This is a genomic window from Bradyrhizobium sp. CCGE-LA001 (genome assembly GCF_000296215.2).
Classification (GTDB): domain Bacteria; phylum Pseudomonadota; class Alphaproteobacteria; order Rhizobiales; family Xanthobacteraceae; genus Bradyrhizobium.
This window is the reverse complement of the sequence record NZ_CP013949.1, coordinates 3,239,024-3,354,366: the sequence shown is the minus strand read 5'-3', so window position 1 is coordinate 3,354,366 and position 115,343 is coordinate 3,239,024. Positions and strand designations below refer to the sequence as shown.

Here is a 115,343-nt window from a genome sequence, read left to right as displayed (position 1 = left end):
AGATCATCGGCCATCAATGGTGGTGGGAGGTCCGCTACGAAGACGACAGTCCCAACAAGAGCTTCGTGACAGCGAACGAGATCCGCATTCCGATCGGCCAGCCAGTGAAGGTCGAGTTGGAGTCGGCCGACGTGATCCACAGCTTCTGGATCCCGAGCCTAACCGGGAAGATGGACCTGATCACTGGGCAGAAGAACGAATTGCAATTCACCGCGAAGACTCCCGGCGTCTATCGCGGCCAGTGTGCCGAATTCTGCGGACTTCAGCACGCCCATATGGCCTTTGCCGTACTCGCACTGCCGCCGGACGAGTATGTCCGCTGGCGCGACAAGGAGAACGAGAGTGCGAAGAGCCCGACCGAGCCACTCGGCAAACAGGGCGAGCAGCTGTTTCGCGCGCGGGGCTGCGCGCTCTGCCACACCGTTCGAGGCACGCTCGCCGGTGGACAATTGGGACCGGATCTGACGCATGTCGCCAGCCGAACGACGATCGCCGCCGGAACGCTGCCGATGACGACGGCGACGCTTGGGGCCTGGATCGCCGATCCTCAGCACATCAAGCCCGGCAACACCATGCCGAAGATGCCCCTGCAATCGGACGAGCTCATCGCGATCATTCACTATCTGGAGCAGCTCAAATGACCCAGATAGCTGAACGGCGCGAGTTGCGGGATGATGGGCTGAGCGGCCTCCAGCTTTCGACGCGGCTCAAGAATATCTGGCGCACGCCATCCGGCTTTTTCGGCGCGCTGATGTCAGTAGACCATAAGGTCGTGGGCCGGCGCTACATCGTCACGGCGTTCGTGTTCCTGCTGCTCGGTGGGATTCTCGCAATCGTCATGCGCGTTCAACTCGCCGGCCCCGAGAAGACGTTCCTGTCTGCGGACAAGTACAACCAGATCTTCACGATGCATGGCTCGACCATGATGTTCCTGTTTGCCGTGCCGGTGATGGAGGCATTCGCCGTCTACCTGGTGCCGCTGATGGTCGGAACGCGAAACATCGCCTTCCCGCGCCTGAATGCGTTCAGCTACTGGATATTTCTGTTCGGAGGCTGCTTCCTCTGGATTTCCTTCGCGCTCAATGTCGGCCCGGATGTCGGCTGGTTTGCTTATGTTCCGCTGTCCTCGTTGCAGTACACGCCGACGAAACGCCCGGACGTCTGGGCGCAGATGATCACCTTTACCGAGGTCGCGGCGCTTGCCGTTGCCGTGGAGATCATTGTGACCGTGTTCAAGCAGCGCGCGCCCGGCATGACGCTCGATCGCATTCCCCTGTTCGTCTGGGCGATGCTGGTCACCGCCTTCCTGGTGATGTTCGCGATGCCCTCGATCATGGTGGCCTCGACATCGCTGATCCTGGATCGCCTCGTCAACACGCGCTTCTACGACTCGTCCTCTGGTGGGCATCCCCTGCTCTGGCAGCATCTGTTCTGGTTCTTCGGCCATCCCGAGGTCTATATTATTTTCATTCCCGGCACGGGCATGGTGTCGGCGATTCTGGCGACCTTCGCGCGCCGGCCCGTGGTCGGTTACCCAATCGTCATTCTCTCGCTGATCGCGACCGGCTTCTTATCGTTCGGGCTCTGGGTCCACCACATGTTCGTGACCGGCCTGCCCCAGCTCGGCGCCGGCCTGTTCACGGCCTCTAGCATGCTGATCGCAGTACCGAGTGGGCTCCAGATCTTCTGCTGGCTGGCGACACTCTGGGATGGCCGTCCCGTCTACCGCACGCCGCTCCTGTTCGTGATCGGTTTCATTGTGATCTTCGTGCTCGGCGGCCTGTCCGGCGTCATGGTCGCCTCGGTTCCGATCGACACCCAGGTGCACGACACTTATTTCGTCGTTGCGCACTTTCACTACGTCCTGATCGGCGGTGCCGTCTTCCCGCTCATTGGTGCCGTCTATTACTGGTTTCCGAAGATCACCGGCAGGATGCTCAGCGAAAGCCTCGGTCGCTGGAATTTCTGGCTGGCCTTCATCGGCTTCAATGTCGCGTTCTTCCCGATGCACATCCTTGGACTGATCGGAATGCCGCGCCGGGTCTACACTTACACGGCCGACATGGATTGGGCGCATCTCAACCTGCTCTCGAGCGGCGGCTCCGTCATCTTCGCGCTCAGCTTCGCGCTGCTGCTGGTCAACGTGATCCATAGCTTGCGGAGTGGCGCGCTCGCAGGTGACAATCCCTGGGATGCTTCAACGCTGGAATGGGCGACTCCATCACCGCCGCCACCGCAAAACTTTGATCGCATTCCCATCGTCAAGCATCGCGATCCCCTGTGGTTCGACAATGAAAGCCTGCCCGTCGTCGCCGGTCTCAGCGTGGAGCGCCGCGAAGTGCTTTTGACATCGCTCGCGGAAGCCGAGCCACAGATCCGCGAAGCGTCTCCCGCGCCCAGCATCTGGCCACTGCTGACGGCCATCGCGACGGCAATCTTCTTCATCGGCTCGATCTTCACGCCTTGGGCTGTGCTCTGGGGGACGCCACCGATGGCCATCGCCTTGATCGGCTGGTTCTGGCCAGCCAAGACCAGGGAGGACGAGGAGTGAGACAGACCATCGTCCGCAACGTCGGCGACTTGCCGACCTATGGCTACGGCCCGCAAAGTGGTCCGTGGTGGGGCGCCATCGGCTTCATGGCGCTGGAAGGCATGGGGTTCGCCGTCGCGATCGGCGCCTATCTGTATCTCTATGCGGTCAATCCCACCTGGCCGATCGGCGCTGCGCCGCCCGATCTCTGGCCCGGCACGGCCGCGACCATCGTCTATGTCTTGAGCATCATCCCCAACGAAATGACCAATCGCGCTGCGCACCGGCAGGACCTTGCGAAGGTGCGTACAGGCCTGATCGTGATGTCGCTGATCGGGATCGTCCTGCTCGTCCTGCGCGGTTTCGAGTTCGCTCATCTCAACACCCGCTGGGACAATTCAGCCTACGGATCCATCGTCTGGCTGATACTCGGACTGCACACGACCCATCTCGTCACCGATCTTGGCGACACGATCGTCCTGGCGGTGCTGATGTTCACCCGCCACGCCAAACCGCGCCGGTTCAGCGACGTCACCGACAACGTGTTCTACTGGAACTTTGTCGTGCTCGCCTGGCTGCCGCTCTACGTTCTGCTCGACTGGGTGCCGCGCCTATGAACGCCACCGAGGGACACAACAGATTGCTCTATTGGGCCGGCGTCGCGCTCGGGCCGCTGGCCTGGGGCATCAACCTGCAAGGCATCTATGCGCTCGCGCATTTCTCATGCGAGACAACGAAGCTGACCGGCACGATCATGAGCGCCGTTTTGGCCGTCGTGGCCCTCGCGGGGACAGCGATATCGGCGTGGGCAGTCCGCCGCGGCGCGCGGGCGGAATGGATCGATGCACAAGGCGGTGGTCCCCGGACCTTCATGGCCTGGCTCGGCGTCGGCACGGGCGTGCTGTTCGCCCTGGTGATCGCAAACCAGCTTGCGGCATCGCTGATGATCAGCCCATGCCTGCGCTAAGTCTGCTGGCGTTGTTGGTTGGCTTGCTGGCACAGCCGGCCGCTGCGCATGGCATCTCCGACGTCGATCCTGGGTCACTCTGGAGCTTCGATCCCTGGCTTCTGGCACCGCTTTATCTCGTCGGTTTTGGCTTTTACATTGGCACGCAGCGGCTTTGGCATCACGCCGGCGGCGGTCGCGGCGTCAGCTTTCGCCAGGTGGCGGCATTCTGGACGGGATGGCTGATCGTCGCGCTCAGCCTGACCTCACCGCTTCATTGGCTCGGCGAGCGATTGTTCACAGCCCATATGATCGAGCACGAACTGCTCATGGTCGTAGGGGCGCCACTGATGGCATTCGCCAGGATCAACGGACCGCTGATGTGGAGCCTGCCCTCCTCGGTTCGTCCTGGTGCAGGCCGCTTCTTGAATCGGCCGATGGTAGCCAAGCCATGGGCGTTGGTCAGCCATCCGGTCAGCGCGACAGCCCTGCACGGCCTGGCGCTCTGGGCCTGGCATGCGCCGCCGCTCTATGCATGGGCCCTTGAGAACACCGCCATCCATCGCTTCCAGCACATCAGCTTCTTTGCCACCGCATTGTTGTTCTGGTGGGTCCTTTTTCATGGCCGCGGCGTGGGCCGCAGCGTACGGCTTCGCGACGGCATCGCGATCGTCTGCCTGTTCATCACCATCCTGCATTCCGGTGTGCTCGGCGCGTTGTTGACTCTATCGACACGCTTGTGGATTCCAGGACAGGGCGCGCTCGCCGGCGAATTCAGTCTTTCGCCGCTGGAAGATCAGCAGCTCGCGGGCATCCTGATGTGGGTGCCGATGGGCATGCTCTACACCGGCGCAGCCTTGTTCTTCGCTTATCGGTGGCTGACCACGATGGATGCGCGCCCCCACACGCCGGCGGTTCAGCACGTCGGTTGATGATCCCGCAAGTTTGGGAAGGCATAGGAACCGCAGGTTTGATGCAACGTTCGCCTCTGACATGGGCAATTCCGTGGAGGCCATATGGGCAAACAAGCCGTCCTGGCGAGTGCCATTCTCACGGCGGTCATGGCCGTGCTGCAAGGCGCGATCGCGCAAGATCAGCCGCGTCCGGGACTGTCTTGTCCGGTCGACCACGACCAGCTGGCCGACATCCTCAAGAAGAGCGTCAAGCCCGGCGGTGGCCCCAGCAACGGCGGTCTGGACAACAACGAGTGGGCCGCGGTCGTGAATCGGCAGGGCCTTGTTTGCGCCGTCGCTTACAGCGGCAGCAAGGTCGACGACCAGTGGCTCGGCAGCCGCGCGATTGCGGCCGAGAAGGCCAACACCGCGAATGCGTTCAGCCTGAAGGACAAGGCGATGGCCACCGCCAATCTATATGCAGGCGCCCAACCCGGCGGCATTCTGTTCGGCGCGACGCTGAGCAATCCACCTTCCCCCGAGGTGATCTATGCAGGCACGCCTGATGAATTTGGAACGGCGCATGATCCGATGGTCGGCAAGCCCGTCGGCGGCGTGATCGTCTTCGGCGGAGGGCTCGCGCTCTACGATCGAAACGGCATTGCCGGCGCGCTCGGTGTCAGCGGTGATAGCTCCTGCGCCGATCACAACGTTGCCTGGCGCGTACGCCATTTCCTCGGTCTCGATCACGTACCCGCCGGGGTCAGCCCGAACATGAAGGACGCGATCATCTACGACATTGGACCGGACGGCAAAAGCCCGTCGGGCTTCGGCCATCCCAAGTGCAACGGTCGGGAGGACCAGATCGCCGTCGATCTTGGTGCCGGCGTTTCAGGAAATGTTGTGAGATAGGCCTCTGCGCCTCGGCAGAGCTTTGGAACCAAGCGAGAGCGCAAGGTTTGTACGTTCGCAAACCGGCCTGCAACGCGGCGCGGCCTCGTCAATGCCGTGGAGATCTTCACCTATGTTAATGCTTGGCCTCAGGCGGTTGCTGGGGAGAACGCTGAGTGCGCTCTGCGCCTGCTGTGCATTGCTCTCGCCGGTGATGGCGCAGACTGATCTCGCCAGCCGCATGAAGGATCCCGCTCAGTGGCCGATGGCTGCGCGCGACTACGCCAACACCCGTTATAGCGAGCTCGATCAGATCAACACCGATAACGCATCGCGCCTGCAGCTCGCCTGGACGTTCTCGGTCGGAGCCGACCGCGGTCAGGAGGCAGCGCCTCTCGTGATCGACGGAACCATGTATGTGGTCGGCCCCTATGCCGGCCCCTATCCGAACCGCGTGTTCGCACTCGATGCCACCACGGGCGAGCTGAAATGGTCATATGTTCCGAAGCCCGAGCCTGCCGCGGCGGGTGTTGCATGCTGCGACGTCGTCAATCGCGGGCTCGCCTTCAACAATGGTAAGATCTTTCTCAACACGCTCGACAATCACTCGGTCGCGCTCGACGCCAAGACAGGCAAGGAGCTCTGGCACACGAAGCTCGGCGAGATCAACAAGGGCGAGACCATCACGATGGCGCCTGTCGTCGTGAAAGGCAAGGTTCTCATCGGCAACAGCGGCGGCGAGCTCGGCGTGCGCGGCTGGCTCACTGCCGTGGACGAAAACACGGGAGCCATCGCCTGGCGCGCCTACGCGACGGGGCCCGACAAGGACGTCTTGATCGGCCACGATTTCAAGCCGTTCTACGACAACCTCAAGGGCAAGGATCTCGGCGTCAAGAGCTGGCCAGCCGACCGATGGCAGGTCGGTGGCGGCACCGCGTGGGGATGGATCTCCTACGATGCCGAGCTCAATCTGATCTATTACGGCACCGCCAATCCCAGCCCGTGGAACGCGAACCAGCGCAGTGGCGACAATCTCTGGAGTGCGACGATCTTTGCCCGCAATCCCGACAACGGGCATGCGATGTGGGCGTATCAGGTCAACCCGCACGACCTGTTCGACCATGACGAGATCAACGAGAATGTGCTGGTCGACCTCGAGCTGAATGGTCAGCCGCGCAAGGTTCTGATTCACCCCGGCCGCAACGGCTACATGTACGTCATGGATCGCGCCACCGGTGAAGTGATCTCCGCGGACGCCTATGACTTCGTGAACGCCTATAAGGGCGTCGACCTCAAGTCCGGCAAGATCATTCCTAACGAGGAGAAGACGCCGCTGGTCGGCAAGACCGTCGAGAACATCTGTCCGACCGCGCCGGGCGCCAAGGATTGGCAGCCGTCCGCCTGGTCACCCCGTACCAAGCTGCTGTACGTCCCGCATCAGCATCTCTGCATGGATTTCAAGGCATCGCAGGTCGGCTACATCGCCGGCACGCCTTATGTCGGCGCCGACGTCGACATGTATGCCGGTCCGGGCGGGCACCGCGGCGAGTTCATGGCGTGGGATCCGGTTGTCCGCAAGAAAGTTTGGGAGATTCACGAGAAGCTGCCGGTCTGGAGCGGCGCGCTGGTGACTGCGGGCGACGTCGCGTTCTACGGAACCATGGATCGTCTGTTCAAGGCGGTGGACGCCAGGAACGGCAAATTGCTCTGGCAGTTTCGCGCCGGCTCCGGCTTCATCGGCCAACCGGTCTCCTATCGAGGCTCGGACGGGCAGCAATACATCGCAATCCTCTCGGGCGTCGGCGGCTGGCCCGGTGCGGTGGCGAATGCTGAGGTCGATCAGCGCGTGCGTAATGGCACGCTCGGCTTCACCGGTGCGATGCAGGACCTGCCGTTCTACACCGCCGGCGGCAGCGAGCTCTTGGTGTTCAAGCTCGGGAGTGCCAGCCATGCGCCTGCGCAGTGATTGTGCCGCTGTTGCGATTTCCGGCCTGATCGGGATCACGTCCTCCGTATCCGCCGCGGCGAACGGCGAGCTGCGTGTCTGCGCCGATCCGAACAATCTGCCGTTTTCCAACAGCGCCGAGGCCGGCTTCGAGAACAAGCTCGCGACGATGGTCGCCAAGGGTCTCGAGCGATCTCTGTCCTACACTTGGTGGGCGCAGCGTCGCGGCTTCATCCGCAACACGCTGAAGGCAGAAAAATGCGACGTGGTGATGGGCGTGCCCTCCGGATACGAGTTCGTGGAGACCACGAAGTCCTACTATCGCTCCACCTATGTTTTCGTGAGCCGTCAGGACCAGCATCTCGATCTCTTCTCCTTACTCGATCCGCGCCTCCATCGCCTGACCATCGGCGTCCATCTCGTCGGCGATGACGGCAACAACCCGCCTCCTGCGCAGGCGCTTGGCCAGCTCGGGATCGTCGACAATGTCCGCGGCTATTCGATCTATGGCGACTATCGCCGGGCTGATCCTCCGGCGCGCCTGATCGAGGCCGTCGAACATGGCGAGATCGACATAGCCGCAGCCTGGGGGCCGCTAGCCGGCTATTTCGCCACGCATGCCAAGGTGCCGCTGGCAGTGGCCCCCATCAAGGACAGTGAGCGCTTTGCGCCTCAACAGTTCCAGTTCGCTATCTCGATGGGCGTCCGCAAAGGCGATCACGCTCTGCGCGACCAGCTGAATGCGTTCATCGACGCGCATCGGTCCGATATTGCCGCACTGTTGCGGAGTTACGGCGTGCCTCTGGTCGACATGGCCCTGACGGCATCAGGAGGGCATCCGTGATGTCCGGTCCAATGCTACGCGCCAGTGCCGTAACGTTGCTGCTGGCGGCCGCACCCAACGGCGCATTGCTTGCCCAGCAAACTCTGCCGCAGTCGCAGGAGGCGCAGATGCCGACGCTGGCGCCTCCGCCGAATTTCGGCGGCAGCGTCGGCAGCGGCCGGCCCGGCGTGTTCATGCAAGTTCCGGTGACCACCCTCTTCCCGGGCGCACAGCCCGATCCGCCCCAGATCAAGAATCCGGTGCAGGGCGATCCCAATGCGGCGCAGCGCGGGATGACCTATTACGTCAACTTCAATTGCGTCGGCTGCCATGCGCCGAACGGCGGCGGCGGCATGGGGCCGGCGCTGAGCAACAACATCTTCATCTATGGATCGCAACCCGAGAACATCTATCTGTCGATCCATCAGGGGCGGCCCAATGGAATGCCGGCGTGGGGGGGCGTGCTGCCCGACAGCGTGATCTGGGACCTCGTCACTTATATCGGCAAGATCAGCAATGAGCCGAACAGGCAATGGGGCCGTACCTTCTCGGCCAGTCCGCTTTCGCCTGACGTGGAGCAAGTTCCCAGCGAGCAGGTTTCGACGACTGATCCGTGGTCCGCCACCAAGTCCTTCAAGTTCGGCCAAAAGCCCTGATGGAGAAGCGGAGCAGCCGATGCTGGGTCCGACGACACGATCGCTCATCGCCGCCCTGCTGGCTCTGCCGGCGGTCGCTTGCGACAACGGCAAGGCTGCCGGCCCCGATAATTTCGTCGGCGACACACGCCGTGGCGCCGACCTCGTCAAGCAATACCAATGCGGCAGCTGTCACGACATTCCCGGCATCGCCGGTGCCGACGGAAATGTCGGCCCGCCCCTGCACCGGATCGGCACACGGACCTACATTGCCGGCTACATCCAGAATTCGCCCGATAACATGGCCGACTGGATCGAAGATCCGCAGCGCGCGTTGCCCGGTAACGCCATGCCGAGAATGGGCATCCCGCAGAAGGACGCGCGCGACATCGCGGCGTTTCTGTATACGCTCAAGTAGGCCATATGATTCCCACTCATGGTTCGGCTCAGTGGTTCCGCGACGCGCCATCGCTAGCCATCACCGTTGTGAGGGCGCGGCGAACAAAAACAATACGTCGTGACGGTCGATGGCGGTCACGGCTCGTTTGGCGCCGAGCTCGGCGATCACGTACGCGCCTACGCGCTGCCGTGATGCGATACGGCCTGCCGATGCCGGCGGCGCCTGGGCGCGATCTGCCTGTGCGGACGAGCAATTGTTGAGGCCGCGAAAGCTACGCACGCAGCTATTCCGACGATCGCAAGCCCCTTGCTGATGACGCCAGCCGGCGGAAGTCGCTTCCGTGCCAGCCAGCCTCCATCGACCGACGAGCCTCGCGGTGACGCCTCGATCATGGTTCCCTCGCTGATCGGCGCGCGTCTCGCGCGCGACAGGAGGAAGCGGAATGCGCCGCCCAGCAAATGCTCAGTCAGTGTCGGTGCGGCGGCATAGGCCATCTGGCCGGCGCGCGCAGGCCAGCCGACGGCCACTTCATCGCGCGGCGCACGGACCAGGTTCAAGAAGGCCTGCGCGACGTCTTCCGACTGGTACAGCAGCGGACCCGGATCGAGCCTTTTCCCGGACATATTGGCGCCGTGTACGAATCCCGGTGTATCGACCATCGCCGGGAACACGCCGCAGACGTGGATGTTCGGATGTTCGCCAAGCTCCTGGCGCAGGCTCGCCGTGAACCCGCGCAGACCGAATTTGCTCGCCGTGTAGGCGGCCGCAAACGGCGTCGGCGCCCAGCCTCCCAGCGAGATGTTGTTGATCAGGATACCGCGGTTCTGGCGGAGAAAGATCGGAAGCACCGCAAACGCACCGTGCATGGTTCCCAGCAGATTGACTTCGATGGTTCGGCGGTGAAGCGCGAGATCGGCGTCCTGGTAGGCGCCGAACACGCCGGTACCGGCGTTATTGATCCAGACATCGATCCCGCCGAAGGCATCGTCAGCCTGCCGTGCCAATCGCTGCACCGCCTCCGCATCGCCGACATCGGTCGGAACTGCCAACGCACGGCCTCCAAGCGCCTCGCACTCTGCCGCGAGGCGCGTCAATATCTCGCCGCGCCGTGCGGCGAGCACCACGCTTGCCCCTTCCTGCGCAAACGCGAGCGCCGCAGCGCGGCCAATTCCGCTGGATGCTCCCGTGATCACGACACGTGTTCCCGCCATGGACCGCCGCGACGGCCTCCGGGCATCCACCTGGACAAGCCAACGCAATGATCGCCGGAGACGTTCGGCCGCCTCCGCCTTGAACCAGTCGCCATGCGCGAAAATGACTCGCTCAGGCGCCAGGCTGACGAGCCGTTCAGCTGCGGCCTGTACTGAACGGCCGCCGAGCCGCAACAGGAGCCGAAGATAAATCGGCGCCTTGCCGTCCGGCTTGGCGATGCCGAGAACATTTGCAGCGGCCTGATTTGACGCGGGAAGATCGTGGGGCTCGAGGTTCTGCACCAGATCGGTCAGGATCAACGTGCGGCTCCGCTTATCGAATATCTCCACCTCTGAAAACACCGGTGCATTCACGGCGATGGTTTCGAGCTCGGCAGCCCACTCTGCCGGCGTCACGTCGCCAAGCTCGCGGTCAACGCGGAGTCCAGCCTGTCGCACCTGTTTCCGCTCCGACAGCCCTCGCGCCGCGAACGTCAGCGTTTGCGGCAGACGCTTTTGCCAGGCAGGCATAAAGATCCAATGCGCAACATTCGGCGCGAGCAGGTATCTGATTGTTCCGAGCCGCTCCAACTCATTGTGCAGAGCGGGCGAATATCGCACCGGCGAGTGCAGCACGAGGTCGCCATTCGACAGCCGAACGACCGTCATGCGAACCGGCAGACGTAAGCCTGCCGCGCTGATCGGAGCGTCATCCGCGATCCAGATTTCGTCGGTCACCCTCGTCAGGGTTGCAGTCGATGTGGAGGCGTCAATTTCGTGCATGAGCGTTATCCGGGCGGGACCTATTCAAGTCCCCGGGCACGACGCTCGTTCCTCGCACTTGTCACCCGCGCATGGTCGAGGCTTCAGACAATGCCCTGGAACCGGCTTGCCTGAGGTCGTCAAGAGAGGTCTGCCCTCTTGTCGCCGCTTCGAGAAGCTTCGCGGCCACGTGGGTTCTGGCGCCGATCTCGCAACGGGAGACGCTTGCGCAAACTTCCTCGAGCACGGCGCGCAAAAGCGCCGTCGTATCGGTGTCGAACATGCGGGCCCCCTCCAGCGGAAAGATCTCACACTAGAGCATCGGTGGCGGCGGGTGATTCAACATTGTTAATGATCGATCGACTTATTGATCGAATCTTGGCGAGGTCTGCTGCCTTCTCACGAGGAACATTGGAGACCGGTCAACGTCAATCTGCACCCGTCGATGATGCCCCATCAATCGGCGGATCATATCAAAGGTGAATGCCCCTCCTTTGCCATTTGGGTCAGAGTCGAGACAGGCGGCGGGGATCGGATGACTAATGCAAACCGGATTTGCCTTTTCCAAGCTCGCTGATCACCTGGCGAGTCTCGGTGACGTGACCACCGACGACCTCGATCTGCTGGCAAACATGCCGAGCACGATTGCGCACTTCAATTCACATCAGGCGATCCTGCGCCACGGCGACAACAGCCATCAATGCTGTCTTCTGCTCCAGGGCTATCTCTCGTGGCAGGATGCCCGGGGAACAGACGGGCAGATCACGTCGATCTCCGTACCCGGCGACATCGCGGACCTTCAGACAGTTTACCGGCCCCGCATCGAGGGTAACCTCATCGCGCTCGGTCCCGCCGTGGTCGCGCTGGTGCCACATCGCTTCTTTCGCGAACTATCGGCGCGCTCGCCCGCGATGTCGCGGACTCTGCTGCTGATGCTGCTTCGCGACCACGCGATACAGCGCAACTGGACCATAAACCTCGGTAGCCGGGACGCCTTGACGCGGGTGGCCCACCTGCTCTGTGAGATCACGACACGCCTGCAGAATGTCGGGCTCGCGAAGGATTTCAGATTGTCTTCGCCGTTCACCCAATCCGATGTCGCCGCGGCTTGCAGCATTTCCCCCGTCCATGCCAACCGAACCATCCAGGAACTGCGGCGCTGCAAGCTGCTGCAATGGCAGGGCAAGACTCTGGTGATTTCGGACTGGCCTGGATTGTGCCGAGTGGCCGGCTTCGATCCTGCCTACCTTGGTTACCGACCACGTGATCAAGAAAAGCGACCGCCGCAACCGGAATCGGCTAAAGACGACGTCGCGCTGGCCTGACGGTATTGCGACTTTTCGCTCGGGCTTCGTGCACTCTTTTCCAAGGCTTCGCGCACCTCCAGGATGACAGCGCCCCAATCACCGGCGATTTTTTGACGAAACAGCCGAAGGCTTGGATACCAAAGCGTACGACGCCCCGATGAAGGCCAGCGCCAGTCGCAATCGGCATGCAGCAGTACCCAGGCTTCGCATCCGAGTGCCCCCGCTAGGTGCGCGACCATCGTGTCGACGCAAATCACCAGATCAAGCTGGCAGAGAAGATGACCGAGAGCAGCGATGTCGGGCGTGCTGATGTCCCGAGCGCCGATCTGCGCGAGATCTTCAGCCGCCGCCTCTCTCTGGAGGGAATGAAGCACTGCGCCGGAAACGCCGAGACGCCGCAACAATGCTGGGGGGATGGCGCGCCGCTTGTCCCACTGACCGACCTCCCAGACCAGGCCGACGGCCAGCCCTTGGCGGTCAATCGGCGCAGACATGCCTCTCTGCGGCAATGTCAGATACGGGCCGCCCATCTCGATGTACTCTCTTCCCGCGCCGATCGCGTGCGGCACCTCCATGATTTCGATATCCACCTCAAAGTCGACTTGGGGCGCACCGTCATGCAGCGCGAGCGCGCGATCCACACCGGCCGTGCGCTCCACCAGCGGCAGCAATTCGGGCTGACACCAGACCGTGACGCTGCGCGCCATGCTGCGAAGTGGCTGCATGAAACGAAGGAACTGGATCGTGTCGCCGAGCCCATGATAGCATCGCACGAGTACGTGCCTGTTCGCGAGCGGCTCTCCGCGCCAGATCCGCTGGAGATGACGCGGACCGGTGTGCTTGGGCGGGTAATCCGCCGTTGCGAGATCGTGGTCGTTGATGGCCCAGGCGCGTGCAAAGTCGCCGGCTCGCATGGCCTCCACCCAGCCGTTCGTCACCTCCCGAGATCCGGCTATCGACGGACGAATTTGTGGAAGCGGCTCATCTCCCCGTCCTTGGTCCGGTCCTGATGCAGGAAGGCGATTCCAGCCTCGTCGAACTTGTCGAAGAACTCATCCCAGCCGATCCGGTCGAGTGCATCGTCCGGCGGATCGAAATCGATGCGCAGGATGCCGGCGTGTCCATCCTCTTCCGTCGCCTTGACTGTCGCGGGTTGCCCACCGCGCTCGTCAACCCATTTGCGGATCGCGGCGTGATCGGTCGTCTGCTGGGCTTCGCTGTTCTGCGTCGTGGACGTCATATGGCACCTCGCTTGTGCAGATCCGGCATAACCGGCGTGATTGCGGTGAAACGCGGGCCGCCAGTATTTGTTCTTCGCACGCTTCGGCCATGCCGGCAGCATCATCTTCTTCATCTTCATCCAGGATGATCTTCGTTCCGTTTGGCCGGCCACGGATTCTATCCCAGGTTAAGGCTGCTGCATTTTGTTGCCCTGAATCGATCTAGGTGCGGGCATAGCGGCTCCAGCACAGGAACGAACTTACCTTCCGGTACGTTCGCCGACCTACTTACGCTGACACCATGCGTCTTCCGGAGGTCTTCAATCCATGCACTCCCGTCTTCAGGACAGGCGCCGCGTCCGCGTCGGCATCGTCGGCGTCGGCAATTGCGCGAGCTCCCTCGTCCAGGGGCTCACCTACTATCGGAACGCCAAGTCGAACGAGCCCGTGCCCGGCCTGATGAACGTCGATCTCGGCGGGTATCACATTAGCGACATTCAGCTCGCGTCCGCATTCGACGTCAACGCGAGCAAGGTCGGACGCGATATCGCCGACGCCATCTTTGCCAAGCCGAACAACACGCATCGTTTTGCCGATGTCGAGCAAACCGGCGTGGTCGTTCAACGCGGTCCTGTCATGGACGGCATCGGGCACTATCTCGAAGACGATATTCCGGTGGCCGATGTCCCGGTGGCCGATGTCTCGGAGGCGCTAGCGATGTCACGGACCGACGTACTGGTATCCTACCTGCCCGTCGGCTCACAACGCGCCAGCGAATGGTACGCAGCACGCGCCATCGAAGCCGGCTGCGGCTTCGTCAATTGCATCCCCGTTTTCATCGCGTCGGATCCGGACTGGCGGCGAAGGTTCGAGGATGCAGGCCTTCCGATCATCGGCGACGACATCAAGAGCCAGGTCGGTGCGACCATCGTGCACCGCGTGCTGGCCAATCTGTTCCGCGATCGCGGCGTGCGGCTCGACCGCACCTACCAGCTCAACGTCGGCGGCAATACCGATTTCAAGAACATGCTCGAACGGGAGCGGCTGACCTCGAAGAAAATCTCCAAGACGCAGGCGGTCACCAGCCAGTTCGACATCCCCATCTCTTCCGACAACATCCATGTCGGGCCCAGCGATCACGTGCCCTGGCTGACCGACCGCAAGCTGGCCTTCATCCGGCTCGAAGGCACGACGTTCGGCGGCGTACCCCTGAGCGCCGAGGTCAAGCTCGAAGTGTGGGACTCCCCCAACTCGGCCGGCGTCGTGATCGACGCGGTCCGCTGCGCAAAGCTTGCCATGGACCGCTGCCAAGGGGGCGCTCTGACCGGTCCCTCCAGCTATTTCATGAAATCGCCGCCGCAGCAGTTCACCGACGAGGAGGCCGGTCGGCGGACGCGCGCCTTCATCGATGACAAGGCGTACACCTGATGGCGAGGATCATTCATCTCGTACGTCACGGCCACCACGCCCTGCTCGGCCGCACGCTATGCGGCCGGATGAATGGCATCACCCTCGACGAGATCGGCTGCGCGGAGATGGCGCGCTGTGCCGTGACCGTCAGCCCGCGACCGGCCTTGATCCAGTCGAGCCCGCAGCGGCGCTGCATGCAATCAGCCTGCATCCTGGCGGCTCACTTCGCACTGCCGATCGAGATCGTCCCCGCGCTTGACGAGCTCGATTACGGTGAATGGACCGGCCGGTCCTTCGAGGAGCTCAACGACGACCCACAATGGTCACGCTGGAACAGACGGCGCGGCAGCACCCGACCACCGGGCGGAGAGAGCATGCGCTCGCTCCAGAACCGCGTCGTCGACCATCTGAAGCAGCTCCGCAACGATCACTCCGCGGGTACCGTCATCGCCGTCAGTCATGCCGAGCCGATCCGGGCGGCCCTCTTGCACTACGCACGCATGCGACTCGACGATTTCCTCTCAATTGAGATCGACCCATCCAGCATCTCCACGCTCAGCGTGGACAACCGCGGGTTCAAGATTATGCGGATCAACCAGCGGGTGCCGGCGTGAAGATCGTCATTTTCGGCCTGACCATCTCCTCCTCCTGGGGCAACGGCCACGCGACGCTCTGGCGAGGCCTCTGCAAGCATCTGATGCGCCTCGGCCATACCGTCGTCTTCTACGAGCGTGATGTGCCCTATTATGCCGGCGCCCGCGACTTCGACGAGTTGCCGGGCGGCGCGCTGCGACTGTTTTCGAGTTGGGAGGAGACCCGCTCCCTCGCCCGCAGCGACGTCGGGGATGCCGATGTCGCGATCGTGACGTCCTATTGTCCCGACGCGATCGCGGCGACCGAAATGATCGTGTCCGAAGGGCGCGCCGTTCCCGTCTTCTATGATCTGGATACTCCGGTCACGCTGGCACGGCTCATGGCGAATGAAACCGTCCCCTATGTCGGGCCGCGAGGCCTACAAGATTTCGCACTCGTTCTTAGCTTCACTGGTGGACCACGCGTGACCCGAGAATTTCACGACAGGCTCGGCGCCCGCGATATCCGCCCCCTGTATGGCCATGTCGATAGCGACATTCATCGCCCGGTGCCGCCACAACCGCACTACCGCGCAGATCTGTCTTATCTCGGCACCTACTCCGAAGATCGCCAGCGCGGGCTTGAAGCGCTGTTCGTCGAACCGGCACGGGCGCGGCAGGACCTGCGCTTCCTGATCGCCGGGGCGCAATATCCTGACGACTTCCCATGGTCATCCAACATCTACTTCGTGCGGCATTTGCCGCCATCTGAGCATGCGCCGTTCTTTGCGTCCTCCCGCTTGACCCTCAACGTCACACGCAAGGCGATGGCGGACATGGGCTGGTGCCCGTCGGGCCGCCTGTTCGAAGCGGCCGCCTGTGGCGTCCCGCTCCTGAGCGACGACTGGCCGGGAATCGAAGAGTTCTTCGCGCCCGGCAGGGAGATCTTGATCGCGCGCGACGCAGAGGACACGTTGGCCGCATTGGCGATGTCGAACGTCGAGCTTCAATCCGTCGCGAGGTCTGCCTATGAGCGGACCATGGATCAGCACACATCCGACAAGCGCGCGTGCGAGCTGGTGTCGCTGCTCGAACAGGCGGCATCCAGCGGTGCGCACCGCCCGCAATCCGCGGAGGCCTGATCATGTGGGGCATCGTTCCGGCCGCGGGCCGCGGCAGTCGCATCCAACCGCTGGCGTTCTCCAAGGAGCTGCTGCCCGTCGGCAGCCGGCGCGACGACGGCACGGAGCGCCCTTGTGCGGTCTCCGAATATCTGCTGGAGCGGCTGATCCTCGGCGGCGCGGACAAGATCTGCTTCGTCATTTCGCCGGGGAAATCCGACATTCTGGAGTATTTCGGCGATCATTACGGCAGCGCTCAGCTCGCTTATGTCGTGCAGCCCAACGCATCGGGACTGTGCGACGCCGTCTTCCGGGCCAGCACCGTTGTCGGCCATGACGAAGACGTCATGGTCGGCCTGCCCGATACCGTCTGGTTTCCAAAGGCCGCCTTGCAGGCCCTGCCCGATGCCGACCTGTCGTTCCTGCTCTTCCCGGTCGAGCGCCCGGAATTCTTCGATGCCGTGGTTCTCGATGGCGACAGCGTGCGCGAGATCCAGGTGAAGCAGCCGACTCCAACCTCGCGATGGATCTGGGGCGCATTCAGGATGTCGGCCAACGGCTTCCGCGACTTGCACGCGCTCTGGAACGCACGAGAGCGGCGAGACGAGTACTTCGGAACTCTGGTCAACGCCTATCTCCAGGCCGGCGGCCTCGGCATCGGAGTCAAGGCGGGCGAATCTTATGTCGATGTAGGCACCGTCGATGGCTACCGCACGGCGATGGCACTTCTGGCCGACAGCACCGGCACCGACGGCCGCTCGAGGTTGCGCGCCGGCACCTACTCGGATGGAGCTCAACCGGTCCCCGCAATGGACAATGGAGCGACGGCATGACGAGAGCGCTGCTTACGCGCGAGGAAATTCGCAGGCGCGTCGAAGCGCTCGGGCCATGGTTTCACAATCTCGACCTGAATGGCGTGCCGACCGCGCCTAGCCACTTCCTCGGCGACTATCCCAACGTGAAATGGCGTCGTTTCTCCGGAATCATACCGGACCGTCTCGAAGGCAAGACCGTGCTCGATATCGGCTGCAACGCCGGTTTCTATGCCATGGAGATGAAGCGGCGCGGCGCCGAGCGCGTGCTTGGCCTCGACAACGACGAAGAGTACCTGGCGCAGGCGCGTTTCGCTGCCGACGTGAAGGGCCTCAGGGTCGAATTCCGCAAGATGTCGGCCTATGATGTCGGGCAGCTCCGCGAGAAGTTCGATCTGGTGATCTTCATGGGCGTGCTCTACCACCTGCGTCATCCGCTTCTGGCACTGGATCTCATCCACGAGCACGTCGCCAAGGACCTGCTGCTGTTTCAGTCGATGCAGCGCGGCGACAGCCATGTCGACGCGATCGAGAACAACTACGATTTCTGGACCACCGACCAGTTCGATTCCGCTGGCTATCCCAAGCTTCACTTCATCGAGCACAAATATGCCGACGACCCCACCAATTGGTGGGTACCGAACCGGGCCTGCGTCGAGGCCATGCTGCGCAGCGCCGGCTTTGCGATCAGCGCGCATCCGGAAGAGGAAGTCTATCTCTGCAGGCGAACGGAGCGGCCTCAAGTCGATGGCCCCGTCTATCCATCCCGGAGCACGAGCTGATGATCGAGGCGGCCAAGATTTGGAACGAGCCGAACAACAAGTCGCACTGGGATCTCCTGATCGATCCGGATTGGGCCATGTTCGCCGATCTCGCGATCGCCGCTGGCAAGGCGATCCGCAGCACGCGCCCCGCATTGCCAATCGTCCTCGGCGGCATCTCGCCGATCGATCCATCCTTCATACGTAACATGCAGCGCCGCGGCGTGCTCGACCATTTTGATGCGGTCGCCGTGCATGGCTTTCCGATCGACTGGAATTTATGGCAGATCGGTGAATGGCCGGCCAAGCTCGAGGAAATCAAGGCGGTCACCACCCTGCCCGTCTGGGTGACGGAGGTCGGTGTCTCCTCGTTCGGCGCCGAAGAGATGCAAGCCTGGGGGCTCTCGCGCACCGCCGAGCTCCTGATCGGCCGTGCCCCGCGCATTCATTGGTACAGCCTCTATGACCTTCCATCCGCCTGGGAAGCAACGACACGGCACAAGGAAGCCGAAGGCTCATCTTATTACCGGCATTTCCACATGGGCCTTCTGCGCGAGGACGGCACGCCGAAGGCGGCCGCCGATCTATTCGGCGCATATGCGCCGGCCATGGGACTGTGCCAGTGGTTCCACTTCGAGGATCATCGCCTGGACGACGCGGTGCAGTGGATGCGTCGTCTCGGCGTGACCCATCTCAGGACGGGTCTGTCATGGGCCGACAGCTTCCGCCCTAATGCACTCGCCTGGTTCGACCGCCAGATGGAGGCGCTGGCGGAATTTCAGGTCACGGTGACGTTCTGCTTCACGCCCGAGCACCGGGGCATCGAGCCGCATCACACCAGCCCGCCGCTCGACGTCAACGAATTCGCCGATTTCTGTGCATCGATGGTCGATCGCTACTGCACGAAGACCGGTGTTGCATCCGCCGGCACGTCAGCCGATCCCCCCATCAGGGAGCCGACATGCGTGCCCTGATTCTCGTGATGGACTCGGTCGGCATCGGCGGCGCGCCCGATGCCGCACGCTATGGCGATGATGGCGCCGACACGGTCGGTCACATCGCGGAGGCCTGCGCGGCCCGCCGCGCCAACAGCGCCGCGCGCGAGGGTCCGCTTCGGTTGCCCAATCTTGTCGCGCTCGGCCTTGGGGAGGCCTGCCGACTCGCAAGCGGGCGCGTACCGCCGGGGCTGGACGGTGAGGTCGAGCACCGGCGATTTGGCTGCGCAAGCGAGATCTCGAGGGGCAAGGACACCCCATCAGGCCACTGGGAGATCTCCGGCGTACCGGTCCCGTTCGACTGGGGCTATTTTCCCCGAACGACGCCCTGCTTCCCCGCCGGCCTGACGAACGCCTTCTGCGAGCAAGCCGGATTACCCGGGATTCTCGGAGATTGCCACGCCTCCGGCACGGAGATCATCGCCGAGTTCGGCGAGCGCCACATGCGAACGGGAATGCCGATCTGCTACACCTCGGCCGACAGCGTGTTTCAGATTGCCGCGCATGAGGAGACATTCGGGCTCGAACGTCTGTACGAGATTTGCACAATCGCAAGGCGGCTGATTGATCCCCTCAACATCGGCCGCGTCATTGCCCGGCCATTCGTCGGTACAGATGCGAGTGACTTCAAGCGCACCGCACATCGGCGTGACTATTCGGTGCCGCCGCCCGGGCAAACCATCCTGGATCTTGCTGCAAACGCCGGTCGTGACATCGTGACGATCGGCAAGATCGACGACATCTTCGCCCATCGCGCGACCGGACGGAACATGCGCGGTGACGGCAACATGGCGCTCTTCGATGCTTCGCTCAAGGGGCTAGAGAGCCTTGCGAATGGTGGATTGCTCTTCGCCAACTTCATCGACTTCGACACGCTCTACGGCCATCGCCGCGATGTCGCCGGCTACGCCGCGGCACTCGAAGCCTTTGATGATCGACTTCCCGAATTGTTATGCCGCCTGCGGAGCGATGATCTTCTCATCATCACCGCCGATCATGGCTGCGATCCCACCTGGAGCGGCACCGATCACACCCGCGAGCAGGTGCCGATCCTGGTCTGGATGGCGCAGTCGTCTTTTCCGATCGGCCGTCGCGCCGGCTTTGCCGATATCGGCGCGACGGTAGCGAAGCATCTGGATCTGCCAGAGCTGTTGCACGGCGCGTACTTCTAGCGGGCAACAAGCTGGCGGATTCACCTGGGTTATTGATCCAGGTTAGAGAAATATTCGTTTGTACAGTTTGGAGGAACGAACATTCCTTGCATCGCTTCTGACTCCAAACGTGACTGGCGTGCAGGTCGTCCGACCAGACAGTAAGGCGCGCTTCACCAGACATCATCGATCGATCCCGAACGGACCGATCTCAAGGTTGCACGGAGCGCTGAATGACGCGGGCATTGATCACGGGGGGCGCAGGCTTCATCGGTTCTCATGCGGCAGATGTACTGCTTGCGGCTGGCTACGAGGTCCGGCTGCTCGATAATCTTTCGCCGCAGGTCCACGGAGGTAACCGTCAGCGCCCCTCCTATCTCGCCGACGAGGCCGAGCTCGTCGTCGGCGACGTTACCGACAGCGCTGCGGTCGAACACGCCTTGCGCGGGGCAGACATGGTCCTGCATCTGGCTTCCGCCGTCGGCGTCGGTCAGAGCATGTACGACATCGAGCCTTACGTGCGGACCAACGAACTCGGTACGGCAGTGCTCCTCCAGGCGCTGGCAAAGCGCCCGGTCGAACGGCTGGTGGTCGCCTCCTCCATGAGCATTTATGGCGAAGGTCTCTATCGCAGCCCCGATCAAAGCGTCGTCGCCTGCGACGAACGTTCGATCGAGCAGCTGCGCAGAGGGGAATGGGAGCTGCACGACAGTGCAGGACATCCACTCGTCCCCGTGCCCACGCCGGAGACCAAGCTGCCGTCGCTCAGCTCAGTCTATGCATTGAACAAGTTTGCGCAGGAGCGCATGTGCCTGATCACGGGCAAGGCCTACGGCATCCCGACCGTGGCGCTGCGCTTCTTCAACGTGTTCGGTCCCCGTCAGGCTCTGTCGAATCCCTATACCGGCGTGCTCGCGATCTTCGCTGCGCGGCTGCTCAATGGCCGGCCGCCGCTCGTGTTCGAGGACGGCGAGCAACGGCGCGACTTCGTTCACGTGCACGACGTCGCCCGCGCCTGCCGCATCGCGCTGGAAGCCGAGCACACGCAAGACGTCTTCAACGTCGGCTCGGGCCAGAGCCGCACCATCCTCTCCGTGGCCCAGGACCTCGCCGAGGTCATGGGTCGCAGCGACATCGCGCCCGAGATCACGCGCAAATACCGCGCCGGCGACATCAGGCACTGCTTCGCAGACATCGGCAAATCGCGCGACCTGCTCGGGTTCGAGCCGCACGTCGCTTTCAAGGACGGCCTGGAGGAGCTCGCGGACTATCTCGCAGACCAGATCGCCGACGACCAGGCCGAGCGGGCGACCCAGGAGCTGCTGCAACGAGGATTGGTTGCGTGATGAACGAGCGAGACAACAGGCCTGTCCTGATCACCGGCGGTTGCGGCTTCATCGGTTGCAATCTTGCCGACCGGCTGGCGCAGCGCGGCGAGCGCGTACTTGTGTTGGACAATCTGGCCCGCGCCGGCGTGCGCGAGAACGCGCAATGGCTGAAATCCAGGCATGGCGACCTCATCACCATCGCGGTGGCCGACATTCGCGAACCGATCCCGGTGATCGATGCCGTGCGTGAGGCGCGCGCGGTGCTGCACTTGGCAGCACAGGTCGCCGTCACCGACAGCGTGAGTGAGCCCGCCGCCGATTTCGAGATCAACGCACGCGGCACCCTGAACGTGCTCGAAGCCGTTCGGCTGCACAACAGCACCGCTCCGATCGTGTTCGCCTCCACCAACAAGGTCTATGGCCGCCTGATCGAGGACAGCGACATCGCGCTCACCGGCCGCCGTTATACGCCCACAAGCGACTTGTTGGCCGACGGCATCTCCGAAAACGCTCCGCTCGACTTCTACAGCCCCTACGGCTGCTCCAAGGGGACCGCGGACCAGTACGTCCACGACTATGCCCGGGTCTATGGTCTCCAGACCGTGGTGATGCGCATGAGCTGCATCTACGGACCGCGCCAGTTCGGAACTGAAGACCAAGGCTGGATCGCACATTTCCTGCTGAGTGCAATTCGAAACAAGCCACTGACGATTTACGGCGACGGCTATCAAGTCCGCGACGCACTGCATGTATCGGATGCGGCCTCCGCCTGGCTCACAGTGCTCGACCGGATCGCGCTCGCACGCGGGCGCGTGTTCAATCTCGGCGGCGGGCCTGCCAATGCGGTCAGCCTCCGGGAACTCATCGACCGCATTACCGAATTGACTGGTCACCAGGTCACGTACGACTTTGCTGATTGGCGTCCGGGCGATCAGCCCTGGTACGTCACCGACACCCGAGCGCTGTCGACCGCCCTCGGATGGGCACCGCAGGTCTCGATCGCCGACGGACTTCGTTCACTCCACGCCTGGCTCGACACCCGCTTCGGCACAGCTCAAAGCAATCGCGAGGCCCTGGCATGACGCGCGTCGCCCTGATCAATCCGAATTGGGATTTTGGCGGCAGCATCTATTTCGGCTGCCGGTCTCCCCACCTTCCGCTCGAGCTTGGAATCTCGGAACATTATCTGAAGGCGGCCGGGCACCAGACGCTGCTGCTCGATGCGCATATGTTCGATCTGTCCCTCCGGGACATCGAGGCCGAGCTGCGCGCATTCCAGCCCGACCTGATCGTCCTCACGACCGCACCGACCTACCTGTTCTGGCGCTGCGCACCGCCGGAGCTGCGCGTGCCACAGGAGCTTGCTCTGGCCATGCGGGATCTCGCTCCGGTCCTGGTCGCGGTCGGGCCGCACGGCTCGACGACGCCACGAGCGGCCCTCAGGAAGCTTGCGGTCGACATCATCGTGATGGGCGAATGTGAAGCGTCCCTGCTGCGGCTCGCGAACGGCGAGCGGGACTTTCCTGGGCTCTGCTTTACGGACGGCGCCGCGATCCGGGTCAATGGCGGCCCGCAGGCCGTCGACTTCAGGGATCAACCGGCGCTCGACTGGCCGGACGAGATGATCCGGCGGCATCATCACCACCACCACCGGTTCGAGGCCGAGCCAGTGGGCCCTGGCGCGGAGGTGGAGGCATCGCGGGGATGTCCCTACAATTGTACGTTCTGCGCCAAGGAGAATTTCCGCAACGCCTACCGCAAGCGGCCACCCGCAGTCATTCTCGACGAGATCGATCGGCTGCGGGGCCAAGGGGTCGAATACGTCTACTTCATCGACGAGATCTTCTTGCCGAACCCGGAGCTCCTGGAAGGGCTGAGCACGCGCGGCCTCAAATTCGGTGTGCAGACGCGCATCGATCTCTGGAAGCCGGACATGCTCGCGCTGCTCGGCCGCGCCGGCTGTGTCTCGATCGAGGCCGGCGTCGAGAGCCTCACTGAGGAGGGACGGGCGGCGCTGGCCAAGAATTGCAGGATGACCACCGACCAACTCGCCGACCGGCTGGTCGAAGCCCGCCGCCACGTTCCCTTCGTGCAGGCCAATCTGATCGAGGTCGCCGAGGACGATGATCCCGTGGTGCAGCGCTGGCGTCGCAAGATGCAGGATGCCGGCATCTGGGCCAACGACCCCGTCCCGCTCTATCCCTATCCCGGCTCGCCTGACTATCGAAAGCTGTGGGGCGAGGTCGACGATTTCGCCTGGGAGCGCGCGCATCGGCACTATCTTGGCATGTTCGACCGATTCAGCGACGTGCAGAACGAACGGCCGATCCCGCTCGATGCCCTCGAACATCCGGTGGCGCCATGACCCGCAGCTCCGACATCAGGGTCTTGATGACGACCGACACGGTCGGCGGCGTGTGGACTTATTCCTGTGCCCTCGCCTCAAGCCTTGCCGCTTCGGGGGCCGAGGTCACTCTTGCGACAATGGGGCCGCCCGCCCGCGTCGACCAGCGCGAGATGCTGCGCGGCTCCGGTGTACGCCTTTTCGAAACCGACCTCGCTCTGGAATGGCAGGACCCGGAAGGGCGCGATCTCCTCAAGGCCGAACGAATGCTCGCCAGCCTCGAAGCACGGTTCAGTCCGGACATCGTCCACCTCAATAGTTTCCGGGAGGCGACCTTGTCGTGGCGTGCGCCGACCGTTCTGGTGGCGCACTCCTGCGTCAACTCATGGGCATTGGCCTGCCGGGATACGGCCTGGCTCAACGAGCCTCGGTGGGCACGCTATACCGAACGAGTGGCCGCGGCGCTCGACAGCGCGCAGGCCTGGGTCTGCCCGAGCCAGTCCTTCCACGATGACGTCGTGGGACTCTATCACCCCCGGTCGCCGGGCGCCGTGATCTGGAACGGGATTGCTCCTGGGGACCTTCCAAGTCGAAAGCGGGAGATGATCTTCGCGGCAGGCCGACTGTGGGATCGAGCCAAGAATATCGGGGTGCTGGCTGCGGCTGCACCGGGACTGGCTTGGCCGGTTCAAGTGGCTGGCCCCGCCGATGCAGATTCGTCCGCAGGCGTCACCTGGCTTGGTCAATTGCCGCACAGCGAGGTGCGCGGACATCTCCAGCACGCCGCGATTTTCGTAAGCCCGGCGCTGTACGAGCCGTTCGGCCTCTCCGTCTTGGAAGCAGCTGCCGCCGGCTGCGCGCTCGTGCTATCGGATATCCCGACGTCCCGGGAATTGTGGAACGATGCCGCCCTGTTCGTCGATCCCGACGACAGTCAGGCGTTGCACCAGGTCCTCGCCGAGCTTTGCGCCGATCGCACCAGAAGGCCGCGCCTGCAACGCGCAGCCTACGAGCATGCCCTGACCTATTCGCTGGCGCGCACGACGAGCGCCTATCGGAAGCTCTACGAAGGACTGCTCGCGTCCACCCGCTTTTCACCACAAGCCGGCCAGATCGAGGTGCGCGCATGAAATGCGTCCTGTTCTATCACGCATTCACCTCCTGCTGGAACAACGGTAACGCCCACTTCCTGCGCGGCTACGCCCGCGCGCTGCATGCGCTCGGTCACGAGGTCGTCGTGTTCGAGCCCATCGACGGCTGGAGCCGGTTGAATGCCATCCGCGAGAGCGGCAGTCAGGCCCTGCAAGACATCGGCCAGCTATTCCCGGGCATCTGCATTCGGCGCTACGACACATCGCTCGATCTCGACGAAGCGCTCGATGGCGCCGATCTCGTCGTCGTGCATGAATGGAATTCGCCTGATGTGATCGCGCAGATCGGGGACAAGCGCGCGCACGGCGCTCCCTTCACACTGCTGTTCCACGATACCCATCACCGCGCGGTCACCGCGCCGGCTGAGCTTGCACAGTTCGATCTCGACGCCTTCGACGGCGTGCTCGCCTTCGGCGAGGTGCTTCGCCAGATCTACATGAAGCTCGGCTGGGCCGATCGGGCCTATACCTGGCACGAGGCGGCCGACGTCACCTTGTACCACCCGCTGCCGAATGTCGAACCTACCGAGGATCTGGTCTGGATCGGCAATTGGGGCGACGGTGAACGCGGCGCCGAGCTGGGCGAGTTCCTGGTCGAACCCGTTGCCGAGCTGAAGTTGCGCGCGAGCGTCTATGGCGTTCGCTACTCCGATGACGCCATCCGGACCATCCAGGCCGCAGGCATCCGCCATAGTGGCTGGCTGCCAGCGCACTGGGCGCCGGTCGCGTTCGCCAGCGCTCGCGCGACCGTCCACGTGCCGCGCGGCCCCTATGTGCGGTCGCTTCCGGGAATCCCCACCATCCGTGTGTTCGAGGCGCTCGCCTGCGGCATTCCCCTGGTATCGGCTCCCTGGTCCGATGACGAAGGCATGTTCCCGGACGGCGCCTATCTCAAGGCAGCCGATGGCACGGAGATGAAGCGCGCGCTCCGCGCCGTCCTCGACGATCGGGAGCTGTCTTCCGCGATGGTGGAGACCGGCCTCCGGACCGTCCGGGAGCGCCATACCTGCCGCCATCGCGCACAACAGCTTGTGGACATTGTCGAGGCCATTCGCGGCTCCGATCGCTCGTCACAGCCTCTGCATATTGCCGGAGCCTCCGCATGAAGATCTGCTTCTTCGGATCCAGCCTCGTCTCGTCCTACTGGAACGGTGCCGCCACCTATTATCGCGGCATGCTCAAGCAGATTGCGGCGCTCGGACACGACATCACGTTCTTCGAGCCCGACGCCTTCGAGCGGCAGGCCCATCGCGACATCGCCGATCCCGACTGGTCCAGGGTCGTCGTCTACCCCGCGACCGCCGACGGCTGGCGCAGTTCGCTCGATGCAGCCGCGCACTCGGCCGACATGCTGATCAAGGCCAGCGGCGTCGGCGTCTTCGACGAGGAGCTGGAGATGGCGGTTGCCGCTTTGCCCTCCCGAACCATGCGCATCTACTGGGATGTCGATGCTCCCGCCACGCTCGAAGCCATGGCGAGCGATCCCGCGCATCATCTGCGGCGCGCGATTCCGTCCTACGACACGGTCCTGACCTATGGCGGCGGCGATGGGGTCGTCTCGGCCTACCGTGCCATGGGCGCACGCGACTGCGTGCCGATCTACAACGCGCTCGATCCCGAGACGCATTTTCCATCACCGCCCAAGCCGGACTTCAGCTGCGATCTCAGCCTGCTGGCCAATCGCCTGCCCGATCGCGAGCAGCGCGTCGAGCATTTCTTCCTCGACGTCGCGCGGCAATTGCCGGACAAGGCGTTCGTTCTCGGCGGCTCCGGCTGGGAGACCAAGGACACCGCGAGGAACATCCGTAAGGTCGGGCATGTTGGCACCGGCGAGCACAACGCATTTTTCGGCTCCGGCCTGGCCACGCTCAACGTCAATCGCGACAGCATGGCCCGCTACGGCTTCTCGCCGCCGACGCGGGTGTTCGAGGCGATCGGCGCAGGCGCCTGCCTGATTACCGACCAATGGGACGGCATCGACCATTTCCTCGAGCCCGATGGCGAAGTGCTGGTGGCCGCCAATGGAGCCGCCGTGGCCAATCATCTCGGCGCCCTCAGCATCGACCGCGCCGCCGCGATCGCCGGCCGTGCCCGCGCGCGCATTCTGAGCCAACACACCTACCGGCACCGCGCCCGTCAGTTCAATGATCTCTTCGTCGGAAGCAGCTCGCGCATCGAGGCAGCAGAATGAACCTGAGCATTGTCGTCGTCGGTCTTTCGGTCACGTCTTCATGGGGCAATGGTCACGCCACGACCTATCGCGCCCTGATCGAAGCCCTCGCGCGACGAGGCCACAAAATCACGTTCCTGGAACGTGATGTCGCCTGGTATCGCGAGCATCGCGATCTGACCACGCCGTCGTCGTGGACTGTCGAGCTTTATCAGTCACTGACGGATATGCCTCATCGCTTCGGCAAGTTGATCCGAGAGGCTGATCTCGTCATCATCGGCTCCTATGTGCCCGATGGCATCGCCATCTCCGAATGGATCACGAGCCAGGCGCGGGGAATTACCGCCTTCTACGACATCGACACGCCGGTGACGCTGGCGAAGCTCGACCAGGGCCTCGACTATTTGTCCGCCGCGATGATCCCGCGTTTCGACCTCTATCTGTCCTTCGCCGGCGGTCCTGTCCCCGGCATGATCGAAGCGCAGTACGGCAGCCCGATGGCACGTGTTCTCTATTGCAGCGCCGACACCGATACTTACAAGCCGCAGCAGGCGCGGACCAAATGGTCGCTGGGCTATCTCGGTACCTATAGCGAGGACCGGCAGCCCGTCCTTGAACAATTGTTGCTGTCGCCAGCGCGTAAGCTGCCGTCGGAGCAGTTCGCCGTCGCTGGGGCGCAATACCCCGCTCATATCGCCTGGCCCGGCAATGTCATGCGGATCGAGCACATCGCGCCGAAGCAACATCCGATGTTCTACGCGGAGCAGCGCTTCGCCCTGAATGCGACCCGCGCCGACATGCGCGCTTTGGGCTTCTCGCCGAGCGTGCGGCTGTTCGAAGCCGCCGCGTGCGGCACGCCGGTAATCTCCGATCGATGGCCTGGGATCGAGACCATTTTCGAGCCGTCGCGGGAAATCCTGCTGGCCTCGAGCCCGCGCGACGTCATCGAGATCCTGCGCGACATGCCTGAGGACCGCCGGCGCGCGATCGCGGAGAACGCGCGCCGACGTGTCCTCGCCGATCACACCGCCGACCATCGGGCTCGCCAGCTCGAACGTTATTACGCCGAAGCAACTGCGCGCCGCCGCCGCAAACCGGCCCGGCTTCCCGCCGCCCGACCGGTGCAAGTCGCCGAACTCTGAGAGAGCTTTGCCATGACACTCCAGACCCGCATCCCCACTCTTCGCCGCTCGCCGAGCGTGCTCATCGCCGGCGGGGCCGGCTTCATCGGCTCGCATCTCTGCGATTCGCTCCTGCAACGCGGCAACAGGGTGATTTGCCTGGACAACCTGTTCACGGGCAGCGTCGACAATATCAGGCCGCTGCTGAACCACCCGAACTTCCGTTTCATCGAGCACGACGTGCGCGACGAGATCGAGGTCGAGGACGAGATCGACCGCATCTACAGTCTCGCCTGCCCCGCGTCGCCCCGCCATTACCAGAAGGATCCGGTCGGCACGATGAAGACATGCGTGCTCGGCACCATCAACATGCTCGAGCTCGCCCGCCGGAAAGGCGCTCGCGTCCTGCAAGCCTCGACAAGCGAGGTCTACGGCGATCCGGAGGTACATCCACAGCCGGAATCCTATCTCGGCAACGTCAATCCGATCGGGCCGCGGGCCTGCTACGACGAGGGCAAGCGCGCCGCCGAGACGCTGATGTTCGACTATCAGCGCACGCACGGGACCGAGATCAAGGTCGCGCGCATCTTCAACACCTACGGCCCGCGCATGCTGGAGAACGACGGCCGCGTCGTCTCCAATTTCATCGTGCAGGCGCTGCGCGGAGAGCCGATCACGATTTATGGCGGCGGCACGCAGACCCGGAGTTTCTGCTTCGTCGACGATCTCGTGCGGGGCCTTCAGCTGCTGATGGAAAGTCCGGCCTCGGTGACCGGCCCCTGCAATCTCGGCAATCCCCACGAGGTTACGATCGAGACTATAGCTCGGGAGGTGCTCACATACACCGAGTCCGCGTCCACGCTTCGCTTCGAGGCACTGCCGAAGGACGACCCGAAGCGCCGCAAGCCCGTCATCGACACGGCCACCCGGCTGCTGGGATGGCGCCCGCGCGTGGCGCTGAGGGATGGTCTTCAGGCTACGATCGCCTATTTCTCGTTGCGCATCGCGGGTGAGTCACCGACCCTGGTGCCCGCCACTGCGTCGCGCCGGACGGGGCACACGGCACGAAGCCAGTTGAAGGTCACTCATCTGGGTGGATGACCTCGTGCCGACAGGGCACCGGCGAGATGGTCACACCTCCGCATTCTCGCGGCGCTTTTCGCCCGAGCTTTGCTTGATCGCTCCACCCTCAAAACCCAAGAGGGCGCAGGGAAGGCCGGGTGCCGGCGGCACCCGCGGTCCGCTGCGCAAAAGGCACACGCAGAAAACCGCACAGCAGCATACAGGTGAAGCCCAACACACGGCCTTCCCTGCGCGATGGTCGGACGGCTTATGCCGCGCTCTCCCGGGAGCCGAGTTCCTTCTGGCCTCCCTCCCCCTCACGGAATTCACCGTCCCCGCGCCGGTTGACGCTAGTGCCGCATCCGCAAGAGCTTGACCGTAGCAACGACGGCCAGGACCACACGGTTTTGCCGTACGCACGGTTCGTTGGCGCCACAGGGTCCGACGGCGTTGTGCACCTTGCCCTCGGAATATGACGCGACGAACCTGACAGCGCCGCTCGTCCACGCGATGCGAAGGGCTCACGGAGAGCAATCCGCCCTGCCCTTGGCTTTCGCGCACGACGCTGCTGCGTCCACCGCAAGCCCGGCTCTGCGATCACACGACAACATGACCGCCCCTCAAGGGTGAGCCGGGATGGACATCACATACGCCGTTTCCGAATTTCGGTAAAGTGGAATATTTTTTCGGCGGCGCATTGACATTGGAGCGAAACAGGCCGAGACCGCACCTGATATGCGTCAGCACGAATGCAGATTTTCGCGGCCGAGCAGCTGCGGGATATCAGGCCGACTCGGACTTCAGACGCTTCTGGAAGAATGCGATAATCTCGTCCCGGGCTGCGAGCGTGGGCTGACCGGCCTCGTCGACGAGATCGACCGTGACGACGCTGTGGGGCGTTTTGACGAACTGCGCAAAGAACGGCGGCCTGGGTCCGGTATTCGCGGCCGTGTCAGGCAGGACGCGAGCAATGAAGCGATCGCCGAGCGCGGCCTGATAGGCGGCAAACCGTTCGGCGCGGCAGAATGAATCACCTGCAAACCGGTAGGCAAGAACGGTCAGGTCTTCCCGTTCGAGCCGTGAGCGGATCTGCGACAGTTCGTCGGCAGAGCTCTCGATGCCGCCGGGATTGTCGAGCGGCAAGGACGGCTGCGACACCACTGGAGCCAGCACGGCCTGATCCAGCATCATGTTCAGCGCGAAATTGCCGGTGAAGCACATGCCGATGGCCCCGACGCCCGGCCCGCCGCTCTCGCCATGGGCGAGCCTGGCAAGCGCCCGCAACCAGTTCGATACAGGGCTCGACGCGCCGCCGCCAAGCGCGCGAAATTCAGCGCTGACGCAGGCGCGCTTGAAAACGCCGGCCGCAGTTTCCGCGTCGGGAACATCGCCGTCCGCTCCGAACAAGGACGGCATGTAGACGCGGAAGCCGGCGTCGCGAACCCAGCGGGCGAAACGCGCAACATGCGGGCTGATGCCCGGCATTTCCGTCATGACGATGACCGCGGGTCCCTCGCCCGCGACGTAGACCGGCTTCGTCGCGCTCTCCAGCGAGACGATCCGCCGGTTGAAATCAGAGAGATCATCAGGCTTCAGCAGCGCATCGCTCATGTCGTCCTCCGGAAAAGATTGCGCGAACGGTATTTCCCGGGCATTGATTTCGACAAGTGTCATAAATGACATTAATCAGGTCGATTTTGCCATGCCGCTCATTGACGTTCTGGTCCTGGAAGGCGCCTCTGCGGCCAGTGTCGCCATTACCTTCGAACTGATCGATGTGGCCAACCGCATTCGTGCAAGAGCCGGACGGCCACCGTGCTTCGACGTGAGAGTTTCCGGCTCCGGGGCAAGGTGGGCAACGCAGCTTGCAAGACTGCCCTCGAAAGCAAACGCCAACAGACCGGCAGACGTGGTGATCGTCCCCGGGCTGGCCTGGATGGATGAAGACCTCGTTCGCGAAGGATTGCAGCGGCGGGATGCCGAAACGGCGAGGAAGGCGCTCCGGGCAGCCTTCCGATCCGGAGCCGAGATCGCCAGCTCCTGCTCGGCGGTCTTCCTGGTTGCGAGCGCCGGGCTGCTGGACGGCCGTCGGGCAACCACGACGTGGTGGCTCGGACCTCTGTTTCGGCAGCTGTTTCCGAGAGTGACGCTCGACACGGATGCGATGGTGCTGACCGATCGTCGCATGGCAACGGCCGGCGCGGCGATGGCTCAGCTCGACCTGATGCTCTCGATCATTGCCCGTCATGCCGGACCTGACCTGGCGGACAGCTGCGCCCGGTTCCTCCTGCTCGACCGGCGGCAATCGCAATCCCGCTACATGGCGCTATCCTTCCTCACCGCCTCGGACGATCGCGTGTCACGCGCGGAACGCTGGGCGCGGGCGCGACTGCACCGGGCCTTCACGATCTCGGAACTCGCAAAGGCCGCGGGCCTGGGTGCGCGCACTTTTGCGCGCCGGTGCGAGCGCGCCACCGGACTTTCGCCGGTGAGATTTCTCCAGAAGCTGCGCGTCGACAAGGCGATGGAGCTTCTGGAGACCACACGTCTCGGCCTCGACGACATCGCGGAGAAGGTCGGCTATGCCGACCCCTCCACGCTTCGCAGGCTGTTGCATCGAGAGAAGACGCCCGGTGCGCGGGCCGTGCGGGCCGGTCGCAAACGTGACAATGGCGCCGTGGCCTTGACGCATGGAGCACGGCGAGATGCAACGCGCAGGCGGCTTCCGGCCAGCGCCAACGGTACGGGCTCAAGCGGAGTCTGACGTCAGCGCGGCCTGAGAAGCTCACGCGCGACGATCAGCTTCTGAACCTCGGTCGCTCCCTCGTAGATGCGGAGCGCACGGACTTCGCGATAGAGGCTTTCGACGATTTCGCCCTTGCGTACGCCCCGACCACCGAACATCTGCACCGCGCGATCGACGACGCGCTGGGCGGTTTCCGTGGCGGCCAGCTTCGCCATCGCCGCCTCACGCGTGGTGGAAAGCTTCTGGACGTCGCGGCGCCATGCGGCGCGATAGGTCAGCAGCGCCGCCGCGTCCGTTTCGGTCGCCATGTCGCCGAGTGCGGCCTGGGTCAGTTGCAGGTCCGACAGCGTCGTCCCGAACATGCGCCGTGTCTGCGCGTGCAGTCGCGCCTCCTCCAGCGCCCGCCTGGCGAACCCGAGCGCCGCAGCGGCGACCGAGGCCCGGAAGATATCGAGGGTCTGCATCGCGATCTTGAAGCCGCCGCCTGCCGCTCCGAGACGACGGCCGATCGGAATGCGGCACTCGTCCAGGCGCAGGGTTGCGAGCGGGTGCGGCGCGACGATGTCGATGCGCTCGGCCACGCTGAAGCCAGGATCATCCGGGAACACTGCGAAGGCCGAGATGCCGCGCGCGCCCGGCGCCTCGCCGGTTCGCGCGAACAGCGTGTAGACGTCGGCGATCCCGCCATTCGAAATCCAGGTCTTCTCGCCGTCCAGCACGTAGCTATCGCCATCTTCGCGCGCCGTGCAGCTCATCGCCGCCACATCCGAGCCCGCGTCCCGCTCCGAAAGCGCGAATGCGGCCAGCCATTCGCCCGAACGTACCTTGGGCAGCACGGCGTTCCGCAGCTCCGCCGAGCCGGCAAGCGCGATGGCTCCGGATCCGAGCCCCTGCATGGCGAATGCGAAATCGGCGAGTCCATCGGCATAGGCCAAAGTCTCGCGCGACAGGCAGATCGAGCGGGAATCGATGCTGGCCGCATCACCATCGGGTGCGGCAACTGCGCAATCCAGCAGTCCGGCCGAGCCGAGCGCGCGCACGAGCTTGCGACAGGCAGCGTCGACGTCGCTGTGGTCGACCCCATCAAGTCCGCCCTGCGTGACGAAACGGTCGAGCGCCTCGCAGACGGCGCGATGACGCGGCTCGAAGAACGGCCAGTCCAGCCAGTCCCGGGAGATCATCTTTGCCGGTGAGCTCATCTGTCGCTCCACGAGGTGGGGTTTGCCGGACGGCTGGCATGGTCTTGGCGTGCGGGTGATCGAACAAGCCGACTGGCCAAGCCAATTGCTTTAAGCTTAAACTATTTCGTTCCGGGGCGACGTTGTCAAGCCGCGGGGCGCGCAAACGACGTCCCGGTGCTTGTCGCCGGTGCATTGAAGCCTGTTGAGAGCCAGCACAATCACAGCCTGCTGCACCGCAGAACGATTTGCGTCGCAACATCCAAAATGAGACTGCCCGTCAAGCCAGACGAGCCGTCCACGCATGCACGGCATGCAACTTCGGTTAGCCTCCCCGTCAAATCCGCAAGCCTTCGAGCTGCGGGCGCAACGCCGATCCGGCGCGGCGACAAATCGACGACACAGGGAGGAGCACAATGTCCAAATGCAGTGTGGGGCTGCTCGCGCTGAGCAGCCTGTTTCTTTCAGGCGCCGCGATCGCTCAGGAGAAGATCAAGGTTGGCGTGACCGCAACGCTCGAAGGCACCTATACGGTGCTCGGCGAGGACGGCATGCGCGGCCATCAGACCGCCCTCAACGTGCTCGGCAAGAAAATCGGCGACAAGGAGCTCGAATTCATCGTCGCCTCGACCGACGCAACGCCGGACTCCGCCGTGCGGGCCGTGCGCAAGCTGATCGAGCAGGACAAGGTGCAGATCCTGCTGTCGCCGCTCTCCGGCGACGAAGGCATCGCAGTGAAGAACTTCGCAAAAACCCACCCCGAGCTGACCTTCATCAACGCGGCCTCCGGCGCCCAGGAAACGACTTACGTCGATCCCGCCCCGAACTTCTTCCGCTACAACATGGACGGCGCGCAGTGGCAGGTGGGCCTCGGCAAATACGCCTACGAGGAGAAGAAGTATCGCAAGATCGCGACCGTCGGCGAAGACTATTCCTTCATCTACACGCAGGTCTTCGGCCTCGTGCTTGAATTTTGCGGCGCGGGCGGACAGGTCACGAACCGGCAATGGGTGCCGCTGGGAACGAAAGACTTCGCCTCCGTCATCGCCGCCCTGCCCGACGACGTCGATGCCATCTATCTCGGCCTTGGCGGCGCGGATGCCGTCAACTTCCTCAATCAGTACCAGCAGGCCGGCGGCAAGGCCCATCTGATGGGCGGTTCCATCATGATCGATCAGACCATCCTGTCGTCGAAGGGCAACGCCAAGAATGCCTTGGTCGGCACCATCGCGGCGAGCGGCCAGGCCGACACCTGGGAGGATCCGGGCTGGCAGAAGTTCGTGAAGGCCTATCAGGACGCCTTCCCACCCAACAAGCGCTTCCCGAGCCCGTCGCTGCTCGCAACCAACTACTATGATTCGACCATGGCGCTGATCCTCGCGCTGCGCCAGGTCAACGGCGACCTCTCCAACAACCAGGCGAAGTTCAAGGAAGCGCTGGCGAAGATCGAGATCGATGCGCCGAATGGGAAGATCAAGCTCGACTCCAACCGCCAGGCGATCGGCACCAACTTCGTCACCGAGGTGGTCGACGATGGCAAGGGCGCGCTGTTCAGCAAGGTCGTCAAGGTGATCCCGAACGTGAACCAGACGCTTGGCTACGATCCGGCGGTGTTCTCCAAGATCGGATTGCCAAGCCGGACCGTACCGGAATGTAAGAAATACTGACGCATCACCTCCGGAACGCTCAAACGGAGAGCGACTTGCTGACGCGGTCGCTCTCCGCTCTTGCAATCTCGTCGGCGTTGATGAACGCTGGCGGAAAAGACAAGAACATTCGGGAGGGGAAGGCATGAGCCGTGCGCTCGCCGTCTTCCACGGCCGGTTCGGCCGGGCGACGGTTTATCAGTTGAACCGCCCTTTCAATATCCACGCCCATCGTGAAGGTCATTTGATCTTCCATGTCGGCGGCATGCCCGCATGCATTGACGTCTCCAATGGGCACTACGACCTCACCGAGACCTCTGTCGTCGCCGTCAATCCGTGGGAGCCGCACAACTTCCTGCCGGCCGATGTCGACGGCGGCGCGATCTTCTTCGTGCTTTACGTCAATGCTGAATGGTTTGCACCCGACGCCTCCGGCTCCGACCGGTTGCGTTTCGGCCGCACCCAGTTCAGGCGCACGCCTGCCCTCGACAAGCACATCAGGCGAACCGCCGCGCTCGTTTGCGGCGCACCGTCACTCTCCAGTCTGGATTCCGAGCTGAGGCGGCTGATCGACATCTGCTACGACGAAAGCTGGCAGCAGGCCGAGATCACGCGCGATCCGCGCGCAAACGGCTCGGTCACCGATTTTCGCGTACGCAAATGCATCAAGATGATGTCGGAGAGCCCCGGCGCCGAGATCGAGCTCGACGCCATCGCGCGGGAGTCCGGCCTGTCCCGCCCACATTTCTACCGGCTGTTCCGCGTCCAGACCGGCGTCACGCCGAACCTCTATCTGAATACGCTCATCATGGAACAGGCGCTCGAGGCATTGGTGGCGAGCGAGGCGCCGATCGCCGATATCGGCTTCGATCTCGGCTTCTCCTCGCAAAGCGGCTTCACCCGTTTCTTCGCCGCCAATGTCGGCATGGCTCCGACCGATTATCGTCGTGCAGCCAAGGTTTTGCGCACCTGAGCGCCACGCGAAAAGATACTCACGATCAAACGTCGCTCTCGCAGCCCGGCTAGGATGTGGGCAACGCGATCCCGTGAGAGGGTCGCGACCGACGGGAGCGTACGTTCATGGCGAGGCTAGCGGCCGCGGCAAGGCTGCCTGACCTGCATTCAACGGGCCTCAGGCGTGCTGCTTGGAAGAGCGGGCAGCACACATGAGCCGCTTCGTCGAACGCCATCCCGCCTGGGCACTAATTGCGATCATTGCCGTTGCGATCTTGCTCTGGCTGGTCTTTGCGGTCTGGCCGCCCGGGCTCGAAGAGGCGATCGGCCGCAAGCGCGTCTTCCTCAACGCCGTCTTCAACGGCATCACGCTCGGGGGCCTCTACTTCCTCGTCGCCAGCGGCTTCACGCTGATCTTCGGCCTGATGCGCAACGTCAATCTCGCGCACGGCTCGCTCTATCTGTTCGGCGGCTATGTCGGTTACGCCATCAGCGCTGCGACCGGCTCCTGGATCCTCAGCTTCATCGTCGCCTTCATCCTGACCGCGCTGGTCGGCGTCCTGCTTCAGGTCATCGTGTTTCGCCGGATGGAAGGACAGGATCTCCGGCAGACCATGGTGACGATCGGCCTTTCGATCGTATTCGCCGACCTCATGCTGTGGGCCTGCGGCGGCAACTTCTATCAGATCCAGACGCCGAACTGGCTGATCGGCCCCATCGAGCTGCCGCTGGTCACGGCGATCAAATCCTCGGGCGAGCCGGTCTATCTCAGATATCCCTTGGTGCGGCTCGTGATCTTCGCCGCGTCCGTGGTCATTGGCGTCGGAATGTGGCTCGCGCTCAACCGCACCCGCATCGGCATGATCATCCGCGCCGGCGTCGATGATCGCGACATCCTCGCTGCGACCGGCGTGCGCATCCAGCTCGTCTTCGTGCTGGTCTTCGCTTTCGGCGCCGGACTTGCCGGCATCGCCGGCGTCGTCGGCGGCACTTTCCAGTCATTGTCGCCCGGCGAGGACATCCGCTTTCTGCTCGCCTCGCTCGTCGTCGTGATCGTGGGGGGCATGGGCTCGATCCCCGGCGCCGCGCTCGGGGCGCTGATCATCGGCCTCGCCGAACAGCTCGGCTCGGTCTACATCCCGACCTACGCCATCGTCGTGACCTTCCTGATCATGGTGCTGGTGCTGGCGATCCGGCCGCAAGGCCTATTGGCGAGGCGCTGAGATGTCGCTCGCCCACGATGCCCGCCTTGCCGTAAGCCCCGCCCCGATGGCGCAGCGCCCGACGCGGGTGTGGCCGGAGATCAACCATCCCGCGGCCTGGATCGTCGCGGTCATTCTCCTGATCATGCCGCTGATCGCGAGCGGCTTCTTCCTGATCGAGATCTTCGCCTCCACCCTGATCCTCGGCACCATGGCGCTGAGCCTGATGTTCCTCGCAGGCTATGGCGGCATGGTCAGCCTGATGCAGCTCACCATCGCCGGTTTCTCCGCCTACATGGTCGCCGTGTTCGGGGTCAGCGGCAACGCCAATATCAGCCTGGGCTGGCCGTGGTGGCTCGCGGTCCCGATGGCGCTGGCGCTGGCGACCGCGTTCGGCACGCTTGGCGGCGCGCTCGCGGTGCGCACCGAGGGCATCTACACCATCATGATCACGCTCGCGATTGGAGCTGCGTTCTACTATTTCACCAACCAGAACTGGGCGATCTTCAACGGCCATACCGGCATCAACACCGTGGCCACGCCGCATTTCTGGGGCGTAAACTGGCGCGCCGACGTTCCCTTCTACTACGTCGTACTCGCGGTCGCCGCGCTCTGCTATTTCGCCGTCGAATATGTCTCGCGCGCGCCCTTCGGGCTCGCGCTTCAAGGCGTACGCGACAATCCCAGGCGCATGGCCGCGCTCGGCTTCAACGTCAATGCGCACCGCATCGCCGCCTATGCGTTCGCCTCCTTCGTGGCGGCGCTGGCCGGCGTGCTCCAGGTCTGGAACTACCGCCAGATCTCGCCTGGATCGGTCAGCGTCGGCGCCTGCATCGACGTGCTGATCATCGCCGTCGTCGGCGGCATCACCCGCCCGATCGGGCCCTTCATCGGCGCGCTGATCTTCGTGCTGCTGCGCACCTTCGCGCTCGACTTCCTGGTCAGGCTCGGGCTCGACGGCAACCGCTTCCGCCTGCTGATCGGGCTGGGCTTCCTCGCCATCGTGTTCTGGTCTTCGGATGGCGTCATCGGCCTGTGGCAGCGCTGGCGCCAGCGTCAGCGTCGCGGCGCCGACCGCTCCGGCGGAGGGCGCCGCCATGGATAGCGTCGCCCAGCGTCTTTCCGTGGTGGGTGCCGGCGCTGCGCTGGAGCTGCGCGGCGTGACGCGGTTGTTCGGCGCGCTCGCCGCGCTGACCGACGTCACCATCACCGTGCGTCCCGGCGAGCGGCGCGCCGTGCTCGGCTCCAACGGCGCGGGGAAGACCACGCTGTTCAACTGCATCACCGGCGATTTCCCGCCCTCCTCCGGGACCATCCGCTTCTTCGGCGAGGACGTCACGCATTTCCCGCCCTATGAGCGCATCCGGCGCGGGCTGCGCCGGACCTACCAGATCTCGGCGCTGTTCCCCGGCCTGACCGTGCAGGACAACGTCTATCTCGCCTGTCGCGGCGTCTCGCGCGGACGCTTCTCGTTCCTGCGTCCGGGCCAGAACGATGCCCTGATGCATGCGGCGGACAATCTCGTGCAGGCCGTGCATCTGTCCGCCGTGAAGGACCAGCGCGTGGCCGAGCTCGCGCATGGCCAGCAGCGCCAGCTCGAGATCGCGCTCGCGCTCGCCGGCGCGCCGCGCTTCGTCCTGTTTGACGAGCCGGCCGCGGGCCTGTCGCCGACCGAACGCGCCGAGCTGATCGAGATCCTGACCTCGCTGCCGGCCCACATCGGCTACATCATCATCGAGCACGACATGGACGTCGCCTTGCGCGTCGTCGAGAGCGTCACGATGATGCACAACGGCCGCGTCTTCAAGGAAGGCCTGCCGCAGGAGATCGAGTCCGATCCTGAGGTGCAGGAGCTCTACCTCGGAGGCGGCCATGAATGAGGCCCGCCGCACCAGCGCAGCGCTCGAGGTCCGCGGCCTCGACGTCTATTATGGCCACTCGCACGCGCTGCAAGGGGTCGATCTCACGCTGGAGAGCGGCGTCTTCTCCGTCGTCGGTCGTAACGGCATGGGCAAGACCACGCTCTGCAAGGCGATTATGGGGCTGGTGGCCGTGAGCGGCGGCTCGATCCGCGTCCGCGGCGAGGACATCACGCGGCGGCCGCCGGCCCAGATCGCCCGGCTCGGTGTCGGCTATGTGCCGCAGGGTCGCCGCCTCTGGCGCTCGCTCAGCGTCGACGAGCATCTGCGGCTGGCCGGCGGGCTGCGGCCCGGCGCCTGGACCGTCGAGCGCATCTACGAGACCTTTCCGCGTCTGGCCGAACGCAAGGATCACGGCGGAGGCCAGCTCTCCGGCGGCGAGCAGCAGATGCTGGCGATCTCGCGCGCGCTGCTCACCAATCCGCAGCTCCTGATCATGGACGAGCCGACCGAAGGCCTCGCGCCCGTGATCGTGGCACAGGTCGAGGAGATGCTGTTGAGGCTGGGTGAAGACGGCGACATGTCCGTGCTCGTGATCGAACAGAACATCGGCGTCGCCACCGCGATCTCCCGCAACGTCGCGATCATGGTCAACGGCCGCATCAACCGCATCATCGACTCCGCGCGCCTCGCCGCCGACCGCGAGCTCCAGCAGCGCCTGCTCGGTGTCGGGCTTCACGCCGAGCTCGAGCCGGATATCGACGTCGCTACACCGGGGGCCGAGGCCAAACCGGCGCCGGTGCCTCGCCGCGCCGGCCCGGTCCGCATCTACATCTCCAACCCGACGCTCCCCACAAGATGGTCGCAGCCGGTGCCGATCGCCCGCATCGAGGCGGCCGCACGTACGCTCTCGACCCAGGTCGCGCGGCTCGACGAGACAGCGCGGCGCAAGCGCGAGTCGACGACAGCGCAGGCCTCCGGGCCTCCCGTGGTGCTGGTCGTCGGCACGCTCGACACCAAAGGCCAGGAGCTGCGCTTCATCCGCGACATCATCGCGGAAAGCGGCCTGCGCACGCGCCTGGTCGATGTTTCGACCAGCGGCAAGCATTCATCCTGCGATGTCTCCGCGCAAGAGATCGCCCTGAATCATGGCCGCGGCGGCTCCGCCGTATTCGGCCCGGATCGCGGAGCGGCCGTGACCGCGATGGCAGATGCATTCGCCAATTGGCTGCGGCGCCAGGGCAATGTCGCAGGCGTGATTTCGGCCGGTGGCTCAGGCGCGGCCTCGTTGGTCGCCCCAGGTATGCGCAGCCTCCCCGTCGGTGTGCCCAAGCTGATCATCTCCTCTGTCGCCTCCGGCGATGTCGGGCCTTATGTCGGACCGGCCGATATCACGATGATGTATTCGGTCGCCGACGTGCAGGGACTGAACTCGATTTCGCGCGCAGTGCTGGCCAACGGCGCCCATGCGATCGGCGGCATGGTCAAGGCGCGGCTCGATACGCGCGGCGCAACGGCGCGCCAGGCGGGCGGCCTGCCTTCGGTCGGCATCACCATGTTCGGCGTCACCACGCCGGCCGTGCAGAAGATCACAGCCGAGCTGCGCGACGATTTCGAGTGCCTGGTGTTCCACGCAACTGGCGTCGGCGGCCGTTCCATGGAGAAGCTCATCGAGTCCGGCCAGCTCGCCGGCGTCATCGACCTGACCACGACCGAGATCTGCGACCTCTTGATGGGCGGCGTGTTTCCGGCGACGGAAGACCGCTTTGGCGCGATCATCCGCAGCCGCCTACCCTATGTCGGCTCGGTCGGCGCGCTCGACATGGTCAATTTCGGCGCACCGGAGACCATTCCCGAACGCTACCGCGGCCGCAAATTCCACGTCCACAATCCGCAGGTGACGTTGATGCGGACCACGGCCGAAGAGAACGAGCGCATGGGCCGCTGGATCGGCGAGCGGCTCAACCAGATGGATGGCCCGGTGCGCTTCCTCCTGCCTGAGGGCGGGGTTTCCGCGCTCGATGCGCGCGGCCAGCCGTTCTGGGATCCGGACGCCGACGCGGCACTGTTCCGCACGCTGGAGCGCACGGTACGGCAGACCGGCAACCGTCAGCTCATTCGCATCCCCAAGAACATCAACGATCCCGACTTTGCCGCCGCGATCGTCAGCGCGTTCCGGACCCTGTTCGGCCGCGCCGGCACGCGCCGAAGAGTAGCGAGGTGACCGATGGCGAGGTTTGAACGCGCAGCGCTGCTGAAGAGGTTTCGCGACATGGCGCGTCGCGGCGAGCCGATCGTCGGCGGCGGCGCCGGCACTGGCCTGTCGGCAAAATGCGAAGAGGCCGGCGGCGTCGATCTGATCGTGATCTACAATTCCGGCCGCTATCGCATGGCCGGCCGCGGCTCGCTCGCGGGCCTGATGGCGTACGGCGACGCCAATGCCATCGTGCTGGAGATGGCGAACGAAGTGCTGCCCGTGGTCACCAGGACGCCGGTGCTGGCAGGCGTCAACGGCACCGATCCGTTCCGCGACATGGACGTGTTCCTCGACCAGCTCAAGGCGCTCGGATTTGCCGGCGTCCAGAATTTTCCGACCGTCGGCCTGATCGACGGCACGTTCCGCGCCAATCTCGAAGAGACCGGCATGTCCTATGCGCTGGAGATCGACATGATCGCCAAGGCGCATGACAAGGACATGCTGACCACACCCTACGTCTTTAGCGAGAAAGAGGCCGCCGCGATGGCGATCGCCGGCGCGGACATCATCGTCTGTCACATGGGCCTGACGACCGGCGGCTCGATCGGTGCGCAGACCGCACCGAAGCTCAAGGACTGTCCTGCCCAGATCGACACCTGGGCCTCCGCAGCACTCAGCGTCAATCCTGAGATCTTGGTGCTGGCGCATGGCGGCCCGATCGCGGATCCCGCTGACGCAGATTTCATCATGAAGAACACCCGCCATTGCCATGGCTTCTACGGCGCTTCCTCGATGGAGCGGCTTCCCGTGGAACGGGCGCTGACGGAACAGGTGCGTCAATTCAAGGCGATCGGCGCGCGGTAACGCCGAAGGTACGAGGGAGGGAAAGATGTCGGGGAATCTGGTCAGTGAATTGATCCTCTGGCTGATCGTCGCGATCGTCGTGATCGTGGTCGGCGTCTACATCGTGAACTGGCTCTATCACCGCTCCTCCAAGGAGACTTCGTTCGTCCGCACCGGCTTCCTCGGTGAGCGCGTGGTGATCAATGGCGGCGCCTTCGTGCTGCCGTTCATCCACGATTACACGCCGGTCAACATGAACGTGCTGCCGATGGGCATCATCCGCTCCAGGCAGGACGCCGTGATCACCCGCGACCGCATGCGCGTCGATATCGAGGCCGACTTCTACGTCCGGGTGCAGCCTACCCGCGAAGCCGTTTCGATCGCCGCAGCGACGCTCGGCCGCCGCACCATGGAACCCGGACAGCTCCATGCGTTGCTGGCCGGCAAATTCATCTCCGCGATCCGCTCGGTCGCCTCCGAAATGACCCTGGAGGAAATGCACGAGCGGCGCGGCGACTATGTCGCACGGGTCAAGACCAATGCCGCCGAGGCTCTCGCCCAGAACGGCCTCGAGCTGGAGTCCGTCGCGATCACCGATCTCGACCAGACCGACCTTGAGTTCTTCAACCCCTCGAACCGCTTCGACGCCGAAGGCCTGACCCGGCTGATGGAGGACATCGAGGCCAAGCGCAAGCTGCGCAACGACATCGAGCAGGACTCGATGATCAAGATCCGCTCGCGCAACCTCGAAGCCGAGCGGCAGGCCCTGGAGATCGAGCGCGAGAGCGAGACCGCGCGCCTGGAGCAGGAACGCGACATCGAGATGCGCCGCGCACTCCAGCGCACGGAAGTCGCTCGCGAACGGGCGCTGCGCGAGACCGAGGCCGAGCAGGCGCAGATCTCCGCCCGCGAGGCCATCGAGCGCGCCCGCATCGCCAATGAGCAGGCGATCGCGGAGGCCCGCATCGCCTCCGAGCGCGAGACCCGCCAGAGGGAGATTGAGCGGACGCGTACCATCGAGGAGAAAGAGCTGCTGGCGCGCGAGGAGATCGAGAAGACCCGGATCGCCAACCAGCGTTCGATCGACACCACCCGCATCGCCTCGGAACGCGAGGTCCGCCAACGCGAGATCGAACGGATGCGCACGGTGGAGGAAGCCGAGATCGCCGCGCGCGAGGCGATCGAGAAAGCGCGGATTCAGCAGGACCGCGTCGTCACCGACGCTCGCATCGCAAACGAGGAGGAGACGCGGCGTCGCGAGATCGAACGGACGCGCGCCGTGGACGAAGCCGAGATCGCCGCGCGCGAGGCGACCGAGAAGGCCCGCATCGCACAGACGCTGATCGTTAATGTCGAGCGTATCTCCTCGGACGAGCGCACCCGCGCGTTGGAGATCCAGCAGGTGCGAACCATTCAGGAGGCCGAGATCGAGGCGCAGCGCGCGGTCGAGGCCGCCCGTATCGCCCGTGAGCGGACGCTCGCCGCCGAGCGCATCGCCGCCGAGCAGAACACGCGGCAACTCGAGATCGAGCGCAACCAGGCGCTCGACGTCGCCGGCATCGCCGCGCGCGAGACCACGGAAGCGACGCGCATTGCACAGGAGGAGCGCGTGCGCTCGCTGGAGATCGCCCGCAACCGCGCCGTCGAGGAAGCCGATATCGCCTCGCGCGAGGCAATCGAGGCGGCCCGCATCGCTCAGGAGAAGGCCGTGGCGGCCGAGCGCATCCAGGCCGAGCGCGACACGCGCTCGCTCGAAATCGAGCGGACCGGTGTGCTGGAAGCGGCCGAGCTGAAGCGGCGCGACGCGATCGAGCGGCAGCGCATCACGGTCGATCTGGCGCTGGAGGCCGAGCGCATCGCTTCCTCCAAGAAGCGCGAGGTGCTCAACATCGAGCAGAAGAAGGCGATCGAGATCGCCGACGAGGATCGCGTCATCGCACTGTCGACCAAGAAATCGGAGCGGATCGACGCCGACCGTCAGGTCCGCCAGGCCGAGATCGTCGCGCGCAAGGAGGTCGAGACCACCGACGTCTCGCGCGAGCAGGCGCTGGAGGCGGCACGGATCGAACGCCGCCGCGCCATCGAGCAGCTCGAAGTCGCCCGCGTGCAGTCGCTGCAGGAAGCCGAGATCGCCTCCCGCGAGGAGGTCGAGCGCGCGCGCATCGCTTCGGATCGCGGCCTCGACGAGGCCCGCATCGGCCGCGAGCGCGAGCTGCGCAAGCTCGAAGTCAATCGCGAGAAGGACGTCGAGACGGTGCTGATGGATAAGGCCATCGCCATCCATCAGAAGTCGTTGGAGGAATCGGCGGCGCGCGCCGCCGCCGAGGAAGCACGCATACGGGCGACCGAAGCCGCCGAGCGCGTGGTCACGGCCCGCGAAAGCGAAATCGCCAAGCGCCGCAAGACGGTCGAGGTTCTGCTCGCCGAAAAACAGGCCGAGGAGACCCGTATCGCCGCGGAAGCCGAGCGCGTGCGCGCCGCGGTCGAGGCCGAGGCGCAGCGGATGCTCAACGAGGCCGAGAACGTGCTCACGGATCAGGCGCGCTACTCGCTGTTCCGCAGAAAGCTGCTCGACCGCATCGAGGGCATCGTACGCGAAAGCGTCAAGCCGATGGAGAAGATCGAGGGCATCCGCATCCTTCAGGTCGACGGCCTCAACGGCAACGGCCATGGTAACGGCAATGGCGGGCGCAGCGCCACCGACGAGGTGATCGACTCGGCGCTGCGCTACCGCGTCCAGGCGCCGTTGATCGACTCCATCCTGTCTGACATCGGCGTCGAGGGCGGCAGTCTCGCCAAAATGCCGGGCCTGATCCGCGAAGCCCGCGACATGCAGGGTATCAAGGATTCCGCGCGCAAGAGCGGCGGTGGCGGCGACAAGCCGGCCGCCTCCCCGCCTGCAGCCGAGGGCGGCGAGCCGCCGGCCGAGCGCGGGCCGCGAAAGAAGAGCTGAGGTCTGAACCATGGCCCGCGTCTACGTCTCCACCGTCGTCAACGCCCGCAACGACCGCGTCTGGGCGCGGGTGCGCGATTTCAACGGCCTGCCGAACTGGCATCCCGCCATCGCCGAGAGCCGGATCGAGGGCGGCGAGCCCTCCGACAAGATCGGATGCGTCAGGGATTTCCGCCTGCGCAATGGCGACCGCATCCGCGAGAAGCTCCTCGGCCTCTCCGACTACGACATGTTCTGCACCTACTCGATCCTGGAATCGCCGATGGGTGTCGAGAACTACGTCGCGACGCTGCGGCTGACGCCCGTCACCGACGGCGACCAGACTTTCATGGAATGGACCGCCGAGTTCGACTGCGCGCCGGAGCGGGAAGCCGAGCTCGTCAACAATATCGGCGGCGGCGTCTTCCAGGGCGGCTTCGATGCCCTGAAGCGCGTGTTCGGAGGCTAGCCGTGCCGCATATCGTCAAGAGCACGATCCTGGACGCATCGACTGAGGCGGTGTGGAACGTGCTGCGCGATTTCAACGGGCACGACCGCTGGCATCCGGCGGTGGCGACCTCCTCGATCGAGCGTGCGCAGTTCGCCGACAAGATCGGCTGCGTCAGGCGCTTCAAGCTTAAGGACGGCTCCGAGCTGCGCGAGCAATTGCTGGCGCTGTCCGACCTCGAGCAGACCTTCAGCTACTGCCTGCTCGATACACCGGTGCCGATGTTCAACTACGTCGCTCATGTCCGCCTGCTGCCGGTCACCGATGGTGACCGCACCTTCTGGCATTGGGAGTCGCGCTTCACGACAAAACCCGAGGACAGGAACCGCATCACGCACATGGTCGCTGAAGACATCTACCAGGCGGGATTCGAGGCGATTCGCCGCCATCTGAAGGAGGCCGCCTAGCCATGGCTGTGACCGTGAAAACCTTTGCCAATGCCGGCGAAGCGGCCGGGGCGCTATCCTCGGATCGCAGCGCCCGCTATCTCGGTGGCGGCACGCTGGTGATGCGGGCGCTGAACGAGGGCGACGTGTCGGTATCGACCATCGTCCGCGCCAGCGACCAGGCGCTGACCCGGATCGACGCGTCGGGCCCGCGCGTCACGCTGGGCGCGGGCGTCAGCTTCGCGCGCGTCCTCGCCGAGCGCGACCTCGCCTTCCTGCATGCACCCGCCCGTTCGATCGGAGGGCCCGCCGTGCGCAACATGGGCACGCTCGGCGGCAATCTCTTCGCGCCGAATCCCTACGGCGATTTCACCGTCGCGCTGCTGGCGCTCGACGCCATGGTCGCGGTGCAAGGCAGCTTCGGCGCCCGTGACATCGCGATCGAGGAGTTCCTGCAGTCGCGCGAGCGGCAGTCCGGCGCGCTGGTGCTCTCGGTCTCTTGCACGAGGCCGGCGAGCGCCGAAGCGTTTCGCTATCGCAAGATCGCCCGCATCAAGCCGAAGGGCGGCTCTGTCATCACGCTGGCCGCGCATCTTCCGGTCAGCGGCGGGCGCATTGCCGGCGCACGCATTGCGCTCGGTTCGATGGCGCCGACCCAGATCCGCGCCAAGGGGGCGGAACGTGCGCTCGAAGGCCGCTCGCTGGATGCCGCGACCATTGCGGCGGCCGCATCGGCAGCGTCCGAGGGGACATCGCCATCCGACAACGCGCTCGGCAGCGCCTGGTACCGCCGCGAGATCGTCGGAGTACATCTGCGCCGTCTGCTCTCCGGCCAGGAATAGACAGGGACCGCCATGTCCAAGACGCCTCTGCAATTTCGCTACAACGGCCGCGACGTCGCGATCTTCGTCGATGGCGGCACCAATCTGCTGGTCGCGCTGCGCGAATTGATCGGCGACATGACACCGAAATTCGGCTGCGGCCAGGGGGGCTGCGGCACCTGCAGCGTGCTGATCGACGGAGAACTCCACCTCTCCTGCCTGACGCTGGCAGAGACCGTCGCCGGCCGTTCCGTCGAAACGCTGGACGGCATGAAGCAAGGCCCGAACCTGCATCCGCTGCAGCGGTCGTTCGCCGACCATTTTGCCGCCCAGTGCGGCTATTGCACGCCGGGCATGCTGATGGCCGCAAAGGCGCTGCTCGACCGCAATCCCTCCCCGAGCCGGGCCGACGTGATTGAAGCAATCTCCGGCAACATCTGCCGCTGCACCGGCTACGAGCCGATCATCAATGCCATCCTCGCCGCCGCCGGCGGCCGGGCCAGCGCCTGAGGTCAGACCATGCTCGAATTACGCAAGGACATCTTCGCCGACGAGCGCGATGACAATCTCAAGGAGATCGGCAAGGGCACACAGCGCCAGGACATGCTAGGCCACATCACGGGCACGTCGAGCTATTTCAACGATCATATGCTTCAGGGCATGCTGCACCTGAAGGTCGTTCGCTCGACCCAGGCCCATGCAAGACTGCGCCGCATCGATACCACGGACGCAGAGCGCTCTGCCGGCGTACGCCGGATCATCCGCGGCAGCGATGTTCCGGTCAATCTCAACACGCTTCTCAGCCTGATCAATTTCGGCAAGGACGACGAGCCGTCGCTGGCCGTCGACAAGGTCCGCTACAAGGGCGAGCCGATCCTCGCCATCGTCGCCGACAGCGAACGTGAGGCGTTCGAGGCCATTGCAAAGGTCAAGGTCGATTACGAACCGCTGCCGACCGTGTTCGACGTCGAGGACGCGCTCAAGCCCGGCGCGCCCGTGGTCAATGAGACCTATCCGAAGAACGCCTTCATCTATCACGACGTCTACGATCACCAGCGCCTGCGGTTCGGCGATGCCGATGCCGCGCTCGCGACTGCCGACCACGTGCTGGAACAGCGCTACCAGATGTCGCCGATCGAGCACGCGCCGACCGAGACCAACGGCGCGATCGCCGCGCCCGACACCAATGGACGTTACATCGTCTACACTTCCACCCAGGCGCTGTTCTTCTCAGTCGATACTTGCGCAAAAATTCTCGACGTACCCTCCAACACCTTCCACTTCATCGGCGGCACTGTCGGCGGCGGCTTCGGCGGCAAAGTCGATACGCTGACCGAGCCGCTCGCCATCCTCGGCGCCATGCTGACCGGGCGCCCCGTGCGCTACGTGTTCGGGCGGGAGGAGGAAATGCAATATGGCCCGCCGCGTGGCGCCGAACGCATCTACATCAAGGATGGCGTGATGCGCGACGGCCGCATCGTCGCGCGCAAGATCCGCGCCTATTTCGACAGCGGCGCCTACACGCGACTGTCCAGCTATGCCGCGGTGAAGTGCGCCGCGCATCTGCCGGGTCCTTACACCATCCCGAACGTGTATGGCGACGTCTACTGCGTCTTCACCAATCGCACACCGGCGACCGCCATGCGCGGCTTCGGCGTCACCGCGATGGACTTCGCCATCGAATGCCAGATGGACAAGCTCGCAAACCTCGTCGGCATGGACCCGATGGAATTTCGTATCCTCAACGCCTATCGCGACGGCGACATGAAGGCGCATCGCCGCGAGGCGAAGAACACGGCTCTAATCGAATGCGTTCAGGTCGCCGCCGAAAAGGCCAAATGGCCGATCCGCGACGAGTTCAGGCGCGCCTCCTCCCGCAAGGACGGCGGCGGCAGCCGCGCCGCCATCCCGCCGACGCCGACAGACTCGCGCAGCCGGCCGGCCGCGCCTGCGCAGCAGCGCACGACCTATGATCGCGCCCCGGTGAATGCGACGCGGGAGCCGCCACGCGAGCCGCCCCCGCCCGCACCGCCACCTCCTCCGCCGCGCCCGGCCGCACCATCGCACGGCGCAACGCGGTTCTCATCCGTGTTCGGCACCAGGAGGCGCTGAGATGACCAGGCATCGCGGACGCGGCATGGCGTCGATCAACTATCCCATCGGCATGAACCTCGGCGGCGACCCTAGCCAAGCGCTGGTTCACTCCAATCCAAGCGGCAAGTTCACGGTGGCGCTGTCGTCGATCGATCTCGGCCAGGGAATGAAATCGGTGACGCGGCAAATCTGCGCCGAGACGCTCGGCGTGCCCGTCGAGGACGTCTATGTCGACACTGCGGACTCGGACACCGGCCCACACTGCATGGGCTCGTTCGCCTCGCGCGGCACCCATCGCGTCGGCAACGCCGTCATGGCCGCCGCTCGCGAAGCGCGCGGCGTGATGATGGAGGCGGCGGCCGAGGAGCTGGAGGTCAACGCCGCCGATCTCGAAACCGACGGGCGCGGGAACATCCACGTCAAGGGCGCACCCCATCGCTCGATCTCGACCAAGGACGTCGCGATCGCCGCGCAGTTCAAGCAAGGCAAGACCATCTCCGGCCGCGGCATCTTCCTGGTCCCCCTCTCAAACGTCGATCCTGAGACGGGCGAGATGTCGCCGGCAACCTGCTATGCCCATGCCTGCCTCGTCGCCGAGGTCGAGGTCGATGACGAGACCGGCGAGGTCGCGATGGTCCGGATGGACTCCGCCTATGAATTGGGACGCGCGCTCAACCCGCGGCTCGTCGAGCAGCAGCTGGTCGGCGGCGCCTGGATGGGCGTCAGTCATGCGCTCTACGAGACGCCCGAGCCATACTATCCTGAGCCCGTCCACGGGCCGCGCGACTTCGTCGAATATCTGATGCCAGGTCCCGGCGACATCTGCCCGCACGACATCGCGGTGCTGGAACGCCCTGCTCCCGACGGTCCCTTCGGCGGCAAAGGCCCGGGCGAGATGTGCGCCAACCCCGTTCTGCCGGCCGTCGCCAATGCGATCTTCAACGCGGTCGGTGTGCGCATCGACGATCTGCCGATCACGCCTGAGAAGGTGTTGCGCGCGATCAAGGCCCAGGGTGGCGCGCGGCCGCAGGCGCGGCGCTAGAGGATCGGCCGTGGCGGTTCGCAGCAACATCGTCGGCATCGACAGCCCCGAGGCGCTTGAGAAGGCACTTCGCGCGGCCTATTACCTCGCCGACGAGGGTCTCGCGACCGCCGCCTATCTTGGTCTCGCGCTCGGCAAACCGCTGCTGCTGGAAGGCGCGCCGGGTGTCGGCAAGACGGAAGCCGCCAAGGCCATTGCCGCCGTGCTCGGCCGCCGCCTCATTCGCCTGCAATGCTATGAGGGCATCGACGCGTCCGCTGCGCTCTACGAGTGGAACTACCCGCGCCAGATGCTGGCGATCCGCCAGGCCGGTGACGAAAGCATCGACATCTATGGGGAGACGTTCCTGATCGAGCGACCGATGCTGGCGGCGCTCCGCGCGCCCGACTCCACTGTGCTGCTGATCGATGAAATCGACCGCGCCGACCAGGAGTTCGAGGCGTTCCTGCTGGAATTCCTCTCCGACTTCCAGATCTCGATTCCCGAGCGCGGCACCGTCCGCGCGGCGGAGCGCCCCGTCGTCGTGCTGACGTCGAACCGGACGCGTGACCTGCACGAGGCCTTGCGCCGCCGCTGCGTCTATCACTGGATCGACTATCCGACCGCGGAGCGCGAGGCGCGTATTATCATGATGCGCGCCTCCAGCGTGGCCGAAGCCACGGCTCGCGCCGTCGTCGCGGCGGTTGAAAGGCTGCGCCGCGAGCCGCTGAGCAAGGCGCCGGGAATCGCCGAGGCCGTCGACTGGGCCGAGGCAGCGACGCTCCTTCACAAGGGCGGCGCGCGCTGGCCTGATGCGTTCAAGCGTTCAATCGGCGTGGCGCTGAAGGACGAAGAGGACCTGCATTTCATTTCGCCGCGGCTCGATGCGATGCTCGCGGAGGCGACCGCATGAGCACCGAGACGCAGCTCCCGCGCGCCGCACGCGTCTTCGTCGCCTTCGTCCCGCTGCTGCGTGCGAACGGCTTTGCCGTGGCGCCGGAGCAGACCACGACGTTCCTGGCGGCGATCGGGCTGCTCGGCCCGCGCGACATCGAGCACATCCGACAGGCCGCGCTGGCGACGCTGGCTCCGCCACCCGAACGCCGCGCCACTTTCAATCGGCTGTTCGACCTCCACTTCCGCGGCAGCGAGGCGGTTGCACGCGACGACGAGGGCGAGGACGACGAGACGGTTCGGCTCCAAGAAGAGGGCCGCGGCGACGAGGAGCCCCTGCTCTCCGACGAAGCCAGCGAGTCCGGCCTCACCGCGACTCGAAGCGAGGCCCTGGTCGAGCGCCGCTTTGCGGCGACGTCGATCATGGACGCGCTCCGCCGCCTGGCGCGCGAGGCGCCGCGGCGTCTGCCGCGACGACGCGGCCACCGCCGCATGCGCGCCCGCCGCGGCCCCTTTGCCGATCTCCGCCGCACTTTGCGCGACACCGTCCGCAGCGACGGCGAGATCCTGCGACTCGGCCACCTCAAGCGGCGGCAGCGGCCACGCAAGATATTGCTGCTGATCGACGTCTCCGGCTCGATGAAGAGCCGCACCGAGGAGAACATGAAGCTCGCTCATGCGCTGGTGCAGGCGGCGCCCAGTGTCGAGGTCTTCACCTTCGGTACGCGGCTGACGCGCGTCACCCGCCCATTACGGTTGAAGCGTCGCGAGCAGGCGTTGAACGCGGCCGCCCACCTCGTCAGCGATTGGGACGGCGGCACCCGCATCGGCGATGCACTGCAAGCCTTCCTCGCCGTTCCCCGCTTCGGCGGTTATGCGCGCGGCGCCGCTGTGATCGTCGTCTCCGACGGGCTCGAGCGCGGCGAACCGGACGCGCTTCGCGATGCCGTCGCGAAACTGTCGCGGCGGGCCTGGCGTCTCAGCTGGCTGACGCCGCTCGCCACCAGCCCGGCCTTCCGTCCACAGACGGAGGCGCTCGTCGCCATCGAGCGCTTCGTCGATGACCTCGTGGATGGCGGCTCCAGCGCGTCGATCGTCGCGCACATTCTGGCATTGGGACGAAGGAGAGCGGCGTGATCGATATTGTCGATGGCCATCATCACATCTGGCGGCAGGCCGACCTGCCCTGGCTGATCGGCCCCATGCAGCCCCGGATCTTCGGTCCCTATGAGCCGATCCGGCGCGACTATCCGATCGGGGAATATCTCGACGATCTCAAGGGCACCGGCGTCACCCGCTCGGTCTATGTGCAGACCAACTGGGCCAATGACCGTTTCGAGGATGAGGCCGCCTGGGTGCAGCAGACGGCCCATGAGCACGGCTGGCCGCACGCCATCGTCGCCTATGCCAATTTCGCCGTCGAGGACGTCCGTCCGCAGCTCGATCGCCTTAAGCGCTTTCCACTCGTGCGCGGCGTACGCATGCAGCTGCATTGGCACGAAAATCCGCTTTATCGTTTCGCGGCCCGTCCCGATCTCTGCGCCGATCCGATGATCCGCCGCAACGTCGCGCATCTCGCCGACTATGGCTGGAGCTTCGATTTGCAGGTGTTCACCCCGCAGATGCCCGAAGCCGCGGAACTGGCCGACGCCTGTCCGAAGGTAACCTTCATTCTCCAGCATGCCGGCATGCTGGAGGATCTCTCACCCGCCGGCCGCGCCGCCTGGCGCGCCGGCATGGCGCGGCTTGCGGCCTGCCCGAACGTGGTGTCGAAGCTTTCGGGGCTCGGCACCTTCATCCATCGCAACGATCCTGCACACATCGCCGCCGTGCTCGCCGACACAGTTACGATCTTCGGCGCCGAGCGCTGCCTGTTCGGCTCCAATTTCCCGATCGAGAAATTGTGGACCAATTATCGCGAGCTGGTCGATGCGTTTCGCGCGGCCGCCGCGCCGCTGAGTGCCGCACAACAGGACGCGATCTTCAGGACCACCGCGACGCGCGTCTATCGGCTTTGACAGACAAGAATGAGATGAGGGAGGGCAACGAATGGCGCTGGAGATCAAGATCCTGGACTATGGCGATATCGAGCTCGAATCGAGCTTCCTGGTGCTCGGCCGCGATTGCGGCCGCACCCGCCGCGTCCTCACCCTGGGCTTCCTGATCCTCGGCGGCAAATATCCGGTCGTGGTCGACACCGGCTATCGCTCCAACCAGATCATGGAAACGTTGGGCATGCGGGGGCTGCAGTATCATGAGCACATGATCGAGAACCAGCTTGCGCGCCATGGCGTGCGCATGGGCGACGTCCGCTTCGTCTGCCATACTCATCTGCACATCGACCACGCCGGCAAGGACGATCTATTCCCGATGAACACGACCGTCGTGCTCAACCGCAAGGAGTTGGAATACTCCGTCTCCGGGTTGATGCATCCGCAATACCCCGCGCCCGACATCAAGCACCTGATCGACCGCCTGCACACCAAGAGCGCGCTACGCTTCCTGGACCTGGAGATCACCGGTCCGATTGAGCTGATGCCCGGCGTCTATTGCGACGCGGCCAATGCCCACACCGAGGGCTCCATGAACATCATCGTCGAGACCGCCGACGGCATCGCCACCATTTGCGGCGACGTGATCTACGACTTCAACGACCAGATCGTGACCCCGTTCAACGAGATCCACGATTGGGAGCCGCGCACCACCGGCAATCACGGCACCAGCAAGCGTGCGGAGAAGGCCGCGATCAAGAAGCTGCTGAGTAGCTCGCGCTATCTCCTTCCCGTGCACGATCGTCCGGCCAAGATCGAAGGCGGCAATGTCGTCGGGCGACTGCATGACCAGGTCCCCGGACCGATCGTGCAGTCCCTACCCCAGCGCAACTGGTTCCCAGCCTGAGATCGACCGATGACGCACGTCACCTTGCGCGCCGAATTCGAGACCCTAATCGACCCCTACGCGCCGGTCGCGCAGGTCGGGACCGGCTTCGACTTCACGGAGGGGCCGATCTGGCATCCGGTCGATCACTACCTGCTGTTCTCGGACATGCCGGCCGACGTGCGGCGGCGCTGGGATGCGCGGCGCGGCGTCGTCGAGGTCAAGCGCCCTTCCAACAAATGCAACGGCATGACCTACGATGCCGAGCTCAACCTGATCGTCTGCGAGCACGCGACGTCGTCGCTGGTCCGCGAACGCCCGGACGGACGGCGCGAGGTGCTGGCTTCGCACTTCGGGGGACAGGAGCTCAACAGCCCGAACGACGTCTGCGTTCATTCGTCCGGCGCGATCTACTTCTCCGACCCCTGGTATGGCCGCATGCCGGTCTATGGCGTCGAGCGGCCACGCCAGCTCGGCTTCCAGGGCGTCTATCGTATCGTGCCCGGCGGTGAGCCGAAGCTCGTCGTCGACCGCAACCTGTTCGACCAGCCGAACGGGCTGTGCTTCTCGCCGGACGAGAGGCTGCTCTATGTCAACGATACCGTGCAGGCGCTGATCCGCATCTTCGACGTCGATAGTGACGGTTCGCTGTCGAACGCGCGCGTGTTCGCGAGCGGCATCCGCTCCGAGCTCGAACCCGGTCTGCCCGACGGCATGAAGTGCGATCAGCACGGCAATGTCTGGGTCACCGCGCCCGGCGGCGTCTGGGTGTACTCGCCGCGCGGCGAACTGCTCGGCAAGGTCCGGGTGCCCGAACTCGTCGCCAACCTCGCCTGGGGCGGTCCGGACTTCCGCACGCTGTATCTGACCTCGACCCATTCGGTGTACGCGATCCCGACCAAGGTCGGCCCGCGGCACGAGCCCTATATGAGCGGCCGGCGCAGCGGCGGGGCAACGCCGGGCTCCGCGCCAGCGGCGCCGATCCTCGCCGAGGGCGAGATGCGGCTCGACCCGCAACGCTGCGCGATGATCATCCAGGACCTCCAGAACGACGTCGTCATGGACGGCGGCGCCTTTGCCGAGTCCGGGGCACCGGCTCATGCGCGCCAGCAGCATGTGATCGAGAACGTCCGGCGCCTTGCCGAAACCGCGCGCGCCCGCGGCGTCGTCATCATCCATGTCTGGTTCATCGTCGAGCCCGGCGCGCCCGGCGTCACGCTGAACGCGCCGCTGTTCGAGGGCCTCGTCGACAGCAAGGCTTTGGTGCGTGGAAGCTGGGGTGCGGCGCCCGTGTCCGGCCTCGAGCCGCGGCCCGGCGATTTCGTCGTCGAAAAGATGCGCATGAGTGCGTGGGAAGGCACGCGGCTGGAGACGATCCTGAAAGCGACAGGGCGCGACATGATCATCAACACCGGTGCATGGACCAACATGTCGGTCGAGCACACCGCGCGGACCGGCGCCGACAAGGGCTATTTCATGATCGTGCCCGAGGATTGCTGCTCGACCATGAATACCGACTGGCACAATGCCTCGATCAACTTTGCCATGCAGAACGTCGCCGTCGTGACCAGGGCGGATACGGTCATCAGGGCGCTGGGATGATGCGCGGTGCCGAAGCTCCTGCATCTCTCCTGCTCGCCCCGCCCCGACTCGGAGTCGAGTGCCGGCGCGCGGATCTTCATTGACGGCTTCCGTCAGGTCCATCCCGATTGGGACATCGACATCATGGATCTCTGGCGCGAGCGGATGCCCGAATTCGCGGGTCCGATCCTGGAAGCGAAATATGCCCGCATGAACGGCCAGGGCTTCGATGATCAACGCGCCGGTTTTGCCGAGGCCGAGAGCATGGCGCTACGCCTGTCGCTCGCTGACCGCGTATTGATCTCGACGCCGATGTGGAACTTCGGCATTCCCTACAAGCTGAAGCAGTTCGTCGACATCATCGTCCAGCCCGGGCTTACCTTTCGGTTCAATCCATCGCAAGGATACATACCTTTGCTGAAGGACCGGCCGACGCTGGTGATCATCGCCAGCGGCAGCGATTTTTCCACCGGCATGAACCGTGGCCGCATCGATATGGCGACGCCCTATTTGCGGGAGATCCTTCGCTTCATTGGCATCAACGACGTTCGTTTCGTCGCGATCGGGCCGACCACGGGACCACGGCAACCGATTGAAGCCGCGCGGGGTCGGACCTCTAAACGCCTCGTTGCAATGGCTGCGAGTTTCTGATGAAGGACAGAGAGCGACGATGCCCCTTCCGGACCGATGTGCGCCGGAATGCAAATTGGCAGATGACACTATCGAGACTTTCGTTAGCGTCGCGCATGCGATGTCCGTGAAAGGCCATCCACGTCTCGATCCGGCGTACGCCCGTGCGCCCCAGCCCCGGCTGCGCAAGCAGTTCGGCTCTGGTATGAAGGGACGCGATCTCGAGCAGATAGTTCATGCGCGTCAACGGTTCTTTGCCTATCAGCGCCGCAAGCGGGCTGTGAACCAATATGATTGCAATCCGCTCCGGCAAATGGCTGTGGCTTTGCTCGAAGGCCTTCCTCACGGTCAGTTCCACCCGAACCTGCAAACATTCCAAAGATCGTTCTAAGAACTGCTCTAGCAGAGCCGTCAGGCGTTGTCCCAGCTGTACACGCCCCGGTTGATCCCGATTAGATAAGTTCTAGATCGGTGACGCCCGAACTATATCGGAACGCAAAATTCCGCCGATCGGACATCGCGAATCTTATCGCGCCTTAGGCGATGAGTTCCCGGCGCGAAATTGTCGAGAGCAGCGACTCCGCAATCTCCTGGGAACGCACGGCAATCACCGAGAGCAGCGTATCGCTCAGGCCGTGGGAGGATTCCGAGTAGCCCTGGAGGTGGATCTGCGGCCGGAACGCCGGATTGGTCACGAGCCGGTAATTTCGATCCAGCGCCGCATCGCGAATGTAGCGGCGGATCGGTTCGAGGAATCCGTGCGGCGTTTCCCTGTCGTATCCCGTCGCCAGAATGACGACGTCATAGGTCGAACGACGATTTTCGCCACGGAACTTGTCGACCACGCCGATCTCGATGCCATCAGGTCCCGCGTTCACATTGGTAATCTCGCTGCGGGGCCGCAACACGATCCTTTCGTCGCCGCCGACGCGCTGCTGGTAGAGCAGCCGGTACAGTTGGTCCAGCAGATCGGCATCGACCACGGCATAGTTCGTGTTGCGGAAGTTGCGGACGATCGCATCCCGCCGCTCGGCAGGCTGCGCGTAGACGAAGTCGGTATAGCCGGGGTTGAAGATCTCGTTGACGAAGGGGCTGCTGTCGGACGGCTTGAGCGCATGGCCGCGGAAGATCAGGTCGATCTGCGCCTCGGGACATCGGCCATGGAGGTCGACCGTCACCTCCGTTGCGCTCTGCCCGCCGCCGACGACGGCCACGCGCGCTGACCGACCGCGCGGGACGACCCGCTCGATCAGCTCGAGATAGCGGCTGGAATGCAGGAGCCTGCGATCGTCAGCAGCCTTGTCAAACACCTGCGGGACATAGGGCTGGCCTCCCACGGCGACCACGAGATTTCGCGCAAGGCGCATGGTCTCTCCACCGGCGAGCGAGCGCGAATGCACCCGCAACGACGTCACCGTCTGCCCGGCCGTCACCGGCTCGACGGCGACGATGGTCTCGCCATAGGCAGCCTGCGACTTGAAATGGCCCGCCACCCATTGCAGGTAATCGTTGAACTCGACCCTGCTCGGATAGAACGTCCGGCAGTTGATGAAATCCAGCAGGCGGCTGCGCTTGTGCAGGTAGTTCACGAAGGTGAAAGGACTGGTCGGATCGCGCAGCGAGACCAGATCCTTGAGAAACGATATCTGCATGTCGCTGCCTGGAAGCAGCATGCCGCCATGCCAGGTGAAGTGCGGCTGCTTCTCCACGAACAACGGCGTGCATTTTTGCCGAGATCGCTTGGCGCATTCGTCCAATGCGATAGCGAGCGCGAGGTTGGAAGGTCCGAATCCGACGCCGATGACGTCGTGCTCGATCGCGAGTTGATGAGACATGAAGCCGCGCTCCGCTTGCGCTTAAGATGAGCTCGCTGGGCTGGCCGTTGCCGGAAGCCAGAGCCGATCGCCGAAGAAGCGCTCGCGCAACAGCATCACCAGGGTCGCGCGCTTGTGGGGAAAGTCGAAATTCTTGATCTTCGCGAAACCCGAGCGTTCGAGATTGCGAAGCTGCTGCGAATGCGCCGCCGCCGGCTCACCGACGATCCTCTGCGTCCGGCAATCGTCGAGGAACATGTAGTGCATCAGCGAAGGTAGCCACGCGCTGATGTATCGACTGCCGCGAAAAGCGTCCTCGCCCACGACCACGTGCCATCCCCGGTCATAGTCATCGACATCGTAGAACGGCGCGATGCGATTTTCCTTGGCCCAATAGAGCTCGAAATAGCCGAACGGTACATCACCGAAAGAGCCGATCAGCGGCAGCATATGCGGATCGGCCAGGATACCGGTTAGGTATCGTCGATGCTTCTCGAGATCACCCGCCTCGTTCCAGAACGCATCGACCCGGGGGTCATTCATCCAGCGATGCAGCAAATGGAGATCATTCTCGAGGTCGGCCACGCGAAACGAGATGACCTCCGACAGCCAGGGGATGAACCGGCCATACACTTTTCCCGCCGGCTTTGCTGCGCGGCGCGGATGGCGCTTGCCGTCCGTCATGATGTGGAGTTGCGGCAACGGCGGTCGTCCAGGGTTCACCAGCCAATTGTCCCGCCGCTGCATGACCAACTCTGGAAGCAGAACCAGCTGTCCCTCGGATATGATGGCAAGGCCGCTCTCCGACAGCTCTCGTGCGAGCGACGCTCTACCAGCGAGGTCCAGCACGAGCCGATCAGCACCCGGTCGCCAAGCGAATAGCGCTTCCGCGGACGCCGACACGGCGCGTGCGGCAATCTCACGGTCGTCCGACGCACTCAGGATCTCGAGATGATCGGCGCGCTCCCGCAGACGCAGTTCCAACGCCGTCGCGTCCTTGGCAACGACGCGAAGCCGGTTGTCCTCCTGGAAGACGGTCAGAGCGGAATATGGGCCGACCGGAAATGCACGAGGTCCGGTCCCGGAATCCGAAGCCTTGTTCATCCGGCCCTCGCATCTCGATCATCGCTGACGCGTGGTGTAGATCACTCGCCTACAGGCTGACAAGGAATGCGCGCACACGCAGATTAGATTCTCTACAAATCCGACGGCCTCCCGCAAAGCGGATCTTCATGCTGTCGTTTGCATCCGACAAAAGCTCCAACGGTTCGCTATAATATGTCTAAAGCGACGCGTCCGTTGGAACCGCGGAATTGTTCGCGACGTTGTCGGCTCTCGCCTCGCTTGCGACGATCTTGCCGTCGCGCAGCCGCACCAGATGGTCCGCGATCCCGAAATAGCGATCATCGTGTGAAATCACGATGATCGTCTTTCCGAGCCGCTTCAGATCGGGCAGCAGCTCCGTGTAGAAGATGTGACGGAACGCCGGATCCTGATCGGCGGCCCATTCGTCGAACACCAGGACGGGCCTTTCCTCGAGCCAGGCATTCATCAGGGCCAATCGCTTGCGCTGTCCGGTCGACAGGTCCGTCGTCGTGAACACGCCGTTCTCGACCGAGACCTTGTGTGCGACTTCCAACCGCTGGAGGTAGCGCTCCGCGGCATCAGGAACCACGCCGTCTCCACGCATGAGATCCTCGAACAGATAGTAGTCGGAGAAGATGGTCGTGAAGAGCTGGCGGTAATCATCCCGCGTCTCCGTCAGGACAGGGACGCCGTCGCGCAGCACGGTGCCGTCATGCGGAGCATAGAGACCGAGCAGCAGCTTGATCAGCGTCGTCTTTCCGCTTCCATTCTGCCCCACGATGAAGACGATGTCGCCCTGTCGAACGCGCAGATCGATCGGACCAAGAACAAAGGGATCACTGCCCGGCACGGCGCGAAAGGCATAGGTCACACCACGGAGCTCGATGGATTCGATGGTGGTCTTGGCAGGTGCAGCGGGAGCACCGGCCAGCAGATCGTGCTCAGGGGTCGAGAACTGCTCAGAAAGCTCCGTAATGCGGCGCATCGCGACCTGGGCGCGGCCGAGTGCCGGCAGGATACCGATGACCTGATCGATGGGTCCGCGCATATAGAGCAGCACCAGCACGAAGCCGCTGGATACCGCGGCGGGACTGTCGGGCCACAGGAACGGACGCAAAGTCAGCGCTACGCCGATCACGACAAAGAACAGCATCGTGCCGAACGCCCGCGCCGTCACGAACAGGTTGATTGACCTGACCTGCACCGAGCTGATCCGGTCGACGGTCTCTTGGAGTTGCTCGACATAGAGGCGCCGTCGGCGGACGCGATTGAGACGCAGCTCCTTGGCGCCCTCAGCGATCGCGCGATACTGCTTGTGCAGCTGATCCTCCGAATCCCGCGCAAGGTTGAAGCCGCGGACGCCTCGAGTCCTTGCATAGCCATGCGCCAGCGACCCCAGGATGATGACGGCTCCCGTGATCAGGAAAAGCGGCCACGACAGCACCGCGAGGTAAACCATGCAGCCGAGCGCGATCACGAGCGACACGAAGAAGGACGAAAAGAAGAACGCGAAATCGCTGATCGTGTCCACGTCCTGCGTGAGGACCGGGATCAGGCGATGCGTCCGGTAGATTTCCAGCTGATCGATCGGCGCGGCCAGGATCCTGGCGGCCAGCGACTTGCGAAGCTCGGCGATGATCCGCTGTCCGACGTAGTTGGCGCTGATATCGGCGCCGATGGAACCGATCAGGATCAGGAGGCACAGGCCCGCGAACGCGAGAAGCAGCGTGACGACGTCAGCCTGCGTGGCATAGAGCCCGCGATTGACGACCGCGAGCAACGCCGCGACGCTGGCGCCGCCAACAATGCCGAGAACGATACCGCCGAGAACGAGCGGCCAGTAAGGTCGCAGGAGATGAAAGATCTGCGCCGTCAGGCCGCTTCGTGAGTTCATGATGAGCGCCGCGCTGGAGAGGACCTGGAGCGAACCTTACGGCCCGACAAGCCGTGCCGATGTGATGCGAATACATGATGGCGGCATCGCAATTCCAGCGCTTATTTTCTCCGCTCTTTCGATGGATTCTAATTTCGGATCGACAATGCCTTTATTATGATGCGGGTAGTACCGCTTTTGCATCGCAGCCGGCGAGCGAACAAGGATTTTCGTTCAGTGCCGTGCCAGGCCGCGACATCCGGACATCGAAGCGCTTACAGGCGGGCATCGGACAGGCCCGGTGGAGAACGACTTTGGACTTGCTTATCTCCGAAACCCGCATCGCGCTTCCCGACGCCGCCGGCCTCGCCGCGCGGATGATCGATCATCTGGCCGAGCATGACATCGCCTTCGAGGACCAAGGCGGCCTCATGGTGGCGAAACTGCCGTTCGGCACCAGTTCCCTCGCCGTCGAGGCCGAAGTGCTCAAGATCCGCGTCGAGGCCGACGACAAGGGCAATCTGGAAATGCTGCGCTCGGTCGTCGCCTCGCATGTGATCGAGTTCGCGGGCGACACAGCTCCGACCATCGTTTGGTCCGGTCATGAATCCAACGGCGGCACCTTGGCCAATTTCCGCGAGGTGCGGCTGAAGTCCGCGATGACGCTGACGCCGCACATGCGCCGGCTAACCTTCACGGGCGACGATATCGCCCGTTTCGTGAACGACGACGACCTGCACGTGCGGCTGTACTTCCCGCCCGAAGGCCTCGCCAGGCCGGAATGGCCGTGGCCGGCCCCGGACGGGCGTATCCTGTGGCCTGAGCCCGACCGCAGGCCGATCACCCGTTATTACACGATCCGTCGCATCGACTTGCAGAGCCGCGACATCGATATCGACTTCGTCGTGCATGATCACGCCGGACCGGGATCGGCCTTCGCCGTTAACGCGAAGACCGGCGCCATCTGCGGCATGGCCGGCCCGCTCGGCCGAGGCATTCGTCCGGCGCGGTGGTTGCTGCTGGCGGGCGACGAAACCGCCCTGCCCGCCATCGCGCGAATTCTGGAGACACTGCCGGCGACGACGACAGGTGAAGTCTTCATCGAGGTCGCCGACCAGGACGAGGAAGTTCCGCTGGTCGCGCCGAGCGGCGTAGTGATCCGCTGGCTGCACCGTGCAGGCCGTTCAGCCGGGACGACACAGCTGCTGGTCGACGCCGTGAGGGCGGTACGATGGCCGGACCATCGGGATGTGTTCGCCTGGGTCGCATGTGAGGCGCAGGCGCTGAAGGCGTTGCGCGATCATTTACGCAACGAGCGAAAGCTCGCGCGCGACCAGCATCTGGCCGTCGCCTATTGGAGCCTGCGCCAATCATGACGTTCCAACACGCGCAGGCGGGCGAAACGACGCTCGCCTTGTCGGCCGACATCCCGCAGGCCCCGATAGATCCTCCCGCCCCCTTGTTCGAGCTCGATCAGGTCGGCTTCGCGGTCGCCGGGCGCGCGCTGCTCGAACCGCTCACCCTGTCGCTTCCCGCGCGCAGGGTCGTCGGGCTGATCGGGCATAACGGCTCGGGCAAATCGACCCTGCTGAAATTGTTGGCGCGCCAGCAGCCATCTTCGTCGGGAACGATCCGTTTCGAGGGCCGCGCGCTACGGGCGTGGAGCGATCGGGACTATGCCCGCAAGGTCGCGTACCTGCCGCAGCAGACGCCGCCCGCCGCCGGCATACTGGTCAAGGAACTGGTCGCGCTCGGCCGTTATCCCTGGCACGGCGCGCTCGGCCGGTTCGGCGACATCGACCGCGAGAAGGTCGAAGGCGCCATGGCATTGACTCATATCGAGCCGTTCGCGGACCGTCTGGTCGATACGCTCTCCGGCGGCGAACGCCAGCGGGTCTGGATCGCCATGCTGGTGGCGCAGGACGCCGAATGCCTGCTGCTCGACGAGCCGACCTCGGCACTGGACATCGCTCATCAGATCGAGGTGCTGTCACTGGTCAAGCGGCTTGCCCGCGAGCGTAACCTCGGCGTGGTCGTCGTGCTCCACGACGTCAACATGGCCGCCCGCTTCTGCGACGAGATCATCGCGCTGCATTCCGGGAAGATGATTGCCCGCGGCACGCCGGATAAGATCATGACGCCCGCCGAGCTCGAGACCATCTACGGCATCCCGATGGGCGTGATGCCATCGCCGGACCATGGCCATCTCATCAGCTTCGCGCGGTGAGCGCCGTCAGCTACGCTGCGGCCGCAGCAGCCAGATGAGATAGGGGCCGGCAAGCATCATGGCGAAGATGCCGGCCGGCATCTGGAACGGAAAGATCACCATACGTCCGACCCAATCCGCAATGACCATCAGGATCGCCCCGATCAACGCGGCCAGCGCCGCTTGATGCAGCGCGCGCTGCGCGCCCATCATCCGCGCCATATGCGGCGCGATGAAGCCGACCAGGCTGAGAAGCCCCACCATCAGCGTCGCCGTGGCCGTCAACAATGCCGTCAGCAGCATGATGATGATGCGGCTCCGCGCCAGCGAGATGCCGATCGAACGCGAGGTCGAAGGTCCCAGCGGCAGGATGTCGAGCCAACGGGAGAGCATCGGCACCATGATCAGCAGAACGAGCGCGGCAGCGGCGAGGATTCCGGCCTCGGCTGGACCGATCTGGTAGAGCGATCCTGTCAGCAGCGACAGCAGCGTGCCGATGCGGGGATCACCGGTCGCCAGCGCCATGGCAATGATCGCGCCGAACGCCGCGCTCATGGCGACGCCGGCGAGCAGCACGCGCTCCGGACTGAACTCGGACCGCCGGCTGAACAGCAGCACCAGCGCCAGCACGATGAATGCGCCAATCCCGGCCGCCGCAATCTGCGCCAGCCGGATGTGCGCAGGAAAGAGGTAGAGCAGAACGATCACGCCCATCGCTGCGCCGTAACTGATGCCCATGACCTCCGGCGCAGCCATCGGATTTCCGGTCATCCGTTGCAGCAGCGTGCCGGCGACCGCCAGCGTGGCGCCTGCGGCGAGCGCCGACACCACGCGCGGCCAGCGCCAAGGCCAAAATTCCTGCAAGCCAGAGAGACCGCTCCAGCGCCAGCCGTCGGCGCCGACACCGAGAGCAAGTGCAATCCAGACGGCGAGAAGCAGGAGGACGACAGCGCACAGGATCACGCGCCAGGGGTGATCGAGACGCGGCGGAGCAGATGGAGTGAGATTTCCCATCGGCATGGCAGCCCGCAATCGTGGCAGCAACAGCAGCAACATTGGCGCACCGATCAGGGCCGTCACCGCACCGGCCGGCATCTCGCGATAGCCGGGCGGGATCAACAGCACGAGCTGATCCGTCAGCCACAGCAGGGCGGCGCCGCAAAGTGGTGCCCAGATCAGCCGGTCGCGAAAACGGCGCGCGCCTGACAGCATGACGATGGCCGGCGCGGACAGACCGATAAACCCCATGACGCCGACCACGCTGACGACCGACGCACTGAGCGCGATGGCGATGACGAGCGCGAAAACCCGGGCTCTCGTCAATCCGAGCCCCAGATTGCGCGCGGTCTCATCATCGAAGCCGAGCAGGGTCAAAGGGCGAATCATCGCCGCGATCAAGACGATCGAGATCAGGAGCCGCGGCGCCAGGAACGTGACGTTGCCCCAGTCCTGCTGATTGAGAAAGCCGGCGCCCCAGATGAACAGACCGATCAGATATTCGTGGTTTAGCAGCACCAGCGCCTGGGTGGTCACCGCGCAATAATAACTGACGATCAATCCGGCGAGCACGAGGACAACGGGTGACAACGCGCGCTTCCAGGTCAGCCCGAACACGCACAGGAACGCAGCGAACCCGCCAATAAGCGCGATCCACTCGCGGCCGAAGACCAGCAGCGACGGCGCCCACAGGGTCGTCACGGCCAGCGCAAGATAGGCGCCGTTCAGAACACCAAGCGTGCTCGGTTCGGCAAGCGGATTGCGCAGCACCTGCTGAGATACAGTGCCGGCAAGGCCGAGGGCGGCGCCGGCCAGCAGCGCCACCGCGATGCGCGGAAACACGGTGTAGTGCACCAGCATCTGCTGGGGATCGGTGACCTCGGGCTGCCATAACACTGGCAACCATGCGCCGGCGGGCAGATATCCGGACAGATTGCGCCAAGTGAGCGCTGCCGCGGCCGCCACCAGCAGGCCGATCAGCACCGCCGGATGCATGTCGAAGCCGGACCGGGCCGGCAGCGCCTCAACCTTGCTCATGACTTTCCCGCGGCAGACGTTCGGCGAGAAGGCGGGCGAAACGCTGGGCCGCCGGCACGCCGCCATAGAAGAACTGATTGTCCAGAACCGTCAGCCGATGCGACCGAAGGGATGGCAGGGTCCGGAGCACCGGGCTTGCCTTCAGCAAGGCCTCGACGTCGGCGACGCGCGAGGTCATCAGCACCAATCGCGCGTCCGGCACCGCGGCGAGCACCTCCAATCCCACGCTGGTATATCCCCACGGGCCGCTCTGCCCGGTCCAGGCATTCTTCAACCCGAACTGATCGAGCACCTCCTGATAGAGGCTGTTCGGACCGAACACCAGCGCGCGGTTGCGCGCGATCTCGCTGACGAGGTAGAGCGGCTTGCCGCCGCGATCGCGGAGCCGCTCATGGTAGCCGGCCATGGCGACATCGAAGCGCGCGAAATAGGCTTCGCACGCCGACTGCGCTCCGAGGCGCTTCGCAAGCTCCATCGTCGAACGGCGCGCCGTGTCCAAAGGATGCCCGCCGGGTCTGAAGATCGTGAACATCTCGACCGGCGCGATCAACTTGAGGCGGGGAGCGGCGGCCGTGATGCTGGGATCGATGATGATGATGTCGGGCGCGAAGCTCTGCAGCAGCTCGAGATTTGGCTCCGAGCGCAGACCGATCTCCTGCACGCTGGACGGGACAGCCGGCTCGACGACGAGCCGGCCATAGCGCTCGATCTCCGGAATCACCAGGGGCACAACGCCCAGCGCCAGTATCGTCTGGGCACAGGCCCAGCCGAGCGCGGCAATCCGGGGGCCGGATTGGGATCCACTGGTTTGGGCAAATGCCATCGGCCATGTGCCCGCAAGGGCCGTGCCTGCGATCGTCGCGCCCGCGCCGAGAAGCGCACGACGAGACAGCCTGTGGTCTGGGACAAGCATGCTCATGGGATCTGGTTCAGGAGCCCCTCGGAGAGAGGCCGCGAGAGACAACAGTCATGACATACCCTCGTTCGCGCCGCATTTCCATATCACGCCGCCTTTTCGTCAGCGGCAAGAAAGGCTTTGGCCAGCACCCGCCCGATCGCCGCCCTCGCCTGCAAGGCATCGGCCACCACATTTCCCATGCGCAGGAATTCATGGATCATGCCGGGATAAACCTGCAGATCGACGGGCACGCCGGCCGCGCCTAACCGCGCCGCATAGTCGCGCCCCTCATCCACCAGGGGATCGAACTCGGCGAGCACGATGAATGCGGGAGCGAGGCCGGACAAATCGTCCGCTGCAAGCGGCGCAAAGCGCCAATCGTCTCGATCTGCATCATCGCGCAGATATTGCCGGAAGAACCAATCGACGGTGCTGCGCTCCAGGAGATGGCCGGTGCCGTATCGTTCGTAGGATGCGGAGGTCTGCCGCGAACTGAGGCCGGGATAGGCGAGAACCTGGAGCAACGGCTGCGGAAGGCTCGCGTTTGTCTTCGCCTCGATCGCGAGTGCGGCGGCAAGCGTCCCGCCGGCGCTATCGCCACCGACCGCAACGCGGCGCGGATCAAGCCCGATCGCCCGGCCTTCGCGGCCGATCCAGGCCAACGTATCGACCGCATCCTCGAAGGCCGTCGGAAACTTGTGCTCCGGTGCGAGCCTGTAGCCGACCGACAGCACGGCTGCACCGCTGTCCTCGGCGAGACCGCGGCACAATGGCTGATGCGAATCGAGGCTGCCGACGACGAAGCCGCCGCCGTGCATGTAGAGGAGGACCGGAGCCGGATTGCGATCGTTTGGCGCGGCCCTTGCGTAGAGCCGCGCCTCGATCGTCACGCCATCCCGCGTCGGCAGCGACAGACGCCGCTCGTAGCCCAGCGCCGGCGGATCGACATCGAGCAGAGGCGAGGATGCATCGAAATCGGCCCGCGCCTGCACAGCGGTCAGTTGCGGAAACGGAATGCGCGCGCCACTTTCGGTGCCGGCCTGCACCATCTCGAGCAACGCTGCGATATCTGGATCAAGACTCAAAGGCTCACTCCGCCGGTTCCGGAACGGTAGGCTGCACGATCGTGGATGCCGTCGCTGGCGCGAGCAAGCCGCAGATCTCATCGAGCAGGCCAGCGTGCTTCAGGATCGTGAAATGGTTGTCGCCTGCAACACCGCGATCGATCGCCTTCGGCAGTTGCAATTGCAGCCGATCGCGCTGCGCCAGGCGCGTCGACGTCCACCAGCAGAGCGGAGTAGCTTCGAGGCCCTGCGTCAGCGTCGCCTCCTGCGCCAGCCGGTTGAGATGCCGTCCGACCGCGAAGGCGGCGGACACGTCTTCCGGGCCGAGCCGCGCCTCGTCTGCTCTCACGCTCTCGCCTTGCTCCATGACGGCCGCGACCACGTCACGAATGCACTCCGGCATCTCCGGCAGGCCAGCGCGCTTCGCAGCCTCGACAGGTGCGTTGATGCAAGAGGCCGCAGTGCTCGGAAGAACGGCTGAGAGCAATCCGGCGAGATCATCGGCCCAGTGGGAGATCGCCTCCTGCCGGTTCAGACCGTCCGGCTGCCGCGGCACGAAGCTGTCGACCAGCGCAAGACGATCGACACGCTCACCGCCGCGTTCGAGCTCGGCCGCGACGAGACTGGCCAGCAGCCCTCCCAGGGACCAGCCGACCAGGTAATAGGGGCCGCGCGGCTGTATTCGCCTGATCTCGGCTGCATAGTCCACGGCCATGGCTTCGAGTGAGCTGTCGGTCCACGTCGGATCGACCAGCATTCTCGATTGCAACCCGATCACCTGGCGCCGCCCTTCGAGGCGGCGCGCCAGCGGACCATAGTCGAAGACCGTGCCGAAACCGCCATGTACAGAGAATACCGGGTTCACGCCGCGAACCGCGGCATTCAGCGGCAGCAGCGCCGATGGCGCGGGCGCGACGGCCGGCGCCGCGGTGGCGCTGCCGGCGAGCAAGGCGCGGATCGTCGGCTTCTGGAGCAGATCACGCAACTTGATCTCGATCCCGAACGCCTTGTCCTGACGCACCCGCGCCACGACCTTCAGGCACAGAATCGAATTGCCGCCGAGCTCGAAGAAATTGTCGGTGACGCCGACCTGCGGCACGTCCAGGATGTCGGACCACAGGCGCGCCATCGCGATCTCTGCCGGGCCTTGCGGGGGAACGAAACTCCGCAGCGACGCGTCGGGCGCCGGCAATGCACGCCGATCGACCTTGCCGCTCGACAATGTCGGCAACCGCTCGAGCACCATGATCCGCGCCGGCACCATATAGGCCGGCAGGATCTGTTTCAGGAAACTGGTCAAGCGCTCGACCAGCGCCTCGGCCGCGCCGGCCGCTGCGTCGCCTGCCACCTTCGGAGCGACATAGGCAATGAGCTGATTTCCGGCTGCGCTCGGCACTGCCACCACGGCCGCCTGTGCGATCGCCTCATGACGGAGCAGCGAGGTCTGGATTTCCCCCAGCTCGATGCGGAAGCCGTTGACCTTGACCTGGTCATCGCTGCGGCCGAGATATTCGACGGTGCCGTCCAGGCGCCAGCGCGCCAGATCGCCGGTGCGGTACAGCCGCGATCCCGGCACCGACGAGAACGGGTCAGGCACGAACCGCTCCGCGGTCATGCCAGCCTTACCGTGATAACCCCGCGCCAGCCCGAAGCCGCCGAGATAGAGCTCGCCGGCTACACCGGCGGGAATGACGTCGAGCGCGGCATCGAGGATGTAGGCGCGGCGATCTCCGACCGGCACGCCGATCGGCGCATAGGGCGTGTCGCATTCGCCTGCCCCGTCGACTTTCCAGACCAAAGGCGTGACCACGGTTTCGGTCGGACCGTAACCATTGATCAGGATGCGCGGCTTGAGAACGCGCCTGACCTTGTCGAAGCCGGCCTTCGGCATCGCCTCGCCACCGAAGGAGTAGAGCTTGACCGGCGGCGGGTTGCCGTTCTGCTCGACGCAATCGGCGACCTGCTGGAGATAGGCCGGCGGCAATCCGATATGGCTGACGCGATGGGCGTGCAGCTTTTCGACCGTCTGCTCCGGCGTCCACAATTCGGCATCACGCATCAACAGCCGCGCGCCACGCGACAGAACCGTGAGCCAGCGCTCATGGGCGCCGTCGAAGGCCAGCGACAGGAAATGCAGCTCGCAGGAGCTTTCCTCGATCTCGTAGAGGCTTCCGGTGACGTGACAGTGCATCGCCAGCGGCCCATGGGCAACGGCCACGCCCTTTGGTGTGCCCGTCGAGCCCGAGGTGTAGATCAGGTACGCAAGATTTTCGGGATGCAGTTCAGGTTGCGGCGGATGGTCAGGCCCAGTGTCGAAATCGAACGAGCACAGTGAGATGGATTCGACACCATCCGGGCTGCCCTCGATTTCGAGCCGTCCCGTCAGCAGGAACGCGATCGCGGCATCGCGCATGACGAAAGCGTGCCGCTCGGACGGCAGTTCGGGATCGAGCGGAACGTAGGCCCCGCCTGCCTTGAGGACGGCCAGCAGCGCAATCATCGTGACTGCGGTTCGCTCGACCACCACGCCGACGCGTTGCTCGGGTTTGAGCCCGCAGGCGATCAGGTGGTGAGCGAGACGATTGGCTTTGCTCTCGAGCTCTCCGAACGAGAGCACCGAGCTGCCGATGGTCAGCGCCGTCCGCTCCGGATGACGCTGCGCATGATTGCTAATCGTCTGATGCACCGGCGGCAGCGGGGCGCTTGGCATCGCGTGCCCATTGCAGCGATCCGCAAGAGCGGCGTCGCGCTCCGTGACGGGATCGATGCTGCCGAGCGGAACCGTGGCATCCCGCGTCAGCGCCACCAGCAAATGCTCGAACTGCGCCTTGATCTGCGCCGCCTGTGCTGCGGTGAAATAGCTCGGCATATAGGTGTATTCGACTTGCAGCGTGTCTTCGACCAGCACCGACAGGTCCATCGGATAGTTCGTCACGTCGACATTCTTCAGGCCGCTGAACTGCAACGCGGCGGCACCGCGGTGCATGCTGCGTTCCATCGGATAATTTTCGAACACGATGATGCTGTCGAACATGGTCTGACCGGCGCGGCCGGCCCAGCCCTGGATGTCATAGAGCGGCGTGTGCTCGTAGTCCCGGATCGCTGAATTGCGGTCCTGCAGCGCGCGCAACCATTCTCCGATCGGGCTTTCGGTCGGAAGCGTTTCGATCACGGGCAGCGTGTTGATGAAGAGCCCGAGCATCTGCTGCGATCCGCCGAGACCGGCCGGACGACCGGCCACCGTCACGCCGAACGTCACGGTGTTCTGGCCCGTATAGCGCTGCAGCAGCAACGACCACACGCCCTGGATGATGGTGTTCAACGTGATCCGTTCGCGGCGCGCGAATGCCTTCAGCTCCGCGGTCGCGGCCTCTCCGAGACGCGTGTAATAGCGTTCGTGGCCGGACGCCTGATGGCGGCGCGCGCCAAAGGCATCGGCGAGCTGCGTCGGCTGATCGAATCTCCTGAGCTGCTCGCGCCAGAAGGCCTCGGCGGCCTTGGCATCCTGCGTCAGCAGCCAAGCGATGTAGTCGCGGTAGCGCGTCGCATTCGCAGCGGGCGTGCCGCCGTAATAGCACTCCAGGACTTCTCCGACCAACCTCGCCGAACTCCAACCGTCCATCAGGATGTGATGATAGGTCCAGATCAGCCGATACAGGTCGTCCTGGAGCCGCAGAAGCCGCACCCGCTGGAGCGGCGGCGTTTGGAGATCGAACTCGGCGGCGCGCTCATCGGCAAGGGCGGACGCAATCCGTTCGTCGTCGATCGTCTGCCCGCGCCAGTCGTCCTGCGCGAACGGCAACATGGCGTCGCGATAGACCACTTGCAGCGGAGAGCCGGAGAGTTCGCGCCACAGAAAGCCGGTCCGAAGCATCTGATGACGCGCGCTCACCTCGCGCCACGCTCTGCCGAGGCGTTCGGGATCGAGGCCCCGGACTTCGACACTGACCTGGTTGACGTAGACGCCGCTGCCGGCATCGCGCAGGCTGTGAAACAGCATGCCTTGCTGCATCGGCGATAGCGGATAGACGTCCTCGATGCGGCTCCAGTCCAGACCAAGGCGTTCGAGCTGTTCGCTCGACAGCCCCGCTAGCGAGGCGCGCTCCGATGCCGGGACGCCGTTGATAAGGCCGACATCGCGCGAGGACGCAATCAGCGCCTCGATGGTCTGATGCCGGAACACATCGCGTGGCTCGATGAGCACGCCTTCGCGCCGCGCGCGGCTCACCATTTGCAGCGAGATGATGGAGTCACCCCCGAGCTCGAAGAAATTGTCGGTGACACCGATATTGGCCTGGCGCAGCAGATCGGCCCAGATCGCAGCCAGCGCCGCCTCTGTTGGCGTGCGCGGCGCAACGTGCTCGACCGAGGCTGCGAGCTGATCCGGCGCCGGCAGCGCCTTGCGGTCGATCTTGCCGTTCGGCGTCAGCGGCAGACGCTCCAGCACCACGATCCGCGCCGGGACCATGTAGTCCGGCAGCGCCGAGGACAGCGCTACCTTGAGTGCCGCCCCATCCAGCGCTTCGCCGCTGACATAGCCGACCAGTTGGCGGCCGGCCCCGGCCTCGCGCGCCACCACCACCGCCGCGCGGACGCCTTGCTGTGCCTGCAGCCGCGCCTCGATCTCGCCGAGCTCGATGCGAAAACCGCGGATCTTGACCTGGTGGTCGGCACGGCCGACATAGTCGAGCACGCCTTCGAACCGCCACCGCACCACGTCACCGGTGCGATACAGCCGCGCGCCCGGTGGGCCGAAGGGGTCAGGGATGAAGCGCTCCGCCGTCAGGCCGCCGCGCCGCCAATAGCCGCGTGCCAGCCCCGCGCCCCCGATATAGAGCTCACCGGCGACACCGACCGGCGCGAGGTTGAGGTCACCGTCGAGGAAATAGAGCGTGGTGTTGCCGATCGGGCCGCCGAGCAGCGGACGATCGTCCATCGCATCGAGCCGATGGCGCGCCGACCACACCGTGGTCTCGGTCGGGCCGTACAGGTTCCAGACCTCGCCGGCCTGCGCCACCAGCCGCCGCGCCAAGTCCGGCGGCAGCGCCTCGCCGCCGCACAGCACCCGGCAACTCGCCGGCAGCGAACGGCCTTCATGATCAAGCAGCATGCGCCAAGTCGATGGCGTGGCCTGAATAAGTGACACGCCATGCCGCTTCACCATCGCCTTGAGCCGCGCAGGATCATGCGCGGCCGCACGATCCGCGAGCACCACGCAGGCGCCAATCGTCAGCGGCAGCCATAGCTCTAGCACCGCGATGTCAAAGGACAGCGAGGTCAGCCCGAGCACGCGGTCGGCGGCGGTCATGCCGGGCTGCTCCGCCATGGTCGCCAGGAAATTGGTCACGGCGTCGTGGCGGACCATCACGCCCTTAGGCAGGCCGGTCGAGCCCGAGGTGTAGATCACATAGGCGAGGCTCTCGCCGTGAACGGCGACATCGAGATTGCCGGCCTCGCCGCTTTCGGCGTCCGGTTCGTCGAGCAGCCAGGCCTCGGCCCCAGTCTCCGCCAGCACACCTGCGAACTGATCGTGCAATCTCTCTTGCGTCAGGACCAGCGCCGCGCCGCTGTCGCGCAGCATGTGCGTCAGCCGCTCCGGCGGGTAATCCGGATCGAGCGGCAGGTAGGCTCCGCCGGCCTTCAACACGGCCAAGAGCGCGACCAGCATCTCGACGCCGCGGTCGAGCGCCAGCCCGACCACGACGTCGGTCCGAACGCCGTGATCACGCAATCGCCGCGCCAGCCGGTTGGCACGTGCATTCAGCGCGGCATAACTCAGCTCTACCTCGCCGAACACCAGCGCGATCGCTTCGGGTGACTTCCGGACCTGCGCCTCGAACTGTGCGACGATTCCCTTGCGCGGCTCATCCCTGCGCGTGTCGTTCGCCCGTGCAAGCAGGACGTCATCGGCGGGATCGCGGGCCGCGATCATGCCGACCGGTCGATCGGCATCGATGCAGAGTGATTCGATCAGCCGCGCAAAGATTCGCTGCAGCCGCGCGACCTGCGCCTCGTCGAAGTGCCTGCGCTGATAGTTGAAGACGAGGCGCAGGCGCTCATCGACGCCGATGCTGGCGAACAAGGGATAATTGCTGGTCTCGACGATCCGGGTTTCGCCAACCTGGATCTGCCGGTTTTGTCCGATCAGCGCGCGGTCGACGGGATAATTCTCGAACACCAGGATGCTGTCGAACAGCGGCCGTCCGGGGCGCCCTGCCAGCCGCTGGATCTCATAGAGCGGCGTCGCGCCGAACTCGCGCAAGGCCAGATTACGGTCCTGCAGCTCGCGCAGCCATGCGCCGACGGTCTGCTGTGGGCTGACACCATCGATGACCGGCAACGTATTGATGAAAAGGCCGACCATCTCTTCGGCGCCGGGGAGCTCAGGCGGCCTGCCTGCCACGGTGACACCGAAGCAAACCGTTCCCTGCCCGGTATGCTGTCGCAGCAACTGCGCCCATGCCGCCTGCACCAGCGTGTTCATCGTGATCCGCTCACGCGCCGCGAATTCCTGCAACCGTGCTGTCAGGTCAGGGCTCAGCTCGAGCGCGAGCATGCCGTGGCCGGACGTTTCTGCGCCCGCACGTTCGGCCAGGCTGTCTGCCAGGAAACTCGGCTCGTCCAGTTCTGCCGTTGCATTGCGCCAGAACGCTGCCGATGCGTCGCCATCGCGCCCCTTCAGCCATGCGATGTAATCGCGATAGCCGTGCCGCAATGCCGGCAGGCGACCCTCGCCGTTATGCTGCATCACCTCGGCGATCAGCCGCGCCGAGCTCCATCCGTCGAGCAGGATGTGATGGTGTGTCCAGATCAGCCAATGCCTGTTGTCGCCGAGCCGGATCAGCCGGATCCGCTGCAAGGGCGGTCGCGACAGGTCGAACCCGGTGGCCTGCTCCTGCCGCGAGACATCGACCAGCGCTGCCTCCAGTTGCGTCTGGTCCCACGTTGCACTCCGCGCCCGCCAGTCGTCCTCGACAAAGGGGACTTCAGCGCGCCGGTAGACGACCTGTTGCGGCGCGCCCGACAGGTCACGCCAGACGAATCCGGTCCGCAGCACCGCATGCCGATCGCTGGCCGCCTGCCAGGCACGGCGCAGCTTTCCGGCGTCCAGGCCGCGGACTTCCGCCGCGACCTGATTGACGTAGAGCCCGTTCTCGCCGTCATGCATCGCATGGAACAACATGCCCTGCTGCATCGGCGACAAAGGATAGATGTCCTCGATCTCGCGCCAATCGAGCCCAAGCCGGTCGAGCTCGGCCTGGCCCAGCCCGGACAACGCGACATCCGATGGCGTCAGGCCGCAGGCGCCGCCAGTGCAGTGTTCGACCAGCTCTCGCAACGCAGCCTCGTACAACGCGGCCAGTCGCTCGACCGTCTCGCGTCGATAGCGCTTGCGTCCAAAGCCGAACGACAAACGCAACCGGCCATCGCGCACCGTGCCGTTCACGCTCAGCCAGCGTCGTAGCGCGCTCGATGCATCACGCGACGGGCCGGCGCTTTCCGCTGCCATCGTGAACAGCGCCGCCTCGTCACTGCCGTCGATCTGGCCAAGATAATTCAAGGCGATCTTCGGCTCACTGACAGCCGACAGCGCCACGCGCTGCTCATCTGAGCCAAGGTGCCGCAAGACGCCATAACCCAGTCCGCGGCCGGGAATGCCGCGAAGCTCTTCCTTCACGCTCTTGATCAAGAGTGAGGGCTCTTGCGATCCGCCGGCCAGCCGGACGGGAAAGGCCGTCGTGAACCAACCGACCGTGCGCGAGACGTCGAGATCGCCGTCGAGGAGCTCGCGGCCATGCCCCTCCAGCTCGACGAGAACGTCGTCCTGCCCGCTCCATTGCCAGATGGCACGTGCAAGCCCGGCAAGAAGGAGATCATTGATCCGGGTGCGATAAGCCGACGGCGCCTCCGTCAGCAGGCGCTGCGTCCATTCGCCCCCGAACGACAGCATAACCTCATCAGCATCTGCCATGCGATCGACGCCAGCATGATCGTCATCGCAGGGAATGTCCGCGTTCGCGCCGCGACCGGTCCAGTAAGGCAGTTCCGCCGCCAGTTCAGGGGACGTTGCGTAGGTCCGCAGGCGCTGTCCCCACAATGCGTAAGCGTGTGTCTTGGGCGGAAGCGCGACCGCTACGTCGGCCTTCGCCAGCTGCGTGTACGCCGCGGCGATGTCCTCCAGCAGAATGCGCCATGACACGCCGTCGACCACCAGATGGTGGATCACGATCAGAAAGCGCTGACTGCCATCGGCGACATCGATACCGACCGCCCGCAACAGCAACCCGCTGGAGATCGACAAGCTTGCCTGCGCCGACGATGCCAGTGCCGTCACAGCGTCGCGGCCAACCGCCTGCCGGACCCAGAGCAGCTCCTCCGCGGACGGAGCATCGCCGTGCTCGGCATGCCAGCTCCCCTGCCTCCCCTCGAAGCGCAGGCGCAGCGCGTCATGATGATCGACCACGGTAGCGAGCGCACGCCGCATCACGTCCCAGTCGAGGCGCTCTCTCGGCTGCAACAGCACCGCCTGGTTCCAATGGTTCCGGTTTTCCATGTCTTCCGCAAAGAAGCGGGATTGAATCGGAAGTATCGGATGCGGGCCGGTGACCTGCCTTTGATCGGCGGGCGTCCCCGTGCGCTGTTCGGTCCGCGCCGCGAGCGCCAAGGCTTCCAGCGTCTGATGCTGAAACACGTCGCGCGGCTCGATCAAGTATCCGGCGCGCCGGGCGCGGCTCACCATCTGGAGCGAGATGATGGAATCGCCGCCGAGCTCGAAGAAATTGTCGGTGATGCCGACGACGGGACGGCCGAGCAGTTCGGCCCAGATCGCCGCAAAGGCCATCTCGACCGGCGTGCGTGGTGCCTGTTGCTCCGTATGTCCATGGGCCATGTCGGGCGCCGGCAGCGCGTGACGATCTACCTTGCCGCTCGGCATCAAGGGCAACCGCTCCAGCACCACGATTCTCGGTGGCACCATATAGTCGGGCAACACGGCCGACAGCGCGGTCCGCAAGCCTGCCTCTTCCAATCCTTCGGTACCGCTGACATAGCCAAGGAGCTGACGGCTTGCGCCGACGTCGCGCGCCACCGCGACAGCGGAGCGAACGCTGGGCTGCTCGAGCAGCCGTGCCTCGATCTCGCCGAGCTCGATGCGGAAGCCACGGATCTTGATCTGATGGTCCGCGCGCCCGACATAGTCGATCGCGCCATCGGCGCGCCAGCGCGCCAGATCTCCCGATCGATAGAGCCGCTCGCCCTCCCCGCCGAAGGGATCGGGAATGAAATGCTCCGCCGTCACCGTTTCGCGCTGCCAATAGCCCCGCGCCAGACCCGCCCCGCCGATGAACAGCTCACCGGTTACGCCCGCCGGAACCATGTTCAGATCGCTATCGAGGATGCGAATCGTGACGCCGGGAATGGGCCGTCCGATCGGCACGCGCGCCGCACCCTCGTCACGACAGGTCCAATAGGTCGCGTTGATGAGGGCTTCGGTTGGACCGTAGCGATTGTCGAACCGGACATCAGGAAACGCCGCGAGCACGCGCGCCATCAGGTCGAGCGACAGCGCCTCGCCGCCGGCAAACAGACGCTTGAGCGAGGTACAGCGGGTCGCGCCAGGCTCGGTCACGAAATGCTCGAGCATCTGAGGCACGAAGTGCAGCGTCGTCACGTCATGGGCGACAACGGCGTCCACCAGAAGCCGCGGCTCGCGATGCGCGCCGGGAGCTGCGATCGCAAGCCGCGCGCCGGTTGCGAGCGGCCATAAGATTTCCCAGACCGAGACGTCGAAGCTGAACGGCGTCTTGTGCAGCAGGGTCTCGCCGGCATCGAGACCATACTCCCCCTGCATCCAGCCGAGCCGTGCCGCCAGCGCGCGATGCGAGCAGGCTACGCCCTTGGGCACGCCGGTCGATCCCGACGTGTACATCACATAGGCGAGGCTGTCCGGATGAAGCGCCGTATCCAGATTGCCGGCAGGCTCATCGAGGTGAGCCTCGCCGTCGATGGTCCAGGCCTCGGCGCCCGCGTCCGCGATCACCGGTGCCAGATGCGGAAGCAGTCGGTCCTGAGTGAGCACAAGCGCCGCTCCGCTATCGCGCAGCATGTGAAGCAGGCGATCGGACGGATAGTCGGGATCGAGCGGCAAATAGGCGCCGCCGGCCTTCAGCACGGCCAGGACCCCGACGATCAGCTCGATGCTGCGCTCGAGCGCCAAGCCGACCAGCCGGTCGCGACCGATTCCATGCTCCCGTAACCGCGAGGCCAGGTAATTGGCACGCGTGTTTAGTTCGCCATAACTGATCTGTTGTTCGCCGAAAACCAACGCGATCGCCGATGGCGTCGCCGCCGCCCGCGCTTCGATCTGCGCGACGATGCTATCGCCGAACTTCGGGGCCCGCTCGGCGCTACCGCTCCAGCCGAACACTTTCTGCTTCTCGTCGGCATCGAGGCTGTCGAGCGCACCAAGCGGCCGCGACGCGTCTGCCACGACCCTGGCCAGCAGCCGCGACAGCGAGGCCTGCAGATATCTGATCTGGTCGTCATCGAAGCGGCTGCGGTCGTAGCGAAAGCCCAGATTGATGCCGTCGGACTTGGCGAACACCGCCACCGTCAGCGCATAGTTGGTGATCGAGACCTGCTCGACCCGGCCAAACCGGCGCCCGCTTTCGCTCTCGCCCCGCAGTGCCTCATCGATCGGATAGTTCTCGAACACGAGAATATTGTCGAACAGTGCGCGTCCCGAGCGGCCGGCAAGGCGCTGGATGTCATAGAGCGGCATCCAGCCGTGATCGCGCAGGTCCGTGTTGCGCGCCTGGAGGTCGCGCAGCCACGCGCCCACTTCAGTCTGTGGGCTCGGCTGATCGACGACGGGGAGCGTGTTGATGAAGAGGCCGACCATCTCCTCGGACCCGCTGATCTCCGCCGGCCGTCCCGAGACCGTCGCACCGAAACAGACCGCGCGCTGGCCGGTGTGACGGCGCAACAGCTGCGCCCAGGCGCCTTGCACCAGCGTGTTCAGCGTGACGCGCTCGCGCCGCGCAAAGGCTTGCAGGTCTGCCGTCAGGTCGGCCGTGAGCAGCAGATCCAGCGAGCCGTGGCCGGGTGCCCCTTTGGTTGCCGGCCCTCCCAGCGTGTCCGCGAGAAAGCTGGGCTCATCCAATTCGGCCAAGGCCGATCGCCAGAACGAGGCCGACGCCTCGGGGTCCTGTCTTTGCAGCCACGCGATGTAGTCGCGATAACGGCCCCTCACCGCCGGCAGTCGCTCACCGCGTTCGTGCTGCAGGATCTCCGCCATCAGACGCGCGGCACTCCAGCCGTCGAGCAGGATATGGTGGTGCGTCCAAATCAGCCAGTGGCGTGCCTCGTCGAGCCGGATCAGCCGAACCCGTTGCAATGGCGCTTGCGACAGATCGAATGCCCTGGCACGCTCGGCTTGCGCGACGCCTGCCAGCGCGGTCCGGAACTCCTCGTCGTCCATGGTGGCCGCCCGCGTGCGCCAGTCCTCTTCCTCGAATGGCAAGCGCGCAGAGCGATAGACCACCTGCTGCGCCGCTCCTGACAGGTCGCGCCACGCAAATCCGGTTCGCAGCACGGCGTGCCGCGTGCTGACCTCATGCCAAGCCGCGCGCAGCCTTCCGGCATCGAGGCCGCGAACCTCCAGACCGATCTGGTTGACGTAATTTCCACTCTCGCCGTCACGCAAAGCGTGGAACAGCATGCCCTGCTGCATCGGCGACAGTGGATAGATATCCTCGATCTCACGGCAATCAGTCGTGCCGACCAGCGCGTCGAGATCAGCCTGCTTCAGATTCGACAAGGCGAAGTCCGACGGCGTCACGCCGCGGGCGCCGCCCGTGCAATGCGCGACGAGCTCGCGCAGAGCTGCAGCATAATGCTCCGCGAGACGTTCGATCGTTGCGCGCCGGTAACGCCTGCGGCCATAGCTGAACGACAGGCGCAATTGTCCTTCACCGACTTGGCCGTTGATGCTGACCCAGCGGCCGAGCGGCGCGCTGTCGCTGCGCATCGGCCCTGCGCTTTCGGGCGCGAGGCGGAACGGCGCGCTCTCACCCATGCTGGAATCGAACTGGCCGAGATAGTTGAAGACGATGCGCGGTTCAGGACGTGCCGCCAGCGCGCTGCGCTGCGCCTCGGTGCCGAGATGACGCAGAACGCCGTAACCCAGCCCGCGGTTCGGAACGGCCCGAAGCTCCTCCTTGACGGCTTTGATCAGCGCAGCATCGTCACCGGAGCCGCCCGGCAGCCGCACCGGAAAGGCCGTGGTGAACCAGCCAATGGTGCGGGATATGTCCGCGCCGTCGAAGACGTCCTCGCGGCCATGGCCTTCGAGCTCGACGATGACATCCTCGATCCCGCTCCAGCGCGATACCGCTCGCGCGAGCGCCGCCAGCAGGAGATCATTGACCTGGGTGCGATAGGCGGACGGGGCTTCCTTCAGCAGCCGAGCCGTCAACGCCGCGTCGAATACCAGCAGGACTTCCTCGCCGTCGGCAACCCGGTCGACCCCGCCATGATCATCGTCGCAGGGAAACGCGGCCTGCGCTCCTCGCTCCAGCCAATAATCGAACTCGGCTGCCAGCTCGTCGGTCCTAGCATAGGCCTGCAATCGCGCGCCCCAGGATGCATAGGACTCGCTCCTGGCCAGCGCGACCGACGCCGCCCCCTTGCCGAGCTGATCGTACGCCATCGCAAGATCATCGAGCAGAACGCGCCATGACACGCCGTCAATGACGAGATGATGCACCACGACCAGAAGGCGCTGGCTGCCATCCGCGAGGTCCATGCCGACCACGCGCAGCAACGGCCCGGCCAGCGACAGGCTGGCCTGGGCCGACGAGGCGACCCCCGTGACCTCAGTGGCACCGCCAACGTTCCTGCGACTCTCAAACAGCTCCGATATCGCCGGCGACGAGCCATAGGTTGCGCGCCAGTCACCATCAATCGCCTCGAACCGCAGGCGCAAGGCCGCGTGATGCGCGATGAGAACAGCGACCGAGCGTTCGACCAGTTTCCAGTCGAGCCGCGACTTTGGCGTCAGCAGGACGGCTTGGTTCCAGTGATGACGGTCACCAGCGTCCTCACCGAAGAACCGCAACTGGATCGGCAGCAGCGGATGCTCGCGGCCATCGATATCGGGCTCAGGTGCGAGGTCGCCCACCCTGGCCTCACTCCGCGCCACGCGCGCCAGATCCTGCAACGTCTGATGGCGGAAGACGTCGCGCGGCTCGATCAGCAGGCCCGCCTGGCGCGCACGGCCGACCAATTGCAGGGAGATGATGGAATCGCCGCCGCGCTCGAAGAAGTTGTCCTCGACACCGATGACGGGCTGGCCGAGCAGCTCGGCCCAGATCGCGGCGAGCACCGTCTCGGCTGCCGAGCGCGGGGCGACGTGCGCGCCAGCGGCGGTGGGCATCTCTGGTGCCGGCAGGGCATCGCGGTCGACCTTGCCGTGCGCGGTGAGCGGTAGCTGCTCCAACCGCACGATGCGGGCCGGCACCATGTAATCAGGCAGCTCGTCCGAGAGCGCCGCGCGCATCGCCGCTTCCTCGAACGGCCCATCGCCGGCTACATAGCCGACCAACTGACGGCTGACGCCGGCTTCGCGGGCGATGACCACGGCCGACTGCACGCCGGCCTGCCGCATCAGCCATGCCTCGATCTCGCCGAGCTCAATCCGGAAGCCGCGGATCTTCACCTGGTGATCGGAGCGGCCGGCATATTCGATCACGCCATCGGCGCGCCACCGCGCCAGATCGCCGGTGCGATAGAGCCGCGCGCCGGACGTGCCGAACGGATCGGGGACGAAACGTTCAGCCGTCAGTTCGGCACGCCGCCAATAACCCCGCGCCAGCCCCTCGCCGCCAATGAACAGCTCGCCGGTCACGCCGACCGGAACGACGTTGAGATCATTGTCCAGGATGTAGGCCGAGCGGCGGCCCACGGGTCGACCGATCGGGGCATAGTTGCCCTCGATCTCCTCGCCGGCATCGACCTTCCAGACCAGCGGCGTCACCACGGTTTCAGTCGGCCCGTAGCCGTTGATCAAGGTGCGCGGCTTGAGCGCACGCTTGACCTTGTCGAAGCCGGCCTTGGGCATTGCCTCGCCGCCGAACGAGTACAGCTCGACGGGCGGCGGGTCGCCGCGCCACACCGCGAAGTCGGCGAGCTGTTGCAGGTAGGCAGGCGGAAAACCGGCGTTGGTGACGCGCTGTCGTCGCAGAACCTCGATTGTCTGCTCGGCCGACCACAGATCAGCATCGCGCATCACGAGCGCTGCGCCGCAGGTCAGCGCGGTCCAGAGCCGCTCATGGGCGCCGTCGAAGGTGAAGGACAGGAAGTGCAGCTCGCGCGAATGCCGGTCCATGTCGTAGAGCCCGGCCGTCACCTCGCAATGCATCGCGAACGGACCGTGCTCGACTGCGACACCCTTGGGGATGCCCGTCGAGCCGGAGGTGTAGATCACATAGGCAAGGCTGGTTGGCGCCACCGCGATCTCCGGATCGCTCTCGCTCTCCTTGGCGAGATCGATCGCGCCGAGCGGAACGACCTCGACGCCAGCCGGCGCCGGCATCAGCGCCGAGCCATCGGCGTCAACCAACACGACACGCGCGCCGGCATCCCGGAGAGTGACGACCTGTCGCCTCGCCGGATGTTCGGGATCGAGCGGCAGATAGGCTGCGCCCGTCTTCAGAATCGCGAGCAGAGCTACGACGAGATGCGGCGAACGCCGTGCCGACACGCCAACGAGGTCGGAGTGCCCAACACCCAGGCGCATCAGATGGTGCGCGAGGCGATTGGCCTGGCGGTTGAGCTGGTCATAGGTGATTTCGTCGTTGCCGAAGATCAGCGCCGGCGCATCGGGCGTTTCGGCCGCCAGCCGTGCAACCGTTCGGTGCACCGGCGCGAACGATGAGGCTGTCGTTTCGCTGGCACGATTCCATTGACGCAGCCGCTCCAGCTCCCGTTCCGAGAGCAGCGCGACATCGGCGATCGACTGCGCGTCGTCGGCAACCATCACCTTCAGGATCGTGATCCAGTGCGCGGCAAGACGCTCGATGGTCGCCGCCTCGAACAGCGCCGTCGCATAGGTGAAGATGGCGCGGATTTCGCCGGACGGCCCCTCGTCGGTATCGAGCGCGAGGTCGAACTTGACTGTCTCGACCTCTGGATCGATCGTCTCGATCTGGAGACCGGTCCGATCGGGCGGATTGCTGGAGGTGCGACGACGCTGGTGATTGTAGAGCACCTGGAAGAGCGGATTCTGGCTCAGGCTGCGCGTAGGCTGCAGGATCTCGAGCAGTCGTTCGAACGGAAGATCCTGGTTCTCCTGTGCCTCCATCGTGGCGGAATGAACCGCCGCAATGAAATCCGCGATCGCAGCGCGGCCATCGATCTGCGTGCGCAGCACCTGAGTGTTGACGAACAGACCGATCACGCCGCGCGTTTCGTCGCGGTGCCTGTTGGCGACGGGCACGCCGATGTTGATGTCGGATTGGCCCGTGTAACGATAGAGCAGCAGCTTGAAGCTCGCCAGCATGACGGCGAAAAGCGTCGTGCGGTGGCGCCGCGCCAGAGCACGCAAGCCATACGCCAGCGCCGGATCGAGCGGAATGCGGCACGCCGATCCCGCGAGGTCCGGGACCGCCGGCCGCGCCCGATCGATCGGCAGTTGGAGCACCGCCGGATCGGCGAGACGCTTGGTCCAGTAATCGACCTGCCGCTCGCCATCGACCGCGCTCATCCAGAGCCGCTGCCAATCGGCGTAGTCGGTATAGTCGATCTCCGGCTCTGGGAAGGTCGGTGCCTCACCACAGGCAAACGCTGCGTAGAGCTTCCAGAATTCGTCGACCAGCACGTCCATGGACCAGCCGTCGGTGACGATATGGTGCAGGCTGACGACGAGAACATGATCGCTTTCGTTCAGCGTCAGCAACGCCGCGCGCATGAGCGGGCCGGCTTCGAGATCGAACGGCAGCGACGCTTCCTGCCGCGCCAGCAAATGCGCCTGCCCTTCGCGATCATCGCCGTCGAGGATCAGGTGGCGAAGTGCTGCCGGCTGCGGGGCCTGGACGACTTGTTCTGCCTGTTCTCCTTCTTGCCGAAAGACAGTGCGAAGCGCGCTGTGGCGGACGAGGAGTGCATCGAAGGCCTGCTGCAATGCGCGTGGCTGCAGCTGGCCGCGCACGCGCACCGTCGCCGAGATGTTGTAGGCGGCACTGCTCGGATCCATCCGCCACAGGAACCAGAGGCGCGACTGTGCAAAGGACAACGGTGCCCGCTTCCGCTCCTGGCGCACGATCGGCAGCATAGCGAGATTGACGCCCTTGGCCGCGAGCTGCGACAGGAATGCGTGCTGCTTGCCCGCATCGAGGCGCATCAGGCGCCGTGAAATGTCGCGCAGCTGCTGCTTTTGCGTGGTTGCCGTGTCACTCATCGGACAGTTCGACTTCCTTCAACATGTCGAGCATTGCGGCGATGTCGCCGCTGCGCTTGGTCTCACTCTCGAAGCGCAACGCAGCCGCCATGGTCTCAACGGTCGTCATTTCAAACAGACGGTTGAGCGGCAGGTCGTGGCCGAGATCGCGCTTGATGCGGCTGACGAGCTGGACGGCGATCAGAGAATCACCGCCGAGTTCGAAGAAATTGTCGGTGACGCCGATGTCCGGCTGGCGCAGCAGATCGGCCCAGATCGCAGCCAGCGCCGCCTCTGTTGGCGTGCGCGGCGCGATGTGCTCGACGGAGGCTGCGAGCTGATCCGGCGCCGGCAGTGCCTTGCGGTCGATCTTGCCGTTCGGCGTCAGCGGCAGGCGCTCCAGCACCATGATCCGCGCCGGGACCATGTAGTCGGGCAGCGCCGAGGACAGTGCCGCCTTGAGCGCGGCCCCATCCAAGGCCTCGCCGCTGACATAGCCGACCAGTTGGCGGCCGGCCCCGGCCTCGCGCGCCACCACCACCGCCGCGCGGACGCCATCCTGTGCTTGCAGCCGCGCCTCAATCTCGCCGAGCTCGATGCGGAAGCCGCGGATCTTCACCTGGTAGTCGGCGCGGCCGACATAGTCGAGCACGCCGTCGGACCGCCACCGCGCCACGTCGCCGGTGCGATACAGCCGCGCGCCCGGTGGGCCGAAGGGATCAGGGATGAAGCGCTCCGCCGTCAGGCCGCCGCGCCGCCAATAGCCGCGTGCCAGCCCCGCGCCCCCGATATAGAGCTCACCGGCGACACCGACCGGCGCGAGGTTGAGGTCACCGTCGAGGACATAGAGCGTGGTGTTGCCGATCGGGCCGCCGAGCAGCGGACGATCGTCGATCGCATCGAGCCGATGGTGCGCCGACCACACCGTGGTCTCGGTCGGGCCGTACAGGTTCCAGACTTCGCCGGCTTGCACCACCAGCCGTCGCGCCAGATCCGGCGGCAGCGCCTCGCCGCCGCACAGCACCCGGCAGGTAGATGGCAGCGACGGGCCGTCAAGATCTAGCAGCATCCGCCACGTCGATGGCGTCGCCTGGATCAGCGACACGCCGTGCCGCTGCACGATGGCCTTGAGCTTGGCAGGATCATGCGCGGCCGCACGATCGGCCAGCACCACGCAGGCGCCGATCGTCAGCGGCAGCCATAGCTCCAGCACCGCGATGTCGAAGGACAGCGAGGTCAGCCCGAGCACGCGGTCGCTCGCTGTCATGCCGGGCTGCTCCGCCATGGTCGCCAGGAAATTGGTCACGGCGTCGTGGCGGACCATCACGCCCTTGGGCAGACCTGTGGAGCCCGAGGTGTAGATCACATAGGCGAGGCTCTCGCCGTGAACGACGACATCGAGATTGCCGGCATCGCCGCTTTCGGCGTCCGGTTCGTCGAGCAGCCAGGCCTCTGCTCCAGTCTCCGCCAGCACACCTGCGAACTGATCGTGCAATCTCTCTTGCGTCAGCACCAGCGCCGCGCCGCTGTCGCGCAGCATGTGCGTCAGCCGCTCCGGCGGGTAATCCGGATCGAGCGGCAGGTAGGCCCCGCCGGCCTTCAGCACAGCCAGCAGCGCCACCAGCATCTCAACGCCGCGGTCGAGCGCCAGCCCGACCACGACATCGGTCCCGACGCCGTGATCGCGCAATCGCCGCGCCAGCCGGTTGGCCCGCACGCTCAGCGCGGCATAACTCAGCTCAACCTCGCCGAACACCAGCGCGATCGCTTCGGGTGACTTCCGGACCTGCGCCTCGAACTGCGCGACGAACGACTCTCTCGGAAAATTCGCCTGCGTCAGATTCCACGCCTCCAGCAAAAGCTGGCGCTCCTCGCGCGGCAGAATGTCGAGCTGCCGGACCGGCGCGCGCGGCCCATGCTCCAGCATCTCGACTAATCGATCGAGCGCCTGCTGCATCAAGGCGCAGATGTGATCGGCCGAGAATGGACGGACGATCTGAGCGGTCAGGCCAAGCGCCTGACCATAATCCTCGACGGCCAGCATCAGCGGATAATTGGTGCGCTCCGCACCGCCGAGCCATTCGATTCCGGAGTGCTCCCTGCCGGTCGCCAAATCAGCCGGAATCGCATTGTGTCGATAGTTCAGGATCGCGCTGAACAGCGGCGCGGGTGCAGCGACGCCGCTGCATCGCTGCGCAAGCGCCAGCGAGGCGTGCTCGTGCGCCATCAGTTCGGTCAGCCGACCGTGCGCATCACGAACACTGTCTTCGACCGCGGTGTCATCGAGATCGAGCCGCAGCGGCAAAGTGTTGATGAACAGGCCCATGGTGCGATCGCCGCCGGCGCCGGCCTGCATGCGACCGAACAGAACGGTCCCGAACACGACGCGCGCGCGGCCGCTGGTTCGCGCCACCACCTGCCCCCAAGCGAGATGGCAAAGGCTGGCGAGGCTGACGCCCAGTCGTCTCGCCTGCGCACGAAGCCTTGCGTTCAAGCCTTCCGGCAGCATCCGCCGGGCTTCCACGACGCCACCGCCGTCACCGTGCACCTGATCCAGCCCAAACGGCGTGGTCGGCTCATTGATGTCGGCGAGCATGCCGCGGAAGAAGCGCTCGTGATCGGCGGTGGCAGTCGATCCGCGCGCCCGCGCCACCAGATTCCGGAACGGATATGACGGCGGCAAGTCGTAACTTCGTCCGGACAAAATCTTCCCAACCTCGTCGTGCATCACCTCCAGCGTGGAGTGGTCGCCGATCAAGTGATGCAACAGGACCAGGAGCAGCCAGCGCCCTCCCTTGGCATCGGCAGCGATTGCGAATCGCAGCAGCGGCGCCCGGCCGAGATCGATCCGATGGAAACGCGGATCGAATCGTCGCGCCAACTGCTCATCCGCCGGGCCTTCGCCGTCCAGCACGATCTCGCTGACAACCAACGGCGCCTGCCGCCAAACCACTTGTGCCGGTGTGGACAGGCCGTTCCACACAATGGACGTTCGCAGAATGTCGTGGCGGTCGACCACCTGCCGCACCGCATCGATATAGCGATCGAGCAGGCCGCGGCTGGCAAATGCCATCTGGCCTACCAATAGATACGGATCGCCCTCCTGCGACAGCAGATGGTGAAACAGGATACCATCCTGAAGCGGTGACAGGCCGTAGATATCCTGGATGTTGGCGAAGCCGCCGGGTACGCCGGCTACGATGCTGTCGATGTCGGATTGCGTCAACGTGATCAGCGGCAACAAGTCCGGTGTGATCGCTGCCGTCTGCCGGGTAATTCGGTTGGCCGGAACGTCGACTTGTGGGCCACCATCGAGGCTGGCGGCAAAGTCCGCCAGCACCGGCTTGGCGAACAGGGTGCGTGCGTCTGTTCTCAATCCATGCCGCTGCAACCGCTCTAGCATCCGGACGGCGAGCAGGGAATGGCCGCCGAGCTCGAAGAAGTGGTCGCTGCGGCCGATCCGATCGACGCCGAGGAGCTCCGCCCAGACATTCGCGACGATCTGCTCCGCCTCGCCTCGCGGCGGTTCGAAACGGCGCCGCGCAAATGCATCGTCTTCCGGCACCGGTAGAGCCTTGCGGTCGACCTTTCCATTCGGCGTGAGCGGGAGTGCATCGAGGCGCACGAAGGCTGACGGCACCATGTAGTCCGGCAGGCATGCACGCAAATGATCGCGCAGCGCGCCCGCAAATTCTCCGCTATCGCGCCTTACGCTGCCCCCAGCGGCCACATAGGCGACCAGCCGAGCATCGCCGGCATGATCGCGCTGCGCCAGCACAACAGAATCGGCCACGTCGGCGTGCTCGTTGAGCCGAAACTCGATCTCGCCGAGCTCGATGCGGAAACCGCGGATCTTGACCTGGTGATCATTGCGGCCGAGAAACACGATATTGCCATCCGGCAGATAGCGGCCGAGATCGCCGGTGCGATACATGCGGGCGTCCGCATCGCCGCAGAAGGGATCGCGCACGAAGCGCTCTGCCGTCAGATCGGCGCGATTGAGATAGCCGCGCGCGACTCCGGCCCCGCCGATGTAGATTTCACCCACCGCGCCGAGCGGAACGGGCGCACCGAACCGGTCCAGAAGATGAATCCGCACATTCGGCAGCGGTCGACCGATCGGAGCAGCGTCGCCATCAAAGCCCGGGGGCCGCAACCAGCTCGTGGCGCAGACGGTTGCCTCCGTCGGACCGTAGCCGTTGAAGACGGCGACGGCGGGAGGCAATCCCATGACCAGCTCGGCCCTGGGCAATTCGCCGGCAAGAACCAGGACCCGCAGCGAGGCAAGCCGACCGAGATCAGTCCGCCCGTGCAGCATCGCCGGCGGCAAGGTCGCATGCGTGATCGCGTTGTCCGCGAGGAAGTCGAGCAATGCCGATGCATCCTGATGCTCGCGCGGGCCGGTCAGAAACAGCGCGGCGCCCGAGCACAGCGCCATGACGATTTCCCAGATGCTGGCATCGAAGCTGAACGAGGCAAACTGCACCACACGGCTGCTCGAATTGACCTCGAACAGGGCCCGCTGCGCCAGCGCCAGATTCACCAGGCCACGGTGCTCGACCATCGCCCCCTTCGGCCGGCCGGTCGAGCCCGACGTGTAGATGATGTAAGCGAGGCTTCGCGAGGTCAGTCCGTTGACGCGGTCGATCGAATCCGACGTCGCTTGCCCTACGTCCGCGTCGGGATCGACGAGCTCGCAGGCTCCATCGCGAACTATTGCGCGTCCCGTGTCGTCGGCGATCAGCAGCCGCGGCTTGGCGTCCTCAATAATCTGACGCAGCCGCTCCGCCGGATAGGCGGGATCGAGCGGCAGATAAGCACCGCCCGCTTTCAGCACGGCCAAAAGGCTCACGACCATCGCGATGCCGCGCGGCAGACAGATCGCAACGGGCTGGTCCGGCACGACACCCAAGGCGATCAAACGCCGCGCAAGCCTGTCCGCTCTGGCATCGAGTTCGCCATAGCTCAGACGCACTTCCTCGTGAGCAAGCGCGACGGCATCCGGCGCCCTTCTCACCTGCTCCGCAAATAATTCGTGAATGCAGGTTTCGGAAGGAAACGGTACCGCCGTCTCGTTCCATGTTTCGAGAACGCGCCTGCGCTCCTCGGCACCGACGATATCGATCCGATCGACCACCTGGTCCGCATCGGCAACCATGGCCCGCAACGCGGTCAACAGATAGTCCCGGTAGCGCGCGATCGTCGCCTCGTCGAATAGCGACGTCGCATAATTCAGGGAGCCGACGATACGCCCGTCCATCTCGCCGAGGTTAAGCTCCAGATCGAACTTGACCTGTTGCAGCGGAACATCGGCGACCTCGACCTTGAGGCCGGGCAGCTCGAGGGCCGCCGACTCATTGCTTTGCCAGGCAAACACCACTTGGAAGATCGGCGTCTGCTCCAGACCCCGCAGCGGTCGAACGATTTCGACGACCTGCTCGAATGGCAGATCATGATGATCCTGCGCTGCGAGTGTCGCCACGCGGACGCGGCGGAGCAGCTCGGTGACGCTGGGCTCCGCCGAGAGATCGACGCGGACAGCCAGCATGTTAATGAAGAATCCGATCAGGCCCTCGATCTCCGGCCTGTTTCGGTTCGCCGTCGGCGTCCCGATCACGACATCCGTCTGCCCGGAGAGCCTCGATAGCACCGCCGCCCAAGCCGCCAGCACTGTCATGAAAACGCTGGCACCATGCGACTGGCTCAGTCGCCGGATGCCGGATGTGAGCTCCGCATCGATCTCTACGGGCAAGGACGCGCCGGCGAGCGACCTGACCGGCGGCCGCCGCCGGTCCGTCGGCAATTCGAGCACGGCGGGGGTGTCCGCCAGCGCCTCTCGCCAATAGTCGACCTGCCGCTGCGATCGCTCGCCAGACAGCCATTGTCGCTGCCAAGCGGCATAGTCCGGATACTGGATTGCCAATGGCGGCAGCGGATCATCCTTGCCGGCGGCAAAGGCCAGATAGAGAGCACCGAGCTCGCGCATGAGCACGCCGATCGACCAGCCGTCGGACACGATGTGATGCTGAGTGAGCAGGAAGAAATAGTCATGCTCCGCCGTTCGGATCAGGCGGCCGCGGATCAACGGTCCTGCGGCAAGATCGAACGGCGTCACGGCCTCCTCGCGACAGAGCCTCGTTTGCTCCTGCTCGCGATCATCCCGGCCGCGCAGATCATGGTCGAGCAGCGGGACGCGTTCATCGGGGGGCAACAGCGTTACGCGCGGCTGTTCGTCCACCACGCGAAACACGCTGCGCAGCGCTTCGTGACGCGCGAACACACGGTCGATGCTCCGACGCAACGCTTCGACATCGAGCTCGCCCGAAAATCGCAATGCGCCACGTATGTGATAGCTGGAGTTGGCGCCATCGAGCTGCGTCAGCAGCCAGAGTCGCTGCTGCGCAAAGGACATCTCCAATGTTCCGTCCCGCGCCAGCACCGGAATGGCGCTAGCCTCACTCCTGTCGGCATTCCGGCCGCGATCCCTGGCCAGCGCGACGAGCTTTCTCATCTGCTGGGCATCAAGATCTCGCAAGCTCGGCTTTGCCATGTCAGCCATGCTCACTGCCCCGCTCCGACCAGTTCCTGGAGCTCTTCGGCATCGAACTCCTGCTCGATCAGCCTGATCGATACGACGCGCGCAAATGATGCGAGGTTTGGATGAGCGAACAGATCGGAGATCGCGATCGACACGCCGATCTCCTGCGACACCCGGCTGAGCACCCGCACGGCGAGCAGGGAATGTCCGCCGAGCTCGAAAAAGTGGTCGTTGCGTCCGACCTGATCGACATCGAGCAGTTCCGCCCAGATCCCGGCCAGCGCCAGCTCGATCTCATCTTCGGGAGGTTCATAGGAGCGTCGCGCCAACGCATCCTCACCCGGCGCCGGCAGTGCTCGCCGATCGATCTTCCCATTGGGGGTAAGCGGTAGCTGCTCCAGCACCGTCACCGTAGATGGCACCATGTAATCGGGCAGAATGGCGGACAGCGCGTCCCGCAAGACGCGACCGTCGAGCGACGGCTCACCACTCGCATAGGCGAACAATTGACGTCCGGTCCTGCCCACGCCCGCCACAACAGCCGCCGCACGCACGCCGCGCTGCTCGAGCAGGCGCGCCTCGATCTCTCCGAGCTCGATGCGGAAGCCGCGGATCTTCACCTGCTGGTCGACGCGGCCGACATATTCGATCACGCCGTCGTCGCGCCAGCGCGCGAGATCGCCGGTGCGGTAGAGGCGCGTATCGCTGCCGCTGAACGGATCGGGGACGAACCGCTCCGCGGTTAGTGCTCGTCGGTTCAGATAGCCGCGGGCCTGGCCAACACCGCCAATGAACAGTTCGCCGGTGACCCCAACGGGAACGATGTTGAGGTCGGAATCGAGGATGTGCACGGACCGCGCACCGACGGGCCGCCCGATCGGTGCAGGCTGGTGAGGCGTCAGCTTCGCATCGTCGACGATCCATGCCGTCGGCGCGATTACTGTCTCGGTCGGACCGTAAGCGTTGACGAGAAGATCGACGTCCACAGCATCGCGGAATGCCCTGACCCCGGTCTCGGACCAGGCTTCGCCGCCGACGATGCAGACCCTGATCGCCAAGCTGCGCCCGGTCTGCCGCAACGCCGCGCTCAATTGATCCGCATAGGCCGGCGGCAGGAAGATCGAGGTCACCGCATTGCGGGTGATCTCGCTGACGAGGTCGTCGACCAGGAGGCCGGGTTTTGAGGGTAGGACCAGCGACCCGCCCGTCATCAGCGGCACCAGCCATCGCTCGTGCGCGATATCGAAATTGATCGATGCTGTCTGGAACTCGCGGTCGCGCGAGGTCATGCGGTACAGCCGGCCGATCGCTTCGCAATGCATCGCCAGCGGCCCGCGCGCAACGCCGACCCCCTTCGGCATCCCCGTCGATCCCGACGTGTAGATGACGTAGGCAAGGCTATCCGGATGGATTTCGACGTTGAGGTTCCCACTGACGTCACCGGCTGACGGCGTCGGCTCCTCGATACAGAGCGCTTCGACCCCAGCTTCCCGCAGCACCGGCGCAAGCGGCTCGAGCAGCGCGCCTTGCGTCAGGACAAGCGCCGCGCCGCTGTCCCGCAACATGTAGGAGAGCCGCTCGGCCGGATAATCCGGATCGAGCGGCAGGTAGGCGCCGCCGGCCTTCAGGACTGCGAGTAGCGCGATGATCATGTCCGGGCTTCGGCTCAAAGCAATGCCGACCAGCCGATCCGCACCGAGATTCCAGAGCCGAAGCCGCCGTGCCAGCGCGTTAGCACGCGCGTTCAACTCGCCATAAGAGAGGCGTTGGTCGCCCCATACGATGGCAACGGCGGACGGCGCCTGCGCGGCCTGCGCTTCGATATGCGTCACAACATCGGCGCAGGATGACTCCGAGCTCAGCTGCGCTGCGCCGCTCCATTCGAGCGTTCGCCGAGCATCCTGCTCGACTGCCGCAGAGAGATCACCGATCACGCGCTCCGCGTTCGCCGCGATCTGTTCTAGAAGTCCATGCAGAACGTCGCGAAGGCGCAGGATCGCCGCCTCGTCGAATCGGCACGGATCATAATTGAATTCGATGTTCAGCCTGTCACGTGCGGCGAACACCGCAACCGCCAGCGCATAGTTCGTCGGGGTCACATGCGCGACACGTCCCAGCCGCGGGCCACCGTCCCCGCCCCGCAGCAATCCCTGGTCGATGGGATAGTTCTCGAACACCAGGATAGTGTCGAACAACGGTTGTCCCGCATGGCCGGCGAGACGCTGAATGTCGTAGAGCGGCGTCCAGCCATGCTCGCGCAGCGCCAGGTTCTGCTCCTGCAATTGGCGCAGCCAATCGCCGACGATTCCTTGCGGGTTCGGCGCATCGACGATCGGAAGCGTGTTGATGAAGAGGCCCACCATCTCTTCCGAACCGGGCAATTCGGCCGGTCGGCCCGATATGGTCACGCCGAAGCAGACCGCAGACTGCCCCGAATGCCGCCGCAACAGCTGTGCCCATGCCCCTTGGATGACCGTATTGAGTGTCACCCGTTCATGCTTTGCAAGGGACTTTAGCCGCTCGGTCAGCGCGGCGCCTACCGCTAGCCCGACGCTGGCGTGGCCCTCGGCCCGGGATGTCTTGGAGTGCGCGAGTGTGTTGGCGAGCAATGTGGGCGTCTCGACCCCCGCCAAGGCGTCACACCAGAATCGCTCGGCGCTCTCGCGATCGCGGCTCTGCAACCATTCAATGTAATCGCGATAGCTACCCTGCACGGCGGGTAGCGTGCCGCCACTCACCTGCTGCAACACCTCCGCAACCAGCCTTGCGGAGCTCCAGCCATCGACGAAGATGTGATGATGAGTCCAGATCAGCCAGTGACGGCTGTCATCCAGACGTATCAGGCGAGAGCGCTGGAGGGGCGGCTGTGAAACGTCGAAGCCCATCTCGCGATCGCGCCGGGATGTCTCGGCCAGGGCGGCTTCCATATCCACACGCGATCCGTCGCGCCAGTCCTCTTCGACGAACGGCACCGGCACCTGGCGATACACCACCTGCTGCGCTGCGCCCGACAGGTTCTCCCAGACAAACCCGGTCCGCAGGGCCGCGTGCCGGTCGCTGACCGCCTGCCAAGCGGCTTTCAGCTGGCCGGCATCGACGCCGAACAGCTCGAGCCCGACCTGATTCACATAGGCATCATTGGCACCGTCGCGCAGCGCATGGAACAGCATGCCCTGCTGCATCGGCGAGAGCGGATAGATGTCCTCAATACCGCGAAGATCGAGAGTCCCCGCCAACCGATCGAGATCAGCCTGGCCGAGCCCGGACAGTGGGACATCCGATGGCGTGAGGCCGGACGCCCCCTTGCAGCAATGCACGACCAGCTCGCGCAGCGCAGCCTCGTACTGCGCTGCGAGCCGCTCGACCGTCGCGAGCCGGTAGCGTTTGCGTCCATATCCGAACGATAATTCCAGCCGACCCTCACGCACGAGGCCCGTGATGTTCAGCCAGCCGCGCATCGGCGCCCTGGCGCTGCGCGAGGGACCTGCGCTCTCCGCTGCGAAGGTGAATTGCTGGGCGGCGCCGATACTTGCGTCGAACCGGCCGAGATAGTTGAAGACGATCTGTGGCTCCGCCAATTGCGCCAGGGCATTGCGCTGCTGCTCGGAGCCGATATGGCGCAGCACGCCATAGCCGAGCCCCCGATTCGGAATCGCGCGGAGCCTCTCCTTCACCGCTTTGATCAGTGACGCCTCGTCCGCGGCTGTATCCTTCAGCCGGACCGGGAATGCCGTCGTGAACCAGCCGACGGTGCGGGATACATCCGCGTCCGCGAAAATATCCTCGCGGCCGTGGCCCTCGAGCTCAACGGTGAGCTCGTCGTGCCGGCTCCAGCGCGACACCGCGCGCACGAGGCCGGCCAGCAGGAGATCGTTGACCTGGGTCCGATACGCGGCTGGCGCCTGTTCAAGCAGCTGCGAGGTCAGGTCGGCATCGAACACCAATGATACCTCGCCGCCGTCGCCGACGCGATCGACGTCGCCATGATCGTCGTCGCATGGCAGGCACACGCCGGCATCACAATCCAGCCAGTACGGCAATTCCGCCGCGAGCTCCGCGGACGCCGCATAGGCGTGCAGCCGCTCGCTCCACGAGGCATAGGAGTCGCTCTTCGGCGGCAGCGCGACGGAGCTGCCAAGTTGCAGCTGGTCATAGGCCGACGCCAAGTCTTCCAACAGGATCCGCCAGGATACGCCATCGACGGTGAGATGATGGATCACGAGCAGCAGCCGTTGGCTGCCATCCGCCAAGTCCATGCCGACGGCCCGCAGCAGCGGCCCCGTCGATAGCGAGAGGCTTTGCTGCGCGGCGCGGGCGAGCTCAGTGATCTCCGTCGCGCCACCGGCACCCGCATGAATCCATAGCAGTTCGGACGACACCGGCGGCGGCCCCTGTTCCGCCCGCCAGGCGCCGTCCACCTGCCTGAACCGCAGGCGCAACGCGTCGTGATGCTCCACGATGGCGGCGAGCGCGCGCCGCAGAGTTTCCCAGTCGACCTGCATCCGGGGCAGCAGCAGAACCGCCTGATTCCAGTGATCCCGATTGTCGATGTCCTCGGCGAAGAAGCGCGCCTGGATCGGCATCAGATGGCGCATGCCGGACCCCGAGTCGCCGCCGGCTAACGTTTTCGCCGCCGGCTTCTCCTTCTTGGTCGCTCCCGCAGATATGACGGCGACCGTCGCCAATCCGGCGACCGTCTGCTGGCTGAAGATCTGCTTCGGCGTCAGCCGGATGCCGCGCTTGCGCAAGCGGGCGATGATCTGCAAGCTCAGAATCGAATCGCCGCCAAGCTCAAAGAAATTGTCGTTGCGGCCGACTCGCTCTCGACCGAGCACCTCGCACCAGACCGCCGCGATCGCAACTTCAATATCCCCGGCAGGCGCGGCATAGCCAGCAGACGCCGCCTCTCCAGCGGGCTCTGGCAAGGCGCGACGATCGACCTTTCCATTCGGCGTCAGCGGCAGTCGCGCCAAGGTGACGATGTGCGACGGCACCATATAGTCTGGCACGATCGCAGCCAGCTGTTGCTTGATCGCATCGGCCTGCTGACCAGCGCTGCCCTTAGGCACGCAATAGGCGATCAGCTCCTGGCGATCGGCATTCGCCCCGATCGTGCGCGGAACGACTACCGCATCGTCGATCCCCGGCAGCGCCTTGATGACGCGCGCGACCTCGCCGGGTTCGACGCGATAGCCGCGCAACTTGAGCTGGTCATCGGAGCGGCCAAGGAATATCAGCCGGCCTGCGCCGTCGCAGCGAACACGATCCCCGGTTCGGTAGAGGCGCTCGCCCGCTATCCCGAACGGATCCGGCACGAAGCGTTCCGCAGTCAGGCCCGCCGCGCCGCGATAGCCGCGCGCCAGCCCGGCACCGCCGATATAGAGTTCGCCGGTGACACCAATCGGAACTTCGTTCAGCGCGTCATCCAGGACATGAGCGCGCAGATTGGCAAGAGGCAGCCCGATCGGAACCGGGCCGTCCTCGCGTTCCGTGGCGCACTCATGCGTCACCGCACCGACCGTCGTTTCCGTGGGCCCGTAATGATTTAGAATCCGGCAGCCCGGCCGCAAGCGCCGGACTTCGTCCAGCAGTGCGCCATCGCACGCCTCGCCACCGAGGACGAGGGCATCGCGGGGGAGAAGATCGGCCGAGCGCGAGGCCTGAAGCAGCCCTCGCAGATGGCTGGGCACGATCTTGAGAATGTCGACCTCGCCCTCGTGCATCGCCTGCGCAAACGCATCGGCGTCGAACACGGCCTCCGGCGACAGCAGATTCAGCGTCGCGCCGGATGCGAGCGCGCCGAACAGGACGGTGTGGCCGAGGTCGGCCGCCACCGTGGAGACCATCGCCATGCTCGCTGTCGGGCGGGGCTTCAGGCGTTGCAGCAGAGCCTGCACGTAATTGGCCAAGGCGCTATGCGAGACGCTCACGCCCTTTGGCGCGCCGGTCGATCCCGACGTGTAAATGACATAAGCAGTCTGCTCCGGATGAATCGTCCCGCCGACCGGCAGGCTCGATAGCTCCTCGCGCTCGGCTTCCGCCGCCGCATCGAGCACCAGGCAGTCGAGCTCGCACGCGTCCGCCAGTTTCTCACCCGCTGCCAGCACGATCTTGATGCCGCCATCGGTCAGGATGCGGCGGATGCGCTCCATCGGCCATTTCGGATCCAGCGGGACGTACGCGCCGCTGGCCTTGAGCACAGCTAGCAAGGCGACGACAAAGGCCGGCGAGCGCTCGATCCACAGCGCGACCGGTGTCTCGCGTGCGACGCCCTTGGTGACGAGGGCGTGCGCGATACGGTTTGACCGCTGCTCGAGATCCGCAAAGGACATCTGCTCCCGGCCGCATCGGATGGCGATGGCGGCCTGTCGATCGGCGGTTGATGCGCGGTGCAGGCTGAGCACATCCGTGAAGCGGAAGGTCGCGGCCTCACTCGGCACGGCCTGTCGGTGCTCCTCGTCAATGACGAAGTCCGATATCCGCCGCTCGGCATCGTCGGCAATCTGGCGCAGCATCGAGCTGAATTGCGCCGCCAGTCGCGCGATGGTCGGTCGATCGAACAGATCGGTGGCGTAGTTGAACGTGACCTTCATGCCGACAGCGCCATCGATGACGTCGAGCGCGAGATCGAAATGCGAACCCGCAAGATCGATGATGTCGATGTCGGCGCTGAGCCCCTCGACGCCAGCGAAACCGCTCGGCGCGGACATGTAATTGAACTTCGCCTGGAACAACGGATTGTGGCCACCGCTGCGTTCGGGCTTGAGGCCGTCCACCAGCATCTCGAACGGAAGATCCTGGTGCGACAGCGCCTCGATCACCGATTCCTTGACCTGCTGCAGCAGCCTCGGGAAGCTCGCTTCGCTGGCAATCTCGGCCCGCAGCACCAGCGTATTGACGAAACATCCGATCAGCCGTTCGAGCTGCGCGTGCCGACGTCCCGCGATCGGCACGCCGACGCGCAGATCGTTCTGTCCCGTATGGCGATGGAGCAGCACCTGATATGCGCCGAGCAGCAGCATGAAGATGCTGACGCGCTGCCTTGCCGCGATCGTCCGCAGCCGGGCGGCGAGCGCGCCGTCGATGGCGAGACCGATCGTGTCGCCGGCATGGCTCTGGACCGCCGGGCGCGGCCGGTCATACGGCAACGCCAGGACCGGATGAACATCGCCGAGCTTGGCGCGCCAGTAGGTAAGCTGCCGATCGCCCTCACCGCCCGCGAGCCAGCTTCGCTGCCAGGCCGCGAAATCCGCATATTGGATCACCGGAACCGGCGGCGCGCCGGCGCCTTGGCCGATGCCACTGCGATAGAGGCCGGCCAGTTCTTCCAGCAGCACATCGAGCGACCAGCCATCGACGACAATGTGATGAGCCAGCAGCAGCAATTCATACGCGTCGTCCGCAAGCTGAAGCAGCACCGCGCGCAGCAACGGCCCGTTCACGAGATCGAATGGCTTGTCCAGCTCGGATTGCTTGAACATCGCCGCGCGATCAGAGCGCTCCTGCGCAGGATGAGACCGGAGATCCTCGTGCCGGATGCCAATGCTCATGGCATCGTGGATGATCTGCGTTCCGCGGCCGTCCCTGGCTATGAATGTGGTCCGCAAAACCTCGTGACGACGGACGATTTCGCTCAAAGCGCGCGACAGCACGGCATGATCGAGCCGTCCCTTCAGACGGATCGTGCTCGCAACGGTATAGGCTGTCCCGGCCGGATCCATGTTCCAGAGGAACCAGAGCCGCTCCTGTGCGTGCGACATCAACGCGCGATCAGACGCGGCCGCCCAAGGGATCGGCGGCAGCGTCCGGGCGGCACCGGTCCCTGCCAGAGCATCGATCCGATCGGCGAAGGCGGTCAGCGTTGGCGCGTCGAAGAAGGTGCGCAGCTCGACCTCTACGTTCAGACGGTCGCGGATCGCAGCGGCGGCCTGGCCGGCGGCTATCGAATTGCCGCCAAGAACGAAGAAGTCGTCCTCGCGATGCACCGCCGCCACGCCAAGCGCATCGCACCAGATCGAGGCGACGGTACGCTCAGTAGCGGTCGCCGGCACCGTCAGCGATCCGCTGCCGAGGCGCCGTCCCCTCTCGAACACCATGAAGCTGTCCAGCGTGTTGTCGGCAAGGCGCGCTGCGCAGGCAGACCGCTGCAACTTGCCGCTCGTGGTCAGCGGCATGGCCTGCGGGTTGAGCAAGACGATCACAGCCGGATATTCCTGCGCCTGCCGCAGCACAGCCTCACCGATCGCATGCGCGAGCGCTTCCGGATCGCTGCGCTTGAGCACGGCGCGGCTGAACTCCGCTGCCACGCCAATGGCCTCACGCCCGTCCATCTCGACGGGAAAAGCGGCAACCCGCCCGCTGCGGACGGATTCGACCTCGGCTTCGACGGCCTGCTCGACATCGGTCGGGTAGACATTCTGGCCGCGAACGATCAGCAGATCCTTGAGGCGACCGGCCACGACGAGCGCATCATCGCGAATGAACCCGATGTCGCCGGTCCGCAGCCAGCGCACGCCGTCCCGCTCGACGAAGGCTTGGCGCGTTGCCTCAGGATTGTTCCAGTAGCCGAGCGCGACACTGGGGCCACTCACCCAGATCTCGCCGACCTCATCAGCCTCGGCCGCCGCCGATCCGTCGACGCGCATGATGCGTGTGTCGTGGCCTGCGGCGGTCTGACCGCATGCCACGAGGTCGGTGCCTTCGCCGGCACTCGCAATGCGACCCGCAGCGAGTTCCACCGTATCGAGCGTATAGCTCACGGTCTCGGCTGTGATGTCGCCCGCAGTCACCAGCAGAGTCGCTTCGGCCAAGCCATAGCAAGCTGTCAACGCTCTCCGATCGAACCCGGCCCGCGCGAACCGGTCGCCGAATTTTTCGAGGGTGGTCCGGCGGACGAACTCCGAGCCGGAGAACGCAAAACTCCAGCGGCTGAGGTCCAGCCGACTGATTGCCTCATCCGAGATGCGGTCGGCGCATAGCGCGTAGGCGAAATCGGGCCCACCGCTCAACGTGCCGCCGTGACGGTCGATGGCTTCGAGCCAGCGCCGTGGCCGCTCCAGGAAGTTCCGCGGCGACATCAGCACGCCGGTAAAGCCCGTGAACAGCGGATTCAGGAGTCCGCCAATCAGTCCCATGTCATGATAGAGCGGCAGCCAGCTGACAAAGACATCGTCCGGCATTCCGCCACAGGCCGCTTCGATGGCACGCTCGTTCGCCGCCAGATTGCCATGGGAAACGCAAACGCCCTTCGGCTGCGAGGTCGAGCCGGACGTGTACTGGAGGAACGCGATCGCATCGGCGGCGGGTCTCGTCTCGCGCCAGTCCGCCGCAAGGTCAGGCGAAATCGTGTCCACCGCAACCAGATGCACGTCGCCGAGTTCGGGCAGCGCCGCTTCGATGAGACCGCCCAGAGCCGTCTCCACCAGGATGAAGCGCGGCGCGGCATCCCGCAAGATGCAGTGGAGACGTCCTGCATAACGCTCGGGACCGCCCTCCGGCGGATAGGCGGGAACGGCGATCACGCCCGAATAGAGGCAGGCATAGAATGCCACAGCATAGTTGATCCCGCTCGGCAGCAGGATCACCGCCCGCTCGCCCGCGCCGCCCATCTGCTGCAACCACGCCGCAAGCGCCCTGATCCGCGCGTCGAGAGTTGCGAACGTCAGTTCGCCCGCGACGTCGTCGCCTTCGAGGAACCGCAACGCCACCTTCTCCGGTCGCAAGGCAGCGTGCTCTCGCAAACGTTCGACGAGGTTGGATCTGTCCATGTTCTCGAATTCCTGTTCGGCCGCGCCGAAAATTCCCGCCGATCACCGCTGCCGATGAGCTTCCGCCATGGCGACGATCACCTTGCGCGGTCCCTTGAATGGGGCACGGGCGTGCGCGGTGAGCATGTTGTCGAGCATCACGACGTCACCGGCCTGCCAGGGAAAGCTGATCTTGTGCGTCTCGAGAACGGTCCGAACCCTCGCCAGCGTCTCATCCTCGATCCTCGAACCGTCGCCATAGAAGACGTTGCGCGGCAGATCGGCCTCGTCATCGACCACGTCGAGCAGGCTCTCGCGCACCTCCGGCTCGAGATTGGAGACGTGAAACAAATGTGCCTGGTTGAACCAGACCCGGTCGCCCGTGACCGGGTGCTGCGCCGTGCCCTGACAGATCTGGCGCGTGCGGAGCTCGCCATCTTCCTTCCACTCGCATTCGATGTCGTGTCGAGCGCAGTATGCCTCCACCTCTGATCTGGAGTCCGTGCCGAACACCTGCTCCCAGTCGACGTCGAGGCCGTTGCCGTAGTTCCGCACATACATCACGCCCTTCTCGGCGAACCGTTCGCGAATGGCCGTCGGCATGTCGCGATAGATGGCGCGACTGTCGGCGATCGGTGTCTCCCCGCCTTCGAGCGCCGGCTGCATGCAATAGAACCAGATCTTCATCGGCCAATCGCGGGTGTAGGCCTGCTCGTTGTGCAGCGGGATGTGTTGGTGCGGCGGATATTCCGTGGACGTGTAGACCCCGGAGGTCACCTGCGAGCGCGGCGTCGATCCGAACTCGTAGGTGAGCAGTGGGTGGCCGAAATCGGCCGCGAAGGCCCGAAACGCATCAGGACCGTCGAGCGAGAAATCACGGAACACGATGCCGCCGCTGTCGGTCAGGTACCGGTCGATCGTCTCGCGCAGCATCGGAAGGGCTTCGCCCAGCGGCTGCCCGGCCTCACCTGCCTTGAGCAGCATGGGAAGAGTTTTGCCCTCAATGAGTGGCTGGACGGAGAACGCGCTCATGATCCTCGCTCTGATGCAAACCGATTGATCGCCCCGATAGCCGGGCCAACGCTGCGCCGATCCGGCCGATCAGCTCAGCCTGCTGCGTGTGAATGAAGAAGTGATGCCCCGGCAGGATGTCGAGCGCGAACGACGCCGAGGTCTCCTGGCGCCAGGCCTCGAGTGCCTCGCGGCCGGTTTCGTCGTCCGCTCCGCCAAACACGTGCACGGGGCACGGCAGCGGACGCCGCGGCCGGTAGACATAGGCTCCGCACATCAGGAAATCGGCGCGCAACACCGGCAGCGCGGATCGCATCAGCTCCGTATTCGACAGCGCCTCGTCGGGCGTGCCCTGAAGATTGCGCAGCTCCTGCATCAGCGCTTCATCGCTTAGCGGTTGGCGCCACTTGCTGCCGTCCCGCACCGCGGGCGCTTCCGCGCCCGAGGCGAAGAGAATGGCTGGCGCAGGCGCCCCGCGATCGAGCAGGCCGTGCGCAAGCTCGAACGCGACCACCGCACCGAGGCTGTGCCCGAACAACGCATAGGCCCCATCGAGCTGCGGGGCGAGCTCGCTCGCGAGCTGAGCTGCCAACTCGCGCGGATCGGTCGCCAGCGGCTCGTCCATGCGGGCGCCGCGCCCAGGCCACTCCACCGGCCGAACGTCGATCCACGACGGCAGCAGCCTGCGCCATCGCGCATAGAACATGGCGCTGCCGCCGGAGTAAGGCAGACAAAGAAGCCGCATCGGACGACCGGACTCCGCTGACTACGTCGACTGCCGAGGCGACGAGCCGTCCATGAACTTGCGCAAGCTGAGCGGACGCATGTCGGTCCACACCTGTTCGATGTGGTCGAGACATTCCTTCTTGCTGCCGGTCTTCCCCACTGCCGTCCAGCCGGCCGGAATCTCCTTGAACGTCGGCCAGATGGAATATTGCTCTTCGTGATTGACGACGACGGTGAAGGTGACGTCGTCCCTGTCGAACACCATCATGGCTCGGTCCCCTCTTCGGAAAGCGAAAGCAGAGACGTTTGACTAGGTCAGATGCCGACGAGGGTCAAAGCAATATCGACGCTACTTTTTTTAAGACCTCAAAATTGGCGACGGACGAGCACAATGCAACCTCCGCGCTTGCGCACCAACACGCGGGAAAATATCGCGATTTCAGAACACGACGCGGATTGCTGCAATTCTAACTGCGCACGGAGGAACTTCTACGATGCGGCAAGATCGCCCGTTATGTCGCGAGCGGTGTTTCATTGTGCTGTCATCAATCCCGACAAGTGCAGCTGGCTGACTATCGATCAAAGAAAAGGCCGCCGCGGATGAGATCCGCGGCGGGCAAGTATCGGAAGTGTCGTAGGACGCTGTGTTCAGAAATTGAACGTCGTCGACAGGAGGTAGGTGCGTGGGGCACCGAGTGTGAGCACGTTGCTGTAGGCGGACGCCCAGTAAGCCTTGTTACCAACATTCTCGATGTTCGCGCGTACGACGATCGGCTTTCCATTCCAAGGCGATAGGAAAGTGTAGCGGGCGCCTATATCGACACGCGTCCAGTCTGGCAGCGCGACCAAGTTGGCCGTGTCGTAGTACTGCGAACCGGTATAGATCACGCGCCCTGTAAGCGTCAGTCCCGGGACGAACCAGGTATCCCATTCCGCGCCGATATTGGCGCTGACCGTCGGAACACCGATCGCGACCTTGCCGTCCGTATTGCTGCCGTTGGCCGCTCTGGGGGTATCGATCTGTCTGCCGTCAATCAATGTCACGCCACCGAGCAATCGAATATCGGGCGTAATTTCGCCAAACACGTTGAGCTCGGCACCGACATTGCGTTGCTTACCATTGGGCAGTTGGTACTGCAGCCCACCTATGAAGGTCGAGATGATGCTGCGCTGCTCGATCTTGAAGAAACTTACAGTCGTCGTGAACCGACCCGTGTCGAACTTCACGCCGCCCTCGACCTGCATCGTCTTGTTGGGCGCAAACACGTCGCCGAGGTTCCTGAAGTTCGCGCCCGTTACGACATGAGGCGTCTGAAGGCCTTCGACATAATTGGCGTACAGCGAAATGCTCTCGACCGGCTTCACGACAAGGGCGTAGGCAGGTGTTATCACCGACGCCTCTTGATAAGGCCTGCTACCTGTGCCCGGGGCGATAAAATTCGTAACTCCGGTGCCTGCCGTCTGATGACGCGCAGCGATGGTGAACTGAATACGATTATTCAACATAGACATCGTGTCAGCGATGCCGAAGCTTTCAAGCTGCGCATTGGTTCTCTGGTTCGCGGCGAGCACGTTGAAAACCGGCTGAGCGAGATTGGTCGGCTCGTTATACAGATTCCAGTAGAGCACACTCTGCGTCGCCGGCGACGGATTGAGCGGCGTCACGACTCGCTGCCTATAAGTTCGATCATTGATCGCATAATTCATGCTGACCGCATGATTGATGGGGCCGGCGTCGACATTCGCCCGAAGACCTGCTTCCCCCGCGTATGTCTCGAATCGCTCGCTGCCGGCAAGTGGATTCGATCTCAGTCCACCGAGCTGGAAAGGACCCGTATTAGCCCCTGGCACAGCATTACTGATGATGGGCGATGGGTACTTATAGTTGATGTTGCTGTCGTGATAGCCGAAGGCGCCGTAGGCAGTCAGCCAATCAAAGACGTCAACCTCTCCACGCGCAGTCGTGAAGAAATCCGTCGGTTCGTAGTAAGCCCACGGCACCTGGAAATTGGTTCCAGCTTTCGGCGGTGGCGGAAGAATGGGAGAAGCAAGACTGAAGAAGCGCAATGGCGGCTTGAGAACGTCGGCCTGATACCCAATGTCGGCTTCGAATCGGGCGTTCTCGCCTCGATAGTCGAGCCCCAGCACCGCATTGCCGAATTCGTCCCTCTGGCGATTCCAGGGCGTATTTCCATTTGAATAGGTGCTGTTCAGCCGCACACCCCACTCCTTGTGCTCGCCGTAGCGCCGACTGACATCGATGTGCTCACCAAACTGCGACTTCGACGAATATGTCCCGGTGATGCGGGTGATATCCACGTCAGGTGCGTGCTTGGTAATCAGATTAACCGTGCCGCCAACCGCGCCGCCACTCGTCGCTCCCGTGCCGCCTATCGTCATACCATTGAGCACCGCGCTGGGCCCTTTGAGGACCTCAACTCGCTCGATGAAGTTGGCGCCGGTGGAGTAGTACGGCGCAATCCCCGCAAGGCCATTCAAGGCAAAGTCGCCACTATCGTAGTAGAAACCACGTATAAACAGACTGTCTGCACCGCCGCCTGCGGCCTGGACGACGCGAACCGAGGGATCATTCGCCAGGACATCACGGATCGTTCTCGCCTGCTGATTCTGTATCAGCTCCGCCGTGTAGCTCGTCTGGTTGAACGGCGTATTCATCACGCCGCGATTGCCTAAAAACCCGAGACTTCCGCCGGTTGCGACCTGGCCGCCTGCATATGCCGGTGGCACCGTGCCGACCGTGCCGGTCGCGGGCACCACATAGGGAACGGGCGCCGCCTGGCGCGGAGCCGCCGCGGCGACCGATCGCTGTCCCCGCGAGGCGCGCGTCGACTGTGATCTCTGGACCGGCTGACGAACTCTTGGCTTGGGAGCATCCACGGTCACGGGCGGCAGATTCGTTTGCGCAAGCGTCTGCTGAAATTCACCTGACGATTCCAGTGACAGCGCGAGATAACTCACCGCTCCCAGCGATAGCGTCCGCACGATTTTCCTGGCCGAGAGTTCACGCCTCATTGTTGCACCCCAATTCCCACTCGCAAGCACGTCCCCCGCGCTTCCTAACATACGAGGGTGCTGCGAGAAGGGATTGGGAACTAGAAGTTATCTAAGGTTGTACGGCTAACCATCACGATGGAAGAATCGATGTCGACGTCGAACGGCGTCATGGATCATCTTCGAAGACTTCTAATTTCAAATCGTTCTAATCATCGATTCGCATGCGACACTGCGTCATATCGTGATGAATTTGCGATCCAGTCGAACAGGTTGCGCATCGCCCGCATGAATACTCCCGCACCGATTGCTATCGGCACACCGCGGAGATCGCGACACCATTGGTGCGATTTGCAATCCTCTCGCCGTATGAAGACCAGAGTCGTACAGGCAACAGAAGCGCCGGCTCAACGCAGCAGCGGAACCAGCGCACGCAAAATATCAGGCTTCCAGGCCTGACGCGCGCCGTCGAAAGCCGCGAAGTCATGGTCGAACTGCCAATATGCCCACGACCAGCCGAGCCTGTCGGCGCTCCTCGCCACGAATGACAGATATCTCAGGCGACTGTCGGATGGCGCTCTCTCATACACCCCGAACTCGCCGAGATAGATGGGACGCTTCTCCTTCTCCGCCCACAGCCTGACCTTGTCGAAGTCTGCGGCGGCCTTCGCTTCGTCGTTCCGGCTGCCCCAATCCAGCGGTCCAATCTTCGAGAATGTTTGCGACCACGGTGCACCCTGATGCGTGAACTTGATCGGCGCGTAGTAGTGAAACGTCACGATCAGGTTGCGGTCGTCGGTCGGCAGAACCAACTCCTCGATGGGAATCTCATCGACATTGAGAACGGCGGCAATGACCGGCCGATCGGGATTGGTGCGGCGGATGATCTCGAGACATTCATTGAGGAGCGCATTCCAGCTGGACGTCGTCATTTGTCCGCCAGGCTCGTTCAGGACCTCGAAGACCAGCGTCGGATATTTTCCGGCATATCGCTCGGCGATCTGCCGCCAGAACGCCCTGAGCTTCGGTGCGCATTCCGAAATGTCGCGCTGGCAGATATGGGTATCGTGCTCGTCGAGGATGGGAATGAGCCCCCGCGCGAGCACTTCCTCGATGACGGTATCGAGCCGTCTGAGAACGATCTCGTCCAGGACATTCTCGGGACCCATGAACTTGAACCCGAAGAAGTTGATCCTGACGTGCGAGAACCCGGCCTTCTTGATCGTCGTCAGATTGTCGAGGCGGAATGGCGCGTTCCGACCGCCCTCCCAGATGCCGTCATAGCCGAGAATGTTGATGCCGCGCCCCAACTTCGGGACGTTACGGGAAGCGGCCTGCTCGGCGCCGTGGGCCGCGGAGACCACTGATGCAAGGAAGAATGCCGCCGCGACGAGATTGAGGCCTCGCAGCCGGGCGGCACGGATGGCGGTCATCTCGCGTCCATCTCCACAGATTGAAATCCCGGCTCGGGCACGGGCCTGCACGTGGCGAGGAGGAACGCGACCAGGAGGACCGAGGTGAACATCGTCGAGCGAAGAAACGTCGTCTCCGTGAAATTGGTCTGAAAGCTGAGGACCACGAATCCGGTGATGAGCGCGCAGTGCGATCGCTCGATCGATCTCGTCGAGATCAGGTACAGGATCTTGTTCGAGAACAGAAGGACGCTCGCGGCGAACAGCACATATCCCAGAAACCCGGTCTCCATCAGGATCGTGATGTAGCCACTGTGATAATTGTCCAGCACCCAGCCGTGGTTCTGCTCGAAATAGTCGTAGATCGACGGCACCGTCCAGAAGCCGTTGATGCCGAAGCCGAGCAGTGGCGCATCGTCGAAATGGCTGATGGCGTAGTGCCAGATGAAGGTCCGCTCGGTGAAATCGATCTTCGCATCGCCGACATGAATCGAGTCATATCCGGTGACGTAGAAATACAAGAACAGGATGCCGGCCAGAATGCACATGACGAACGGCAAGATCGCATAGACCCTCATGCAGCCGACTGACCACATCGACGTTACGAGCAGTGCACAGGCCGCCAGGGCGACGGCGCCGGCCCCGCGCGATTCCGACGCGAGGACGCACGTCGAGGCCACCAGGAAGACGACGAGAAAGGCGAGCCAGCCCTGCCCGGTCATCTTGCGATAGCAGGAAAAGAACATCAGATACGCGCCGACGAAGCCGAGCGTCTGCTTCGATTCGTAAACACCCTGCCATTGCCCGCTGTGCATCCAGGTCTGGTCGATCCCGATATCGGGGACGGCAAGCGCACAGAAGGTCGACGCGGCGACCAATATGAAGAGCCCATGAGACGTGGCCCTCACGATCTCGTCGATGTCGATGCGCGTGGCGAGGCAGAATGCGCCGAAGGTCGTCATCGCCAGCGCCGCGCTCTTCATGAGCGCGGCCGCGTTCAGGCTCGACCAGAATACGGATACGACCGCGAAGGTGTAGAATGCGAGCAGCGCGATCAAATCGGGATTGAACTGCAACCGCAGGCGCGGACGCACGAAGGCGCTTGCATAAATCAGGACGACCCACATCAGCAGCGCCACGGCCTGCTGCACGAAGGTCAGCTCCGGCGGCAGAAGCTTGGCGTTGAAGATCCCCATCGACGCCACCACGTTGACCGTGATCGAGCAGCTGATTGCGGTTCTGGCGATCTTCTCAACGCCAACGCTGCGCGTCTCCCAGAACGCGCTATCGAGTGTCCCGGAATCCACCTCGGTCTGCAGGCTGGCCATGAACCGACCTTCCTGAGGTGCGGTTAATAATTTGCTAGCGCAGGCCGATCTCCGGCGCTTCAGGCCCATGCAGGACCAGATTTAAGGGTTTGGTAACGATATGAGGCCTGGAGCGGTGCATTCATGCAAATCACACCGCGACGGTATGTCGCTCGTAACGACCCTGCTATAAAGCCCGGACCGAGCTCGATCGAATTTCGAATCGTCCGGTTTCCTTGGCTACCCATGAACAGACCTAGCAGCACATTCGATATCGCCATCGAGCAGACGTTTGACTTTGCGTCCCCGGAATACGCTGAGCTGTTCGACAACTCCGCCGCCACCGCGTTCCAGCACCCGCTCTGGCTGCATAGCCTGTACACCAGGCTGGCGCCTCATGCGGGTGCCACGCCTCTCATTGTCGTCGTCCGCCGTCGCAAGACCCATGCGCTTGCGATGGTGCTGCCTCTGTTGCGGATCCGGCGAGGTCCGATACGGACCGTCGAGTTCGCCGACCTCCGCGTCTCCGACTATCTGGCGCCGGTTTGCAGCCCGGAGGTGTTTTCCCAACTGCTCGAGGACGAGAGCGCATGCGCGGAGCTTCAGCGCCTCCTCCGCCCTTTCGATCTGCTCCGCATGACCAAGCTGCCCAACGGGCGGCTTCCGATCGAGACCCTCCTGGCCGCGCCCCGTCGCATCTCGATGGACACCAATGCCTACGCGACCGTCCTCATCACGCCGTTCGAGCAATGGCGGGCGAGTGCGATCGATCGCTCCTATCAGAAGGAGCTCGCGAAGAAGTATCGTCAGCTCCAGAGGAAGGGCGCGTTGAGCTTCTCCTGCTGCAATGACGGTGCCTCCACACGCGACGCGTTGGAGGTGATGAAGAGATTCCGCGGGCCGCGGTTTCAGTCACAGGGCGATGGAGACCTGCTCCAGCGCCCCGAATATTTCGATTTCTATTCCGACGTGGCGCTCCGCGGCCTCGACTCCTTCGTGCGGCTCTACGCCATGAAGATGGACGGCGACGTGATCGCCGCGGTACTCGGTTTGTCGCACCAGGGCACCTACCACGTCATCATGAGCGCCTTCGATATCGACGGATACAAGAGCCAATCCCTGGGCGCCCTGATGTTCGAGCAGGTGGCGAGGGATTGCATCGAGCGCGGAGATCAGATGCTCGATTTCACCATAGGCGACGAACCCTACAAGAAGCTGTTCGGCGCGCAGCCGTCGCCGATGTGGGCGGTCACGCAGGCCGGCAGCACCGCGGGCACCGTTGCGCTGTTCGCCCTGAAGCAAGCTCCTTGGCTCAAACTCGCCGCCAAGCGCATGTCGGAATTCAGGATCCAGCCGCCCCATACCTCGACCCCGACGCGCTGACGAGCGTGCGGCGCCGGCCGCGATGCTCAGGCCCGAAGTGCGCTGCGGACCTGCGCGAGCCAGCCTGGCCGCATCTGCTCGACCCGATGGGTGAGACTGCGACGCAGGAAGTGCAGCCGCCGCCGCACGTCCCAGCCAATATCGTCGCGCGACGTCAGGGCCTGGCGGAATCGCGCCATCTTCAGCGATTGCCGGTCTGCCGCGAGCTTATCGCGATCGGCGTAGAACTCCGCGATCTTCTGCCGGTCCATGCCGGGAGTTGAGAGCCACCGCGGTGCATATTCGGTGCAAAGACGCTCGACGTCCACCAGCAGGCGCGCGACGCCGGTTCCGGCGGCGGGACAGTTGGTCTGGAAGGCATCGCCGATCAACACGATTCCGGGCTGAAGATGTCCCTCGACGACGGAGAGGTCCATCACCCAGTTCTGAACGCGGTCGATCACGCGGAAATCGCCGAGATAGGTCTGTAGTCCCGGCAGCAGGCGCAGAACCGTCGCTTCCGTGTCGCGGCGCAGCTCGCGCATGATGGAATCGGTCGGATCGCGGAACATGAACAGATTCGCTCGCATGCCCGCGCGCACCGGAAACAGGCTGAGATAGTCGACGCCGTCCGCCGTGCGCTCGCCGTAGCAGGTCAGCGCCTCGAAATCGAACGGCGCACCGTCGCGCCGGGCGATCGTGAATCCGAAAGAGACCGAATGGCCCGCAGCCAGCACGCGCCGCCTGATGCCGAGCTTGTAGCTGAGAGCTCCGGCCATGCCCGTGGCGAGAACCACGAGGCGCGCAGTGAGCCGCCGTCCGGAAGCGAGTTCGAGATGCTGGATGTCGTCGCTCGAGCTGATCGCAGTGACCTCGTCGACGATCAGGCTGGTTGGATCGGGCATTTGGCTGCGCGCCATGGCGACGAGATCGGCGTAGGGAAGCCCGTAGGCTTGACCGACGCTCACATCGACCAACTTGCCCTCCCTGATGTTGAGCACGCGATCGTATGAACAGGCAACGCTCGCGAGCCCACGGATGAAGCCCAGCCTGCGGAACGCGTCCAGCTGCGGGCCTCCGATCTTCTCGACCCGGAATTCGTCCGGATAGACGGCGCGCTTGTCCACCAAGGCAACGCGATGCCCTGCCCGCGCGAGAACCGCCGCCGCCAGCGATCCCGCGAGGCCGCCGCCGACGATCGCGACATCCATCGCGATCGTCGCGCTCCCGACAGCGTCGATCGACTCGGACACGGCTCTCTCCAACGTCATGGTGCAGGCTCCCACGGTTAACGCGGCCCCATGTGCAATGTCCTCGCCTGATGTCGCATCAAGGCGCCGAATGCGATCACTTCCGCAGATCGAGGTTAATGAGCCAATAGATTGATCTGGACACGCGAAATCCCGGCACGGACTTTGCTCGGGAGGCCCTGCAAAGTTCACGCTTTGGCAGATCGGCGGCCATTCCGGCGAGCCGTTCCGCATTCAAGCGGCTGATCGCACCTTCTTCAGTCGCCGATGCGGCCCAGTGCCGCCGTTCGGTCAAACCGGGCTTTGCTTGATCTGGGACAATGGAGACGGCGATGTACCATCGTGAAGCAATCGACTTGGCGGCGGCGCCGCTTTGGCCAGCTGAATCCTCGACCACGTATTAACACTCGGGGTTATTCGGCATGCTAGGCTGGTGCCGGTATCGGAGCCTTTCTCTTCAGGGGAGACTCACCCCTTAATCCCCATGATCCAATCCATCATCCAATTCATGCGGCGCGATGTGACGCGCGGTGTCGCCGGCACCATCCTTCTCAAGGTTGGCAGCGGCGCATTTGCGTTTGCGTTGTTCTCGCTTGCGGCGCGGACGATGTCGCCAGATGGGTTCGGCATCTTTGCAACCTGGCTTTCGGTCGCTCAGATTGCATCGGTCGTGGGCCTGGTCGGCCAGGAAGCCCTCCTGGTGCGCTTCCTGAATGAGTATCAGGTCGGAAATCGGCTCGATCTCACCAAGGGTATCCTGCGGTCGAGCCTGAAGATCTCCTCTCTCGCAATGCTGATCGTGATCGGCGCGATCGCGACGGCAGCGTACGTGAAGGGGGACTGGTGGCTGCTGATCCTCGCTGTGTCCGCCTATACTGCGGTGAATGCAGGGCTGATGCTGGGCAGCCAGGTTGCGCGCTCGCTGGTCAGTATCCTGATGGGGGAAGGAAACAGGGAGTTCTTCTGGCGGGTCGGCGTCGTCCTGTTCCTGCTCGCAATCCTGTTAGGCCATGGCCGGCTCGATCCCGCCGAATTGTTCGCGGTCATGACGGTCGCCATGACTGTCGGCCTCGGGGCACAGGTCGTTTCAGTCGCAAGAGCTCTGCCGGATCTCAGCGGCACAGCGGCACGCTACGAGCCGTCGCGCTGGAGGTCGAGCGCGCTGCATTTCTGGATCGCGTCCGTTCTGGAAGCCGCGAACCAGTATTTTGACGTCATTCTGGTTTACTGGATGCTGGATCCGGCGACCGCCGGGGTCTATTTCGCCGCCTCGCGCCTTGCCAACATCTTCGCCATGCTGTCGGCAGCGCTCTACAGCTTCGGTGCGCGCCGGCTTCCTTCGCTGTACTTCAGCAAAAACCATCGCGAGTTCGAGCGGACGCTCAAGCTGATGGCGGAGGTGACCGGGCTTTGCGTGATCAGCGGCCTTGTCCTGATCTGGATTGGCGGCCCCTATCTTCTCAACCTGTTCGGGCCTCATTTCGCCGCGCAGCACTGGGTCCTGATCGTGCTCGCGATCGGAACGGCGATTCAGGCAGCTGGCGGTCCGTCTGCGGCGATATTGCAGCTCACCGGCCACGAGCGCATCTATGTTCCCGTCGTCGCAGCGAACGTAGGGCTGCGACTTGTCGGATTTGTCGTGCTGATCCCCTGGCTGGGCGTGCTTGGCGCGGCGATCTCCGCCACGGTGTCGCTGTCGCTTGCCACCATCGCGCTCAATGTGCTGTGCCGCCAGCGGTCCGGAGTCGATCCCTCAATTCTCGCGCTGTTGCGCTTTGGCGGATCGAAACGCGGCACCTACGCAGTCCACGGCGCCGACACTAGCGATTAGGATCGCGCTCAAACGCCGCAAGAACGGTGCAGCCCGGCGACCGTCAGCCGACCAAGCCGAGCGCTTCACCGCGCCGTTGAGCCGACGACGGATCTGCGGGCACGTGATTGACGACGATACCGGTCGGCACGCCGCCGAAACGGGAGAGCGCCGCCGTCACCCTGCGCATCGCGGCTGAATCGATTGCGTCTTCGCGACCGACCAGGACGACCAGATCGGTATGAGCAGCCAGGGCCGCCACCTCCGGCTGTAAGGCAAGCGATGTTGCGTGCACGATGATCAGATCGAATTCCGAACGAATATCGTCCGCGGGCGACGGCTGGGGCAGCCTGCCGGCGCTCAGAAGCTCGTCGACGCTGCGGAAATCTGCCGTGGTCATGCCGTCTGCCGGACCCATGGCCGACGCGATCTTGGCACCGCCGAGATCTGGTTCGACACGGATCAGGACGCTCAGCTTTCCCCTGTTCACTGCCCATCGGTTCAGCGACCGTGCGACCGTGTTGCCGCCGGCACGCTTTCCGACCGACATCACGAGAACGACCTTCCCCAGAGAGCCCGGCAATTTCTCCAGCCTGTCGAAGAGCGGCAGGAGGTGGGGACCGAGATCGAGCTCCACCGCGGACACCGGTCCTTGCCAGATATTTCGCGGCGCTTCGGCGGGCACGAGGTCGGGAATGCGAGTCCACACCGGCGGACGCGGCCACGCTTCAGCTTGGCGCGGAGCCGGCTCGGGATCGCGCGCATCAGGAACCGATTTGTCCGGCCCGCGCCCCGTTGCGACGACGACCGCGGTCGATGTCAGCAGCGAGCCGATCGCGAGCGCGGCCAGCAGCAAAGGCAGCGGCGGAAGGGTCGAGCGCAACGGCGGAATGGCAAGCGAAGCGACCTTGGTCTGAGAGCTCTGCAGCAGGCGCTGCTCGTTCGTGGTCTTGGACCGCGACAGGAATTGCTCGTAGATGTTCCTGTTGGCCTCGGCGTCGCGCTGCAGCTCCTGGAGCTTCACCAGGGCCTGACCATCGACGAGGAGCTGCGATTCAGCCGCCTTCATCTGGCTTTCGAGCGCCTTCTGCTGATCGCGCTGGGCCTCGTATTCCGACTTTGCGGTGTCGATGCCCTTCTTCCGTTCGACCTCGATCTGTCTGTTGAGGTCGTTCAGCTGGCCGTACGACATCACGAGATCGGGATGGCGATCGCCGAGCACCGCGCGCTTCTGCGCAATCTGATCGTTGAGCGCCGATCGCTGGGCTCGCAGCGCGCTGAGGAGATCCTGCCTGACGGGACTCTCGACATTCGCTTTCACGTCGCGCTGCGCCTGCTCGTAGCGAGCTTTGGCCTCCTCGGTCCGCACGCGCGCAGCAGCCACCTGCTGCGACAGCTCGGTCACCCGCAATTGCTGGGTCGTGGCATCCTTGCCGGCGTTGACGATCCTGTGCTCCAGCTTGAACGCGGCGACGGCGTCCTCCGACGCCTTCAGCCGGTCGCTCAAAGTCTTCAGCCGGCCGCCGAGCCAGTCCGCGGCCTCGTCGGTGGCTTCGCTGCGGATACGGCTCTGTCTGGCGACGAACGCCTCGGCAATGGCGTTGGCGTAGTAAGCGGCCCGCTCCGATCGGTTCGAGGTGAACCGGAAGGCGATGACATAGGTCAGCCCACGACGGGAAATGTCGAGGCGGTTGCGGAAACGCTCGAGCAGGCGCGCAGGATCGGTGTATCCGCCGGAAAGGTCCGGATCATCGCGGACCTTGAGCTCTTCGATCAGCGGCTTGAGGAAGCCGTCGGACTTCGCCACTTCGACCAGACTTTGCAGCGCGGCGCTGTCCTGTCCAATGCCCGGCAGGACGTCCTGCTCCGTCGTTATGCGCTGCTCGCGCGGATCGACGACGACCAGTGCGGTCGCGGCATAACGGGTCGGGATCACCAGCAGAACGACTGCGCCGAACGCGAAGATCGCGAGAGCGAGCGTCAATATCCGCCGGGCATTTTCGCGAAGGAAGGCAAGCGAAGCGGCCACAGTCAGCGCGCCGCGAGCGCGGGCGGCGGTCCTGCCGGCCGCACCGTTCGACGAATTCCGCTCCCACGACGCGGCAATGCCGGTCGATCCGGAACTTGTCGGGTCTGCGCGGCGACCGAACGTCATGGACTTTACTCGGATTCAACTGGCGAACACTGTTCAGTGGCCTGCTCCACCGTAAATATCTATGGTTAATCCGGGGTTACCCATCCCTCGCGCGACCATGACCAATTGGTTAATGCGCTCGCTTCGCTTGCCTTGGAAACCACCAGGATTCTCCGGCGACAACACTGTTCCGACCTCCGATGCATTAACTCCGTTTGTTGCTAGTCGATGTCCGCCGGATGCCCGCATGGTAGGTACGGGATCAAGCAAGGTGAAAATTTCGTTTCTTCAGCGGGTCGGGATCCGTGCTCCATTACCAGCCAAACAAGGAGTTGGGCGAGACGACGGCGACAGCACTCACCCCGTCCGGAGGCAACGGACGGAAGCTGCACGTCCTTCTCGTACAGACCCAGGCCGAAAACGCCGGCGCTCAGGAGATCACCAGGCTGCTCGGCGCCGGTCTCTCCGCGCGGGGTCACCGCGTCACCAACCTGTTCTTCTTCCGCAAGTCGGATTCATTCGACGAGCCGCCCAATACGCTCTATTGCGCCCCGGGCCGGCCGGGGCATCCGCTGGCTCTGCTGCGAATGCTGTGGACGCTCGGCCGCCATATCAGGACAACCGGGCCCGACGCCGTTCTGACGTTCCAGCATTTCGGCAACGTCATCGGCGCCGGCGTGTCGCGCCTCGTGTGCCGCGCGCCCGTCATCGCCAACCAGGTCTCGTCCGCGCTGTCGATGAGCTGGCCGGTCCGCACGGCCGACATCGTCATGGGCAGCCTCGGCTTCTTCGACCGCATCACGCTCAATTCGAAGGACATGGAGCGCGAATATTCGCGTTATCCCGCGGCCTATCGCTCGCGCATGGTCCACGTGCCGCACGGCTTCGACGACAAGGCGCTCACCCTGTCGAAGGAAGCTGCACGTCAGGAATTCAATCTGCCGCGGGATCATATCCTGCTCGGCTGCGCAGCACGCCTGCACCCGCACAAGCGACTGGATGCGGCGATACGTCTGTTACCGGATGAACCGTCCTGGCACCTCGCACTGGCCGGACAAGGCGCCGATGAAGCCCGGCTGAAGCAGCTGGCTGACGATCTGAAGGTGTCGGACCGGCTATATCTGCTCGGCGAAATCCCGCCGCGCCGGATGGCGGACTTTCTCGCCTGCCTGGACGTGTTCGTGTTTCCGACGCAGGCCGAAACCTTCGGCCTGGCCGCGGTCGAGGCCGCAAACGCCGGTGTTCCCTCCGTCGTCACCGACCTTCCCGTGCTGCGCGAGGTGCTGTCCTTCGAAGGAAAGCCGACGGCCCTGTTCGTCGATGCGTCCGACCATACGAAGCTGTCGGCAGCCGTCTCCAGCCTTTTGACGGATCAGCAACTGAGCGACGAACTGCGACAAAACGCCAAAGGCCTGCGGCTGCGCTATTCGGTAGATGCCATGGTGGAGGAATACGTTCGGCTTCTCAGCCAAGTCATTTGACGGGGCACCTTGGAATAGATTGGCTCGACATGATCATCGAGTTTCGCTGTGAACGTGAGCATGCGCGGCGATGGATGGACCGCGAGACGCTGTCGGTCGACGGCAAGGATGTCCCTGTTCAGATCGTTTGGACGGCGACGGCGCAGCCACGCCCCGGCGGCCTGGACGCACTGTTCGAACTCGAACGCCTGGTGTTGCACAAGGGCAAACGCAACGGCGCCGGCAAGCTGAACAT

Annotated in this window: 79 protein-coding genes (2 of these 79 running past the window's edge); 54 read left to right on the top strand and 25 right to left on the bottom strand. The window is 64.5% G+C overall.

Annotation, left to right across the window (positions count from 1 at the left end; translation table 11 throughout):
- The 10 genes from coxB to BCCGELA001_RS15285 all read left to right on the top strand — a co-directional run.
- A protein-coding gene (gene coxB / locus BCCGELA001_RS15330) for a cytochrome c oxidase subunit II (protein WP_236840870.1) crosses the window boundary here: on the top strand, window positions 1–641 show its 3' portion. 358 nt of this gene lie to the left of the window's left edge; only the last 641 of its 999 coding nucleotides appear in the window; the start codon falls outside the window, past its left edge; its stop codon occupies window positions 639–641.
- The gene (gene ctaD, locus BCCGELA001_RS15325; protein WP_060735698.1) at window positions 638–2,551 is read left to right on the top strand and encodes a cytochrome c oxidase subunit I; all 1,914 of its coding nucleotides are present in this window, start codon (window positions 638–640) and stop codon (window positions 2,549–2,551) included. Before coxB ends, ctaD begins: the two co-directional genes overlap by 4 nt.
- A complete protein-coding gene (locus tag BCCGELA001_RS15320) occupies window positions 2,548–3,147 on the top strand; it encodes a cytochrome c oxidase subunit 3 (RefSeq protein ID WP_008553119.1) in 600 nt (199 codons plus the stop codon). The genes ctaD and BCCGELA001_RS15320 overlap by 4 nt, the downstream gene beginning before the upstream one ends.
- The gene (locus BCCGELA001_RS15315; protein ID WP_008553120.1) at window positions 3,144–3,497 is read left to right on the top strand and encodes a hypothetical protein; all 354 of its coding nucleotides are present in this window, start codon (window positions 3,144–3,146) and stop codon (window positions 3,495–3,497) included. The genes BCCGELA001_RS15320 and BCCGELA001_RS15315 overlap by 4 nt, the downstream gene beginning before the upstream one ends.
- Window positions 3,485–4,408 carry a cytochrome c oxidase assembly protein gene (locus BCCGELA001_RS15310; protein WP_060735697.1) on the top strand — a complete coding sequence of 308 codons (924 nt, stop codon included), beginning with the start codon at window positions 3,485–3,487 and terminating at the stop codon, window positions 4,406–4,408. The genes BCCGELA001_RS15315 and BCCGELA001_RS15310 overlap by 13 nt, the downstream gene beginning before the upstream one ends.
- Window positions 4,409–4,492: 84 nt before the next feature.
- Entirely contained in the window at window positions 4,493–5,281 is a 789-nt protein-coding gene (locus BCCGELA001_RS15305; RefSeq protein WP_008553122.1) for a heme-binding protein, read from the top strand.
- Window positions 5,282–5,393: 112 nt separating this feature from the next.
- On the top strand, window positions 5,394–7,226 hold the full coding sequence (locus BCCGELA001_RS15300; RefSeq protein WP_060735696.1) for a methanol/ethanol family PQQ-dependent dehydrogenase: 1,833 nt from the start codon (window positions 5,394–5,396) through the stop codon (window positions 7,224–7,226).
- On the top strand, window positions 7,210–8,049 hold the full coding sequence (locus tag BCCGELA001_RS15295) for a substrate-binding domain-containing protein (RefSeq protein ID WP_008553126.1): 840 nt from the start codon (window positions 7,210–7,212) through the stop codon (window positions 8,047–8,049). Before BCCGELA001_RS15300 ends, BCCGELA001_RS15295 begins: the two co-directional genes overlap by 17 nt.
- Window positions 8,049–8,684 (top strand): c-type cytochrome, encoded by a 636-nt coding sequence (locus BCCGELA001_RS15290; RefSeq protein WP_060735695.1) that lies wholly within the window; start codon window positions 8,049–8,051, stop codon window positions 8,682–8,684. Before BCCGELA001_RS15295 ends, BCCGELA001_RS15290 begins: the two co-directional genes overlap by 1 nt.
- A gap of 19 nt (window positions 8,685–8,703) precedes the next feature.
- On the top strand, window positions 8,704–9,081 hold the full coding sequence (locus BCCGELA001_RS15285; protein WP_008553131.1) for a c-type cytochrome: 378 nt from the start codon (window positions 8,704–8,706) through the stop codon (window positions 9,079–9,081).
- A gap of 158 nt (window positions 9,082–9,239) precedes the next feature.
- Here BCCGELA001_RS15285 and BCCGELA001_RS15280 read toward each other — a convergent pair whose 3' ends face one another.
- Window positions 9,240–11,036, bottom strand: coding sequence for an SDR family oxidoreductase (locus BCCGELA001_RS15280; protein ID WP_144441320.1), 1,797 nt, complete (start codon window positions 11,034–11,036; stop codon window positions 9,240–9,242).
- Between the two features lie 61 nt (window positions 11,037–11,097).
- Window positions 11,098–11,298, bottom strand: a complete 201-nt coding sequence (locus BCCGELA001_RS15275; RefSeq protein WP_008553144.1) for a hypothetical protein — start codon at window positions 11,296–11,298, stop codon at window positions 11,098–11,100.
- 259 nt (window positions 11,299–11,557) lie between these two features.
- Here BCCGELA001_RS15275 and BCCGELA001_RS15270 point away from each other — a divergent pair, with 259 nt between their 5' ends.
- Complete coding sequence (locus tag BCCGELA001_RS15270; RefSeq protein ID WP_008553145.1) at window positions 11,558–12,340, top strand: Crp/Fnr family transcriptional regulator; 783 nt, start codon at window positions 11,558–11,560, stop codon at window positions 12,338–12,340.
- Here BCCGELA001_RS15270 and BCCGELA001_RS15265 read toward each other — a convergent pair.
- Entirely contained in the window at window positions 12,283–13,260 is a 978-nt protein-coding gene (locus tag BCCGELA001_RS15265) for a hypothetical protein (protein WP_008553146.1), read from the bottom strand. The genes BCCGELA001_RS15270 and BCCGELA001_RS15265 overlap by 58 nt on opposite strands.
- A gap of 14 nt (window positions 13,261–13,274) precedes the next feature.
- Window positions 13,275–13,562, bottom strand: coding sequence for a hypothetical protein (locus tag BCCGELA001_RS15260; protein ID WP_060737662.1), 288 nt, complete (start codon window positions 13,560–13,562; stop codon window positions 13,275–13,277).
- A gap of 307 nt (window positions 13,563–13,869) precedes the next feature.
- On the opposite strand from BCCGELA001_RS15260, the gene BCCGELA001_RS15255 reads away from it, so the two are divergent.
- From BCCGELA001_RS15255 to BCCGELA001_RS15185, 15 genes are all read left to right on the top strand, one after another.
- Window positions 13,870–14,970, top strand: coding sequence for an inositol-3-phosphate synthase (locus tag BCCGELA001_RS15255; RefSeq protein WP_060735694.1), 1,101 nt, complete (start codon window positions 13,870–13,872; stop codon window positions 14,968–14,970).
- Entirely contained in the window at window positions 14,970–15,566 is a 597-nt protein-coding gene (locus BCCGELA001_RS15250; RefSeq protein ID WP_008553157.1) for a histidine phosphatase family protein, read from the top strand. The genes BCCGELA001_RS15255 and BCCGELA001_RS15250 overlap by 1 nt, the downstream gene beginning before the upstream one ends.
- On the top strand, window positions 15,563–16,666 hold the full coding sequence (locus tag BCCGELA001_RS15245; RefSeq protein ID WP_060735693.1) for a CgeB family protein: 1,104 nt from the start codon (window positions 15,563–15,565) through the stop codon (window positions 16,664–16,666). The genes BCCGELA001_RS15250 and BCCGELA001_RS15245 overlap by 4 nt, the downstream gene beginning before the upstream one ends.
- A gap of 2 nt (window positions 16,667–16,668) precedes the next feature.
- Complete coding sequence (locus tag BCCGELA001_RS15240) at window positions 16,669–17,478, top strand: sugar phosphate nucleotidyltransferase (RefSeq protein ID WP_008553166.1); 810 nt, start codon at window positions 16,669–16,671, stop codon at window positions 17,476–17,478.
- Window positions 17,475–18,239: a TIGR04290 family methyltransferase gene (locus BCCGELA001_RS15235; protein ID WP_008553168.1), complete on the top strand. Its 765-nt coding sequence runs from the start codon at window positions 17,475–17,477 to the stop codon at window positions 18,237–18,239. The genes BCCGELA001_RS15240 and BCCGELA001_RS15235 overlap by 4 nt, the downstream gene beginning before the upstream one ends.
- Window positions 18,239–19,192 (top strand): transglycosylase, encoded by a 954-nt coding sequence (locus tag BCCGELA001_RS15230; protein WP_008553170.1) that lies wholly within the window; start codon window positions 18,239–18,241, stop codon window positions 19,190–19,192. The genes BCCGELA001_RS15235 and BCCGELA001_RS15230 overlap by 1 nt, the downstream gene beginning before the upstream one ends.
- Window positions 19,180–20,385: a phosphopentomutase gene (locus tag BCCGELA001_RS15225; RefSeq protein ID WP_008553171.1), complete on the top strand. Its 1,206-nt coding sequence runs from the start codon at window positions 19,180–19,182 to the stop codon at window positions 20,383–20,385. Before BCCGELA001_RS15230 ends, BCCGELA001_RS15225 begins: the two co-directional genes overlap by 13 nt.
- A gap of 212 nt (window positions 20,386–20,597) precedes the next feature.
- The gene (locus BCCGELA001_RS15220) at window positions 20,598–21,710 is read left to right on the top strand and encodes an NAD-dependent epimerase/dehydratase family protein (protein WP_060735692.1); all 1,113 of its coding nucleotides are present in this window, start codon (window positions 20,598–20,600) and stop codon (window positions 21,708–21,710) included.
- Window positions 21,710–22,774 carry an NAD-dependent epimerase/dehydratase family protein gene (locus tag BCCGELA001_RS15215; RefSeq protein ID WP_008553177.1) on the top strand — a complete coding sequence of 355 codons (1,065 nt, stop codon included), beginning with the start codon at window positions 21,710–21,712 and terminating at the stop codon, window positions 22,772–22,774. Before BCCGELA001_RS15220 ends, BCCGELA001_RS15215 begins: the two co-directional genes overlap by 1 nt.
- The gene (locus BCCGELA001_RS15210; RefSeq protein WP_060735691.1) at window positions 22,771–24,057 is read left to right on the top strand and encodes a TIGR04295 family B12-binding domain-containing radical SAM protein; all 1,287 of its coding nucleotides are present in this window, start codon (window positions 22,771–22,773) and stop codon (window positions 24,055–24,057) included. The genes BCCGELA001_RS15215 and BCCGELA001_RS15210 overlap by 4 nt, the downstream gene beginning before the upstream one ends.
- Window positions 24,054–25,166 carry a glycosyltransferase family 4 protein gene (locus BCCGELA001_RS15205; protein WP_008553183.1) on the top strand — a complete coding sequence of 371 codons (1,113 nt, stop codon included), beginning with the start codon at window positions 24,054–24,056 and terminating at the stop codon, window positions 25,164–25,166. The genes BCCGELA001_RS15210 and BCCGELA001_RS15205 overlap by 4 nt, the downstream gene beginning before the upstream one ends.
- Window positions 25,163–26,293 (top strand): CgeB family protein, encoded by a 1,131-nt coding sequence (locus tag BCCGELA001_RS15200; RefSeq protein WP_008553184.1) that lies wholly within the window; start codon window positions 25,163–25,165, stop codon window positions 26,291–26,293. The genes BCCGELA001_RS15205 and BCCGELA001_RS15200 overlap by 4 nt, the downstream gene beginning before the upstream one ends.
- Entirely contained in the window at window positions 26,290–27,378 is a 1,089-nt protein-coding gene (locus tag BCCGELA001_RS15195) for a CgeB family protein (RefSeq protein WP_008553185.1), read from the top strand. Before BCCGELA001_RS15200 ends, BCCGELA001_RS15195 begins: the two co-directional genes overlap by 4 nt.
- Complete coding sequence (locus BCCGELA001_RS15190; RefSeq protein ID WP_008553186.1) at window positions 27,375–28,499, top strand: CgeB family protein; 1,125 nt, start codon at window positions 27,375–27,377, stop codon at window positions 28,497–28,499. The genes BCCGELA001_RS15195 and BCCGELA001_RS15190 overlap by 4 nt, the downstream gene beginning before the upstream one ends.
- 12 nt (window positions 28,500–28,511) lie before the next feature.
- A complete protein-coding gene (locus BCCGELA001_RS15185) occupies window positions 28,512–29,579 on the top strand; it encodes a UDP-glucuronic acid decarboxylase family protein (RefSeq protein ID WP_060735690.1) in 1,068 nt (355 codons plus the stop codon).
- A gap of 744 nt (window positions 29,580–30,323) precedes the next feature.
- Here the strand turns inward: BCCGELA001_RS15185 and BCCGELA001_RS15180 are convergent.
- A complete protein-coding gene (locus BCCGELA001_RS15180; protein ID WP_060735689.1) occupies window positions 30,324–31,151 on the bottom strand; it encodes a dienelactone hydrolase family protein in 828 nt (275 codons plus the stop codon).
- Here BCCGELA001_RS15180 and BCCGELA001_RS15175 point away from each other — a divergent pair.
- On the top strand, window positions 31,150–32,304 hold the full coding sequence (locus BCCGELA001_RS15175; protein WP_083543346.1) for a GlxA family transcriptional regulator: 1,155 nt from the start codon (window positions 31,150–31,152) through the stop codon (window positions 32,302–32,304). The genes BCCGELA001_RS15180 and BCCGELA001_RS15175 overlap by 2 nt on opposite strands.
- A gap of 2 nt (window positions 32,305–32,306) precedes the next feature.
- Here BCCGELA001_RS15175 and BCCGELA001_RS15170 read toward each other — a convergent pair whose 3' ends face one another.
- On the bottom strand, window positions 32,307–33,485 hold the full coding sequence (locus tag BCCGELA001_RS15170; RefSeq protein ID WP_060735688.1) for an acyl-CoA dehydrogenase family protein: 1,179 nt from the start codon (window positions 33,483–33,485) through the stop codon (window positions 32,307–32,309).
- Window positions 33,486–33,880: 395 nt separating this feature from the next.
- Between BCCGELA001_RS15170 and BCCGELA001_RS15165 the strand changes: the two genes are divergently transcribed.
- A complete protein-coding gene (locus BCCGELA001_RS15165; RefSeq protein WP_060735687.1) occupies window positions 33,881–35,131 on the top strand; it encodes an ABC transporter substrate-binding protein in 1,251 nt (416 codons plus the stop codon).
- A 19-nt stretch (window positions 35,132–35,150) separates the two neighbouring features.
- On the opposite strand, the gene BCCGELA001_RS38150 is transcribed toward BCCGELA001_RS15165, so the two are convergent.
- The gene (locus BCCGELA001_RS38150; protein ID WP_008553195.1) at window positions 35,151–35,354 is read right to left on the bottom strand and encodes a hypothetical protein; all 204 of its coding nucleotides are present in this window, start codon (window positions 35,352–35,354) and stop codon (window positions 35,151–35,153) included.
- Between BCCGELA001_RS38150 and BCCGELA001_RS15160 the strand changes: the two genes are divergently transcribed.
- The 20 genes from BCCGELA001_RS15160 (at window position 35,256) to BCCGELA001_RS15065 (ending at window position 56,300) form a co-directional block, all read left to right on the top strand.
- Window positions 35,256–36,083 (top strand): helix-turn-helix domain-containing protein, encoded by an 828-nt coding sequence (locus BCCGELA001_RS15160; protein ID WP_060735686.1) that lies wholly within the window; start codon window positions 35,256–35,258, stop codon window positions 36,081–36,083. The genes BCCGELA001_RS38150 and BCCGELA001_RS15160 overlap by 99 nt on opposite strands.
- A 193-nt stretch (window positions 36,084–36,276) precedes the next feature.
- Entirely contained in the window at window positions 36,277–37,287 is a 1,011-nt protein-coding gene (locus BCCGELA001_RS15155) for a branched-chain amino acid ABC transporter permease (RefSeq protein ID WP_008553198.1), read from the top strand.
- A gap of 1 nt (window position 37,288) precedes the next feature.
- Complete coding sequence (locus tag BCCGELA001_RS15150) at window positions 37,289–38,371, top strand: branched-chain amino acid ABC transporter permease (RefSeq protein ID WP_060735685.1); 1,083 nt, start codon at window positions 37,289–37,291, stop codon at window positions 38,369–38,371.
- Window positions 38,364–39,146, top strand: a complete 783-nt coding sequence (locus BCCGELA001_RS15145) for an ABC transporter ATP-binding protein (protein WP_060737661.1) — start codon at window positions 38,364–38,366, stop codon at window positions 39,144–39,146. The genes BCCGELA001_RS15150 and BCCGELA001_RS15145 overlap by 8 nt, the downstream gene beginning before the upstream one ends.
- Window positions 39,139–41,349 carry an ABC transporter permease gene (locus BCCGELA001_RS15140; protein WP_060735684.1) on the top strand — a complete coding sequence of 737 codons (2,211 nt, stop codon included), beginning with the start codon at window positions 39,139–39,141 and terminating at the stop codon, window positions 41,347–41,349. Before BCCGELA001_RS15145 ends, BCCGELA001_RS15140 begins: the two co-directional genes overlap by 8 nt.
- Window positions 41,350–41,352: 3 nt before the next feature.
- On the top strand, window positions 41,353–42,186 hold the full coding sequence (locus tag BCCGELA001_RS15135; protein ID WP_060735683.1) for a phosphoenolpyruvate hydrolase family protein: 834 nt from the start codon (window positions 41,353–41,355) through the stop codon (window positions 42,184–42,186).
- A gap of 25 nt (window positions 42,187–42,211) precedes the next feature.
- Window positions 42,212–45,118 carry a flotillin family protein gene (locus BCCGELA001_RS15130; RefSeq protein ID WP_060735682.1) on the top strand — a complete coding sequence of 969 codons (2,907 nt, stop codon included), beginning with the start codon at window positions 42,212–42,214 and terminating at the stop codon, window positions 45,116–45,118.
- Window positions 45,119–45,128: 10 nt separating this feature from the next.
- Complete coding sequence (locus tag BCCGELA001_RS15125; protein ID WP_060735681.1) at window positions 45,129–45,566, top strand: SRPBCC family protein; 438 nt, start codon at window positions 45,129–45,131, stop codon at window positions 45,564–45,566.
- A 2-nt stretch (window positions 45,567–45,568) separates the two neighbouring features.
- Complete coding sequence (locus BCCGELA001_RS15120; RefSeq protein WP_008554694.1) at window positions 45,569–46,012, top strand: SRPBCC family protein; 444 nt, start codon at window positions 45,569–45,571, stop codon at window positions 46,010–46,012.
- Between the two features lie 2 nt (window positions 46,013–46,014).
- The gene (locus tag BCCGELA001_RS15115; RefSeq protein WP_060735680.1) at window positions 46,015–46,833 is read left to right on the top strand and encodes an FAD binding domain-containing protein; all 819 of its coding nucleotides are present in this window, start codon (window positions 46,015–46,017) and stop codon (window positions 46,831–46,833) included.
- Window positions 46,834–46,845: 12 nt separating this feature from the next.
- Window positions 46,846–47,322: a (2Fe-2S)-binding protein gene (locus tag BCCGELA001_RS15110; protein WP_008554689.1), complete on the top strand. Its 477-nt coding sequence runs from the start codon at window positions 46,846–46,848 to the stop codon at window positions 47,320–47,322.
- 9 nt (window positions 47,323–47,331) lie between these two features.
- On the top strand, window positions 47,332–48,924 hold the full coding sequence (locus BCCGELA001_RS15105; RefSeq protein WP_060735679.1) for a xanthine dehydrogenase family protein molybdopterin-binding subunit: 1,593 nt from the start codon (window positions 47,332–47,334) through the stop codon (window positions 48,922–48,924).
- A 1-nt stretch (window position 48,925) separates the two neighbouring features.
- On the top strand, window positions 48,926–49,948 hold the full coding sequence (locus BCCGELA001_RS15100; RefSeq protein WP_060735678.1) for a xanthine dehydrogenase family protein molybdopterin-binding subunit: 1,023 nt from the start codon (window positions 48,926–48,928) through the stop codon (window positions 49,946–49,948).
- A gap of 10 nt (window positions 49,949–49,958) precedes the next feature.
- Window positions 49,959–50,840: an AAA family ATPase gene (locus tag BCCGELA001_RS15095; protein ID WP_028143771.1), complete on the top strand. Its 882-nt coding sequence runs from the start codon at window positions 49,959–49,961 to the stop codon at window positions 50,838–50,840.
- The gene (locus tag BCCGELA001_RS15090) at window positions 50,837–51,958 is read left to right on the top strand and encodes a vWA domain-containing protein (RefSeq protein ID WP_060735677.1); all 1,122 of its coding nucleotides are present in this window, start codon (window positions 50,837–50,839) and stop codon (window positions 51,956–51,958) included. The genes BCCGELA001_RS15095 and BCCGELA001_RS15090 overlap by 4 nt, the downstream gene beginning before the upstream one ends.
- Window positions 51,955–52,839 carry an amidohydrolase family protein gene (locus BCCGELA001_RS15085; RefSeq protein ID WP_060735676.1) on the top strand — a complete coding sequence of 295 codons (885 nt, stop codon included), beginning with the start codon at window positions 51,955–51,957 and terminating at the stop codon, window positions 52,837–52,839. Before BCCGELA001_RS15090 ends, BCCGELA001_RS15085 begins: the two co-directional genes overlap by 4 nt.
- A gap of 31 nt (window positions 52,840–52,870) precedes the next feature.
- A complete protein-coding gene (locus tag BCCGELA001_RS15080; protein ID WP_008554670.1) occupies window positions 52,871–53,719 on the top strand; it encodes an MBL fold metallo-hydrolase in 849 nt (282 codons plus the stop codon).
- Window positions 53,720–53,728: 9 nt separating this feature from the next.
- Window positions 53,729–55,300: an isochorismatase family protein gene (locus BCCGELA001_RS15075; protein WP_008554668.1), complete on the top strand. Its 1,572-nt coding sequence runs from the start codon at window positions 53,729–53,731 to the stop codon at window positions 55,298–55,300.
- 6 nt (window positions 55,301–55,306) lie between these two features.
- On the top strand, window positions 55,307–55,930 hold the full coding sequence (locus BCCGELA001_RS15070) for an FMN-dependent NADH-azoreductase (RefSeq protein WP_008554666.1): 624 nt from the start codon (window positions 55,307–55,309) through the stop codon (window positions 55,928–55,930).
- Between the two features lie 55 nt (window positions 55,931–55,985).
- Window positions 55,986–56,300, top strand: a complete 315-nt coding sequence (locus BCCGELA001_RS15065) for a hypothetical protein (protein WP_060735675.1) — start codon at window positions 55,986–55,988, stop codon at window positions 56,298–56,300.
- A gap of 145 nt (window positions 56,301–56,445) precedes the next feature.
- Here BCCGELA001_RS15065 and BCCGELA001_RS15060 read toward each other — a convergent pair whose 3' ends face one another.
- The 3 genes from BCCGELA001_RS15060 to BCCGELA001_RS15050 form a co-directional block, all read right to left on the bottom strand.
- A complete protein-coding gene (locus tag BCCGELA001_RS15060) occupies window positions 56,446–57,744 on the bottom strand; it encodes a lysine N(6)-hydroxylase/L-ornithine N(5)-oxygenase family protein (RefSeq protein ID WP_008554664.1) in 1,299 nt (432 codons plus the stop codon).
- A gap of 21 nt (window positions 57,745–57,765) precedes the next feature.
- Window positions 57,766–58,827, bottom strand: a complete 1,062-nt coding sequence (locus BCCGELA001_RS15055; RefSeq protein WP_008554662.1) for a GNAT family N-acetyltransferase — start codon at window positions 58,825–58,827, stop codon at window positions 57,766–57,768.
- 178 nt (window positions 58,828–59,005) lie between these two features.
- Window positions 59,006–60,703 carry a cyclic peptide export ABC transporter gene (locus BCCGELA001_RS15050; protein ID WP_060735674.1) on the bottom strand — a complete coding sequence of 566 codons (1,698 nt, stop codon included), beginning with the start codon at window positions 60,701–60,703 and terminating at the stop codon, window positions 59,006–59,008.
- Window positions 60,704–60,777: 74 nt separating this feature from the next.
- Here BCCGELA001_RS15050 and BCCGELA001_RS15045 point away from each other — a divergent pair, with 74 nt between their 5' ends.
- Entirely contained in the window at window positions 60,778–62,058 is a 1,281-nt protein-coding gene (locus BCCGELA001_RS15045; RefSeq protein WP_083543345.1) for a siderophore-interacting protein, read from the top strand.
- Window positions 62,055–62,909 (top strand): ATP-binding cassette domain-containing protein, encoded by an 855-nt coding sequence (locus BCCGELA001_RS15040; RefSeq protein ID WP_008554657.1) that lies wholly within the window; start codon window positions 62,055–62,057, stop codon window positions 62,907–62,909. The genes BCCGELA001_RS15045 and BCCGELA001_RS15040 overlap by 4 nt, the downstream gene beginning before the upstream one ends.
- 6 nt (window positions 62,910–62,915) lie before the next feature.
- Here the strand turns inward: BCCGELA001_RS15040 and fhuB are convergent, their stop codons facing one another.
- The 12 genes from fhuB to BCCGELA001_RS14980 form a co-directional block, all read right to left on the bottom strand.
- Entirely contained in the window at window positions 62,916–64,922 is a 2,007-nt protein-coding gene (gene fhuB, locus BCCGELA001_RS15035) for a Fe(3+)-hydroxamate ABC transporter permease FhuB (RefSeq protein ID WP_060735673.1), read from the bottom strand.
- Window positions 64,909–65,745, bottom strand: coding sequence for an ABC transporter substrate-binding protein (locus BCCGELA001_RS15030; RefSeq protein ID WP_008554646.1), 837 nt, complete (start codon window positions 65,743–65,745; stop codon window positions 64,909–64,911). Before BCCGELA001_RS15030 ends, fhuB begins: the two co-directional genes overlap by 14 nt.
- 179 nt (window positions 65,746–65,924) lie before the next feature.
- Window positions 65,925–66,905, bottom strand: coding sequence for an alpha/beta hydrolase (locus BCCGELA001_RS15025; protein ID WP_060735672.1), 981 nt, complete (start codon window positions 66,903–66,905; stop codon window positions 65,925–65,927).
- A 4-nt stretch (window positions 66,906–66,909) separates the two neighbouring features.
- Window positions 66,910–83,340 (bottom strand): non-ribosomal peptide synthetase, encoded by a 16,431-nt coding sequence (locus BCCGELA001_RS15020; RefSeq protein ID WP_060735671.1) that lies wholly within the window; start codon window positions 83,338–83,340, stop codon window positions 66,910–66,912.
- Window positions 83,333–89,878, bottom strand: coding sequence for a non-ribosomal peptide synthetase (locus BCCGELA001_RS15015; protein ID WP_060735670.1), 6,546 nt, complete (start codon window positions 89,876–89,878; stop codon window positions 83,333–83,335). The genes BCCGELA001_RS15020 and BCCGELA001_RS15015 overlap by 8 nt, the downstream gene beginning before the upstream one ends.
- A gap of 2 nt (window positions 89,879–89,880) precedes the next feature.
- Window positions 89,881–99,624 carry a non-ribosomal peptide synthetase gene (locus tag BCCGELA001_RS15010; protein ID WP_060735669.1) on the bottom strand — a complete coding sequence of 3,248 codons (9,744 nt, stop codon included), beginning with the start codon at window positions 99,622–99,624 and terminating at the stop codon, window positions 89,881–89,883.
- 42 nt (window positions 99,625–99,666) lie between these two features.
- The gene (locus BCCGELA001_RS15005; RefSeq protein WP_060735668.1) at window positions 99,667–100,635 is read right to left on the bottom strand and encodes a TauD/TfdA family dioxygenase; all 969 of its coding nucleotides are present in this window, start codon (window positions 100,633–100,635) and stop codon (window positions 99,667–99,669) included.
- Window positions 100,604–101,320: a thioesterase II family protein gene (locus BCCGELA001_RS15000; RefSeq protein ID WP_060735667.1), complete on the bottom strand. Its 717-nt coding sequence runs from the start codon at window positions 101,318–101,320 to the stop codon at window positions 100,604–100,606. Before BCCGELA001_RS15000 ends, BCCGELA001_RS15005 begins: the two co-directional genes overlap by 32 nt.
- 60 nt (window positions 101,321–101,380) lie before the next feature.
- Window positions 101,381–101,608 carry an MbtH family protein gene (locus tag BCCGELA001_RS14995; RefSeq protein WP_008554564.1) on the bottom strand — a complete coding sequence of 76 codons (228 nt, stop codon included), beginning with the start codon at window positions 101,606–101,608 and terminating at the stop codon, window positions 101,381–101,383.
- A 380-nt stretch (window positions 101,609–101,988) separates the two neighbouring features.
- On the bottom strand, window positions 101,989–104,373 hold the full coding sequence (locus tag BCCGELA001_RS14990; protein ID WP_060735666.1) for a TonB-dependent receptor: 2,385 nt from the start codon (window positions 104,371–104,373) through the stop codon (window positions 101,989–101,991).
- A gap of 386 nt (window positions 104,374–104,759) precedes the next feature.
- A complete protein-coding gene (locus tag BCCGELA001_RS14985; RefSeq protein ID WP_008554560.1) occupies window positions 104,760–105,785 on the bottom strand; it encodes a glycoside hydrolase family 5 protein in 1,026 nt (341 codons plus the stop codon).
- On the bottom strand, window positions 105,782–107,092 hold the full coding sequence (locus tag BCCGELA001_RS14980) for an O-antigen ligase family protein (protein ID WP_060735665.1): 1,311 nt from the start codon (window positions 107,090–107,092) through the stop codon (window positions 105,782–105,784). Before BCCGELA001_RS14980 ends, BCCGELA001_RS14985 begins: the two co-directional genes overlap by 4 nt.
- A gap of 225 nt (window positions 107,093–107,317) precedes the next feature.
- On the opposite strand from BCCGELA001_RS14980, the gene BCCGELA001_RS14975 reads away from it, so the two are divergent.
- A complete protein-coding gene (locus BCCGELA001_RS14975; RefSeq protein WP_060735664.1) occupies window positions 107,318–108,454 on the top strand; it encodes a GNAT family N-acetyltransferase in 1,137 nt (378 codons plus the stop codon).
- A 26-nt stretch (window positions 108,455–108,480) separates the two neighbouring features.
- Here the strand turns inward: BCCGELA001_RS14975 and BCCGELA001_RS14970 are convergent, their stop codons facing one another.
- Window positions 108,481–109,704, bottom strand: a complete 1,224-nt coding sequence (locus BCCGELA001_RS14970; RefSeq protein ID WP_060735663.1) for an FAD-dependent oxidoreductase — start codon at window positions 109,702–109,704, stop codon at window positions 108,481–108,483.
- Between the two features lie 76 nt (window positions 109,705–109,780).
- Window positions 109,781–110,080 carry a hypothetical protein gene (locus tag BCCGELA001_RS37075; protein WP_144441317.1) on the bottom strand — a complete coding sequence of 100 codons (300 nt, stop codon included), beginning with the start codon at window positions 110,078–110,080 and terminating at the stop codon, window positions 109,781–109,783.
- Window positions 110,081–110,167: 87 nt separating this feature from the next.
- Between BCCGELA001_RS37075 and BCCGELA001_RS14965 the strand changes: the two genes are divergently transcribed.
- The gene (locus BCCGELA001_RS14965; protein ID WP_008554538.1) at window positions 110,168–111,514 is read left to right on the top strand and encodes a lipopolysaccharide biosynthesis protein; all 1,347 of its coding nucleotides are present in this window, start codon (window positions 110,168–110,170) and stop codon (window positions 111,512–111,514) included.
- Between the two features lie 43 nt (window positions 111,515–111,557).
- Here BCCGELA001_RS14965 and BCCGELA001_RS14960 read toward each other — a convergent pair whose 3' ends face one another.
- Window positions 111,558–113,648 carry a GumC family protein gene (locus tag BCCGELA001_RS14960; protein WP_008554537.1) on the bottom strand — a complete coding sequence of 697 codons (2,091 nt, stop codon included), beginning with the start codon at window positions 113,646–113,648 and terminating at the stop codon, window positions 111,558–111,560.
- 284 nt (window positions 113,649–113,932) lie between these two features.
- Between BCCGELA001_RS14960 and BCCGELA001_RS14955 the strand changes: the two genes are divergently transcribed.
- The gene (locus BCCGELA001_RS14955; protein ID WP_008554535.1) at window positions 113,933–115,108 is read left to right on the top strand and encodes a glycosyltransferase family 4 protein; all 1,176 of its coding nucleotides are present in this window, start codon (window positions 113,933–113,935) and stop codon (window positions 115,106–115,108) included.
- A gap of 29 nt (window positions 115,109–115,137) precedes the next feature.
- Window positions 115,138–115,343, top strand: partial view of a glucosamine inositolphosphorylceramide transferase family protein gene (locus BCCGELA001_RS14950; RefSeq protein ID WP_008554533.1) — the 5' end (the start) only. It continues 1,330 nt past the right edge of the window; only the first 206 of its 1,536 coding nucleotides appear in the window; it begins with the start codon at window positions 115,138–115,140; its stop codon lies beyond the right edge, outside the window.

Coding starts and splice junctions, on each gene's coding strand:
- BCCGELA001_RS14990 (WP_060735666.1), bottom strand. CDS start 104,373: ATGAGGCGTGAACTCTCGGCCAGGAAAATCGTGCGGACGCTATCGCTG.
- BCCGELA001_RS15250 (WP_008553157.1), top strand. CDS start 14,970: ATGGCGAGGATCATTCATCTCGTACGTCACGGCCACCACGCCCTGCTC.
- BCCGELA001_RS15140 (WP_060735684.1), top strand. CDS start 39,139: ATGAATGAGGCCCGCCGCACCAGCGCAGCGCTCGAGGTCCGCGGCCTC.
- BCCGELA001_RS14960 (WP_008554537.1), bottom strand. CDS start 113,648: ATGACGTTCGGTCGCCGCGCAGACCCGACAAGTTCCGGATCGACCGGC.
- BCCGELA001_RS14965 (WP_008554538.1), top strand. CDS start 110,168: ATGATCCAATCCATCATCCAATTCATGCGGCGCGATGTGACGCGCGGT.
- BCCGELA001_RS38150 (WP_008553195.1), bottom strand. CDS start 35,354: ATGACCTTCACGATGGGCGTGGATATTGAAAGGGCGGTTCAACTGATA.
- BCCGELA001_RS15055 (WP_008554662.1), bottom strand. CDS start 58,827: ATGAACAAGGCTTCGGATTCCGGGACCGGACCTCGTGCATTTCCGGTC.
- BCCGELA001_RS15090 (WP_060735677.1), top strand. CDS start 50,837: ATGAGCACCGAGACGCAGCTCCCGCGCGCCGCACGCGTCTTCGTCGCC.
- BCCGELA001_RS15300 (WP_060735696.1), top strand. CDS start 5,394: ATGTTAATGCTTGGCCTCAGGCGGTTGCTGGGGAGAACGCTGAGTGCG.
- BCCGELA001_RS15190 (WP_008553186.1), top strand. CDS start 27,375: ATGAACCTGAGCATTGTCGTCGTCGGTCTTTCGGTCACGTCTTCATGG.
- BCCGELA001_RS15135 (WP_060735683.1), top strand. CDS start 41,353: ATGGCGAGGTTTGAACGCGCAGCGCTGCTGAAGAGGTTTCGCGACATG.
- BCCGELA001_RS15130 (WP_060735682.1), top strand. CDS start 42,212: ATGTCGGGGAATCTGGTCAGTGAATTGATCCTCTGGCTGATCGTCGCG.
- BCCGELA001_RS15200 (WP_008553184.1), top strand. CDS start 25,163: ATGAAATGCGTCCTGTTCTATCACGCATTCACCTCCTGCTGGAACAAC.
- BCCGELA001_RS14970 (WP_060735663.1), bottom strand. CDS start 109,704: ATGACGTTGGAGAGAGCCGTGTCCGAGTCGATCGACGCTGTCGGGAGC.
- BCCGELA001_RS15145 (WP_060737661.1), top strand. CDS start 38,364: ATGGATAGCGTCGCCCAGCGTCTTTCCGTGGTGGGTGCCGGCGCTGCG.
- BCCGELA001_RS15215 (WP_008553177.1), top strand. CDS start 21,710: ATGAACGAGCGAGACAACAGGCCTGTCCTGATCACCGGCGGTTGCGGC.
- BCCGELA001_RS15210 (WP_060735691.1), top strand. CDS start 22,771: ATGACGCGCGTCGCCCTGATCAATCCGAATTGGGATTTTGGCGGCAGC.
- BCCGELA001_RS15175 (WP_083543346.1), top strand. CDS start 31,150: ATGTCGTCCTCCGGAAAAGATTGCGCGAACGGTATTTCCCGGGCATTG.
- BCCGELA001_RS15275 (WP_008553144.1), bottom strand. CDS start 11,298: ATGTTCGACACCGATACGACGGCGCTTTTGCGCGCCGTGCTCGAGGAA.
- BCCGELA001_RS15110 (WP_008554689.1), top strand. CDS start 46,846: ATGTCCAAGACGCCTCTGCAATTTCGCTACAACGGCCGCGACGTCGCG.
- BCCGELA001_RS15315 (WP_008553120.1), top strand. CDS start 3,144: ATGAACGCCACCGAGGGACACAACAGATTGCTCTATTGGGCCGGCGTC.
- BCCGELA001_RS15260 (WP_060737662.1), bottom strand. CDS start 13,562: ATGACGTCCACGACGCAGAACAGCGAAGCCCAGCAGACGACCGATCAC.
- BCCGELA001_RS15150 (WP_060735685.1), top strand. CDS start 37,289: ATGTCGCTCGCCCACGATGCCCGCCTTGCCGTAAGCCCCGCCCCGATG.
- BCCGELA001_RS15100 (WP_060735678.1), top strand. CDS start 48,926: ATGACCAGGCATCGCGGACGCGGCATGGCGTCGATCAACTATCCCATC.
- BCCGELA001_RS15050 (WP_060735674.1), bottom strand. CDS start 60,703: ATGAACTCACGAAGCGGCCTGACGGCGCAGATCTTTCATCTCCTGCGA.
- BCCGELA001_RS15030 (WP_008554646.1), bottom strand. CDS start 65,745: ATGGCATTTGCCCAAACCAGTGGATCCCAATCCGGCCCCCGGATTGCC.
- BCCGELA001_RS15000 (WP_060735667.1), bottom strand. CDS start 101,320: ATGTTCTATGCGCGATGGCGCAGGCTGCTGCCGTCGTGGATCGACGTT.
- BCCGELA001_RS15015 (WP_060735670.1), bottom strand. CDS start 89,878: ATGGCTGACATGGCAAAGCCGAGCTTGCGAGATCTTGATGCCCAGCAG.
- BCCGELA001_RS14980 (WP_060735665.1), bottom strand. CDS start 107,092: ATGGCCAGCCTGCAGACCGAGGTGGATTCCGGGACACTCGATAGCGCG.
- BCCGELA001_RS15105 (WP_060735679.1), top strand. CDS start 47,332: ATGCTCGAATTACGCAAGGACATCTTCGCCGACGAGCGCGATGACAAT.
- BCCGELA001_RS15080 (WP_008554670.1), top strand. CDS start 52,871: ATGGCGCTGGAGATCAAGATCCTGGACTATGGCGATATCGAGCTCGAA.
- BCCGELA001_RS15230 (WP_008553170.1), top strand. CDS start 18,239: ATGATCGAGGCGGCCAAGATTTGGAACGAGCCGAACAACAAGTCGCAC.
- BCCGELA001_RS15235 (WP_008553168.1), top strand. CDS start 17,475: ATGACGAGAGCGCTGCTTACGCGCGAGGAAATTCGCAGGCGCGTCGAA.
- BCCGELA001_RS15270 (WP_008553145.1), top strand. CDS start 11,558: ATGCAAACCGGATTTGCCTTTTCCAAGCTCGCTGATCACCTGGCGAGT.
- BCCGELA001_RS15310 (WP_060735697.1), top strand. CDS start 3,485: ATGCCTGCGCTAAGTCTGCTGGCGTTGTTGGTTGGCTTGCTGGCACAG.
- BCCGELA001_RS14995 (WP_008554564.1), bottom strand. CDS start 101,608: ATGATGGTGTTCGACAGGGACGACGTCACCTTCACCGTCGTCGTCAAT.
- BCCGELA001_RS15225 (WP_008553171.1), top strand. CDS start 19,180: ATGCGTGCCCTGATTCTCGTGATGGACTCGGTCGGCATCGGCGGCGCG.
- BCCGELA001_RS15125 (WP_060735681.1), top strand. CDS start 45,129: ATGGCCCGCGTCTACGTCTCCACCGTCGTCAACGCCCGCAACGACCGC.
- BCCGELA001_RS15185 (WP_060735690.1), top strand. CDS start 28,512: ATGACACTCCAGACCCGCATCCCCACTCTTCGCCGCTCGCCGAGCGTG.
- BCCGELA001_RS15075 (WP_008554668.1), top strand. CDS start 53,729: ATGACGCACGTCACCTTGCGCGCCGAATTCGAGACCCTAATCGACCCC.
- ctaD (WP_060735698.1), top strand. CDS start 638: ATGACCCAGATAGCTGAACGGCGCGAGTTGCGGGATGATGGGCTGAGC.
- BCCGELA001_RS15020 (WP_060735671.1), bottom strand. CDS start 83,340: ATGAGTGACACGGCAACCACGCAAAAGCAGCAGCTGCGCGACATTTCA.
- BCCGELA001_RS14975 (WP_060735664.1), top strand. CDS start 107,318: ATGAACAGACCTAGCAGCACATTCGATATCGCCATCGAGCAGACGTTT.
- BCCGELA001_RS15170 (WP_060735688.1), bottom strand. CDS start 33,485: ATGAGCTCACCGGCAAAGATGATCTCCCGGGACTGGCTGGACTGGCCG.
- BCCGELA001_RS15290 (WP_060735695.1), top strand. CDS start 8,049: ATGTCCGGTCCAATGCTACGCGCCAGTGCCGTAACGTTGCTGCTGGCG.
- BCCGELA001_RS15180 (WP_060735689.1), bottom strand. CDS start 31,151: ATGAGCGATGCGCTGCTGAAGCCTGATGATCTCTCTGATTTCAACCGG.
- fhuB (WP_060735673.1), bottom strand. CDS start 64,922: ATGAGCAAGGTTGAGGCGCTGCCGGCCCGGTCCGGCTTCGACATGCAT.
- BCCGELA001_RS14985 (WP_008554560.1), bottom strand. CDS start 105,785: ATGACCGCCATCCGTGCCGCCCGGCTGCGAGGCCTCAATCTCGTCGCG.
- BCCGELA001_RS15160 (WP_060735686.1), top strand. CDS start 35,256: ATGAGCCGTGCGCTCGCCGTCTTCCACGGCCGGTTCGGCCGGGCGACG.
- BCCGELA001_RS15220 (WP_060735692.1), top strand. CDS start 20,598: ATGACGCGGGCATTGATCACGGGGGGCGCAGGCTTCATCGGTTCTCAT.
- BCCGELA001_RS15255 (WP_060735694.1), top strand. CDS start 13,870: ATGCACTCCCGTCTTCAGGACAGGCGCCGCGTCCGCGTCGGCATCGTC.
- BCCGELA001_RS15165 (WP_060735687.1), top strand. CDS start 33,881: ATGTCCAAATGCAGTGTGGGGCTGCTCGCGCTGAGCAGCCTGTTTCTT.
- BCCGELA001_RS15040 (WP_008554657.1), top strand. CDS start 62,055: ATGACGTTCCAACACGCGCAGGCGGGCGAAACGACGCTCGCCTTGTCG.
- BCCGELA001_RS15010 (WP_060735669.1), bottom strand. CDS start 99,624: ATGGACAGATCCAACCTCGTCGAACGTTTGCGAGAGCACGCTGCCTTG.
- BCCGELA001_RS15115 (WP_060735680.1), top strand. CDS start 46,015: ATGGCTGTGACCGTGAAAACCTTTGCCAATGCCGGCGAAGCGGCCGGG.
- BCCGELA001_RS15060 (WP_008554664.1), bottom strand. CDS start 57,744: ATGTCTCATCAACTCGCGATCGAGCACGACGTCATCGGCGTCGGATTC.
- BCCGELA001_RS15005 (WP_060735668.1), bottom strand. CDS start 100,635: ATGAGCGCGTTCTCCGTCCAGCCACTCATTGAGGGCAAAACTCTTCCC.
- BCCGELA001_RS15155 (WP_008553198.1), top strand. CDS start 36,277: ATGAGCCGCTTCGTCGAACGCCATCCCGCCTGGGCACTAATTGCGATC.
- BCCGELA001_RS15195 (WP_008553185.1), top strand. CDS start 26,290: ATGAAGATCTGCTTCTTCGGATCCAGCCTCGTCTCGTCCTACTGGAAC.
- BCCGELA001_RS15205 (WP_008553183.1), top strand. CDS start 24,054: ATGACCCGCAGCTCCGACATCAGGGTCTTGATGACGACCGACACGGTC.
- BCCGELA001_RS15305 (WP_008553122.1), top strand. CDS start 4,493: ATGGGCAAACAAGCCGTCCTGGCGAGTGCCATTCTCACGGCGGTCATG.
- BCCGELA001_RS15280 (WP_144441320.1), bottom strand. CDS start 11,036: ATGCACGAAATTGACGCCTCCACATCGACTGCAACCCTGACGAGGGTG.
- BCCGELA001_RS15295 (WP_008553126.1), top strand. CDS start 7,210: ATGCGCCTGCGCAGTGATTGTGCCGCTGTTGCGATTTCCGGCCTGATC.
- BCCGELA001_RS15240 (WP_008553166.1), top strand. CDS start 16,669: ATGTGGGGCATCGTTCCGGCCGCGGGCCGCGGCAGTCGCATCCAACCG.
- BCCGELA001_RS15045 (WP_083543345.1), top strand. CDS start 60,778: ATGATGGCGGCATCGCAATTCCAGCGCTTATTTTCTCCGCTCTTTCGA.
- BCCGELA001_RS15285 (WP_008553131.1), top strand. CDS start 8,704: ATGCTGGGTCCGACGACACGATCGCTCATCGCCGCCCTGCTGGCTCTG.